Origin of the sequence: Haloarcula salina, from assembly GCF_049603855.1 — an archaeon.
GTDB lineage: Archaea > Halobacteriota > Halobacteria > Halobacteriales > Haloarculaceae > Haloarcula > Haloarcula salina_A.
Window position 1 is genome coordinate 3,089,631 of the sequence record NZ_CP187146.1, and the last position, 107,156, is coordinate 3,196,786.

Annotated in this window: 122 protein-coding genes and 2 tRNA genes (1 of these 124 only partly in view); 57 read left to right on the forward strand and 67 right to left on the reverse strand. The window is 67.8% G+C overall.

Going from position 1 to position 107,156, the window contains the following annotated elements; all coding sequences use genetic code 11:
- The 5 genes from ACOZ4I_RS15735 to ACOZ4I_RS15755 form a co-directional block, all read left to right on the forward strand.
- Nucleotides 1-410 carry the 3' portion of a hypothetical protein gene (locus ACOZ4I_RS15735; protein WP_424001204.1) on the forward strand. Its footprint begins 355 nt before the window's first position, so the window shows 410 of its 765 coding nt (coding positions 356-765); its start codon lies off the left edge, out of view; its stop codon occupies nt 408-410.
- Nucleotides 407-1,555 (forward strand): ATP-binding protein, encoded by a 1,149-nt coding sequence (locus ACOZ4I_RS15740; protein ID WP_424001206.1) that lies wholly within the window; start codon nt 407-409, stop codon nt 1,553-1,555. The genes ACOZ4I_RS15735 and ACOZ4I_RS15740 overlap by 4 nt, the downstream gene beginning before the upstream one ends.
- A gap of 175 nt (nt 1,556-1,730) precedes the next feature.
- The gene (locus tag ACOZ4I_RS15745; RefSeq protein WP_424001208.1) at nt 1,731-2,018 is read left to right on the forward strand and encodes a hypothetical protein; all 288 of its coding nucleotides are present in this window, start codon (nt 1,731-1,733) and stop codon (nt 2,016-2,018) included.
- Between the two features lie 727 nt (nt 2,019-2,745).
- Complete coding sequence (locus tag ACOZ4I_RS15750; RefSeq protein WP_424001210.1) at nt 2,746-3,705, forward strand: carboxypeptidase regulatory-like domain-containing protein; 960 nt, start codon at nt 2,746-2,748, stop codon at nt 3,703-3,705.
- 67 nt (nt 3,706-3,772) lie between these two features.
- Entirely contained in the window at nt 3,773-4,102 is a 330-nt protein-coding gene (locus tag ACOZ4I_RS15755; RefSeq protein ID WP_424001212.1) for a hypothetical protein, read from the forward strand.
- A 366-nt stretch (nt 4,103-4,468) separates the two neighbouring features.
- On the opposite strand, the gene ACOZ4I_RS15760 is transcribed toward ACOZ4I_RS15755, so the two are convergent.
- The 14 genes from ACOZ4I_RS15760 to ACOZ4I_RS15825 all read right to left on the reverse strand — a co-directional run bounded on the left by ACOZ4I_RS15760 (nt 4,469) and on the right by ACOZ4I_RS15825 (nt 13,059).
- On the reverse strand, nt 4,469-6,103 hold the full coding sequence (locus ACOZ4I_RS15760; protein WP_424001214.1) for a helix-turn-helix domain-containing protein: 1,635 nt from the start codon (nt 6,101-6,103) through the stop codon (nt 4,469-4,471).
- On the reverse strand, nt 6,100-6,606 hold the full coding sequence (locus tag ACOZ4I_RS15765; RefSeq protein WP_424001216.1) for a hypothetical protein: 507 nt from the start codon (nt 6,604-6,606) through the stop codon (nt 6,100-6,102). Before ACOZ4I_RS15765 ends, ACOZ4I_RS15760 begins: the two co-directional genes overlap by 4 nt.
- Complete coding sequence (locus tag ACOZ4I_RS15770; RefSeq protein ID WP_424001218.1) at nt 6,606-7,118, reverse strand: hypothetical protein; 513 nt, start codon at nt 7,116-7,118, stop codon at nt 6,606-6,608. Before ACOZ4I_RS15770 ends, ACOZ4I_RS15765 begins: the two co-directional genes overlap by 1 nt.
- Nucleotides 7,118-7,240: a hypothetical protein gene (locus ACOZ4I_RS15775; RefSeq protein WP_424001220.1), complete on the reverse strand. Its 123-nt coding sequence runs from the start codon at nt 7,238-7,240 to the stop codon at nt 7,118-7,120. Before ACOZ4I_RS15775 ends, ACOZ4I_RS15770 begins: the two co-directional genes overlap by 1 nt.
- On the reverse strand, nt 7,233-7,433 hold the full coding sequence (locus ACOZ4I_RS15780; protein ID WP_424001222.1) for a hypothetical protein: 201 nt from the start codon (nt 7,431-7,433) through the stop codon (nt 7,233-7,235). The genes ACOZ4I_RS15775 and ACOZ4I_RS15780 overlap by 8 nt, the downstream gene beginning before the upstream one ends.
- Nucleotides 7,430-7,975, reverse strand: coding sequence for a DUF1643 domain-containing protein (locus tag ACOZ4I_RS15785; RefSeq protein ID WP_424001224.1), 546 nt, complete (start codon nt 7,973-7,975; stop codon nt 7,430-7,432). Before ACOZ4I_RS15785 ends, ACOZ4I_RS15780 begins: the two co-directional genes overlap by 4 nt.
- Entirely contained in the window at nt 7,975-8,517 is a 543-nt protein-coding gene (locus tag ACOZ4I_RS15790) for a hypothetical protein (protein WP_424001225.1), read from the reverse strand. Before ACOZ4I_RS15790 ends, ACOZ4I_RS15785 begins: the two co-directional genes overlap by 1 nt.
- Nucleotides 8,518-8,853 carry a hypothetical protein gene (locus ACOZ4I_RS15795; protein ID WP_424001227.1) on the reverse strand — a complete coding sequence of 112 codons (336 nt, stop codon included), beginning with the start codon at nt 8,851-8,853 and terminating at the stop codon, nt 8,518-8,520.
- 173 nt (nt 8,854-9,026) lie between these two features.
- Nucleotides 9,027-9,098: transfer RNA gene (locus tag ACOZ4I_RS15800), tRNA-Ala, on the reverse strand.
- Between the two features lie 152 nt (nt 9,099-9,250).
- Nucleotides 9,251-9,562: a 30S ribosomal protein S10 gene (gene rpsJ, locus ACOZ4I_RS15805; protein ID WP_004515425.1), complete on the reverse strand. Its 312-nt coding sequence runs from the start codon at nt 9,560-9,562 to the stop codon at nt 9,251-9,253.
- A gap of 3 nt (nt 9,563-9,565) precedes the next feature.
- Entirely contained in the window at nt 9,566-10,831 is a 1,266-nt protein-coding gene (gene tuf, locus ACOZ4I_RS15810) for a translation elongation factor EF-1 subunit alpha (protein WP_162413290.1), read from the reverse strand.
- Between the two features lie 271 nt (nt 10,832-11,102).
- The gene (locus ACOZ4I_RS15815) at nt 11,103-11,495 is read right to left on the reverse strand and encodes a DUF4870 domain-containing protein (protein ID WP_424001230.1); all 393 of its coding nucleotides are present in this window, start codon (nt 11,493-11,495) and stop codon (nt 11,103-11,105) included.
- A gap of 86 nt (nt 11,496-11,581) precedes the next feature.
- Nucleotides 11,582-12,529, reverse strand: a complete 948-nt coding sequence (locus ACOZ4I_RS15820) for a homoserine dehydrogenase (RefSeq protein ID WP_424001232.1) — start codon at nt 12,527-12,529, stop codon at nt 11,582-11,584.
- Nucleotides 12,526-13,059, reverse strand: a complete 534-nt coding sequence (locus ACOZ4I_RS15825; RefSeq protein ID WP_424001234.1) for an amino acid-binding protein — start codon at nt 13,057-13,059, stop codon at nt 12,526-12,528. Before ACOZ4I_RS15825 ends, ACOZ4I_RS15820 begins: the two co-directional genes overlap by 4 nt.
- 181 nt (nt 13,060-13,240) lie before the next feature.
- On the opposite strand from ACOZ4I_RS15825, the gene ACOZ4I_RS15830 reads away from it, so the two are divergent.
- Nucleotides 13,241-14,350, forward strand: coding sequence for a peptidase (locus ACOZ4I_RS15830; protein ID WP_424001236.1), 1,110 nt, complete (start codon nt 13,241-13,243; stop codon nt 14,348-14,350).
- A 196-nt stretch (nt 14,351-14,546) separates the two neighbouring features.
- Here ACOZ4I_RS15830 and ACOZ4I_RS15835 read toward each other — a convergent pair whose 3' ends face one another.
- Nucleotides 14,547-16,733, reverse strand: coding sequence for an elongation factor EF-2 (locus tag ACOZ4I_RS15835; protein WP_424001238.1), 2,187 nt, complete (start codon nt 16,731-16,733; stop codon nt 14,547-14,549).
- A 281-nt stretch (nt 16,734-17,014) separates the two neighbouring features.
- Here ACOZ4I_RS15835 and ACOZ4I_RS15840 point away from each other — a divergent pair, with 281 nt between their 5' ends.
- Together ACOZ4I_RS15840 and ACOZ4I_RS15845 are read left to right on the forward strand one after the other, a co-directional pair.
- Nucleotides 17,015-17,809, forward strand: coding sequence for a DUF5781 family protein (locus ACOZ4I_RS15840; RefSeq protein WP_424001240.1), 795 nt, complete (start codon nt 17,015-17,017; stop codon nt 17,807-17,809).
- A 99-nt stretch (nt 17,810-17,908) separates the two neighbouring features.
- On the forward strand, nt 17,909-18,745 hold the full coding sequence (locus ACOZ4I_RS15845) for a hypothetical protein (RefSeq protein ID WP_424001242.1): 837 nt from the start codon (nt 17,909-17,911) through the stop codon (nt 18,743-18,745).
- On the opposite strand, the gene ACOZ4I_RS15850 is transcribed toward ACOZ4I_RS15845, so the two are convergent.
- From ACOZ4I_RS15850 to ACOZ4I_RS15880, 7 genes are all read right to left on the reverse strand, one after another.
- Nucleotides 18,742-19,461, reverse strand: a complete 720-nt coding sequence (locus ACOZ4I_RS15850; protein ID WP_424001244.1) for an energy-coupling factor transporter transmembrane component T family protein — start codon at nt 19,459-19,461, stop codon at nt 18,742-18,744. The genes ACOZ4I_RS15845 and ACOZ4I_RS15850 overlap by 4 nt on opposite strands.
- Entirely contained in the window at nt 19,455-20,159 is a 705-nt protein-coding gene (locus ACOZ4I_RS15855) for an energy-coupling factor ABC transporter ATP-binding protein (RefSeq protein WP_424001246.1), read from the reverse strand. The genes ACOZ4I_RS15850 and ACOZ4I_RS15855 overlap by 7 nt, the downstream gene beginning before the upstream one ends.
- Entirely contained in the window at nt 20,156-20,740 is a 585-nt protein-coding gene (locus ACOZ4I_RS15860; protein ID WP_424001248.1) for a biotin transporter BioY, read from the reverse strand. The genes ACOZ4I_RS15855 and ACOZ4I_RS15860 overlap by 4 nt, the downstream gene beginning before the upstream one ends.
- Before the next feature lie 51 nt (nt 20,741-20,791).
- Complete coding sequence (locus ACOZ4I_RS15865; protein WP_424001250.1) at nt 20,792-21,868, reverse strand: hypothetical protein; 1,077 nt, start codon at nt 21,866-21,868, stop codon at nt 20,792-20,794.
- On the reverse strand, nt 21,865-22,065 hold the full coding sequence (locus ACOZ4I_RS15870; RefSeq protein WP_424001252.1) for a DUF4177 domain-containing protein: 201 nt from the start codon (nt 22,063-22,065) through the stop codon (nt 21,865-21,867). Before ACOZ4I_RS15870 ends, ACOZ4I_RS15865 begins: the two co-directional genes overlap by 4 nt.
- Nucleotides 22,066-22,149: 84 nt before the next feature.
- Nucleotides 22,150-22,764 (reverse strand): 30S ribosomal protein S7, encoded by a 615-nt coding sequence (locus ACOZ4I_RS15875; RefSeq protein ID WP_424001254.1) that lies wholly within the window; start codon nt 22,762-22,764, stop codon nt 22,150-22,152.
- A gap of 2 nt (nt 22,765-22,766) precedes the next feature.
- Nucleotides 22,767-23,195, reverse strand: coding sequence for a 30S ribosomal protein S12 (locus ACOZ4I_RS15880; protein WP_162317252.1), 429 nt, complete (start codon nt 23,193-23,195; stop codon nt 22,767-22,769).
- 198 nt (nt 23,196-23,393) lie between these two features.
- Here ACOZ4I_RS15880 and ACOZ4I_RS15885 point away from each other — a divergent pair, with 198 nt between their 5' ends.
- Nucleotides 23,394-25,790 carry a methyl-accepting chemotaxis protein gene (locus ACOZ4I_RS15885; protein WP_424001257.1) on the forward strand — a complete coding sequence of 799 codons (2,397 nt, stop codon included), beginning with the start codon at nt 23,394-23,396 and terminating at the stop codon, nt 25,788-25,790.
- 130 nt (nt 25,791-25,920) lie between these two features.
- On the opposite strand, the gene ACOZ4I_RS15890 is transcribed toward ACOZ4I_RS15885, so the two are convergent.
- From ACOZ4I_RS15890 to ACOZ4I_RS15915, 6 genes are read right to left on the reverse strand one after another with little or no spacing between them, the layout of a single operon-like run.
- Nucleotides 25,921-26,346 carry a NusA-like transcription termination signal-binding factor gene (locus ACOZ4I_RS15890; protein ID WP_424001259.1) on the reverse strand — a complete coding sequence of 142 codons (426 nt, stop codon included), beginning with the start codon at nt 26,344-26,346 and terminating at the stop codon, nt 25,921-25,923.
- A complete protein-coding gene (gene rpoA2 / locus ACOZ4I_RS15895) occupies nt 26,346-27,533 on the reverse strand; it encodes a DNA-directed RNA polymerase subunit A'' (RefSeq protein ID WP_424001261.1) in 1,188 nt (395 codons plus the stop codon). The genes ACOZ4I_RS15890 and rpoA2 overlap by 1 nt, the downstream gene beginning before the upstream one ends.
- A 2-nt stretch (nt 27,534-27,535) precedes the next feature.
- On the reverse strand, nt 27,536-30,445 hold the full coding sequence (locus ACOZ4I_RS15900; protein WP_424001263.1) for a DNA-directed RNA polymerase subunit A': 2,910 nt from the start codon (nt 30,443-30,445) through the stop codon (nt 27,536-27,538).
- Complete coding sequence (gene rpoB / locus ACOZ4I_RS15905; protein WP_424001265.1) at nt 30,442-32,268, reverse strand: DNA-directed RNA polymerase subunit B; 1,827 nt, start codon at nt 32,266-32,268, stop codon at nt 30,442-30,444. Before rpoB ends, ACOZ4I_RS15900 begins: the two co-directional genes overlap by 4 nt.
- A gap of 1 nt (nt 32,269) precedes the next feature.
- The gene (locus tag ACOZ4I_RS15910; RefSeq protein ID WP_424001267.1) at nt 32,270-33,835 is read right to left on the reverse strand and encodes a DNA-directed RNA polymerase subunit B''; all 1,566 of its coding nucleotides are present in this window, start codon (nt 33,833-33,835) and stop codon (nt 32,270-32,272) included.
- On the reverse strand, nt 33,835-34,062 hold the full coding sequence (locus tag ACOZ4I_RS15915; RefSeq protein WP_162413308.1) for a DNA-directed RNA polymerase subunit H: 228 nt from the start codon (nt 34,060-34,062) through the stop codon (nt 33,835-33,837). Before ACOZ4I_RS15915 ends, ACOZ4I_RS15910 begins: the two co-directional genes overlap by 1 nt.
- A 274-nt stretch (nt 34,063-34,336) precedes the next feature.
- Between ACOZ4I_RS15915 and ACOZ4I_RS15920 the strand changes: the two genes are divergently transcribed.
- The 6 genes from ACOZ4I_RS15920 (at nt 34,337) to ACOZ4I_RS15945 (ending at nt 38,495) form a co-directional block, all read left to right on the forward strand.
- A tRNA-Asp gene (locus tag ACOZ4I_RS15920) sits at nt 34,337-34,409 on the forward strand.
- Between the two features lie 585 nt (nt 34,410-34,994).
- A complete protein-coding gene (locus ACOZ4I_RS15925) occupies nt 34,995-35,648 on the forward strand; it encodes a hypothetical protein (RefSeq protein WP_424001269.1) in 654 nt (217 codons plus the stop codon).
- Between the two features lie 116 nt (nt 35,649-35,764).
- Nucleotides 35,765-36,070 (forward strand): winged helix-turn-helix transcriptional regulator, encoded by a 306-nt coding sequence (locus ACOZ4I_RS15930; protein ID WP_424001271.1) that lies wholly within the window; start codon nt 35,765-35,767, stop codon nt 36,068-36,070.
- A 71-nt stretch (nt 36,071-36,141) separates the two neighbouring features.
- Complete coding sequence (locus ACOZ4I_RS15935) at nt 36,142-36,630, forward strand: metallophosphoesterase family protein (protein WP_424001273.1); 489 nt, start codon at nt 36,142-36,144, stop codon at nt 36,628-36,630.
- A 127-nt stretch (nt 36,631-36,757) separates the two neighbouring features.
- Complete coding sequence (locus tag ACOZ4I_RS15940) at nt 36,758-37,531, forward strand: coenzyme F420-0:L-glutamate ligase (RefSeq protein WP_424001275.1); 774 nt, start codon at nt 36,758-36,760, stop codon at nt 37,529-37,531.
- Entirely contained in the window at nt 37,518-38,495 is a 978-nt protein-coding gene (locus tag ACOZ4I_RS15945; protein ID WP_424001277.1) for a 5,10-methylenetetrahydromethanopterin reductase, read from the forward strand. The genes ACOZ4I_RS15940 and ACOZ4I_RS15945 overlap by 14 nt, the downstream gene beginning before the upstream one ends.
- Here ACOZ4I_RS15945 and ACOZ4I_RS15950 read toward each other — a convergent pair.
- Nucleotides 38,452-38,670 carry a hypothetical protein gene (locus tag ACOZ4I_RS15950; RefSeq protein WP_424001279.1) on the reverse strand — a complete coding sequence of 73 codons (219 nt, stop codon included), beginning with the start codon at nt 38,668-38,670 and terminating at the stop codon, nt 38,452-38,454. The two genes, ACOZ4I_RS15945 and ACOZ4I_RS15950, sit on opposite strands and share 44 nt — an antisense overlap.
- Nucleotides 38,671-38,764: 94 nt before the next feature.
- Between ACOZ4I_RS15950 and ACOZ4I_RS15955 the strand changes: the two genes are divergently transcribed.
- The 9 genes from ACOZ4I_RS15955 (at nt 38,765) to ACOZ4I_RS15995 (ending at nt 49,005) form a co-directional block, all read left to right on the forward strand.
- Entirely contained in the window at nt 38,765-39,448 is a 684-nt protein-coding gene (locus tag ACOZ4I_RS15955) for a class I SAM-dependent methyltransferase (protein WP_424001281.1), read from the forward strand.
- Between the two features lie 69 nt (nt 39,449-39,517).
- Nucleotides 39,518-39,832 (forward strand): DUF7573 domain-containing protein, encoded by a 315-nt coding sequence (locus ACOZ4I_RS15960; RefSeq protein WP_424001283.1) that lies wholly within the window; start codon nt 39,518-39,520, stop codon nt 39,830-39,832.
- Nucleotides 39,833-40,026: 194 nt separating this feature from the next.
- Nucleotides 40,027-40,986, forward strand: coding sequence for an AAA family ATPase (locus ACOZ4I_RS15965; RefSeq protein WP_424001285.1), 960 nt, complete (start codon nt 40,027-40,029; stop codon nt 40,984-40,986).
- Complete coding sequence (locus tag ACOZ4I_RS15970) at nt 40,983-41,957, forward strand: DUF58 domain-containing protein (protein ID WP_424001287.1); 975 nt, start codon at nt 40,983-40,985, stop codon at nt 41,955-41,957. The genes ACOZ4I_RS15965 and ACOZ4I_RS15970 overlap by 4 nt, the downstream gene beginning before the upstream one ends.
- Entirely contained in the window at nt 41,954-44,173 is a 2,220-nt protein-coding gene (locus ACOZ4I_RS15975) for a transglutaminase domain-containing protein (RefSeq protein ID WP_424001289.1), read from the forward strand. The genes ACOZ4I_RS15970 and ACOZ4I_RS15975 overlap by 4 nt, the downstream gene beginning before the upstream one ends.
- Nucleotides 44,174-44,227: 54 nt before the next feature.
- Nucleotides 44,228-44,521: a stress response translation initiation inhibitor YciH gene (gene yciH / locus ACOZ4I_RS15980; protein ID WP_004516073.1), complete on the forward strand. Its 294-nt coding sequence runs from the start codon at nt 44,228-44,230 to the stop codon at nt 44,519-44,521.
- Between the two features lie 172 nt (nt 44,522-44,693).
- Entirely contained in the window at nt 44,694-46,982 is a 2,289-nt protein-coding gene (locus tag ACOZ4I_RS15985; RefSeq protein ID WP_424001292.1) for a peptidase, read from the forward strand.
- Nucleotides 46,983-47,064: 82 nt separating this feature from the next.
- Nucleotides 47,065-47,937 (forward strand): EamA family transporter, encoded by an 873-nt coding sequence (locus ACOZ4I_RS15990; RefSeq protein ID WP_424001294.1) that lies wholly within the window; start codon nt 47,065-47,067, stop codon nt 47,935-47,937.
- Between the two features lie 42 nt (nt 47,938-47,979).
- Nucleotides 47,980-49,005, forward strand: coding sequence for an AIR synthase family protein (locus ACOZ4I_RS15995; protein ID WP_424001296.1), 1,026 nt, complete (start codon nt 47,980-47,982; stop codon nt 49,003-49,005).
- Between the two features lie 84 nt (nt 49,006-49,089).
- On the opposite strand, the gene ACOZ4I_RS16000 is transcribed toward ACOZ4I_RS15995, so the two are convergent.
- Entirely contained in the window at nt 49,090-49,254 is a 165-nt protein-coding gene (locus ACOZ4I_RS16000; RefSeq protein ID WP_424001298.1) for a DUF7331 family protein, read from the reverse strand.
- A 172-nt stretch (nt 49,255-49,426) separates the two neighbouring features.
- Between ACOZ4I_RS16000 and thiD the strand changes: the two genes are divergently transcribed.
- Both thiD and ACOZ4I_RS16010 read left to right on the forward strand, forming a co-directional pair.
- On the forward strand, nt 49,427-50,785 hold the full coding sequence (gene thiD / locus ACOZ4I_RS16005) for a bifunctional hydroxymethylpyrimidine kinase/phosphomethylpyrimidine kinase (RefSeq protein WP_424001300.1): 1,359 nt from the start codon (nt 49,427-49,429) through the stop codon (nt 50,783-50,785).
- A gap of 114 nt (nt 50,786-50,899) precedes the next feature.
- Nucleotides 50,900-52,720 (forward strand): PAS domain-containing protein, encoded by a 1,821-nt coding sequence (locus ACOZ4I_RS16010; RefSeq protein WP_424001302.1) that lies wholly within the window; start codon nt 50,900-50,902, stop codon nt 52,718-52,720.
- 8 nt (nt 52,721-52,728) lie between these two features.
- Here ACOZ4I_RS16010 and ACOZ4I_RS16015 read toward each other — a convergent pair whose 3' ends face one another.
- The 5 genes from ACOZ4I_RS16015 to ACOZ4I_RS16035 all read right to left on the reverse strand — a co-directional run bounded on the left by ACOZ4I_RS16015 (nt 52,729) and on the right by ACOZ4I_RS16035 (nt 56,233).
- The gene (locus tag ACOZ4I_RS16015; protein ID WP_424001304.1) at nt 52,729-53,370 is read right to left on the reverse strand and encodes a metal-dependent hydrolase; all 642 of its coding nucleotides are present in this window, start codon (nt 53,368-53,370) and stop codon (nt 52,729-52,731) included.
- Nucleotides 53,371-53,426: 56 nt separating this feature from the next.
- Nucleotides 53,427-54,155, reverse strand: a complete 729-nt coding sequence (locus ACOZ4I_RS16020) for a TVP38/TMEM64 family protein (RefSeq protein WP_424001306.1) — start codon at nt 54,153-54,155, stop codon at nt 53,427-53,429.
- A gap of 2 nt (nt 54,156-54,157) precedes the next feature.
- Complete coding sequence (locus tag ACOZ4I_RS16025; RefSeq protein ID WP_424001308.1) at nt 54,158-54,859, reverse strand: CehA/McbA family metallohydrolase; 702 nt, start codon at nt 54,857-54,859, stop codon at nt 54,158-54,160.
- Nucleotides 54,856-55,554 carry a CDP-alcohol phosphatidyltransferase family protein gene (locus tag ACOZ4I_RS16030; RefSeq protein ID WP_424001310.1) on the reverse strand — a complete coding sequence of 233 codons (699 nt, stop codon included), beginning with the start codon at nt 55,552-55,554 and terminating at the stop codon, nt 54,856-54,858. The genes ACOZ4I_RS16025 and ACOZ4I_RS16030 overlap by 4 nt, the downstream gene beginning before the upstream one ends.
- A 112-nt stretch (nt 55,555-55,666) precedes the next feature.
- On the reverse strand, nt 55,667-56,233 hold the full coding sequence (locus ACOZ4I_RS16035) for a GNAT family N-acetyltransferase (protein WP_424001312.1): 567 nt from the start codon (nt 56,231-56,233) through the stop codon (nt 55,667-55,669).
- A 207-nt stretch (nt 56,234-56,440) separates the two neighbouring features.
- On the opposite strand from ACOZ4I_RS16035, the gene ACOZ4I_RS16040 reads away from it, so the two are divergent.
- The gene (locus tag ACOZ4I_RS16040) at nt 56,441-57,076 is read left to right on the forward strand and encodes a DsbA family oxidoreductase (RefSeq protein WP_424001314.1); all 636 of its coding nucleotides are present in this window, start codon (nt 56,441-56,443) and stop codon (nt 57,074-57,076) included.
- A 56-nt stretch (nt 57,077-57,132) separates the two neighbouring features.
- Here the strand turns inward: ACOZ4I_RS16040 and ddh are convergent, their stop codons facing one another.
- Both ddh and ACOZ4I_RS16050 read right to left on the reverse strand, forming a co-directional pair.
- Nucleotides 57,133-58,059, reverse strand: a complete 927-nt coding sequence (gene ddh, locus ACOZ4I_RS16045; protein WP_424001316.1) for a D-2-hydroxyacid dehydrogenase — start codon at nt 58,057-58,059, stop codon at nt 57,133-57,135.
- Nucleotides 58,060-58,264: 205 nt separating this feature from the next.
- Nucleotides 58,265-58,453: a hypothetical protein gene (locus tag ACOZ4I_RS16050; protein WP_424001318.1), complete on the reverse strand. Its 189-nt coding sequence runs from the start codon at nt 58,451-58,453 to the stop codon at nt 58,265-58,267.
- Between the two features lie 231 nt (nt 58,454-58,684).
- Between ACOZ4I_RS16050 and ACOZ4I_RS16055 the strand changes: the two genes are divergently transcribed.
- On the forward strand, nt 58,685-59,782 hold the full coding sequence (locus tag ACOZ4I_RS16055; protein ID WP_424001320.1) for a sulfite exporter TauE/SafE family protein: 1,098 nt from the start codon (nt 58,685-58,687) through the stop codon (nt 59,780-59,782).
- Between the two features lie 2 nt (nt 59,783-59,784).
- Nucleotides 59,785-60,222 carry a universal stress protein gene (locus ACOZ4I_RS16060; RefSeq protein ID WP_424001323.1) on the forward strand — a complete coding sequence of 146 codons (438 nt, stop codon included), beginning with the start codon at nt 59,785-59,787 and terminating at the stop codon, nt 60,220-60,222.
- 24 nt (nt 60,223-60,246) lie between these two features.
- Here the strand turns inward: ACOZ4I_RS16060 and ACOZ4I_RS16065 are convergent, their stop codons facing one another.
- The 3 genes from ACOZ4I_RS16065 to ACOZ4I_RS16075 all read right to left on the reverse strand — a co-directional run bounded on the left by ACOZ4I_RS16065 (nt 60,247) and on the right by ACOZ4I_RS16075 (nt 62,033).
- Nucleotides 60,247-60,765, reverse strand: a complete 519-nt coding sequence (locus ACOZ4I_RS16065) for an HPP family protein (protein ID WP_424001325.1) — start codon at nt 60,763-60,765, stop codon at nt 60,247-60,249.
- 79 nt (nt 60,766-60,844) lie between these two features.
- Nucleotides 60,845-61,612: a hypothetical protein gene (locus ACOZ4I_RS16070; RefSeq protein WP_424001327.1), complete on the reverse strand. Its 768-nt coding sequence runs from the start codon at nt 61,610-61,612 to the stop codon at nt 60,845-60,847.
- Nucleotides 61,613-61,697: 85 nt separating this feature from the next.
- A complete protein-coding gene (locus ACOZ4I_RS16075; protein WP_424001328.1) occupies nt 61,698-62,033 on the reverse strand; it encodes a thioredoxin family protein in 336 nt (111 codons plus the stop codon).
- A gap of 147 nt (nt 62,034-62,180) precedes the next feature.
- Here ACOZ4I_RS16075 and mutS point away from each other — a divergent pair, with 147 nt between their 5' ends.
- Nucleotides 62,181-64,961: a DNA mismatch repair protein MutS gene (mutS, locus tag ACOZ4I_RS16080; RefSeq protein ID WP_424001330.1), complete on the forward strand. Its 2,781-nt coding sequence runs from the start codon at nt 62,181-62,183 to the stop codon at nt 64,959-64,961.
- A gap of 5 nt (nt 64,962-64,966) precedes the next feature.
- Here the strand turns inward: mutS and ACOZ4I_RS16085 are convergent, their stop codons facing one another.
- Nucleotides 64,967-65,689 carry a bacterio-opsin activator domain-containing protein gene (locus ACOZ4I_RS16085; RefSeq protein ID WP_424001332.1) on the reverse strand — a complete coding sequence of 241 codons (723 nt, stop codon included), beginning with the start codon at nt 65,687-65,689 and terminating at the stop codon, nt 64,967-64,969.
- Between the two features lie 121 nt (nt 65,690-65,810).
- Between ACOZ4I_RS16085 and ACOZ4I_RS16090 the strand changes: the two genes are divergently transcribed.
- Entirely contained in the window at nt 65,811-66,059 is a 249-nt protein-coding gene (locus ACOZ4I_RS16090; RefSeq protein ID WP_424001334.1) for a HalOD1 output domain-containing protein, read from the forward strand.
- A gap of 50 nt (nt 66,060-66,109) precedes the next feature.
- Here ACOZ4I_RS16090 and nucS read toward each other — a convergent pair whose 3' ends face one another.
- Together nucS and ACOZ4I_RS16100 are read right to left on the reverse strand one after the other, a co-directional pair.
- Nucleotides 66,110-66,829, reverse strand: coding sequence for an endonuclease NucS (nucS, locus tag ACOZ4I_RS16095; protein ID WP_424001336.1), 720 nt, complete (start codon nt 66,827-66,829; stop codon nt 66,110-66,112).
- Between the two features lie 9 nt (nt 66,830-66,838).
- Complete coding sequence (locus ACOZ4I_RS16100) at nt 66,839-67,273, reverse strand: DUF6735 family protein (RefSeq protein ID WP_424001338.1); 435 nt, start codon at nt 67,271-67,273, stop codon at nt 66,839-66,841.
- A gap of 189 nt (nt 67,274-67,462) precedes the next feature.
- Between ACOZ4I_RS16100 and ACOZ4I_RS16105 the strand changes: the two genes are divergently transcribed.
- The 6 genes from ACOZ4I_RS16105 (at nt 67,463) to ACOZ4I_RS16130 (ending at nt 71,112) form a co-directional block, all read left to right on the forward strand.
- Nucleotides 67,463-67,750 (forward strand): DUF7577 domain-containing protein, encoded by a 288-nt coding sequence (locus ACOZ4I_RS16105; RefSeq protein WP_424001340.1) that lies wholly within the window; start codon nt 67,463-67,465, stop codon nt 67,748-67,750.
- A 103-nt stretch (nt 67,751-67,853) separates the two neighbouring features.
- Complete coding sequence (locus ACOZ4I_RS16110) at nt 67,854-68,837, forward strand: Gfo/Idh/MocA family protein (protein ID WP_424001342.1); 984 nt, start codon at nt 67,854-67,856, stop codon at nt 68,835-68,837.
- A gap of 131 nt (nt 68,838-68,968) precedes the next feature.
- Complete coding sequence (locus ACOZ4I_RS16115; protein WP_424004823.1) at nt 68,969-69,763, forward strand: aldo/keto reductase; 795 nt, start codon at nt 68,969-68,971, stop codon at nt 69,761-69,763.
- 6 nt (nt 69,764-69,769) lie between these two features.
- Complete coding sequence (locus ACOZ4I_RS16120; RefSeq protein WP_424001344.1) at nt 69,770-69,955, forward strand: hypothetical protein; 186 nt, start codon at nt 69,770-69,772, stop codon at nt 69,953-69,955.
- 74 nt (nt 69,956-70,029) lie between these two features.
- Entirely contained in the window at nt 70,030-70,167 is a 138-nt protein-coding gene (locus tag ACOZ4I_RS16125) for a hypothetical protein (RefSeq protein ID WP_424001346.1), read from the forward strand.
- A gap of 228 nt (nt 70,168-70,395) precedes the next feature.
- Nucleotides 70,396-71,112: a type 1 glutamine amidotransferase gene (locus ACOZ4I_RS16130; RefSeq protein ID WP_424001348.1), complete on the forward strand. Its 717-nt coding sequence runs from the start codon at nt 70,396-70,398 to the stop codon at nt 71,110-71,112.
- 51 nt (nt 71,113-71,163) lie between these two features.
- On the opposite strand, the gene ACOZ4I_RS16135 is transcribed toward ACOZ4I_RS16130, so the two are convergent.
- From ACOZ4I_RS16135 to ACOZ4I_RS16145, 3 genes are all read right to left on the reverse strand, one after another.
- A complete protein-coding gene (locus ACOZ4I_RS16135; RefSeq protein ID WP_424001350.1) occupies nt 71,164-71,631 on the reverse strand; it encodes a cupin domain-containing protein in 468 nt (155 codons plus the stop codon).
- Between the two features lie 69 nt (nt 71,632-71,700).
- Nucleotides 71,701-71,865, reverse strand: a complete 165-nt coding sequence (locus ACOZ4I_RS16140; RefSeq protein WP_174242959.1) for a DUF6757 family protein — start codon at nt 71,863-71,865, stop codon at nt 71,701-71,703.
- A 54-nt stretch (nt 71,866-71,919) separates the two neighbouring features.
- Complete coding sequence (locus tag ACOZ4I_RS16145; RefSeq protein ID WP_424001352.1) at nt 71,920-72,696, reverse strand: PHP domain-containing protein; 777 nt, start codon at nt 72,694-72,696, stop codon at nt 71,920-71,922.
- A gap of 146 nt (nt 72,697-72,842) precedes the next feature.
- Here ACOZ4I_RS16145 and ACOZ4I_RS16150 point away from each other — a divergent pair, with 146 nt between their 5' ends.
- A complete protein-coding gene (locus tag ACOZ4I_RS16150; protein WP_424001354.1) occupies nt 72,843-73,130 on the forward strand; it encodes a DUF5789 family protein in 288 nt (95 codons plus the stop codon).
- Nucleotides 73,131-73,358: 228 nt separating this feature from the next.
- On the opposite strand, the gene ACOZ4I_RS16155 is transcribed toward ACOZ4I_RS16150, so the two are convergent.
- The 5 genes from ACOZ4I_RS16155 to ACOZ4I_RS16175 all read right to left on the reverse strand — a co-directional run bounded on the left by ACOZ4I_RS16155 (nt 73,359) and on the right by ACOZ4I_RS16175 (nt 76,541).
- On the reverse strand, nt 73,359-73,769 hold the full coding sequence (locus ACOZ4I_RS16155) for a hypothetical protein (protein WP_424001356.1): 411 nt from the start codon (nt 73,767-73,769) through the stop codon (nt 73,359-73,361).
- Nucleotides 73,766-74,452: an RAD55 family ATPase gene (locus tag ACOZ4I_RS16160; RefSeq protein ID WP_424001358.1), complete on the reverse strand. Its 687-nt coding sequence runs from the start codon at nt 74,450-74,452 to the stop codon at nt 73,766-73,768. The genes ACOZ4I_RS16155 and ACOZ4I_RS16160 overlap by 4 nt, the downstream gene beginning before the upstream one ends.
- A gap of 73 nt (nt 74,453-74,525) precedes the next feature.
- A complete protein-coding gene (locus ACOZ4I_RS16165) occupies nt 74,526-75,233 on the reverse strand; it encodes a hypothetical protein (protein WP_424001360.1) in 708 nt (235 codons plus the stop codon).
- 47 nt (nt 75,234-75,280) lie between these two features.
- The gene (locus ACOZ4I_RS16170; RefSeq protein ID WP_424001362.1) at nt 75,281-75,529 is read right to left on the reverse strand and encodes a DUF7577 domain-containing protein; all 249 of its coding nucleotides are present in this window, start codon (nt 75,527-75,529) and stop codon (nt 75,281-75,283) included.
- 109 nt (nt 75,530-75,638) lie between these two features.
- Nucleotides 75,639-76,541, reverse strand: coding sequence for an acyltransferase (locus ACOZ4I_RS16175; RefSeq protein WP_424001364.1), 903 nt, complete (start codon nt 76,539-76,541; stop codon nt 75,639-75,641).
- Nucleotides 76,542-76,676: 135 nt separating this feature from the next.
- Here ACOZ4I_RS16175 and ACOZ4I_RS16180 point away from each other — a divergent pair, with 135 nt between their 5' ends.
- Both ACOZ4I_RS16180 and ACOZ4I_RS16185 read left to right on the forward strand, forming a co-directional pair.
- Nucleotides 76,677-77,699: a lysostaphin resistance A-like protein gene (locus tag ACOZ4I_RS16180; protein WP_424001366.1), complete on the forward strand. Its 1,023-nt coding sequence runs from the start codon at nt 76,677-76,679 to the stop codon at nt 77,697-77,699.
- A gap of 25 nt (nt 77,700-77,724) precedes the next feature.
- Nucleotides 77,725-78,777: an aldo/keto reductase gene (locus ACOZ4I_RS16185; RefSeq protein ID WP_424001368.1), complete on the forward strand. Its 1,053-nt coding sequence runs from the start codon at nt 77,725-77,727 to the stop codon at nt 78,775-78,777.
- A 342-nt stretch (nt 78,778-79,119) separates the two neighbouring features.
- On the opposite strand, the gene ACOZ4I_RS16190 is transcribed toward ACOZ4I_RS16185, so the two are convergent.
- The 4 genes from ACOZ4I_RS16190 to htpX form a co-directional block, all read right to left on the reverse strand.
- Nucleotides 79,120-80,172 carry an ATP-binding protein gene (locus ACOZ4I_RS16190; RefSeq protein WP_424001370.1) on the reverse strand — a complete coding sequence of 351 codons (1,053 nt, stop codon included), beginning with the start codon at nt 80,170-80,172 and terminating at the stop codon, nt 79,120-79,122.
- Nucleotides 80,173-80,225: 53 nt separating this feature from the next.
- Nucleotides 80,226-81,275, reverse strand: a complete 1,050-nt coding sequence (gene radA / locus ACOZ4I_RS16195; RefSeq protein ID WP_424001372.1) for a DNA repair and recombination protein RadA — start codon at nt 81,273-81,275, stop codon at nt 80,226-80,228.
- A gap of 198 nt (nt 81,276-81,473) precedes the next feature.
- Nucleotides 81,474-82,091, reverse strand: coding sequence for a PspA-associated protein PspAB (gene pspAB, locus ACOZ4I_RS16200; protein ID WP_424001374.1), 618 nt, complete (start codon nt 82,089-82,091; stop codon nt 81,474-81,476).
- Nucleotides 82,092-82,492: 401 nt separating this feature from the next.
- On the reverse strand, nt 82,493-83,371 hold the full coding sequence (gene htpX / locus ACOZ4I_RS16205) for a zinc metalloprotease HtpX (RefSeq protein ID WP_424001376.1): 879 nt from the start codon (nt 83,369-83,371) through the stop codon (nt 82,493-82,495).
- A 236-nt stretch (nt 83,372-83,607) separates the two neighbouring features.
- Between htpX and ACOZ4I_RS16210 the strand changes: the two genes are divergently transcribed.
- The 6 genes from ACOZ4I_RS16210 to ACOZ4I_RS16235 all read left to right on the forward strand — a co-directional run bounded on the left by ACOZ4I_RS16210 (nt 83,608) and on the right by ACOZ4I_RS16235 (nt 89,282).
- Nucleotides 83,608-84,621, forward strand: a complete 1,014-nt coding sequence (locus tag ACOZ4I_RS16210) for a DMT family transporter (protein WP_424001378.1) — start codon at nt 83,608-83,610, stop codon at nt 84,619-84,621.
- Nucleotides 84,622-84,684: 63 nt separating this feature from the next.
- Nucleotides 84,685-85,830 (forward strand): 60S ribosomal export protein NMD3, encoded by a 1,146-nt coding sequence (locus ACOZ4I_RS16215; protein ID WP_424001380.1) that lies wholly within the window; start codon nt 84,685-84,687, stop codon nt 85,828-85,830.
- Nucleotides 85,823-86,944 carry a class I SAM-dependent methyltransferase gene (locus ACOZ4I_RS16220; RefSeq protein ID WP_424001382.1) on the forward strand — a complete coding sequence of 374 codons (1,122 nt, stop codon included), beginning with the start codon at nt 85,823-85,825 and terminating at the stop codon, nt 86,942-86,944. The genes ACOZ4I_RS16215 and ACOZ4I_RS16220 overlap by 8 nt, the downstream gene beginning before the upstream one ends.
- A gap of 321 nt (nt 86,945-87,265) precedes the next feature.
- Nucleotides 87,266-88,585, forward strand: coding sequence for a ferritin-like domain-containing protein (locus ACOZ4I_RS16225; RefSeq protein ID WP_424001384.1), 1,320 nt, complete (start codon nt 87,266-87,268; stop codon nt 88,583-88,585).
- Nucleotides 88,586-88,643: 58 nt separating this feature from the next.
- Complete coding sequence (locus tag ACOZ4I_RS16230; protein WP_424001386.1) at nt 88,644-88,925, forward strand: ArsR/SmtB family transcription factor; 282 nt, start codon at nt 88,644-88,646, stop codon at nt 88,923-88,925.
- Between the two features lie 51 nt (nt 88,926-88,976).
- Complete coding sequence (locus ACOZ4I_RS16235; protein ID WP_424001388.1) at nt 88,977-89,282, forward strand: hypothetical protein; 306 nt, start codon at nt 88,977-88,979, stop codon at nt 89,280-89,282.
- A gap of 125 nt (nt 89,283-89,407) precedes the next feature.
- On the opposite strand, the gene ACOZ4I_RS16240 is transcribed toward ACOZ4I_RS16235, so the two are convergent.
- Nucleotides 89,408-91,135, reverse strand: coding sequence for a helicase C-terminal domain-containing protein (locus ACOZ4I_RS16240; protein ID WP_424001390.1), 1,728 nt, complete (start codon nt 91,133-91,135; stop codon nt 89,408-89,410).
- Nucleotides 91,136-91,279: 144 nt separating this feature from the next.
- Between ACOZ4I_RS16240 and ACOZ4I_RS16245 the strand changes: the two genes are divergently transcribed.
- Nucleotides 91,280-91,474, forward strand: coding sequence for a cold-shock protein (locus ACOZ4I_RS16245; protein WP_162413371.1), 195 nt, complete (start codon nt 91,280-91,282; stop codon nt 91,472-91,474).
- A 53-nt stretch (nt 91,475-91,527) separates the two neighbouring features.
- Here the strand turns inward: ACOZ4I_RS16245 and ACOZ4I_RS16250 are convergent, their stop codons facing one another.
- From ACOZ4I_RS16250 to ACOZ4I_RS16260, 3 genes are read right to left on the reverse strand one after another with little or no spacing between them, the layout of a single operon-like run.
- Nucleotides 91,528-91,821, reverse strand: coding sequence for a DUF7521 family protein (locus tag ACOZ4I_RS16250; RefSeq protein ID WP_424001393.1), 294 nt, complete (start codon nt 91,819-91,821; stop codon nt 91,528-91,530).
- Nucleotides 91,818-92,147 carry a hypothetical protein gene (locus ACOZ4I_RS16255; RefSeq protein WP_424001395.1) on the reverse strand — a complete coding sequence of 110 codons (330 nt, stop codon included), beginning with the start codon at nt 92,145-92,147 and terminating at the stop codon, nt 91,818-91,820. The genes ACOZ4I_RS16250 and ACOZ4I_RS16255 overlap by 4 nt, the downstream gene beginning before the upstream one ends.
- 1 nt (nt 92,148) lies before the next feature.
- Entirely contained in the window at nt 92,149-92,493 is a 345-nt protein-coding gene (locus ACOZ4I_RS16260; RefSeq protein WP_424001397.1) for an ArsR/SmtB family transcription factor, read from the reverse strand.
- Nucleotides 92,494-92,594: 101 nt separating this feature from the next.
- Between ACOZ4I_RS16260 and ACOZ4I_RS16265 the strand changes: the two genes are divergently transcribed.
- On the forward strand, nt 92,595-93,578 hold the full coding sequence (locus ACOZ4I_RS16265; RefSeq protein WP_424001399.1) for a lysostaphin resistance A-like protein: 984 nt from the start codon (nt 92,595-92,597) through the stop codon (nt 93,576-93,578).
- A gap of 5 nt (nt 93,579-93,583) precedes the next feature.
- Here the strand turns inward: ACOZ4I_RS16265 and ACOZ4I_RS16270 are convergent, their stop codons facing one another.
- Complete coding sequence (locus tag ACOZ4I_RS16270; protein WP_424001401.1) at nt 93,584-93,787, reverse strand: DUF7561 family protein; 204 nt, start codon at nt 93,785-93,787, stop codon at nt 93,584-93,586.
- A 110-nt stretch (nt 93,788-93,897) separates the two neighbouring features.
- Here ACOZ4I_RS16270 and ACOZ4I_RS16275 point away from each other — a divergent pair, with 110 nt between their 5' ends.
- The 5 genes from ACOZ4I_RS16275 (at nt 93,898) to ACOZ4I_RS16295 (ending at nt 97,350) form a co-directional block, all read left to right on the forward strand.
- A complete protein-coding gene (locus tag ACOZ4I_RS16275) occupies nt 93,898-94,884 on the forward strand; it encodes an SDR family oxidoreductase (protein WP_424001403.1) in 987 nt (328 codons plus the stop codon).
- Nucleotides 94,885-94,920: 36 nt separating this feature from the next.
- On the forward strand, nt 94,921-95,199 hold the full coding sequence (locus ACOZ4I_RS16280) for an antitoxin VapB family protein (protein ID WP_424001405.1): 279 nt from the start codon (nt 94,921-94,923) through the stop codon (nt 95,197-95,199).
- Nucleotides 95,186-95,587, forward strand: coding sequence for a PIN domain-containing protein (locus tag ACOZ4I_RS16285; RefSeq protein WP_424001407.1), 402 nt, complete (start codon nt 95,186-95,188; stop codon nt 95,585-95,587). The genes ACOZ4I_RS16280 and ACOZ4I_RS16285 overlap by 14 nt, the downstream gene beginning before the upstream one ends.
- 96 nt (nt 95,588-95,683) lie before the next feature.
- Nucleotides 95,684-96,622, forward strand: coding sequence for an NAD(P)H-binding protein (locus ACOZ4I_RS16290; RefSeq protein WP_424001409.1), 939 nt, complete (start codon nt 95,684-95,686; stop codon nt 96,620-96,622).
- Nucleotides 96,619-97,350, forward strand: a complete 732-nt coding sequence (locus ACOZ4I_RS16295) for a DUF7530 family protein (protein ID WP_424001411.1) — start codon at nt 96,619-96,621, stop codon at nt 97,348-97,350. The genes ACOZ4I_RS16290 and ACOZ4I_RS16295 overlap by 4 nt, the downstream gene beginning before the upstream one ends.
- Here the strand turns inward: ACOZ4I_RS16295 and ACOZ4I_RS16300 are convergent.
- The 4 genes from ACOZ4I_RS16300 to lrp form a co-directional block, all read right to left on the reverse strand.
- A complete protein-coding gene (locus ACOZ4I_RS16300; protein ID WP_241692735.1) occupies nt 97,337-97,510 on the reverse strand; it encodes a DUF5786 family protein in 174 nt (57 codons plus the stop codon). The genes ACOZ4I_RS16295 and ACOZ4I_RS16300 overlap by 14 nt on opposite strands.
- Nucleotides 97,511-97,675: 165 nt before the next feature.
- The gene (locus ACOZ4I_RS16305; protein ID WP_424001413.1) at nt 97,676-99,154 is read right to left on the reverse strand and encodes an MATE family efflux transporter; all 1,479 of its coding nucleotides are present in this window, start codon (nt 99,152-99,154) and stop codon (nt 97,676-97,678) included.
- Nucleotides 99,151-99,747, reverse strand: coding sequence for a TetR/AcrR family transcriptional regulator (locus ACOZ4I_RS16310; RefSeq protein WP_162413381.1), 597 nt, complete (start codon nt 99,745-99,747; stop codon nt 99,151-99,153). Before ACOZ4I_RS16310 ends, ACOZ4I_RS16305 begins: the two co-directional genes overlap by 4 nt.
- A gap of 142 nt (nt 99,748-99,889) precedes the next feature.
- Entirely contained in the window at nt 99,890-100,348 is a 459-nt protein-coding gene (gene lrp, locus ACOZ4I_RS16315; RefSeq protein WP_162413382.1) for an HTH-type transcriptional regulator Lrp, read from the reverse strand.
- Between the two features lie 126 nt (nt 100,349-100,474).
- On the opposite strand from lrp, the gene glnA reads away from it, so the two are divergent.
- Nucleotides 100,475-101,830 carry a type I glutamate--ammonia ligase gene (gene glnA / locus ACOZ4I_RS16320; protein WP_424001416.1) on the forward strand — a complete coding sequence of 452 codons (1,356 nt, stop codon included), beginning with the start codon at nt 100,475-100,477 and terminating at the stop codon, nt 101,828-101,830.
- A gap of 12 nt (nt 101,831-101,842) precedes the next feature.
- Here glnA and ACOZ4I_RS16325 read toward each other — a convergent pair whose 3' ends face one another.
- The 3 genes from ACOZ4I_RS16325 to ACOZ4I_RS16335 all read right to left on the reverse strand — a co-directional run bounded on the left by ACOZ4I_RS16325 (nt 101,843) and on the right by ACOZ4I_RS16335 (nt 105,487).
- The gene (locus tag ACOZ4I_RS16325; protein ID WP_424001418.1) at nt 101,843-102,736 is read right to left on the reverse strand and encodes a phosphatase PAP2 family protein; all 894 of its coding nucleotides are present in this window, start codon (nt 102,734-102,736) and stop codon (nt 101,843-101,845) included.
- Entirely contained in the window at nt 102,733-103,971 is a 1,239-nt protein-coding gene (locus ACOZ4I_RS16330) for a YihY/virulence factor BrkB family protein (RefSeq protein ID WP_424001420.1), read from the reverse strand. Before ACOZ4I_RS16330 ends, ACOZ4I_RS16325 begins: the two co-directional genes overlap by 4 nt.
- Before the next feature lie 79 nt (nt 103,972-104,050).
- Nucleotides 104,051-105,487, reverse strand: coding sequence for an MATE family efflux transporter (locus tag ACOZ4I_RS16335; protein WP_424001422.1), 1,437 nt, complete (start codon nt 105,485-105,487; stop codon nt 104,051-104,053).
- A gap of 99 nt (nt 105,488-105,586) precedes the next feature.
- On the opposite strand from ACOZ4I_RS16335, the gene ACOZ4I_RS16340 reads away from it, so the two are divergent.
- The 3 genes from ACOZ4I_RS16340 (at nt 105,587) to ACOZ4I_RS16350 (ending at nt 107,153) form a co-directional block, all read left to right on the forward strand.
- Complete coding sequence (locus ACOZ4I_RS16340; protein WP_424001424.1) at nt 105,587-106,003, forward strand: hypothetical protein; 417 nt, start codon at nt 105,587-105,589, stop codon at nt 106,001-106,003.
- Nucleotides 106,004-106,013: 10 nt separating this feature from the next.
- Nucleotides 106,014-106,880 (forward strand): alpha/beta fold hydrolase, encoded by an 867-nt coding sequence (locus ACOZ4I_RS16345; protein WP_424001426.1) that lies wholly within the window; start codon nt 106,014-106,016, stop codon nt 106,878-106,880.
- Nucleotides 106,881-107,024: 144 nt separating this feature from the next.
- The gene (locus ACOZ4I_RS16350; protein WP_424001428.1) at nt 107,025-107,153 is read left to right on the forward strand and encodes a hypothetical protein; all 129 of its coding nucleotides are present in this window, start codon (nt 107,025-107,027) and stop codon (nt 107,151-107,153) included.
- Nucleotides 107,154-107,156: the final 3 nt, after the last annotated feature.

Below are 107,156 nucleotides of genomic sequence, written 5' to 3' on the forward strand. Positions count from 1 at the left end.
ACGCTACGGAGTACATCGACGCCGCCGGTGACGAGGACTCGCACCGCCCGGATCGCCAAAAGTTCGTCGCGATGCGGCCGGCACTGACCGAACTCGAACAGTGGCAAGAACGGGTCCTTGACGACCTGCTGGCTGGCTTCGACGAACGCGGCGACATTCTCGACTGGGGCCAGGATGTGCTGCTGGCGACCCACGGCGAACTCGATAAAGAGTGGGTCACGCGCGTCCACGATGAGGACTCGACGGTCGACGTTCTGACCGGCGAGACAGACACGGACAAGCGAGCGCGTCGCCTGTTCGCGGCCTATCACGTCCTCCCGCAGTTCCGCGCTGGTGTGCGTGTCCTGAGCGGTCGGGCCGGCGAGGTCGCCGACGAAACGACCGAACAACAGGAGGTGAACTACGCGTGAGTACGATCGAATGGGGAGACGAGAGTCTCGCCGACGAGGAAACCACCCGCGAGGTGCTGGCACAGTTCGACGATCCGGTACGGTCGACGGAACAGGCGACGGGCAACTCGTCGCGCTGGTCCGACGCTCGTCACATGCGCGAGCGGTTCGGTATCCCGCCGTGGGACGCGTCGAACTTCGCGTACGAGGGCGTCATCCCGAATTGCTGGGAACACTCCTGGGACGCTGGCGGTGAGCGCATCGCTGGCGGTACGGACTTCTTGGCACGCGGGAAACCGGGGAAAGGCAAGTCGACGCTGGCGAACTACGTCGCGGTTCGGATGCTGGAGATCAACAACGAGAAAGTCGTCTGGCGCGGTTCCTCCAGCCGGTCCGAATGGCTCCCGCTGGCTCCCTACACCGTCCTGTGCCTACCGAAAGGCGTCGACGTGACGGCACGACTGGAGTCGAAGGACCCGACCGAACCGGCGGTGAAGCTCGACGTGGAGCAGCTCGAAGAGATTGTCCGCGAGGTGCGCCGCTACGCTGACCCGGTCGACCTGAACCGGCGCGTCCTCGATCAGGGCGCGTTCCACGTGGTCTACCCGGACCCGCGACTGCGTGGCTGTCAGGAGATTTACGAGCGAGACCCGGAGAAACAGTACGACACGCCGCCAGAGCGTGATGTACTCTTCTCCGAGCACGACCCGGCGAATCACTGGTGGTTCGCGTGGGCGCTTGCTCGCGTCAATCACGGCCCGCACCACTGGACGACGTGGATCTGCGACGAGATCGGTGATATCGCGCCACAGTCGGCCCGCAAGGACAGCTACGGCTCGTATCAGAAGGTCGAGCTACTGAAAGACATGTGGGTCGACGCTCGGAAGTTCGGCCTCTCGATCTTCCTGTTCGGCCACAGCGAGGTCGACATCCATCGGTACATACGGCACAAGATCCGCTGGCGTATCCAGATGCCGGGAACGGCGAACCCGACGACTGCGAGCGACGTGGTCGGGTTCGAGAGCGTCCGGATGGACCGCGAGGTAACTGACGAGTACCCGATCGGGAAGGCGCTGATGTACAACGAGACGAATTTCGACCCCTTCCGCTGGAAGGACATGCCAGCGCCGACCGCCTACAAGCTCAAAATCGAGGTGGGAAAATGAATCTCGTCTCGATTTTCTCGAAAAAAGTTCGACTGAATCCGGGGGTCGAGCGCCGATATCGGCCGGTGAATCGGCGCTCTGGACGGATTCGAGCGCTCCCTAACGCGCGCGCGGATCAGATGGGAGCGCAGGGGTCCCCCCGCGGGGGCGCGTTTGGAGGTGCGCTCGCGCGATGATGGCCGTCATCTACGAGCTGGTCCGTGGCCTGCTCGAACTGCTGGCGAGTCACGTCGGATTTGAGGGCATCGCAATCGGAGCGCTGGCGACAGTCGTCGTCGGCCTGTGGTATCTGCGTGAGGCGGCTGATGCGTTCGTGGTCCTCGCTCGGTACTCGCGAGTAGCGTCGCTCATCGGGTTCGTCGTGCTGGTTCTGGTCGTACTCGGGTCGGTGAGCGGCACGGTCGACCTCGGCAGCGCTGCCAGCGTAATCGAACAGACAATCAATCAGTTCGGTGGTCACTAAGATGTTAGGAAGACTCAGAAGCGCGATAAAAGAAGGTACAGTCACTAAAATATCGAAAATTGGGATCGCAACACTGGTCGTAGTGTCTGCCCTTGCGATCCCATTTTCGGGAGGGCCTATCGGAGAAGTGCGAGCGGCATCAGATGTCTACTATGATGACTTTGAAGAGGGTTCTGCGGATGGGTGGAGTGGCGGCTCAATCAGTACATCCAGCTACCACGGTTCCTACTCTTTCAAGCAGTCTGGGTCCGGTGTAATAAACACATGGAATGACGGTCCAACTATCGACACCTCAAATGACAATTATGTGAGAGGGACATTCAAAATGGCGGCTGGTAATCATCAGAGTGAGGGTGGGATAGCGATAAGAAAAGATAGCGGTACTTATATCAAAATTGTGTATGACGACTATAACGGCGAATGGAAATTCTGGAGTGGTGGAAATTTCGTCACACGATTTGGAAGTCCGTCAGCCAATACGTGGTACGACTTCAATATGTCCACCGAAGGTGGGCAAGGCAAGATTAAAATTTGGCCTGCCAGCCAATCAGAACCTTCTGGCTGGGATGTTACAGCCTCGAATAACGGATTCAGCGGTCAGGTCGCGACAGTCACAGACGGGACGGTTCACTTAGACGAGGTCGCTGTAAACTCCGATGTTGCAGACGCTAAGAAATCGACTATATCCGGAGCTCTCACGAATCCGAGCGGGAATCCCATCTCGGGAGTGAACGTCTCGACCGGAACTGGTGTCTCGACGACGACCGACTCGTCGGGACAGTACTCGCTTGATCTCGCGGATGGCAACTACACGATCACGGCGGACTCCGACGAGTACGGCAAACTCTCGAAGGATATCACGGTCGCTGGAAGTGACGTGTCTGGCGTGGACTTCTCGTACGGCTACGAGATGGCGTTCACGCTCGACGACCGAACGAACGCGACGATCTTCGAGGGCGAGGACCCGCGCCTGATCGTCGAGCGACCGGACGGTTCGCTGACGACGACCTCGTTCAACCACAACCAGCGAGCGTTCGTCGGCATGGTCGACATGAGATACTACAATCTCACAGTGACCAGCGACTACCCCGCAGTCTGGGAGGCGAAAGGATTCCTCGCCGTGGAAGCGATCCCTGAGGGGCCGCTGGTGATGGACCCAAGCCTCGGCTGGGATACGAACACGCTCGCAACGCCGACCGAGGGCGCGACGCCGACGTTGGACGAGCGCCTGGACGTGCGGTTTGCCGAGCTGGAATCAGAACTCGGTGGCGACGGAACCGCGGTCACAGTTCAGTCGCCAGAGCCGATGGAACGTGTCGAGTACACGATTCGCGACGACAACGGCACGGCGCTGTACAACGGCTCTCGTGAGTTCGAGGAGCCGACGCGGTTCTATCAGGGCCAACTGTCCGATAACGTGACGAACAACGCATCGCAGGCTGACGATCCGACGCTGGAGTACTCCGGCGAGTACGCAAACGGATCGGCGTTCAACGGAACGACGGACCTGTCGGCGTCGTTCGGAACGGGCGGCGCGTTCGGCGGTCCAACGGGAACGAGCGGCGGTAGTGGCGCATCGACCGGCGGCGTCGTCCTGCTGGCGGGCGGTGCTGCTATCGCGGCGTATCGCTTCCGGCGACCGCTCGTCAGTGCGGCATCGAGCGCGGTCGGGAGGATCACCGGCTGATGACCACGCTAGACGTGCCGCTGGCCGACCACGTGCTGGGCATCTCACGGGCGACGGAGGGCGAACAGTGAGCGCACCGACGATCTCCGACACGAAGTTCGGGACAGCGACGGTGTATCTCGGTCTGGCGGCAGTGGCTACCGTCTTGGTCGGCCCGCTCGTGATGAACGAGATTCTGGCATACGGGCTCGCCGTGGCGCTCGGAGCTGGTGCGCTGGGCTCGACAGTCCTCGAATCCATCGCTGCACCGACGCCGGGGAAACTGCTGTTCCTGGTCGGCTTCGGCTTGCTCGTCGGGCCGGTGTTCGTCGATGCGGCCCCGTTCAAACTGTTCTGGGGTGCGTTCCCGGCACTGGCGTTGGCACGCTACTACCGGATGCAGGAGGTCAGGCCATGAGCGAGCCCGCCGAGCGGTTCCTGGTCGCCTGCGTTCGGTGCGCCGCGGAACAACGGCGGACAGGCTGGTGTCCGGCCTGCGGCCGCCGTCGGTAACTCTTTCTAACGACCTCCGTTTCGCGTGCTTCAACTGGAGTCTGCGGTGCGGGGCGGGGGTGTATTTTTGCGCCCCGCAGGGGCGTGGCCTTAGCCACACCTCCTAAGGGGGTTTGCCCGCGGGGCGGGACCGCGACCAGCGCGGCACCGCCGCTGAGACCGAAACGAGACCAAAACCGACTCGACCCGAAACAGGGGTTCAGGGGTCAAACGCGGGATTACTTATAAAGAACCAGTCCGCTGGACAGTGATGCCTCTCAGCCGTCGGGCGTTACCGGAGGGTCCGAACCGGGCGCTCGTACCGGGTGCCGTCGATGCTGACCACGGCGATCGCGTCCAACAGCGTCGCCGGGTCGCGACCGTCCGCCTTCCAGGCGCGCACCATCTCGCCGATCACATCGCCCACGAGCGGCTGGTTCGTCGACTTCAGCTCTGACAGCACCGTATCGATGCGCACGACTGGCCGCTGACCCTCGTGGTCGGGCGCGTCGAACTCCGCGCCGTACTTCGCGAGCCACCGATCGAACGCGCTCGACGCCGACTGCCGAACGTCCATGTCGACGATCCGCGCCGCCCGATCGGCGGCCGAGTCGATCGCGTGCTCGACGGACTCGACGAGCCCGCGAACCTCCTGTCGGAGCTTCTCGGAGACGAACCGAACGTGGCCGTTGTCGCTGGTGATGACGCCCTCCAGCCGCTGGAGCATCCGGTAGACCGTCGACACCGACGTGTCGGTCGCGTCGGCCAGCTCCTGGGCGTGCATCCCGCCGTCGGTCGCGAGCGTCTCGGTCAACTGCTCGTCGGCCGGGGTCATGTCCCGAAGGACGGTCAACAGGAGGTGCTCCTGCTGGGCCTCCAGGCGCGGCAGCGGGTCCTCGTGAATCGGGACCGGTGAGTCAGCGGGAGCCGCCTCGAAGTGGTCGTCGGCGACGAACGTCGTCCCACCGGCCTCGGTCGGTACGCCAGCCCACGAGAGCAGCGACAGCAGGCGCTCGTCGAGTTCTTGAATCACGTCGTGGCGATCGGCCCACGAAACCGAGCCCGTTGCGGTCCGACCCGCGACGAACTTCACTCCGAGCTTCGGGTGATACAGCGGATCGTCAGGAGTGAAGTTCTCCGGGTTCTCCGGCAAGTAGCTCTTGATATTGCCGCCGAGTCGATGCTGAGGAACCAGTTCCTGAGCACTCACAGACCCGTGTTTGAGGATATGGTGATGGCCACGTTCCTCCTCGTTGTCCCACTTGTACTCGCCGGCTGTTCCGGCCGCGTCCGACAGGAGCATCGTCAGCCGGTCGAGCACGCCACCAGTCCCGATGAGCTTCTCGTTCATCGAGCGCGTGAGCCGCAGATACTCTTCGACAGCGGTAACATGGCCGTCGAACGGCGCGTCGAAGTAGCCGTGATAGAGACCGACACCAGCGTCGTCGGCCAGCTCGAAGATCGCCCGCGCCAGCAGGCCTGGGAGTTCGTCGAGGTCGATGTTGGACGGCTGGGCGTGGACGCTCACACCGGACTCAGCCGTACTGTGGTGGAACGGGAACGTCAGCGTCTCCCCGTCCGGTTTTCTCATCTCCGGGAAGCGCGGCGAGACGTTGAAGTTGCACTTGCGCTCGCCCTCGCCGTCGACGTGGATGTCGAACTCGTAGAGCGTGTCGCTGTCGACCGGATCTCTCGGCCGCGGGGCGATGCCCGAGGTCGAGTAGTTCAGTCGGAGGTCGCACACTTCGCCGTCGATGACGACCTCGGAAACCTCGGTGTAGCCGTCGCACTCGTTGATGAGCAAGTCCGCGAGCGCCCAGTAGGGATCGAGCCCGTCGTAATCGACAGCCTCGCTGTTCCCGTCGTCGACGGGGCCGTAGTACAGCCACGCGTCGGCCTCGTGGATGTGCGGGTCGACGTGCGTCACTGCTCTTCCCCTCCGTCGGTCGCGAACGCACCGAGCGTCGAGGTCTCCGTTTCCGGACTCGTCTCGCTCGTATCGACGCCACCGGCCTGGTAGCTCTCGACGAGGCGCTGGGCGGCCGCCTCGCGGCGTTCCCGCAGGTCGGCAGCCGTGACCCCGTCCTCGCCGTCGCAACACTCACACGGACGACGTGGGCCACAGGGCAGCCGGTCAGGTCGCTCACCGTGGAGTTCGAGCCACTCCTCGCGCTGATCGAGACGCTGCATGATCTTCGCCCGCGGGTCCCGATCGTCGCGAGCGGCCAGCCGGCGCTCGACCGCTCGCCAGGCTCGAACGCGCTGGAGCGAGTCCATGCCGTCGATGAGATCGAACACCATCTCGCGACGGTCCGCGTGCGACAGCAGATCCCAGTCGAGCCACCGAGCGGGGTCTTCACCGATCTGATCGCGGAGACGGTCGCAGTGCAGCCGCTCGCGGCGGTCGCTGGACTGATTCGTCGACGGCATTACGCACCGTCGCCTCCGACGATCTCGGGATCGAGGATCATCGACCAGCGGAGCTGGGCGCACGTTTCCTCGCGACGATCGACGGCGTACCACCGACCGCGCAGGTGCTCGTCGATGATGCTCGCGGGCACGACAGCGATGGCGACCAGTTCCTTCGCGGCGTCGGACTCGTAGACCGCCAGCAGGTACGTCTCTGCCTGATCGACGAGCCAGCCGTGCTGGCCGCCATCGCGGCCTTTGAAACACCAGGAGCCGTGGGCCGTCGCCGAGCCCTTCGACCGCTCGCGAACGCAGGCCTTGATCTCCAGACGCGAGCCCGCTTCGACGAGCGGCGTCGCCCAACGAACGGGCACGCCAGCCGTCACCGTCGAGGGTTCGAACAGCCCGGTCGCGACCGCGTCGAAGTGGTCGTCCTCGTCGGCGGCCGCGTCGAGCGTGTCGATCGCGTCGACGACCAGCGTCTCGATGTCCGTCCCGATCGCCTTCGGCTGGGCGAACGCGTCGGTACTCATCAGGCGACCCTCCAGAACCGCGAGAAGTGGTCGCGGCTGGTCCAGGGCTTGACGCTCGCGCCGCCGCTGCCGTAGGCCCAGACGGTCGCGCCCAGCAGGTGCACGCGGGTGATGCTACGCACCGGAATCACCTCCCGTGAGGTCCTCGTCGGCACGGAACAGTCGCGACGAGTCCTTTCCGGTCGAGCAGCGCGGGCAGAGTTCGTCGGTGACGGGCTCGCCCTCGTCGTCGGGCTGGTTCGGACGGAGGTAGCGATAGCGCTTGTCCGTCGGCGTCTCCTCACCGCAGCCGTCGCAGTCGAACGTGGCGCTCACCGCGACCCCTCCTGGTCGGTGTCCGTGTGTAGACACTGCTTGTTCCACGGCTCTGGCTCTGCATCCGACGGCTGGTAGAGCGGGTGAACAGGGTGGCCATCCTTCGTCGTCCCCAGCGCGTACAGATCCGCATCGAGCATCTCGGCGACTCTGCGGCCGCGGTCGCGGTAGGCACCGTTCGTGCCCCAAGCCGCGATCACGAGCTCAGCATCCTCGCAGATCTCGTAAAGGTGGAAGATATTGTGCGGACCGGCGGGGTCGTCGCACTCCCGGAGCGTATCGGGGTCGGGGCTCCGTTTTGCGAACAGGTTGCCGACGACGATCGAGCCGTAGCCCCAGTCCTTCGCGTACCCGATGCACCGGCGAATCGTCGGATCATCCTCCGTCTCGTCGGCGGTGGAGGGATTCAGCATGATCCACGCCAGCGTCGGCTTCTCGGCGTCCCAGGTCCGGGTTAGCCGGTATCGGTACTCTCGATCGTCGGAGAGGACCGCGTCGGCTCGGTCGTCTTGAAGCAGCGAGTGCTCAGTACCGTCCGACATCAGGCCACCTCCCCGAGACTGACTTGTCGATGGCTCTTGCCGTCTTTCAGCCGCTCATACTCACGAATCGTCTGAAGGCGGTCACCACTCTCCACGTTGTGAACATCTCGAAGGTGCGCCTCCCGGTCACGCCAGTCGAGACAGGTTTCTCGTCCGGCTTTTGAACAAAGGCTGCACTGGTAGGTCCCATCTTCCTTCCGGGAGAGAGTGACGCCACTCTTCCGGAAGCAGCTGTCGCAGAGGCCGAACACGTTACGTCCGACGGCATCTCCACAGGACCGGCATCGTTCAGTACCGTCCGCAGACTGCCCGCCGTCGGTCATCGGCTCGCCGCCGTCGGGACGGGCGAGACTGTCGCGGTTCGCTTTCGCGCGAACGCGGTTGGCCTGCCGGGGCTGGCGTTCACAGAAGTGTCGCCAGATGAGCTGCCACTGCCGCTCACAGGGGCCGCACATCTCACGCGTCTCGCCGTCGGGCCAGCGCATCCGCCAGGTGCGGCCGATGTCGCCGCAGGACTCACACAGGTCGTCGTGTGAGACCATCTACGCGTCACCTCCCTGTTTGTCCCACTCGAACTCGTGGTCGAGCGACGTGGTGGGATCGGCGAGCTTAGCGGCGAGATTCTGGTCGGGATAGTCGTGATTCCCGAACTCGCTCGTGTCGGCGTCGTCGCCGGTGTCGACACTCCGGTGGAGCTTCGACCCGTTTTTCGCGGTAAACAGGAACGTCTCGACGCCTTTCTCGTCGACGGTCGCCTCGCCGTCGGGGAAGCACTGACTACAGAAGTCGAAGTCGGCGACACGCGTCGAGTCGACGGCGGTCCGCTGCCAGCGCCCATTCGCCAGGCACGGCGTTTCCAGCGTGACCTCCGGCGTCACGCTGACCACCCGGAATCACTCTGCGATTCGCCAGACTGCGAACGGGTGGCTCCCGAACAGTCATGGACTCTCGACAGATGGGGTGATAGTTCCGGGGTTGGCGAGTTGAACTTTAGCGTCTTGGAGTGAGAGACGCGAGAATCATGGACCCTCGAAAGAGGGTTTATTTCAGATGGACTCGCCGGGATTTGAACCCGGGGCCTCTTCCTTGCGAAGGAAGCGATCTGCCACTGATCTACGAGCCCGCGCAGTCTGCCACTCGAACGCGGAGTTGTAAAAACCCTGCGTGTGAGAGCGGCCTTCGATAGCGATTCACACTGTGTCGGGGCGTGTCCCGGCCAGCGGTTCGGGCGGACACGGCTGGGGCGTCGCGGGTACGACGCGCCGTGGGGTCCGCTCAGTCCTCGAGGACGATCTCGATAGAGACGTCGTTGGGAACCTGGATGCGCATCAGCTGGCGCAGTGCCCGTTCGTCGGCGTCGATGTCGATGAGCCGCTTGTGGACGCGCATCTCCCAGTGTTCCCACGTCGCGGTCCCCTCACCGTCGGGGGACTTGCGGGTCGGGACTTCGAGCGTCTTCGTGGGGAGCGGAACCGGACCGGAGAGTTCGACGCCGGTCTTGTTCGCGATCTCCCGCACGTCGGCGCAGATGTCGTCGAGGTCCTCGGGGCTCGTGCCCGCGAGCCGAACGCGTGCCTGCTGGGACATGCGTTATCGCTCGTTGACGCTGAGGACTTTGCCGGCGGCGATGGTCTGACCCATGTCGCGGATAGCGAACGAACCGAGCTCCGGGATCTCGGAGGACGGCTCGATGCTGAGCGGCTTCTGGGGTCGGACCGTGACGACGGCGGCGTCTCCGTTCTGGATGAAGTCGGGGTTCTCCTCGGCGACCTCGCCGGACGACGGGTCGATCTTCTTGTCGATGGACTCGACAGTACAGGCGACCTGTGCCGTGTGGGCGTGGAAGACCGGGGTGTACCCTTCGGTGATGACGCTCGGGTGCTGCATCACGACGATCTGGGCCTGGAACGTCTCGGCGACCGACGGCGGGTCGTCGGCGGGGCCACAGACGTCGCCACGGCGGATGTCGTCCTTGCCGACGCCGCGGACGTTGAACCCGACGTTGTCACCGGGCTCGGCCTTCGGGACTTCCTCGTGGTGCATCTCGACGGTCTTGACCTCGCCGGAGACGTCAGACGGCTGGAAGCTGACGTTGTCGCCGGTGTTGAGGATGCCGGTCTCGACGCGGCCCACCGGGACCGTACCGATGCCGGAGATGGTGTAGACGTCCTGGATCGGCAGTCGGAGCGGCGCGTCCGTCGGCGGCTCCGGGGCCGGCAGGTCGTTGAGCGCTTCCAGCAGGATTTCGCCGTCGTACCAGCCCGTGTGCTCGGACTCTTCGGCGATGTTGTCGCCCTCGAAGGCGGAGACGGGGATGAACTTCGCGTTCTCCGTGTCGAAGCGGACCTGGTTCAGGAGGTCCTTGACTTCCTCGACGACGCTCTTGTACTCGGCCTCGCCGTAGTCGACGAGGTCCATCTTGTTGACGGCGACGATGAGTTCGCCGATGCCCAGCGTGCGGGCCAGGAAGACGTGCTCCTGGGTCTGCGGCTGGACGCCGTCGTCGGCTGCGACGACGAGCACGGCGTTGTCGGCCTGGCTCGCGCCGGTGATCATGTTCTTCACGAAGTCGCGGTGGCCAGGACAGTCGACGATGGTGAAGTCGTAGGCGTCCGTGGTGAACTCCTGGTGGGCGATGTCGATGGTGACACCGCGCTCGCGCTCTTCGGCGAGGTTGTCCATGACGTAGGCGAACTCGAAGCCGCCCTTGCCTTTCTCCTCGGCCTCTTCCTTGTGCTGTTCGATGACGTGCTCAGGTACCGATCCTGTCTCGTACAGGAGTCGGCCGACGAGCGTGCTCTTCCCGTGGTCGACGTGGCCGATGATGGCCAGGTTCTGGTGTTGTTCGTCGCTCATTGTTATCTCTCACGCGCAGGGGCGCTGTATCGGGTTTGTTGGCTGGTGGTTCATAAAACGATTTCGAAAGCGTGTAAGCGTCAGGCCGTCGCTTTCCTGCGATTCGGCAGGCAATGGCATGGTGACGGAAGTCACCCCTGATCCCTCGACGTGCGGTTGCCCCCAGCAGGGGCCTACTCGACCGCACACGGGATCTACCGACGGCGTCGTCACTCTCCGAACGCTGTGGCACCTGAAAACGACGTAATCGAAAGCGACACCGGCTGTGGGTTCACACCGAGGATTCGAGCGAGCGCGCGATGTCAGCGAAGACGGGCAGCTCGACGGTCTCTCCGGTGAATGCTTTGTACGCCAGAAACACGAGGCCGAAGAAGATGACGAGATTGACGAGGCTGATCAGGAGGCCAATTCCGGCCGCAACGATCGTCGGGAGCAGTCCGAGCGTGAACGAGATGGCGAACCGAACGACGTAGAGACCGATGGCGAAGGCGACACTCTGGGCTGCGTTGAACCTGACGAACTCGTTATCGTCTTCCATCACCAGAAAGACGATACCGAGGATCGGAAGGAGGTAGCCGACCGCCGCCGCGAGCGTAGCCGAGAGCCCGAAGACCGTATCATCTGCGTTCGCACCATTCCCCATGGAACTTGTTTCCGTTGCCATATTGGCCTAAACTATCGTCTGCTGCCATAACATTTTTGCAATGCAAATACGATTATATTTTCCCAAATCGTCCCGAGACCAGCGTCTCACTCCAGTCGGCCGACGTCCGCGAGGACGGCACTCGCCGTCTCCGGGCCGCCGGCACCGCGCCCGGAGATGTTGAGCTGACCGGCGTGTTCGGTCTCCAGCTGGGCGATGTTTCGCGTGCCGGAGACGGCAAGGGGTGCGTTCTCGGGGACGAGCCGGGGGCCGACGCGGACGGAGCCCTCGACGACTTCCGCGATGAGCCGGACCGTCCGGCCGTCCTCGCGGGCGAGTTCGAGCGCGCTGCCGGTGATCTCCTGAATCCCCTCGACGTCGGCGTCGTCGAGCGTGTACTCCGTGCCGTCGTCGGCGAGGACGTTGGCGACGATGACGCCCTTCAGCGCGGCGTCGGTCCCGTCCACGTCGAAGGTCGGGTCGGCCTCGGCGACGCCGAGGTCCTGGGCCTCGGCAAGGACGTGTTCGTAGTCGAGCCCCTCGGTGGCCATCCGCGAGAGGATGAAGTTCGCCGTGCCGTTGAGCACGCCGCGGACGGCGGTGATGTGTCTCGGGTCGAAGTCGGCGATCGTCGAGAGGATCGGCATCGCCCCGCCGACGGTCGCCTCGAACAGCACCGTTCCCTCGCTCTCGCGTTCGAGGGTGCGGACGTCGGCGTAGCGCTCGGCGACCGGCCCCTTGTTCGCCAGCACGACGTGGCGGTCGCGTTCGAGCGCGGCCTCGACGTGGCCGAACCCGGGCTGGGCGTCCCCGAGCGTCGTCGGCGTCGCCTCGACGAGCGCGTCGTAGTCGGCAGACAGCGCCTCGTTCGGCGCTCCGTCCCCGACGACGCCGTCGACCCGTTTGCGCTCCAGAACGGCGTCGGTGTCGATGCCGTCCGCGTCGACGACGGCGCTGCTGGAGTCGGCGAAGGCGGTGACGGAGTGGCCGTAGTCGGCGGCCAGTTCGACGACGGAGCTCCCGACCGCACCCGCACCGATCACGGCGAGTCTCATCGGTCACCTCCCGCCGCGAGCGGCTCGATGACCCGCAGGTCCTTCTCGTCGGCGACGGTCCGGACCGCCGACATGGTCCGGTCGACGGCCCCCTCCTCGGTTGCCAGTCGGATCCGGGCACTGGACTCGTCGGTCGTCCCCGCCGGGGCCGCCAGCGAGAGATCGGTCACCGTCGCGTCCGAGGACTCGTGGATCCGCGAGAGCGTATCGGAGAGGTCGGTGTTCACGAGGTGGCCGGTGAGGACGACCGTGAGCGCCTCGCTGTACTGCTCGGCCCCCGCCTGGATGACGTTGATGCCCGCGTCCCGTAGCGCGTCGACGATCCCGTCGAACCGCTCGGGGGTCGCCTCGAGGTCGACCTCCACGGGGATGTGCCCCCGCGGGGTCACGTTCCCTCGCTCGTGAAAGATCGAGAGGAGGTTCCCGCCGTTGTCGGCGATGGGTTCGAGCGCTCGCAGCAGCTCGCCCGGCTCGTCGACCAGTTCCAGCCGAACTGTGTAGGACTGCACCTCGTCGGTCGAGTCGCTCATCGCCCGCTCACCTCCTGGAGATCTCGGTTCATTGTGGGTGACTCAGCAGGGGCACGTATAAGAAACCGTCCGTTTGGTCGGAGACGGCGGTGCGAAGGCGTCGATACCGCCGACCGACAGCCGGCGACCGTGACAGCCCCTTGGCGCTACATTTTTGCCGCGGCGGCGAGGCGTGTCGTTCGTGTACGCCCTCCAGGCCAATCCGCCGTCGATAGCGGTTGCAGTGGCGACCGCGGGTGTGTTGCTGGTCGTCGCGTTCGTCCTCGGACTCGTCGGGAGCGCGGTCGCGCGCCGGCTCTCGAACCCCGTCTCGAAGTACCGCCTGCTGTACGGCGGCGTGATCCTCCCGTTCGCGCTGCTCGCGTACGTCGTCGTGCGGTCCACGGGGTTCGGTCCGGCGCTACTCGGGACTGCGCTCGCAGACGGGTCGACGCTGCTCGGCGCGCTCCTCACTGCCTTCCTCGAACTGTTCGCCGCCGGGCTCGTCGGTCTCGCGGCCTACGCACCCACCGTCCGGGGCGTCCGCGAGGCCCGCAATATCGACCTCTCGACCGGGCGGGCGCTGGCACGGATGACGCGCTGGGTCCTCGGCGTCAGCGTCGTCGCCGCAGCGGTCCTCGTCCCGCTCGAACGCGGATCGTCGACGATCGTGACGATGGCGCTGCTCGCGGTCTTCGTCGGCGGCGTCCAGGTGGCCGCGCCGTGGATGATTCCGCTCCTGCGCACGACGCGGCGACCGACCGACGCGGCGGCCGATCGCCTCGACACACTCCGGGAGCGCGCGGCCCTCTCGGTCCGAGACACCCGCGTCCTCGAAACCGAGAGCGAGGAGACCGCGAGCGCGACCGTCCGCGGGCCGCCCGGCTACCGGCGGCTGTTCGTCACGAGTACGTTCCTCGAGGCCTTCGACGACGAGACGGCGACGGCCTTGCTCGCGATTCAGGCCGGTCGAATTCGCACCCGCGTCCTCGCGCGGACGATGGGGACGGTCCTCGCCGCGGTCGTCCCGCTGTTCGTCCTCTTCGAAGACGTGGGTCCGACGCTCCCGCTGCTCGGCGCGAGCGTCGCAGCGGTCCTCGGCGGCCTCTGGCTCACCCGCCGCGGCGTCCGCGCGGCGGACGACGACGCCGCCGAGCGGGTCGGTCCCGACACCGTCGCCGACGCGCTCGAACGGTACGCCGCCGTCCACGAGATGGAGCCCAATCGCCGCAGGCTCTCGAACCCGCTCTCGAAGACGCCGGCGCTCGGCGACCGGATCGATCGGTTGCGGGCGCAGGAAACAGCCAGGTAGCAGAAAGCGAGTGGGGAAAGTGGGTGGAAGCGATAGGTTGCGGCACGGACCGCATACCGCGCGCCGACGGCGCGCGGTTTCACTTCTCGCGACCAGCGGGAGCGAGAAGGGAGTTTTTCGCGTAGATTTTTACGAACCCGCTCCCCGCAGCGCGCTCAGCGAGCGCGCGAGGAGAGGGGGTGACGTAAAAAGGTACTTAGAAGTAGTCGATGGCTTCCGGCAGTTCCGTCTTCATGCCCTTGCGCTCGCGGATCTCGGTGATCTTCTCCGGCTGGAGGTTGTCGGCCATGACCTGGAAGCCGGCGTTCTCGGTGTTCCAGGAGGCGCGGCCCTCGGTCGCAGAGCGGATGTCGGAGGAGAACCCGATCATCTCGTCGACGGGCGCGACGCCCTCGACGACCATCAGGTCGCCTTCCTGGTACATGTCGTCGACGCGGCCACGGCGGCCCTGGATCTCGCCGCTCGCGGCGCCCATGTGGTCGTTGGGCACGTCGATGCGGACCTGCTGGATCGGTTCGAGCAGTTTGATGCTCGCGTCGACCAGCGCGTTGTGGACGGCTTCGCGGACGGCCGGGATGACCTGGGCCGGACCGCGGTGGATGGCGTCCTCGTGGAGTCGGGCGTCGTGGAGACGCAGGAGCGAGCCCTGGACCGGCTCGGCGGCCAGCGGCCCCTCGTCGAGGGCTTCTTCGAGCCCCTCGATGACGAGTTCCATCGTCTCGTTGAGGTGCTGGATCCCCTTCGTCTCGTCGAGCAGGATGTTGGTCCCGTGGATGTGCTCGATGTTCTGGGAGTCGTCCTTGTCCATGCCGGCCTCCTGCAGCGCCTCGCGGCGTTCGAGTTCCGGCATGTCCATCGAGGCCTCGCCCATCTTGATCGTCTCGACGATGTCCTCGCTGAGCGGCTCGATAGAGATGTAGAAGCGGTTGTGGCGGTTCGGCGAGATGCCCTCGACCTCGCGGGACTCCTGCTGGGGCGCCTCGCGGTAGACGACGATCGGCTCACCGGTGTTGATCGGGATGCCCTGGTTGCGCTCGATGCGCTGACCGATGACTTCGAGGTGGAGTTCGCCCTGACCGGAGATGAGGTGCTCGCCGGTGTCCTCGTTGATCTCGATCTGGATGGTGGGGTCCTCCTTGGCGACCTGCTGGAGCGTCTCGATGAGCTTCGGCAGGTCGTCCATGTTCTGTGCCTCGACGGACTTCGTGATGACCGGCTCCGAGATGTGTTCGATGGACTCGAAGGGAGTCATCTCGACGGAAGAGACGGTGGAGCCGGCGATGGCGTCCTTGAGACCGGTGACGGCGGCGATGTTCCCGGCGGGGACGTGCTCGACCTCCTCGCGCTCGCCGCCCATGTAGATGCCGACGCTCTGGATGCGGTTCTTGCCGGCGGTCCCGGAGACGTACAGCTCCTGGCCCTTCTCGAGCGTGCCCGAGAAGACGCGGCCGGCGGCGATCTCGCCGGCGTGGGGGTCGACACCGATGTCGGTGACCATCAGGACGACTTCGCCGTCCTCGTCCACCAGACGCATGCCCTCGGCGAGTTCGGACTCGGCGTCGCCGCGCCAGATGCGCGGGATACGGCGGGGCTGAGCGTCGACAGGGTTCGGGAAGTGCTCACAGACCATGTCGAGGACGACGTTCGACAGCGGCGTGCGGTCGTGGAGTTCCTGGCGCTTGTCGGCGCGTTCGAGCTCCATGATGTCGCCGAAGTCCATGCCGGTGCGCTGCATCGACGGCATCGAGACGCCCCACTTGTAGAGGGCGGACCCGAAGCCGACGGTCCCTTCCTCGACGGAGACCGTCCAGTCGTCGATGTCGTCCATCTCCTCGGTCATGCCGCGGATGAGGTCGTTGACGTCGTCGATGACGTTGAGGAGGCGCTTTTGCATCTCCTCGGGACCCTCCTGCAGCTCGGAGATGAGGCGGTCGACCTTGTTGATGAACAGCGTCGGCTTGACGCCCTCGCGGAGCGCCTGCCGGAGCACCGTCTCCGTCTGGGGCATCGCGCCCTCGACGGCGTCGACGACGACGAGCGCGCCGTCGACAGCGCGCATCGCGCGGGTCACGTCGCCGCCGAAGTCGACGTGGCCCGGCGTGTCGATGAGGTTGATGAGGTGGTTCTGGTCCTCGTACTCGTGGGTCATCGAGACGTTCGCGGCGTCGATGGTGATCCCACGCTCCTGTTCGTCTTCCTCCGTGTCCATCGCGAGCTGTTGGCCCGCGGTGTCGTCGGAGATCATGCCGGCACCGGCCAGCAGATTGTCGGTCAGTGTTGTCTTGCCGTGGTCGACGTGAGCAGCGATGGCGATGTTCCGGATGTGCTCCGGGTCGTCCATCAGTGTCTCACATTCCTGGACGATCTTCTTGCGTCGGCCCATTATACAGATGCCTATCAACAGCAGGGTCAAAAGGATAGTGTTTCGTCACGGCCTCGTCCGTGCGAAATTCGCCCGTTCGCGTGGGACCCTCTCGCAATATCGGCCGTCGGAGCGGCGGCCGTTCCCCCTTCGTTTCCGTCGGTTTCGGTCGGACTGTTGACCAATCAGGGCCAGTGACGTCGGCCGACCGATGGGTCCGATCCGCCTGTTCTCACGCGGCCGCCGCGAACGTCGCCCCCATCCGTGGATTAATAGCTGTCCGAGCCGTGCAAACATCACACATGGACGTTCACGTTCAGGGCGGCCCCGCCGAACCGTTTCTGGGGGCGCGAGATCTCTTCTCGACGGAGCACGACCTCGACCGACCCGTCACGGTTCGCATCCGCGAGGACCCCGACGAGCGGACGCGCGTCAGCCACGGCGAGTCGGGCCACCGGCTGACTATCTCGCGGCAGGCCGCGACGAGCGCGATGGCACGCGAACTGGCGCTCCACGAGTACGCGCACATGCACCACCACGAGCGCGAGCACCCCTCGCACACCCAGTCGACGCGGGAGGCCATCTACCTCGCGCTGGCCGGCCGCTCGGTCGAGCGCCGGAAGCTCACGCACTGCTACCAGATCGCCAACCACATGAAGGACGTGTACGCCGACGACGTCTGGATGCCGGTCGTCCCCGGCGACAAGCTCGTCCCGTTCCTCGAGGCCAGCCTCGCGGCCGCCGTCGCGGACCGACCGGGCGAGCCGCCGTCGTGGAACCGGGCCGACTCGCCGACGCGGACGCGGCGGCCCACGCCCCCGGCGCGGCTCACGCCGGCCGCGGACCCCGAAATCACGGCCGTCAACGCGGCGTTCGCGCTGGCGCTGTGCGAGCGCCACGGGCTCGTCGACGAGGGCGACAGGCTCTACGACCTCGCCCACGCGGCCGCACAGGACGCGACGGAGGTCAGCCTCACCGAGTTCAAACAGCACTTCGCGTCGCTCTCGCCGGACCCCGACGAGTCCGAGTTCCGCAAGGCCCTGGTGGACGTGACGCGGGCCTACGCGGTCAGCGAGAGCGGTCGGGCCGCCGACTGACGGGCGACCGGGCCGCAGCGGCGACACCGAGCCGACGGCGGCGATCCGCTCCCGGACCCCGACAATAGCGGTTTGACCCTGCGGCGCATACACGCGAACGTGTCACATCGCTCGCTCGTCGTCGCGGTGGCGCTCTGCTTCGCGCTGGCCGGCTGTAGCGCGTTCGGTGCGGCCGAGTCGGAGCCCGTCCGAGCCGTGACCCCCGCACCGGTTCCGACGCCCGAGCCGTCCCTCCCGCCGGGCGTGACCACCAGCGGCGTCGAGGACTACGAGCGCCTCGACGCGGCCCACAGAGCGGCCCTCGAAGGCGAGGGCTACACGGTCGAGTTCTCGCGGACCGTCCGGCTGGCGAACGGGACGACCGTCCGGCGGTCGGTCGGGGGCCGAACGGTCGGTGACGGCGGAGCGAGCCGGACGTGGGAACGCGACGCGGTGCGCGCCGAACGCGGCGCGACCGGCGTCGTGGGCCAGGAGACGTGGGCGAACGCGTCCGTGCAGGTCGTGCGGTTCCAGTACGCGAACGACACCAGCCGGTACACCGTCATCACGGCCGACCAGCAGTACCCGTACCGCGGGACCGGGCTCGCCGTCTCGGAGTCGCTCGTCACCGAGAACGCGTCCCTCGTCGACACCGACACAAACGCCGATCCGACGACGTTCACGCTGCTGGCACGGAATCTGACCGGCTACCGGGCCACGACCGCGGCGCTCGACCACACCGAGACGAGTAGCCTCCGCGTCGTCGTCACCGAGGACGGCCTCGTACAGCGGGCGACGGTCCGCTACACCGGGACGCTAGACGGGACACGCGCCGCCGTCGTCACGACGATCCGCTACGACGCCGGGCCACGAACGGTCGAACGGCCGGCGTGGGTCGAGACGGCGCTCGACCGGCGGACCCGGACGGAGACCGGCAACGCGCGACCGCCGAACTAGAGCGGGAGCAGGCGGGCGAGCGGCGACAGCGCCAGTGCGAGGCCGAAGAACGCCACCGGGTAGTCGCGACGCGCGAAGACCAGTGCCGGCAGCGTCGGGTTCCACGCGAAACAGCGGGCGCGCAGGGCGAGCGAGAGCCGGTCCGATCGGTCGAGCGTCCGCGCCAAAGACCGAACGGCGAGTAACCGCGCCCGGACCCACACCGGCCGTCGCTCGCCGCCGCGGGCGCGGATCGCGTCGCGCACCTCGCGCACGTCCGCGAGCACGAGGGGGAACAGCCGGACGACGAGCGCCATTCCCACGCCGAGGAGCTGGCCCGGCTTCCCCGGAACGAGTCGCTGGACGGCCGCTCGCGTCTCTCTGACGGGCGTCGACGCGAGGTAGGCGGCGCTGACGAACAGTATCGGGAAGACGCGACCGACGTACAGCGCCGAGCGTAGCGCCGGCTCGACCCGAAACCACGGCGGACCGAGCGCGACGCCGGCGACGAGCGGGGCGAGCGCCAGCACGGCGACGACGACGCGATAGGACCGCAGGACTGCGAGCGGCGAGAGGCGCGCGGCGGCGAGGGCGGCCAGCCCGACCACCGTCGCGCCGACGACTCCCGGCAGCGTCGGGTACGCGACGGCGGCGACGGCGAGGCCGAACTGGACGAGGAGCTTCGACCGGGGGTCGAGCCGGTGGGCGAGCGACGACCCGGGGCGGTAGCTCAGCATCGCGGGTCGCGGACGCCGAGGTCCGTAAGCGCCTCCAGCGCGGCCGCCGGCGACTCGTCGAGGACGACCCGGCCGTCGGACAGCCCGACGACGCGGTCCGCCCGCTCGTGGAGGTCGCGCAGGTCGTGCGTGACGACGACGACGCCGGTGTCGTCGGCCGCGAGCGCGTCTAGCTGGTCGAGCACCGACCGCCGCGCCGGCCAGTCAAGTCCCACCAGCGGCTCGTCGAGCACGAGGAAGTCCGGCTCCATCGCCAGCGCGCCGGCGATGGCGACGCGGGCCTGCTCACCGCCGGAGAGGGCGTCGATGCGGGCGTCGGCCCGCCCGTCGAGGTCGACGGCCGCGAGCGCCGACTCGACGCGCCGGTCGATCTCCTCGCGGTCGAGCCCGAGGTTCTCCGGGCCGAAGGCCACGTCCGCGCCGACGGTCGCGGCGACGAACTGGTCGCGCGGGTGCTGGAACACCATCCCGATGCGGGTGCGCGCGGCGACCGGGTCCGCGGTCACGTCGGTCCCGTCGACCCGGACCGTCCCCGAGTCAGGCGTCAGCAGGGCGTTGAACTGCCGGACGAGCGTCGTCTTGCCGCTGCCGTTCGGCCCGACGAGCAGGCAGAACTCGCCGTCGGGAATCGACAGCGAGAGTCCGTCGAGGGCGGCGGCGTCGCCGTAGCGATACACCAGATCCCGGATCTCGATCATCGACTGGCGAGGTAGCCGCCCTCGACGATGGCGACCGCGACTGCGAGCTTCACGAGGTCGAGGGGGACGTAGGGGGCCATCACGGTCGCCGCGCGGACGAGCGGCAGGCCGGTCACCATCGACAGCCACGGCACGCCGATGGCGTAGACCACGACGACGGCCGCGAACAGCGCGGCGATCTGCACCGGGACGGAGATCTCACCGAGGTCGCGCGGTTCGGTGCCTCGGTGGGCGATCGCACCGGCGACGACCGCGCCGACGAGGAAGCCGACGAGGAAGCCGCCGGTCCCCTGGCCGGCGACGACGTAGCCCAGGCCGGCGTTGCCGTTCGAGAACACCGGGACGCCCGCGATGCCGACGAGCAGGTACAACAGCAGCGCGAGGCCGCCCCACAGCGGGCCGAGCAGGGGGCCGGCGAAGAACATCCCGAACGGCTGCAACGAGAAGGGCGGGAGCGTCCCCGGAATCGGGATCGACACCTGCGAGAGCGCCGCCGTCAGCGCCGCGAGCAGCACTGCAGTCGTGAAGTACTTGACCGTCTCGTCGCCCACCAGATCGACGGACTCGTGTTGCTGTGACATGCGCTACCCTCTCTCGTCAACCGAGATATAGCCACTGGTTCACCGCCCCGCTCATCGCTGGGAGTCGCGGAGGATGAACGGCCCGATCGCGAGGGTCCGCTTGGCGACGGTCGCGATGCGAGCGATGTACGACACGAGCAAGAGAAACGGGAGCAGGGAGACGGTGAACGCCCCGCCGACGAGCCAGAGGACGTTCTGGACGCCCAGCGTCGTGCCGAGTATCGGCCCGCTCCCGAAAAAGGAGAGCATCCCGCCGGTGACGACGAGCGCTGGCACCGCCACGTAGAGGATGAGCTGTGAGAGGTTGATCAGCGCCCACTGGAAGTACAGTGTCTTGATGTGTTCTCTGGCCGGGCCGAACATCGAGAGCGTCGTCCGAAGCTCCGACAGCAACAGGTCCGTCTCCTCGTCGATGCTGTCGGCGTGATCGTGTCTGAGGCGCTCGACCTGGAAGATCTTCCAGCCGTAGTTGAAGTTGAGCGCGGCGAACAGCACCCCGAAGGTGCCGAAGGTCGCCCCGTCGAGCTGATCGCCCACCTCGTCCGCGTTGCCCGTGACGCTGTCGGTGAACTCGTCAATCTCCTCCCGGAGGTCCTCGTCGTCGTGCCCGGAGACCGAGTCACGAAGCGCCTTCGTCTGCCGGCGCGTCTCGTCGACGAGCTGGCGCAGGAACGCCGACGGGTCGGCCGGCGTCGGGCCGTCGAACAGCTCGCTGACGTAATCGCGGAAGTCCATCGTATTGCTCATTCGCTCGTGTTGGTCACCGAGCGGGCCGTTCTCCTGTGAGATGACGAGCTGGCTGATGGTGACGATGAGCGTCGTCCCGGTGATGATCGCACCCAGCATCGTCGAGAACAGCGTCGACTTCGTGTCCCCGGACTGGAGCGTCGAGACGAACTCGGGAACGACGAACGTTCCGATGGAGACGAAGGCGGTGAAGACTCCGAGAGCGAGGACGGCGGTGATGACCAGGCGGTTGGCGCTGAGCATCACCCAGAGCTTGGTCCGGCTCTCGTCGGCCCGCTCTCGCATCGTGTTGGCCGTGCTGATGTCCGTGTTCCCGCCTGTCTCGATCTCGGTGTCCGACTCGGGATCGGCGTCGACGTCGCTTCGAGAGCCATCACTCATTCGTCGTCGTCCTGTGCCGGGCGCTTGAACAGGAGGTACTTCGTCCCGCCGCCGACGTACTCGACGGTGTCGACGAGTTCCCACCCCTCGGCACCGAGTTCGTTCAGTTCCGCTTTCGGGTCGACGGCTTCCTTCTTCGTCGATCCGCGGCGGGGTCGAAGCGTCTCGTACTCCCAGGTAGTTCGCTCGGAGACCATGCCGGGGAGAGGCCCGGGCCACTCAAAAAGACGGCTCCTGCGGTAGCAAGCCGAGAGAAAAGTTCGAGAAGACAGTCGCGTAGATCAGCGAGCGGCGGCCGCGACGCGTTCTTTCTCTTCTTTCTGATTGACGGCGTAGGTCTGGACGTCGTCGTTCGCAGCACCGACGAGCTGCTGAGCGAGCGCCTCGGCGGCGCTCGTGGTGGTCTTGAACGAGCCACCGTAGACGCCCTCGGCGAGGAACTTCAGGGCCTGGTCGACGCGGCGCTGGGGCGCGACGTCGACGGCCTTGGGGACGGAGATGCCACCGTACTTCAGGCGGACGGTCTCCTCGCGGGGGGCGCTGTTCTCGACGGCGCGGACGAGGACCTGAATCGGGTTCTCCTCCGTGCGCTCGTGGACGATCTCGAACGCCTCGGTGACGATCGAGGTCGCGAGCTGCTTCTTGCCCGTGTTCTCGTCGGTCTGCATCAGGCGGTTGATGAGGCGCTCGACGACGCTGATCTCGCTCTTCTGGAACTGCTTGTCGGCGTGGCGACCCATCGTGTGCGCGATGGGCGTCACGGTGATGTAGCGCTCCGTGGAGGGGTCGCGGTACTCGATGTCCGTGATCTCCCACTCGCCGAACAGCTTGGCGCGGGCCGTCTCCGACTCGCTCTCTTCGGCCGCGTCGGCCTCGGATGTGTCTTCGGCACTCATGGTTATCGGACGGGTTTCTCCGCGTTCCCGCGGACGAGTTCGATCATGGAGACGCCGTTGACCTTCTCGACTTTGTAGTTGACACCGGAGAGGTCGCCCATCGCGCGACCCTTCGCGCCGCCGATCCCGGCGATAGTGACCTCGTCGTGCTCGTCGATGAACGAAATCGCGCCGTCACCGGGACAGAACGCGGTGACCTGCTTGCCGTTCTTGATGAGCTGCACGCGGACGCATTTCCGGATGGCGGAGTTGGGCTGCTTGGCCTCGATGCCGACCTTCTCCAGTACGATGCCTCGACCCTGGGGCGCCCCTTCGAGCGGGTCGGACTTCTTGCCCAGCCCGCGCTCGCGGCGCGCGTAATCAGAGTCGGACCACCGGTGTTGCTGGCGGTCCTTCTTGAGTTTGCGCGCGGCGTATTTGCCGTTTGCCATAGTACGCTTCCGTATCCCGCCGAGATACTTAAGACTCCTCTTTTGTATCCGGGCGCGACAGCCGGTGCGTGTGGCGTTCTGTGCCACAGCGGGGCGGACCGCGACTCGATATCTCCTCTGTGATTATTTTTGATAATGAGGGAGGGAAGTTTATGGACAACCTAGAGAGATGGACCGATAGCTATTTCCATAGAAGATATGAAAGCTACAAAACTTCTACCCGCGGCGGTACGGAAGAGTTACCTCCGGAAGTTCGGTCTCGCCGTCGTCGTCATCGCGCTCGTCGTCAGTAGCGCGGGGTTGGTGGCAGGGGATGCTATCGGGAACGACCTGACTGAACAGCGACTGAACGAACTGGAAACGACGACCCAGCAGGAGGCGAACACGATGGAGGGGTGGATCGAGCAATCTCGCCGGACTACCCGACTCCTATCGAACCACTACCAGGTGAGTAGCGCGTCGTCGAGCCAGGCAATGCGAGCGTTTCAGGCCTCCGAACGCCGCATCGGCGGCTCGCTTCACACGATCGCGTTCGTCAAGAGCTCCACGGGGACCATCGAAGTGGCCACGAACGAGACGTACCAGGGGCGAACGCTCAAAGACATGGGGGTCGAGTGGCGAACGAGCAGCGGGACGTTGCTGTTGAGCGGAGAAGACGCGGTCTCGCAGTCCCGGGTGTTCGAGGAGAACGGGACACATTACATCGCGTTCATCAGCAACGTCCCGCGGACGAGTTACCGGACGCTGCTCCTCTACGACGTGAGCAAGCGCTCTCAGACCTTCGAGAACTCGATCGACGGAGGGGAGACACACGTCATCGAGTACGATAACGACGGCAACGAAGTGATCTTCGCCGACAACACCTCCCGGATCTTCGACCGCTACGACAGCGCGATCGAACAGCAGGTGACGAACAACGGCGCCGACAGGATGACCGGCACGCTGCAGGCCAACGGCGAGGTGTGGGGCTACGCCAAGATCGAGGGGATGAACTGGGTCGTCGTCAAACGCGCGCCGGTCGAGAGCGCCTACGCACTGCGCGATACGGTAGAGACGGACATCTTCGCGCTCATCGGGCTGGCGCTCCTGAGTTTCCTCGCGTTCGGGGCCTTCGTGGGTCGCGACATCCGCAACTCGCTTACCGCCGTCTCGTCGAGCGCCGAGGCCCTCGCCCGCGGCGAACTTGACGACCATGGGGAGAACAGCGATCGACTCGACGAGATCGGCCAGGTACAGGACGCGTTCGTCGACATCCAGTCGTACCTCGGGACCGTCGCCGCACAGGCCGACGCGCTCGCGGCGCAGTCCTTCGACGACCCGGTACTCGACGAGGACGTACCCGGCCGACTCGGGGAATCGCTCGACGAGATGCGGGCGGACCTCCAGCAGTTCATCGACGAGATCGAGACGGCGAAGACGGACGCCGAGACGGCCCAGCGGGAAGCCGAGCAGCTGGCCGAGTCGCTCGAACGGCAGGCCGAGGAGTTCTCGGCCGTGATGCAGAAAGCCGCCGACGGCGACCTCACCCAGCGACTCGACGCCGACGCCGACAACGACGCGATGGCGTCTATCGCCGCTGCGTTCAACGACATGCTCGCAGAACTCGGCCAGACCGTCGTCCACATCCGCGAGTTCGCCGACGACGTCGACGGCTCCGCCGACCAGATCACCGCCAGCGCCTCCGAGGTCCGCGACGCCAGCGAGGAAGTCAGCCAGTCCGTTCAGGAGATCGCCGACGGTGCCGAAACCCAGTACGAGAACATCCAGGAGACCGCCGAGGAGATGTCCGATCTCTCGGCGACTATCGAAGAAGTGGCCGCGCAGGCCGACGAGGTCGCGTCCACCTCAGACGAGGCCGCAGACATCGGCGAGACCGGCAGCGAACGAGCGGCGGAGGCCGCCGACGTGATGAGCGACATCGAGGAGCGCGCCGACTCGACCATCGACCGCGTCGAGTCCCTCGACGAGGAGATGACCGAGATCGGCGAGATCGTCGACCTCATCGACGACATCGCCGAGCAGACCAACATGCTCGCGCTCAACGCCTCTATCGAAGCGGCCCGCGCCGGCGAGGCCGGCGAAGGCTTCGGCGTCGTCGCCGACGAGATCAAGACCCTCGCACAGGAGACCACCGAGGCCACCGAGGAGATCTCGACGGTCATCGAGGACGTGCAGGACACCACCGGTGAGGCCGTCGACGACATCCAGGAGATGGGCGATTCCGTCACCGAGGGCATCGTCACCGTCGACGACGCCATCGAGTCCCTCGAAGCCATCGTCACCCGCGTCGAGGACGTCAACGACGGCATCCAGTCCATCAGCGACGCCACCGACGAGCAGGCCGCCTCGACCGAGGAGACGGTCGCCATGATGGACGAGGTCGGCACCATCAGCGAAGAATCGGCCAGCCAGGCGGAGGACGTCGCGGCCGCGGCCGAAGAACAGACCGCGACCATCAACGAGGTGTCGAGCAGCATCGATTCCCTCTCCGAGCAGGCCGGCGACCTCAGCGCACTGCTCGCGCAGTTCGACGTCGAGACCCACAGCGACACGGACGTCTACGACGCGGAGAGCGCGTCAGTCGGCGACGACTGACACTCCTTGGTATTCGCGCGGCTATCGCTGTCGAAGGCAGGTTTTCGCGGACATCGCTGTCGAAGGAAATTCTCGCGACGCGCAGTCCGCAATTCTACCGGTCGTCCGAGAGCCGGAGAAAGCGAACCGCTCAGGTCAGTTCGATGTCGTCGATGTCGAAGTGACGCTTTGCCAGTTTGCGCGCGGCGTCGATGTTGCGACCGTCGCTCCCGATGGCCGCGCCGCGGTCGGCCTGTGCCACCTCGACGTAGGCGACGGTGTCGCCGTTCTCCGAGACGGTGACGTTGTAGACCGCGGCCGGGGCGAGCGCGTTGGCCACGAAGTCCTCGGCCGTCTCTGCGGCCTCGACGAGTTTCACGTCGCGGCCGATGGCCTCCTCGACCGAGGTGACGGTCTGGCCGCCCGGCCCGATGGCGTCGGCCATCTGGCCGCGCTTGACCATGTACACCACCTGTTCGTGGTCCTCGTCGACGACGCAGTCCCGGACGGTGACGCCTGCCTCGTCCTCGAAGAGGGCGACCAGTCGGCGCGCTTCGTCCGAGAGTTCGACCCGCATCAGTCCTGCGTCGTCCCCATGCGGAGGTCCACGTCGCCGGTGCCGAGCTTGATCGGCTTGCCGACGATGACGTTCTCCGTGACGCCGTCCAGCTCGTCGACCTCGCCGTGGATGGCGGCGTCGAGCAGGTGGTTCACGGTGACCTCGAACGCCGCGCGGGCGAGCACGGAGTCTTTCGACCCGGAGATGCCGTGGCGGCCGATGGACTCGATGGTCCCCTCGTTGGTCATGATGTCCGCGACCAGCATCAGGTGCCGGACGTTCACGTCGTCGAGCCCCTGCTCTTCGAGCGTGTTCATCGTCTCGTTGATGAGCGTCTCGCGGGCCGCCTCGACGCCGAGGTTCCGGTAGATCTCGTGGATGTTGTTACACGTGGTGCGGGAGGCGTCGACGCCCTCGATGTCGAGGACCTCACCGAAGTCCGAGCCCTCAGTGTAGAGGACGAACTCCTCGCCGTTGTCGGTCTCCTCCTTGCGGATGACCACGCGGGAGATCTCCTCGATGCCCTTGAAGACGATCTCTCGAAGCTCCTCGACCAGCTGCAGCAGGTCGCGGTAGCTGGGCTCCTCCGGACCGAACTCGATGACCGTCCCGACCTGCCGGGCGGAGACGCCGAGGTTCGATTCGATGGTCTCCGCGATCTCCTCGGCGATGGCGTCGGTGTCGTTGACCGTCGGCCAGCGTTCGAGCAGGGTGTCCTCGTTGAGGTCGATCTCGACGAGCATGTCCGCGACGTTCGTCGAGATGTCACCGAGCGCGAGGATGCGCGTCGCCTCGATCTTCCAGACGACCTCGTGTGCGCGCTCGCGGTCCTCGGCATACTCCTCGTCCAGGTGGACCGTCATCATCGGCGTGTCCGGCGTCTTCCGGGCGTCCACCAGCTCGATGAGCCGGGGGAGCCCCTGGGTCACGTCGATCTCGGCGACCCCCGCGTAGTGGAACGTGTTCATCGTCATCTGCGTTCCCGGTTCGCCGATGGACTGGGCCGACACCGTCCCGACGGGGTCGAGCGGGTCGACGCGGGTGTCCATGTAGCGGGACTCGACGGCCTTCGCGATGCGGTCGGCGTCCTCGACGCCGACGCCGCGCGCTTCGACGGTGCTGTACACCTCGTCTTTCAGCCGTCGCGGGAGGTCGGTGTCCTCGACGACGGCCTCGATGTCTGCTGAAACGTCTCGTGCTGTCATGGTTAGTCGTCACCCTCCGCCATCCACCAGTCGTCGGCGTGCTCCGAGAGGTTGGTCCGCTCGGTTCGCGTCCCGAGGAAGCTCTCCTTCTGCTTCTCGCTCTCGAACTCCTCGTTGAGGACGCTGTCGGCGATCTGTTCGACGTCGACGGCCGGCTCGTCCTGGTTCGAGGACACGTCGACCGGCGACGTACCGTCCTCGCCGAACTCGAACTGAACGATGGTGTCCGAGGTGTCCCGGACGGTGCCGTCGTACTGCGTCTCCAGTTCGGAGAGCGCGTTGATGAGGCGGCGCTGGAGGTATCCGGATTTGGAGGTCCGGACGGCCGTGTCGACCAGCCCCTCGCGGCCACCCATCGCGTGGAAGAAGAACTCCTTGGGCGAGAGCCCGGAGCGGTAGGAGGCCTCCACGAAGCCGTGGGCGTCCGCCGAGAGGTCGCCCTCCTCGAAGTGCGAGAGCGTGCGGTTCTCGTAGCCACGGTTGATGCGCTCGCCGCGGACCGCCTGCTGGCCGACGCAGCCGGCCATCTGGGTCAGGTTCAGCATGGACCCACGCGCGCCGGACTCGGCCATGATGACGGCCGGGTTGTCGCTGCCGAAGTGGTCCTCGGCGATGTCACCGGCGGAGTCGCGGGCCTTGCCGAGCGTCTGCATGATCTTCATCTCCAGCGTCTCGTCGACGGTCCGACCCGGCAGGGATTCGAGGTCGCCCTGTTCGTAGGTCTCGATGAGTTCCTCGACGCGGTCGTAGGCGCTGTCGATGGCGTCGTTGATCTGCTCTTCGGCCTCGTCCGGGATGGACTCGTCGTCGATCCCGATAGAGAACCCGAAGTGCATGATCGAGCGCATCGCCAGCGCGGAGACCTCGTTGACGAGGATGCGGGCGCGGGTCCGCGAGTAGTCCTTGGCGATGGTGTCGACGATTTCGCCACCGAACGCGCCGACCGCGTCCTCGTCGATGGTCCCCTCGGTCATCTGGCCGTCCTCGACGACGACGGTGTCGCCGGCCGAGGACGTGAACTCGAGGTTCAGGTCGTCGGGCAGCAGCTCGGAGAACAGCGAGCGCCCCGTCCAGTACTCCTGGTCGGCGTCGTCGACGCCGTCCGGTTCGGGGAGCTCGTCGATCCGGGTCGCCCGTAGCAGGTCGAGCGCCTGCGTCTCGTTGAACTTCGGATTCGTGTGGGTCAGCAGGTACGTCCCGCTGATGTGGTCCTGAATCGCGCCGATGATGTTCTCGCCGAAGCGCGGCGAGAGCATCTGTTCCTGCACGCGCATGAGGACGCGCGCCTCCGCGCGGGCCTCCTCGTTCTGCAGGGCGTGCATGTTCATCTCGTCGCCGTCGAAGTCGGCGTTGTACGGCGGGCAGACCGTCGTGTTCAGCCGGAACGTCTTGTACGGCATCACGACGACCTCGTGGGCCATGATGGACATCCGGTGCAGCGACGGCTGGCGGTTGAAGATGATGATGTCGCCGTCCACGAGGTGCCGGGAGACCTCCCACTCGGGTTCGACCTTCTCGGCCAGTTCCTCGCAGTTCTTCTCGGTCACCTTCAGCCGGCGGCCGTCGGGCCGCTTGACGTAGTTCGCGCCGGGGTGGGCTTCCGGCCCGTTGGCGACGTACCGGCGCGCCTTGTCGAGGTTGCGCTCGGTGACGTTCATCGTCTGGGTCATCTCCTTTGCGACCCGGTCCGGGACGCCGACCTCGTTGAGCGAGAGCGTCGGGTCCGGCGAGATGACGGTCCGGGCGGAGAAGTTCACGCGCTTCCCGGACAGCGAGCCGCGGAAGCGACCCTCCTTGCCCTTCAGGCGCTGGGAGAGGGTCTTGAGCGGCCGGCCGGAGCGGTGTCGCGCCGGCGGCGTGCCCGAGATCTCGTTGTCCATGAAGGTGGTGACGTGGTACTGCAGCAGCTCCCAGAGGTCCTCGATGATGAGCTGTGGGGCACCGGCCTCGCGGTTCTCCATGAACCGCTGGTTGATGCGGATGATGTCCACGAGCTTGTGGGTCAGGTCGTCCTCGGAGCGCTGGCCGTTGTCCAGCGTGATCGAGGGGCGAGCGGTGACCGGCGGCACCGGCAGGACCGTCAGGATCATCCACTCCGGCCGGGAGCGGGCCGGGTTCATGCCCAGCACCTCGATGTCCTCGTCCGGGATGTCCTCGAACCAGTCCCGGATGTCGCTGGGCATCAGCTTGTTCATGTCCTCCTCGGTGAGGTCGACGGACAGGGCCTTCTCCAGCGCGCGGCGGTCCTCCTGTCGCGGGCGGAACTCGCCGCTCAGGATCTCCTGGACGCGACTGCTGTCGATGCCGGTCTCGTCGGAGAGGTCGATCGGCGAGATGGGGTCTTCGGACTCCTCCATCGCCTCCGCGATCCGCTCGGGGTAGTCCGAGGCCAGCACGTCCTGGACCTCGTAGTACGTGGTCGGCTTCTCGTGTTTGATGTCGTACTGCTTCTCGCCGCAGAACGGACAGCGGTCCTTCTTTCGGGCCTGCCGGATGGCGGCCTTCGTCACGTCGTTTAAGTCGCGACCGAGGTCACGCGTCCGCTGAAGTCGGTCCGCGAACTCCTCGCGCTCGTGCTCGTCGAGACAGAGCCGGGAGCACTCCCGGCAGGTACCCCGCAGGAGTCGGCGGATGAGCTTCGCGAAGCCGACGTGGATGACCGGCGCGGCCAGTTCGATGTGACCGAAGTGGCCGTTACACGACCCGCTGTGCTTGCCGCAGGTCTTGCACTCCAGCCCGGGGTCGATGACGCCCAGCCGGGGGTCCATCAGCCCCATGTCGATGGGGAAACCGTCGTCGTCGTACGTGTCGGCCGTGATGACCTTCGTCGCCGACATCTCGCGGTACTCCTCGGGGTCCATCAGCCCGAAGCTGAGCTGACCGATTTCCTGTGGTGTCTGTTGTGAGCTCATACGGCGTCCTCCAGTTCGATCCGCGGGGCGATACCCAGCGCCTTCATCTCGTCGAGCAGGAGCTTGAACGCGTAGGACATCTCGACCTCGTGGATGTCGGTCTCCTCCTCGCAGTTCGGACAGTAGACGCGCCGTTGCTCGACGTTCTCGACGGCGGTCATGCCGCACTTCCCGCAGACGTTGATCCACTCGCGGTCGGACTCGTCGAGCAGGCGCTCTTTGAGCGCCATCGCCGCGCCGTGCCCGATGAGCACGTCGCGTTCCATCTCACCGACGCGCAGGCCGCCCTCGCGGGCGCGACCCTCGGTGGGCTGGCGGGTGAGGACCTGCACCGGCCCGCGCGAGCGGGCGTGCAGCTTGTTCGAGACCATGTGGTAGAGCTTCTGGTAGAAGATGTCGCCGACGAAGATGTCCGCCTCGATCTTCTCTCCGGTGACGCCGGAGTACATCGTCTCCTTGCCCGAGGAGTCGAAGCCGTGCTCCTCCAGCGAGGAGCGCAGTTCCTCCTCGTCTTCGCCGGTGAAGGCGGTGCCGTCGACGCGCCGGCCTTCCAGCGCGCCGACCTTCCCGCCGATCATCTCCAGGATGTGGCCGACGGTCATGCGCGAGGGGAGCGCGTGGGGGTTGATGACGAGGTCGGGGACGACGCCCTCCTCGGTGAATGGCATGTCCTCCTGGGGCGCGATGTGACCGACGACGCCCTTCTGGCCGTGGCGGCTGGCGAACTTGTCCCCGAGTTCGGGGATGCGCTCGTCGCGCACCGAGACCTTCGAGAGCTTCGAGCCGTCCTCGCCCTCCATCAGCGTGACCGTGTCGACGACGCCGGATTCGCCCGAACGCATCGTCACGCTCGTCTCGCGGCGCTTCTGGGGGGAGAGCCCGCCCATGTCGTCAGGTTCTTCGAGGAACCGCGGCGGGCTGGTCTTGCCGAGCAGGACGGCGTTCTCGCCGACCTTCGTCTCGGGGTTGACCAGGCCGTCGTCGTCGAGGTGGGTGTAGGCCTCCTCGCCGCGCGCGCCGCGGACCTCGTCGTCGGGCATCTCGAAGCGGTCCTCCTGTCCGCCGGGGTAGCGGCGCTCCTCGCCCTCGTACGTGCGGAAGAAGTGCGAGCGGGCGAGTGCGCGGTCGACCGACCCCTGGTTCATGACGAGCGCGTCCTCGATGTTGAACCCCTCGTAGCTCATGACGGCGACGACGAAGTTCTGTGCCGCGGGGCGGTCGTCGTAACCGATCTGTTCGGTGGTCTGGGTCTTGACCATCGAGAGCTGGGGGTAGTGAAGCAGGTGCTGGCGCGTGTCCGGGCGGATCCGGTAGTTCGCGCTCGGCAGGCCCAGCGACTGCTTGATCATCCCCGACCCCATCGTAATCCGCGGCGAGGCGTTGTGCTCGGGGTAAGGGATCATCCCCGCACCGATCCCGAACATCAGCTGTGGGTCGACCTCGAGGTGGGTGTGGTTCTCGGTGAGTTCCTCCTCGCTGACGCCGACGAGGATGTCCTCCTCTTCCTCGGCGTCGATGAACTCGACGAGGCCGCGCTCGACGAGTTCCTCGAACTCCAGTTCGCCGTCCTTGACCTGCTCGATCTCCTCGTCGGTGATGAGTGGGTCGCCGTCCTCGACGACGAGCAGCGGGCGGCGTGCCCGACCGGCGTCGGCGTTGATGATGACCTCCTCGGTCCGGTCCTTGACGGAGACGTTCACCATCTGGGAGACGTCTCCGCGGCGTCGAGCCTGTCGGACCTGTTCTGCGAGCTGTTCGGGGTCGGGATGTGTCCCGACCAGGCTACCGTTTACGTATACTTTGGCTTCGCGTCCCTGACTCATGTTAATCGTCCGCGGGCTGCTGTTCGATCGACTCGATGCCGGGGATGCCCTGGACCCCCATCTCTGCGAGTTCCTGTTTCAGTCGCTGTGCGTCCTCGACGTCCTGTGACAGCTCCATGGCCTGGGCGAAGTTCTTCACCAGGCCGCAGTTCGGTCCCTCCGGCGTCTCGGAGGGGCAGATGCGACCCCACTGGGTCGCGTGCAGGTCGCGTGCCTCGAAGTGAGGCTGCGATCGCGACAGCGGCGAGCGAAGGCGTCGAAGGTGTGACAGCACGCCCATGAAGTCGGTTCGGTCGACCAGCTGGGAGACCCCGGAGCGGCCGCCGACCCAGTTCCCCGTCGCGATGGGGTGTTCGAGCCGTTCGGTCAGCACGTCCGACCGCACGACGGTCGAGACGGAGAGCTGGCGGTTTCGCATGTTGGCCCGTTCGAGCTGGTACTTCACGTCGCGTGCCAGCTTGTTCAGCGCCGTTCGGAACAGGTCGGTCATCAGGTCGCCGCTGACCTTCAGACGCTTGTTCGCGTAGTGGTCCTTGTCGTCGGATTCGCGTCGGTCCAGCGCCAGCTCGAAGCACGCCTCGGCCATCCGGCAGAGGTAGAACGCCTTGTTGATGCGGACCTCCTCCTCGTCGACGCCCTCCTCGTGGAGGTGCGGCAGGAGGTAGCGGTCGATGACGTAGTTGGCCCGCTTGAGCTGGTAGTTCTTGCCCTGCCCGGAGGCGACGCGCTTGCCCAGCGTCTCGATGGCTTCCTCGGTCGTCTGGACCTCGGCCTCCTCCAAGTTCTCCAGCATGAACTTGACGATCTCCGGGTCCTCGCTGACGCGGTGGACGATCTCCTCGTCGGATTCGAGCCCGAGCGCGCGGACCAGCGTCACGAAGTCGATGCTGCCCGAGACCGACGGGAAGGAGACTTCGAGCAGTCCATCACGGGTTCGCTCACACAGCACGAGGGCGCGGTAGCCCCGGCGCTGAGAGAACGTCTTCGCCACCTGCACTTCGTCGCCGTACTTGGTGTCGTACTCGGCCAGGATCTTGTTCGGGGCGAGGTCCTCGCTGGTCATCAGCACCCGCTCGGAGCCGTTGACACAGAAGTAGCCGCCGGGGTCGGCGGGGTCCTCGCCGATGTCGATGAGTTCCTCCTCGGTGAAGCCCGCGATGTTGCACTTGTTCGAGCCGACCATGATCGGCATCCGTCCGATCTTGGTCTCGGTGCGGTCGACGACCTCCTCCGGTTCCTCCTCGCCGCCGCGGACGATGGCCATCTCCATGAACACCGGCGCGGAGTAGGTGATGTTGCGGAGGCGGGCCTCCTGTGGGTACAGCAGTTCCTCGCTGCCGTCAGCCTCGCGGACCCGCGGGGTGACGACGCGCACGTCGCCCAGTTCGACCCACACCGGTTCCTGTCCCTCCTTGTCGCCGATGTCGGTGTCGATGGTCTCTTTCTCGTCGACGACCTGCTGCATCCCCCTGTCGAGGAACGCGTTGAACGAGCGGAAGTGGTGTTCGGCGAGCCGTTCCTTCGCGAAGTACTCGCGCGAGATCGCGCGGCGGTCCTGTGTGTCCATTATTCTACCACCAGTCGATAGACAACTGCGGTGTCGGTCGTCCGGGAGTCGCGTTCGATCCGAATCACGTCACCGACCTCGGCGTCGTCTGGCAACGCCTTGTCGGTGCGCTTGATCTTCGGAAGGTCCGTCTTTTTGATGTCGTACTCCTCGAGCACTGCTTCGAGATCTGCCTCGTCGACGACGCTGTGGTCTGGAACGAGGTCGTGTTGACTTACATCTACCATGTGTGTGCGTTGGGCCTGCTGCTGGAGAAAGTGGCTGTCACGAGATACTACAGGCCCATATTGTCGGCCAGCATATAACGCTTACCAACTTGGCCTGCCGTAGCTACCGGGCCCCCACCCAGACCAAACATGGACCGTGGGAGCGACTCGCGTAGCAGTCGATTGAACCAGTGGCGACATATTACTTTGGGTCTCGTCACGTGCACTCATCACAGGGCGCCTTCCTTTGGAAAGCCTTAATACCAACACCGGGATACGAAGAAGTGCAGCGAAGGCCCGGATGGTGTAGTGGCCCATCATACGACCCTGTCACGGTCGTGACGCGGGTTCAAATCCCGCTCCGGGCGTTTCTCTGAATTCAACTCGACAAGCGGTGCGTTTCATCGAACCGCGACCGCTCCATTCTGTGTGCGACTGCGAGGATTTGAACCCTGCCAGTCGCGCACAGCGAGAGCGCGGTTCGAAGCGATAGCGAGAACCGCGACGCGAGCGGCGAAGCCGTGAGCAGTGAGCGAGCACGTCTGGCTCCGGTTCAAACACCGACGGACGCAGTCCGTCGAGGCTCGCGAACGCGCTGCGTTCGCTCACTCCCGCTCCGGGCGTACTTCTGTCGAACTCAACTCCCCAGCGAGGCGTCTCGTCGCCGAGCGAGCGGAAAGTGGCAGTAAAGATCGCCTACGAGTCGTTATAGACCGAGTACCAATCCGACACGCTCACGAGCAGTGTTCGAGTGGGGGCGAGCGCCCCCGCCCTGTCATAGTGTCCGCCCACCACGAGGTGCGGACGTGCTGTTCGTTCACGCGTGACGGCATAGGTCTTGTGTCAGTAACACACGAGCAGGGGGCCGCCACGTAGCCCAGCACGACCGCGATTCGGTCGAATCCGGTGTCCGCGGCGACAAACTGTTTACGAGCCCCCGCGAAAGGAGGGGCATGGATGACGTGGACGGCGAGGAGATGCCCGGCGCGATCGTCGAGGCGTTCCTCGAACGCGAGGAGGGCGTCCGGGCGTTACTGGAGGAACTGGAGAAGCTCACGATCGAGGGCCGCCACGAGGCGGTCCGCGAGCGCGTTCGCAATCTAGCGGACAGCGACGAGTCGGTGTTCTACACAGTGGCCTTTACGCTCACCAACTCGCGGCAGTTCTTCGGCGACGTGGAGGCGCAACTGGGCGTCGGCGCGGCGGACCGCCTGCGCGACCTCGCCGAGACCTACCCGGCGCTCGCCGAGGCGTTCAACATCGTCCGGACCGAGCGGGCGGAAGACCGGCTGAATCCGGTGACCGACACGAGCTACACGGTGAGCTACCATCGCGGCGTCGAGTCACCGATGGTGACATACCGGCCGCTGTCGGGCGAACAGGAACTGTTCGAGTCCCGCGGGACGCCGAGCGAGGTGTTGCGGGTCGCCTCGGACCTGACCGCGGCGACCACCGACGCGCTGGACGTCGCGATGGACAGCGACTACTCAGTCAACACCGAGGAGCTGAGCGAACTGATCGACCGCCGCGAAGAGCTGGAGACGGAACTGAGCCGACTCCGCGACCAGCTCGACGAACTCCGGCGCACGCCGGTCTCCGACGAATAGCGTTCGGGCGAAGACGGCCCCGCTCGGACGCGAGCGTGCCGTCCGACGCGAACGTGGCGGGTCCACAACTGGGGCGTTTATATGGCGGCGAGCAATACGCACAGGTACGATTCTCAATGGGCATTGAAAGACTGGGCAATCAGGTCGAAAAAGAGAGCCGGGACCTGGCGATCCTCGAGGCCGTCATCGAGAACGGACCGATCGGCATCGTCCGGCTCGCGGAGGAAACGGGGATTCCGAAACACAAGGTGCGGTACTCGCTGCGGATGCTGGAGGACGACGAACTCATCGAGCCGACGCCCCAGGGCGCGATCCCGGCTGACGACATCGACGAGCACGTCGCACAGATCAACGAGGGCATCGACCATCTCGTCGGCCGACTGAGCGAACTCAAGAACGTCGTCGGGTCCGTCGAGAACTGACCGTCGGGGGCCGGTCACGCCAGCCAGTGACGGCCGGCACGCATATCTCCGTGGGGGCGCTACCCGGTTCTATGGAAGTCGCGCTGGTCAGCGATTCGCACGTCCCGTCGCGCGCCCACGAGGTGCCACCGTCGTTCCGCGAGCGCATCGAGGTCGCGGACCGGGTCGTTCACGCCGGTGACTTCGACAGCAAGAGCGCGCTGGCGGATTTCCGGCACATGGCGTCGGACCTGACCGCCGTCGCGGGCAACATGGACCCGCAGGTCGGTCTGCCCGAGCGGGCGACGGTCGAACTGGGCGGCGTCACGTTCGTCGTGACCCACGGGACCGGGTCGCCGCGGGGGTACGAGGACCGCGTCGCGGCGGCGGTACTGACAGAGGCCGACGCCGACGCGGTCGGCGTCTCGGGTCACACCCACGAAGTCCTCGACACGGTCCACGAGGGCGTCAGGCTGCTGAACCCCGGGAGCGTGACCGGGGCCGCACCGGCCGACCGGGCGACGATGATGACCGCGACGGTCGCGGACGGGACCCTCGACGTGGCGCTCCACGAACTGTAGCCCCGAGCGGTGACGGACGGAGCCGGCGGTGGCGAGCGGCCGCGGACGCGTACCGGCAGCAGTTGCCGCGGTTGGGCGGCTTTGCAGCGAACGCGGACCTTTTTCCCGCAGGGGTCACAGAGACGGTATGGAAGTCTTCGCGGTCGAGGGGCTGCCGGAGGTGCGGCCCGGCGACGACGTGGCCGAACTCGTCGTCGAGCGAGCGGACCTCCGCAACGACGACGTGGTCTGCGTCGCGAGCACCATCGTCTCGAAGGCCAAGGGCCGGCAGGCGTCGCTGTCGGAGTACGAGCCCAGCGAGCAGGCCCGTCGCATCGCCGAGTCCATCGAGGCGGTCGCCGGCGAGGAGAAGGACCCGCGACTGGCTCAGGCGATCATCGAGGAGTGCGAGGAGGTGCTGGTCGAAGCGCCGTTCGTCCTCGGCGTGACGCGGTTCGGCCACATCACCGTCAATGCGGGCATCGACCGCTCGAACGTCCCCGACGCGGACCTGCTGTTGCTCCCCGAGGACCCCGCGGCCGAGGCCGAGGCGATCCGGGCAGGCATCCGCGAACGGACCGGCGTCGCGCCGGCCGTCATCGTCACCGACACGTCGGGGCGGCCGTTCCGCCTCGGGCAGCGCGGCGTCGCGCTGGGGTGGGCCGGCCTCCCGGCCTCGCGGGACTGGCGCGGGGAACACGACCGCGAGGGCCGCGAACTCGAAGCCACCGTGCAGGCGGTCGTCGACGAACTCGCGGCGGCGGCGAACCTCGTCACGGGCGAGGGCGACGGCGGCACGCCGGTCGCCGTCGTCCGCGGCTTCGAGTTCGGCGATCACGCGGCCAGCGAGCAGCTGTTTCGCGACCCCGAGAACGACGTGGTACGGAAGGCGCTCAGAGAGTGGTCACATGTACGCGATTGAACTCACCCCCGAGCACCCGGTCGACCAGCTCGCCTCGTTCGCACAACGAGCCGAAACGAACGGTCTCGACGCCGTCTTCGCCAGCCACCACTACAACAACCGCGACCAGTTCATGGCGCTGACGGCGATGGCCCAGCGAACCGACGACGTGTTGCTCGGCCCAGGCATCGCCAACCCCTACGAGACGCACCCGGTGACGCTGGCCTCACGGGTCGCGACGCTCGAGGAACTGAGCGACGGGCGAGCGGTGTTCGGCGTCGGCCCGGGCGACAAGTCGACGCTCGCCAACCTCGGCTTCGATCACGACGACGCCCTCCGGCGCGTGCTGGAGACGGTCACGACCGCCAGGGCGCTCTGGGACGGCGAGCGCGTCGACCACGACGGCACGTTCGAGGCGGTCGACGCGGGCCTGAACTACGAGGTCGGCGACGTTCCGGTGTACGTCGGCGCGCAGGGGCCGCACATGACGCGGATGGCGGCCAAGCACGCCGACGGCGCACTGTACAACGGGGCGCACCCGAAAGATCTCGCGTGGGCGCGCGAGCAGGTCGAGGAGATGGCCGACGAGCGCCCCGACGAGTACGGCACGTTCGATCTCGCGGCCTACGCGAGCGTCTCGGTCGCCGAGGACGAGGCGGCGGCGCGAGAGGCCGCACGGCCGCCGGTGGCGTTCGTCGCCGCCGGGTCACCGCCGCCGGTGCTCGACCGCCACGGCATCGACCGCGACGCGGCGAGCGACATCGGCGAGGCGATTTCGGCCGGCGAGTTCGCCGACGCGTTCGAGCGGGTGACCGAGCCGATGCTGGACGCGTTCTGTATCGCGGGGACGCCGGAGACGGTGGCCGAGCGGACGGCGGCGCTGGAAGAACACGCAGACAGCGTGGTGTTCGCCTCGCCGCTCGGCCCCGATATCGAGACCGCTATTGCCCTGCTCGGGGCGGCGATCGACCGCCGGAACCGGTGAACAGCGAGAGGACGGCCCCCAGCGAGAGGTAGCCGAAGACGGCGACGGAGGCGGTCGTGATGACCGCGCCGACGACGAGCATGAGCGCCGCCAGTGGGTCGTTCAGCGCCACGTCGACGAACCGCGCCGGCATGGCGACGATGCTCTGGAGCAGTTCCGAGAGGAGCGATTGCATTGGTCGAACGTTAGCGCGGCCCCACTTTGCGTTTGCGTTCCGCTCGCGGCTCCGAACAGCGGGGGTTTTGGTCCTCGCCCCGCTGGGGTCCAACATGAGCGTCCGCGAGGAGTTCGACGACTGGGCCGCCGAGGGGAAAGACAGGGGCATGGAGGAGCGCCACTGGCACACCGCAAAGCACGTCCTCGCCCGGATGCCGGTCGAACCGGGCGAGACGATCCTCGACCTCGGAACGGGGTCGGGCTACGCGCTCCGCGCCCTGCGAGACACCAAGGCGGCCGGCCCGTGCTACGGGCTGGACGGGTCGCCGGAGATGCTCCGCAACGCCCGCGGGTACACCGACGACGACGGCGTCGGGTTCCTGCGCGGCGACTTCGACGCCCTCCCGTTCGCCACCGACAGCGTCGACCACGTGTTCTCGATGGAGGCATTCTACTACGCGAGCGACCCGCCACACACGCTCGAAGAGATCGCCCGCGTCCTCCGGCCCGGGGGGACCGCCCACGTCGCCGTGAACTACTACGAGGAGAACGTCCACTCCCACGGCTGGCAGGACTTCATCGACATCGAGATGACCCGCTGGAGCGCCGACGAGTACCGCGCGGCGTTCCGCGAGGCTGGCCTGGCCGTCGCCTCGCAGGACATGATCCCCGACCGCGACATCGAGATTCCGCCGGCCAGCGAGTTCCCGACCGACGACTTCGAGACGCGCGAGGCGATGGTCGAGCGCTACCGGGAACTGGGCACGCTGCTGACCGTCGGCGTCGCGACGGCATAGGGCCCCGCTCTCGGTGCTGTGGCCCGTTCGACCGACAGTGTATTTGCGGGGCGGACTGAACCACGACGTATGGGCGAAGACGCCTCGCTGGACGACTTTCTCGACGCGGGCGAAGAGAGCGAGGGAGGCGAGAGCGCCGCCGGTGACGACGGCGACGAGGCGGAAGCGGACGCCGCGAGCGAACCCGAGGCAGGCCCCGACGAGAGCGACGGTGAGGGAGACGCGAGCGCCTCGGAGTCGACCGATCGGGGGACGGTCGAACCCGCGGTGACGACCTACGCGTGGTCACCCGAGGGCGCGGCCTGCGCGGACTGCGGCGAGGTCGTGGAGCGGCGCTGGGAGCAGGACGGCCAGCTCGTCTGCGGAGCCTGCAAGTCCTGGTAGCGGGCCTCGACGGCCCGGCTATCGGCTGTGTATGTCTCACACGCATCCACAGAGTTACATACTCACACACCTTAAGAGCGGCTACGATAGAACGGTGCGGTGCACGGCCACAGCCACACAAGACACTTACTGGTCGCCCCGGGCAGGATATGCTACCCACCCGTTCCGGCACGTCGTCCCACGAGACCACGACAATGACAGACACGGACACCACAGGAAGCCGACAGTCGGACAGTTCCCTCCGTGACGCGACGCGGGTCGCGAACCAGGTAATCGAGAACGTCGAGCAGGTCATCGTCGGCCAGCACGACGCCATCGAGCACATCGTCATCGCGCTGCTGGGGCGCGGCCACGTCCTCCTCGAAGACGTGCCCGGCGTCGGAAAGACGATGCTGGCGCGCTCCGTCGCGGCCTCCTTCGACGGCGAGTTCAAGCGCGTCCAGTTCACGCCGGACCTCCTGCCGACCGACGTGACCGGCGTCAACGTCTTCAATCAGAAAACGCAGGAGTTCGAGTTTCGGCCCGGTCCGATCTTCGCCAACGTCGTCCTCGGCGACGAGATCAACCGCGCGCCTCCGAAGACCCAGTCGGCTCTGCTGGAAGCGATGGAGGAACAGCAGGTCTCGGTCGACGGGACGACCCACCCCGTCCCACAGCCGTTCACCGTCATCGCCACGCAGAACACGGTCGAGCAGAACCGGGCCTACGACCTCCCGATGGCCGAACTCGACCGCTTCATGACGAAGCTCCACCTCGGCTATCCAGAGGAGGCCGAGGAGACGGCGATGCTCGGCGACGTGGTCGGTCACCATCCAATCGAGGAACTCACCTCTGTCGCCACCCTCGACGCGCTGTCGGCGGCCCGCGACACGGTGGCCGACGTGACCGTCGAGGAGCCCATCCGCGCGTACGCGACGCGGCTCGCACGGTACACCCGCGAGAACGCGCAACTGGGCGTCAGCCCGCGCGGGAGCATCTCGCTGCTGCGGGCGGCTCAGGCCCGCGCGGTCCTCGACGGGCGCGGCTACGTCATCCCGGACGACCTCCAGACGGAAGCGCCCGTCGTGTTACCCCACCGCATCCGAACCGAGAGCAGCGAACAGGACGCCGGCGCGCTCGTCGCGGAGGCACTCGACACCGTCGACGTGGAATGAGACCGACACGACGCGGCGTCGCCGTCATCGCCGTGGCCGTCACTGCGCTGCTCGTCAGCGCCCGGTTCGGCCAGCCGGGGCTGAGTGCCGTCGCCGGCCCGCTGCTCGTCGGGGTCCTCGCCGCGGCCGTCCAGGTCCTGTGGGCCGGAGAGCCAGCCGTCGAGCGCAGCCGCCTCCGCCGTGGGTTCCCCGGCGAGACGAAACGCGTCGAGCTCCGCGTCGACGGCAGCGGTATCGCGGCGATCAGTGACACGCTCCCCGAGGGACTCGACGGCGAAGCCAGCGCCACGCGTTCCCTGCCGGCGACGGTGCGCTACGACGTGACCTACGGCGCCCGCGGCGAGCACCGCGTCGGTCCCGTGGACGTGACAGTGACCGACGCGCTGGGGCTGGTCCGGCGGGAGTACACGGTCGAGAAGACGAGTGAGGTGCTGGTGTACCCCCCGGTCTACCGACTGGGCGGGCCGGAGGCGTTCGCGCGGACGTTCACCCCCGAGAGCGAGGACCGCCAGTCGTTCGACCGCCTGCGCGAGTACGTCCACGGCGACTCGCTGCGGGACGTGCACTGGAAGTCGAGCGCCAAGCGCGAGGACCTGCTGGTCAAGGAGTTCACCGACACCCGCAGCGACCGCGGCCTGCTTGTCGTCGCGGAGGCGAGCGAGGGGCGCGCAGACGAGATGGCGGCCGCCGCGGCCACGATAACGATGGCGGCCCTCGAACACGGCCTCGCAGTCGAACTGGCCGTCCCGAACGCCGCCGTGAGCAAGGGCTACGGCGACACGCACCGGACGCGCCTGCTCGAAACGCTCGCCCGTGCCGAGGCTGGCCGAACCGACCGGGCGGCCGACGCCGACGTGGCGATCCGCGCCGACGGCGACGGCGTCACGGTCTCGGTCGACGGCCGCCAGCGCTCGTTCGCGGACGTGACCGCGAGCCGCGACAACCCGATCGCCAGCGAGGTGGGCGGATGAGCCCGCTCAACCGCCTCCGCGACCGCCTGCCCTGGAGCGCGTCGCGGCTGCTGGCGCTGCTCGCGGTCGCGCTGGCCATCGGCGCGCCGCTGCGGACGATGTACTACCTCAGCGACGTGGTCGGCTCGCCGGCGCTGTTCCTCGTCGTGGCCGCGCTGTCGTTCGTCGCCGCGACGGCGATGGCGCGGGTCCTGCGACCCACGCTGGCCATCGCCGTCGGTACGGTGCTGTTCGCCGGCGGCCTCGCGGCGTACCTGCTGAGCCTCTCGACGAACCCCGCGCCGACCGCGCTGCTCGCGGACACGGTGTCGCTGCTGACCGGACGGTCGCTGCTCCAGATCGCGAAGGTCAGGCTGTGGGTGCTGTCGTTCGCGCCCGCTCCGGTGTTCCTGACCTGGTACTTCGCGCTCCGGCGCTGGTACGTCACGTCGACGCTCGCCGCCGGGGCGGGGCTGGCGTTCTTCGCGCTGACGACCGACGCGGGCGTGGTGACGACGCTGCTCGGCGTCGTCGGCGTCGCCGCGACCATCGGTTTCGGGACGCTGGACACGCTCTCGACCGAGGAGACGGTCGACCCGAGCCGCCGGCCGAAGTCGCTCACCGCTCCCGACTCGCGAGGGGACGGGTCCGCGGACGACGAGGGCGTCGACAGCGGCCGACGGGCCGTCCTCGAACAGCTGGCAGCGATCATCGTCGTGCCGGCCGCGCTCTCGCGGCTCCCGCTGGCCCGAGACAGTTCCTTCTCCTACGACGACGGCTCGGGCGGCCAGACCGTCGAGGGGAGCCTCTTCGACGCCGGCGAGTCGATCTCCATCCTCGGCGACATCTCGCTGACGACGGCGGTGCGGTTCACCGTCGAGGCCGAGGAGCCCCGGCTCTGGCGGGTCGCGTCCTACGATCGGTACACCGGGGACGGCTGGGTCCGCACGGGGAACCCTCGCCCCTACGACGACCGCCGCCTCGACGGGCCGCCGGGCGAGACGCGGACCCTCAGACAGGAGTTCCGGGCCGAGTCGGCCATCGGGACGGTCCCGGCCGCCTGGAAGCCCGTCCGCTACTCGGGCGACCCGTCGATCTCGGTGACGAACGAGGGCGGCTTCCAGCCCGACGCCGACCTGGCGAGCGGCGACAGCTACCAGGTCCAGAGCGAGGTGCTCGTCTCGACCCCGTCCGAACTCCGCGAGGCCGGGACGGACTACGGCGACGCGGTCTCCGAACTGTACACGCAGCTCCCGGACAGTACGCCGGATCGCGTCGCCGAGCGCACGTCGATCCTCACCGCCAACGCCGAGAACCCCTACGAGACGGCGCTGGTCGTCGAGCGCTGGCTCCAGGAGGAGAAGGGGTACTCGCTCTCGGTCGACCGGCCGGACTACAGCGTCGCCGACAGCTTCCTCTTCGAGATGGACGAGGGGTACTGCGTCTACTTCGCGACGACGATGGTGGCGATGCTCAGGACCCAGGGCATCCCGGCGCGGTTCACCGTCGGCTACACCACCGGCCAGCGGACCGGCCAGAACGAGTGGGTGATCCGCGGGCTCAACTCCCACGCGTGGGTCGAGGCGTACTTCCCCGACCACGGCTGGGTGGAGTTCGACCCGACGCCCTCGGGCCCGCGCGAGGAGATCAGACAGCAGCGCATCGAGGAGGCGAACGCGAGCGGGCCATCGGTCGCCGATGGGACGCCGGTGTCGGAGTTCACGCCGACGCCGACCCCCACGCCGGTGCCGCTGACCGAGCGCGACGAGGGCACCACGCCGACGCCGACCCCTACGCCCACCGAGGCCGGTACCGCCGACCCGGGAGACGCGACCGGAACGGACGGTGGCGGGGCGGGCCTCGGCCTGCCGGACCTCCCCTCGCGCGAGGAGGCCGCGCTCGGCGTGGTCGCGCTGCTCGGCGTCGCGGCCGGCGCACGCCGCTCGGGTCTGAGCGAACGGGCCTACCGCGCGGTGTGGCTGCGCTATCAGCGCCGAGAGGACCCGGAGACCGACGTGGAACGGGCGTTCCAGCGGGTCATGTACGTCCTCTCGAAGCGCCACCGGAACCGACACAGCGGGGAGACGGTGCGGGCGTACCTCGACGCGGTCGGCGCGGACGAGCGCGTCCGTCGGCTGGCGTCGCTCCGGGAGTGGGTCCGCTACGGCGGTGAAGTGACCGAGGAGATGGCCGACGAGGCCGTCGAAATCGCCGATACCGTCGTTTCGGATCGGTAAGCCCGGCCTGTCCCCGACAGTGTTTAATAGGTCGTGTTCGTAGGCGCGATTGTAATGTCGGAAGTCTGCTCGACGTGCGGGCTGCCTGAGGAGCTCTGCGTCTGTGAGGACGTCGCCAAAGAGTCCCAGGAGATCAACATCCGCATCGACGAGCGCCGTTACGGAAAGGAGGTAACGATCATCGAGGGATTCGACCCGAAAGACGTCGACATGGACTCGCTGTCCTCGGACCTCAAGTCGAAGTTCGCCTGCGGCGGCACCGTCGAGGACGGACAGATAGAGCTCCAGGGCAACCACACCGGCCGCGTCGAGGATTTCCTCCGCGACAAGGGCTTCAACGTCGCCTGAACTCCAGACTGTAACGGTTCTCGCGATAGCTCCGCGTCGAGCGACTGCCACGGCGCTCGAATGCCGTCGTGAGAAATACCGGCGGAGACACCCGCAGCACACATAGTACAGTGTTACCAACCCGCATAGACGGCGGTCAGCTATTTCAACCACGAGGCGATAACTGTTCTCAATGCACGCCCTCACCCGGCGGTGGCTGACCGTCGGGCTCGTAGTGGTCCTCCTCGTCGGCGGCGTCGTCCCGCCGCGAGCCACGGCGCTGTCGGCCGCGGAACCTGTGGCGGTCGACGGTCCCGCGGTCGACCAAGTTGAGGCGGCGGTCGCCGCCGAAACCGCGGCGGGCGACCGGCCGGAGTCCCCCGACCGACAGACGGCGAACCGGAGCGACCGGGCCGGGGTCCGAGCGGGGAGCGCTGATATCGCGCCGATCACGACGCGACGGCACGGTGACACGGCGGTCGCGCGGTCGGTCGCCGCGACGCCCGCCAGTCGGGACGCGGCCGCGAGCGACACGGCGGTGGCCCAGACCGACGGTGACGAGATCCGCCAGACCCAGACCTACGCACGCATCACCGAGGAGCCGGGCCGAGTGGCGGTGCGACTGACCTACGAGATCCCCGACCGGGTCGTGGGACTCGACACGCGGGTCCCCGATGGCGCGACCGTGACCGAGGCCGACGGCTTCCGCCGCGTCAACGCGACCGCCTACGAGTGGGACGAGGAGACGACCCGCGCGGTGATCCGCTACCGCATCAACCCCAATCGGACGGTCAGCAAGAGCGGCCCGGAGGGCGCGGACGGGAGATACGTCAGCGTCGACGCCGGCGAGTGGGCGCTGCTGACCCGGTCGCGGACGCCGACGCGGTGGCGCTACGTCGGACAGGACCCGGTCAGATTCAACCGGACCGTCGAGACGGCCGGGCCGGGCGCGGCCGGCGAGGAACTCGTCTACCTCGGCGAGGTCGCGACGTTCGAGCGGACCGCGCACAACCAGACCATCGAACTCGTCGTCCCGGAGCGCACGACGATGGTGTCCTCGCCCATCGCCGTCCTCGACTCGCTGACGAACGCGTCGAACGCCCTGCGCATCGGCGACCGGGACGAGCGCGTGTTCGTCGTCGCCGCCCCCTCGACGGCGGTCCCGTGGGGCGTCGCGGGGTTCCAGCTCGGCGACTCGGACATGTGGATCCAGTCCGACCGCCGGCTCAGTTCGGCGAACAACGTCTGGCTCCACGAGTACGTCCACACCAGGCAGTCGTTCACGCCGACGCGGGAGACGCGCTGGCTCACGGAAGGGATGGCGACGTACTACGCCGCCGCACTGACGCTGGAGCAGGACCGAATCGACTTCGCGTCGTTTCGCTCGCGGCTGTCGCTCGGGACGCGGTCCGTCTACGACGACGTCGCCCTCGCGGACCCCGACAGCTGGACCGCGAACGCGAACTACAACAAGGGCGGGCTGGCCGCCGGACAGATCGACCGACGAATCCGCGCCGAGACCGGTCGAAACCGGACGTTCCAGAACGTAGCGCGCGGGCTCAACGGCCGACAGGAGCCCGTCACGCAAGCGCAGTTGCTCGCCGAGGTCGAGGCCGCCGGCGGCGCGCCCGCCCGGAACGACACGGTTCGCTACACCGAGACGACAGCGGCAACGCCGGTGTGGAACCAGACCACCCACCAGCGGTTGTTCGGTGAAATCCCCGCCCGCATCGGATACAGCCTCCCGCCGGTCGACCAGCGCGACGCCTACCGTGCGGGCGGTCCGTACCGACCCGGCGCGCCGGTCGGCGGAAGCGAGCCGATCCGCCTCGTGACCGGCGAGACGCTCGTCGTCGACGTGGTCGTCGAGAACGCCGGCGGGGCGGCGGGCGCGTACAACGCCTCGCTCGCGGTCAACGGGACGGCCGTGGCCGCTGAGCAGGGGCAGCTCGCGGCCGGCGAGCGCGTCGTCGTCCCGCTGTCGCACACGTTCACCGACCCCGGCCGATACGAGGTCAGCGTCGACGGCGAGCGCGTGACGGTGGTGGTGACGGACCCGGGCCAGGCCACCGTGACCGAGGTGGCGGTCAGTTCGCTGACGGTCAGGCAAGGCGAGTCCGTGACGGTGACCGCGACCGTCGCGAACGACGGCGACGTGCCGGCGGCGGCGACCGTCGTATTCACCCAGAACGAGACGGCGGTCGCCCAGCACCAGGTGTCGCTCGCGCCGCGGACGACGACGCGAGTGACGCAGCCGGTGACGCTGTCGCGGCCCGGAACCGTCTCGCTGTCTGCCGGAAACGGCCGCGACGCCGGCCCGAGTGTCGACGTGACCGTCACCCCGGCGACGGCCGAGCCGACGCGGACTCCCGCGCCCACTACGACCGTCGAGCGGACGACGAATGGCCGCGGCGACGGCTTCACCGTCGCCCTCGCGCTGCTCGCGGTGGCGGCGGCCGCGTTGCTCGCGCGTCGGCGGTGACGGACGCCACACTGCTCACGAGTCGGCGTCGGCAACGGACGCGAAGCGAACGGCTCTTGCCCCCGGCCCGCCGCGTTCGAGTGTGAACGTCGGAATCGCCTACGCCGCCCTCTCCGCGCTGCTGTTCGGCGTGTACCTGTTCGTGATGAAGCGGTGGTTCACCGGCTACCCGTCCCCAGTGTTCCTGCTCATCACGTATCTCCTCGTCCCCGTCGTCTACCTCCCGGTCGTCGCCGTCGCCGACGCGCCGTTCCTTCCGGCGGGGAATCGCGTCAGCGTCCTCACGTCGATACTCGCCGTGACCGGCATCACGGCCATCGGCCTACTTACCCTGTTCCGGGCGATCCGCATCGGCGAGGTGTCGTACGTCTCGCCGATCAGCAAGATCGTCCCCGTGTTCGTGCTCCCGCTGGAAGTCGGACTCCTGGGACAGCACCTGTCGCCGCTCCAGATCGCCGGCGTGCTCGTCGCCACGGTCGCGGTCTACGTCGCCAACTGGCAGGGGACGGCACTTCTGGCCCCACTCAGACGAGCCTGGCAGTCCCGGCCCGCACAACTGGCACTGTTGTCGGCCGCCACGTTCGCGTTCGTCGACGTTGGCAAGCGGGTGCTGATGCAGGAACTGGCGATCGAGCCGACGACGTACATCCCGGTAATGGGAGTCGGCATCGCCGTGCTGATGGCCCCGTTCGCGCCCCGGTACGGCGTGCCGGCGACGTGGCGCGCGGACCTGCCGAAGTTCGCCGTCGCGGCGGTGTTCGTCGCCTACTCGAACCACGTCGTCCTGCTGGCCTTCCAGCAGCTTCCGGCCAGCATCGTCTCGCCCATCGTCAACGGGCAGGCCATCATCGCCGTGATCCTGGGCGCCATCGTCCTCGACGAGGCGCACTTCCGCGCCCGCCTGGCCGCCGCGGGGCTGGCCATCCTCGGCATCGCGATGATCTCCGTCGGCTGACGGATGGCCACCGCTTAGTACCACCGGCGAATAGGCCGGGCCATGCCAGATCTCGGCAAAGCCGACCGCACGTTCTTCGACGAGTACATCTACCCGAACCTCGGGGCCGACCGCGACGACGTGACGCTGGGCCCCCAACACGGCGTCGACTTCGGAGTCGTGGATATCGACGGGACGGCGGCCGCGATGGCCAGCGACCCCGTCTTCGTACTGCCGTCGCTCGGGTTCGAGCGGGCCGCCTGGTTCGCGTTCCACATTCTCATGAGCGACGTGGCCGTCTCCGGGCTGTCGCCGACGCACCTCTCGGTCGACTTCAACCTCCCGCCGGAGATCACCGACGAGCAGTTCCGCACGGTGTGGGAGACGTTCGACGCGGAGGCCCGCGACCTGGGCGTCTCGGTCGTCACCGGCCACACCGGCCGCTACGCGGGCTGTAACTACCCGATGGTCGGCGGCGGGACCGCCGTGTCAGTCGGCGACTTCGCGGACCTCGTCCGGCCGGACGGCGCGTCGGTCGGCGACGAGATCGTCGTCACGAAGGGGCCGGCCATCGAGGCGACGGGGCTGCTGTCGATCCAGTTCGAGTCGCTCATGCGCGAGGAACTGGACGGGGCCGCGGTCGACGACGCCACCGACCGCTTCTACGACATGAGCCCCGTCCGGGACGCGCTGACGGCCGCTGCGGCCGGGCCGGTGACGGCGATGCACGACGCCACCGAGTGTGGCATCTACGGCGGCCTCTACGAGATGGCGCGCGCCGCCGACGTGGGCATCGAACTGGAGACCGACCGCGTCCCGATGCAGCCGGGCGTCGAAGCGGCCTGCGAGTTCTTCGATATCGACCCGTGGATCTCGATCAGCGAGGGGACCCTGCTCGCGGCGGTCGACCCGGCGGGCGTCGACGACGTGCTCGCGGCGCTCGCCGAGGAAGGCATCCCGGCCGCCGCGGCCGGCGAGGTCACTGCCGGCAGCGGACTGGTGGTCGACGGCGAGCCCACGGACCACCCCGGCGTGGACCCCTTCTGGGGGACGTTCGAGGAGTACATGGGCAAGCAGTCCGAGGAGTGAGATCACACGCACCGCTCGCGCGTCGTCACGTGACCGGGCGGTCCTCCGTGTTACAGTAGCCGCCGGAAGCGGGTGGCGGAAAAGTCAGGCCGATTTCGGTTCCGACGAGGGTCCGATCTGTACCGCATAGCTGGACTGGAGCCATGCCGTGGGGTTGTCGGTGTCGTAGACGACGACGTCGCCGCCGCCGGTGGTGAAGCTGCCGTACTGCTCGTCGGAATCGTTGGTATCGCTCGATGCCGGTTCCATTGTCGTACGGTCGGTGTTCTGCGACAGGCAAACATAAGCGTTTCTCAAATGTGATATGGAGTATTATTAGCATACTAGGATCGTGGGGTCGAATATACTGGGTTCGAAGGCAGTAACCTCCGGCGCGGTCGAGACCAGCATCGCTTTGGGGTCGCCGGCACAGCCCACGCGTATGACACGAGCCGACGCACCGGTCGCGCCGCCGGTCGTCCTGACCATCGCCGGGAGCGACTCCGGCGGCGGCGCGGGCATCCAGGCCGACCTGAAGACCATCGAGGCCGGCGGCGGCTTCGGGACGAGCGCGATCACCAGCGTCACGGCACAGAACACGACTGGCGTGCAGGGCCAGCACCTGCTTCCCCTGGAAGACATCGAGTCCCAGTTGACCGCGGTGCTCGAGGACTTCGACGTGGCCGCGGTCAAGACGGGGATGCTCGCGACGAGCGACGTCGTCGAACTGGTCGTCGAGTACGCCGACGACCTGCCGAACCTCGTCGTTGACCCGGTGATGGTGGCGGCCTCGGGCGACCGCCTGCTCGAACCCGAGGCCGAGGCGGCCTACGAGGACCTGATCGCGGCGGCGTCGGTGGTCACGCCCAACGCCGACGAGGCCGCCGTGCTGACCGACCGCGAGGTCGACGACCCCGACGCCGCCGAGGCGGCCGGCCGCGACCTCGTAGCGATGGGGGCCGACAGCGCCCTCGTGAAGGGCGGGCACGTCCCCGGCGACGCCGTGGTCGACACGCTCGTGACCGACGGCGAGGTGACGACGTTCCGCCACGACCGGGTGGACACCGAGGCGACCCACGGCTCCGGCTGTACGCTCTCGTCGGCCATCGCCACCCGACTGGCCCACGGCGACGACCGGACCGAGGCCGTCGCGAGCGGCATCGACCTGCTTTCGAGCGCGGTCCGCTACAACCTCGACGTGGGCGAAGGACCGGGTGCGGTCCACCACCTCGTCCAGACGCGTAACGAGGCCGCCCGCCACCAGACGAGCGAGGCGGTCGAGCGCGCCGTCTCGGCGCTCGTCGAGGCGGACGTGTCCCCGCTGGTCCCCGAGGTGGGCATGACCGTCGCCGGGGCGACTCCCTATGCGGAGACGCCGGACGCGGTCGCCGCCGTCGAGGGCCGCATCACGCGGACGATGGACGGCGTGCGCCCGAACCGCGGCGTCCGCTTCGGCGCGTCGACGACGGTCGCGCGCTTCCTGCTCGCGGCGCGCGAACACGACCCCGCCGTCCGCTTCGCCGTCAACTGCCGACTGACCGAGGCCGTCGAGGACGCGCTCGGCGAACTGGGCGGGGCCGTGCCGTCGTACGACCCCGCCGAGCGGTCGACCGACGGTCGCGCGGCCGAGACGACTCGCTGGGACGTCGGCCGCGCGTTCGAGGCCAGCGAGGAGACGCCGGTCGCGGTCATCGACCGCGGCGACGTGGGCGTCGAGGCGAGCGCGATGGTGCTCGCGGCCGACGCGGACGCACTCGTCTCACGCGTGAGAACGGTACAGTCAGCGGTCGAGCGGCCGTGAGACTGGGCCGGCGTCGTGCGACCGCAGCCGCGACTGGATCCGGTTCGTGGACCGGCGTTTCAGACCGTTGAAATTAGGGTAAGTGTTATGGTAGGTGCCTGACATTGACTGGCAATGCCGCCCCCTGAGACGGGTCCCGCGGAGCAGCCCCCGGCCGAGTCCGCGGCTGACCGGATCAGCGTCCTCTACGTCGACGGCCCCGAGCACGGGGGGCGCGTCGAGCGGTACCTCGAACGCGAGGACGGCCGCTTCGAGGTCGTCACCGCGACCGGGCAAGACGAAGCGAGAGCGCGACTCGCCGAGCGCGACGTCGACTGCGTCGTCAGCGACTACCAGTTGCCGACCGGGAGCGGTATCGAGTTCCTCCGACGCGTCCGCGAGGACCACCCACGGCTGCCGTTCGTGCTGTTCACCGGGAACGGGAGCGAGGCGGTCGCGAGCGAAGCCATCGCCGCCGGCGTCACCGACTACCTGCAGAAGGGCGGCGACGACGGTTTCGCCGCCCTCGCCGAGCGCGTCCGGGACGCCGTCGAACGACACCGGTCAGAGCGGGCCGCGGCAGCGAGGGAGCGACGACTCCGCCGGAGCTGTGAGCGCGTCAGCGACGGCTTCCTCGTCCTGAGCCGGGCGTGGGAAGTCGAGTTCGTCAACGGGGCCGGCGCGACACAGTTGGGCGTCGCGCGGGACAGAGTCACGGGCCAGCACCTCTGGGACGCCGTCCCGGACCTGCGCGGATCGCCCGTCGAGGACGCGCTTCGATCGGCGGCGGACGCGGTGGAACCGACGACGGTCGAGACGGACTGCGATCCGCTCGACGGCTGGTACACCGTCACCGCGTATCCGGACGAGGACGGACTATCCGTGTTCTTCCGAGATACGAGCGAGCGAAAGCGCCGCGAGCGGGAACTCGAAGCGACCAGAGAGCGCTACGAGGGGCTCGTCGAGGCGTTCCCCAACGGCGGCGTCTTCCTGTTCGACGAGGAGTGTCGGTTCACCGCCGCGGGCGGCGTCGACGTGGAGGCGGTCGGCCTCTCGGAGGAGCAGATGCTCGGGCGTCGCCCGTCAGAGGTGTTTCCGCCGGAGAACGCCGCGCTCCTCGAATCGGCCTACGAGGCGGCCCTCGACGGTGAGCGCCAGTCGTTCGAAGACAGTTTCAAGGGACGGTACTACCACGTCCAGACGTTCCCGATCCGCGACAGCGACGGCGACATCGTCTCGGGAATGGCGGTCGCACAGAACATCACCGACCGGAAGGAACGCGAGGAGCGCCTCCGACGGCAGAACGAGCGCCTGGAGACGTTCGCCAGGTTCGTCAGCCACGACCTCCGCAATCCCCTGAGCGTGCTCCAGGGGGCACTGTACCTCGCGGAGGAGACCGGAGAGCCGGAGCACTTCGAGCGCTGTCGGAACGCCGTCGAACGGATGAGACAGCTGATCGACGGACTGCTGGCGATGGCCACGGACGGGGAGGAGGCGAACATGGCGGTCGCGGCGATATCGCTGCCCGACTGCACGCGGAACTGCTGGCAGACGCTCGACACCGCGGGCGCGACGCTCGTCGTCGACACCGACCTGACGGTCGAGGCCAACTACGTCAGGTTCAGGCAGTTGCTCGAGAACCTCCTGCAGAACGCGCTCGACCACGGGCGGACCGCGTCGAGCGACGACGGCGCGGCCGACGGTGAGGTGACGGTCACCGTCGGAGCGCTGGACGACGGGGCCGGATTCTTCGTCGCCGACGACGGCCCGGGGCTCGCAGACGACATCCGCGGCGAGGCGTTCGATCTCGGCCGGTCGTCGGCCGAAGACGGGACCGGACTGGGCCTCGCCATCGGCAAGCAGATCGTCGAGGACCACGGCTGGGACATCCGCATCACGGAGTCCGCCGACGGCGGCGCGCGCTTCGAGGTCAACGACGTGACGGTCCTGGAGTGAGCGTCGGGCTACCGGAACCGGATGGCCAGCCGCGACCCGCCGTCGTCAGCTTCCTCGACGGCGACGGACGGGAGCACGCCGGGCGCGATCGAGCCGACCGCCGCAGCGACGGCGGCGAGGTGCTTGCGCGACAGGGAGTACAGTCCGGTGACCGCGAGCAGGGCGAGGAGCGCGCCGTCGACCGGCCCGGGCGTCGCGGGCGAGGCGACGGCGACGCCGGCACCGACCGCGGCGAGCAGAAAGTCCTCCGGCGCGCCCGAGTACCGGACGTACCGGCGCGGGCGGTGCCACCGGCCGAGGAGGTGGTTGTACACCGCCACGTCTCTCGTCGGGTTCCAGGGTTCGGCCTCGGGGCTGCCGGCGAACACGTCCGACAGCGAGTGGACGGCCGCCGCGGCGACGGCGACGGTACACAGGACGAGCGCCGCGGTGCCCGTCGCGAGCGCAGCGGCTCCCAGAACAGCGGCGAGGACAGAGAAATACGCCGGGAAGTGAAGCGACTTCCGGTGGGTGGCGAGCAGGTCGGCGTCGGGCGCGAGGCCGCCGACGAAGGCCGCGGCGAGCACCAGCGGCGGGGCGGCGTACTCCGAGAGCGCGGGGGCGGCGAGCGCCGCGAGGGCGACCGTGGTGAACGCGTGCGTCGTCGCCATCATCGTCTACTGACCGCTACATTCGGCTCGGGAGAGATAAATACTGCGCGCGCCGCTCACTCGCCGGGTTCTGGGTCGGCGAACAGCGAGACGAGGCGGTCGCGCAGGACGAACACGGCGACCGAAAGCGCGGCGAGCGCCGCGACGACGAGGGCGAACGAGCCGACTCGGTCGCCGGCCAGCGACTGACCCGCGTACGCCGCCGCGAGGAACGACGGCGTGCGGCCGACCACGACGAGCGCGAGAAACGTCCGCAGACGCAGGTCGGAGAGCCCCGCGACGAAACACAGCAGGTCGTCCGGGAACGTCGGGAGGAGAAAGAGGACGAACAGGCCGACGAGGCCGTTCCGTTCGAGGAATCGGTCCCAGCGCGCGAGAGCCTCGGGCCGCATCACCCCCTCGACGTAGGGCCGGCCGTAGCGGCGGGCCAGCGAGAACGCCGCCGTGCTCCCGAGTGTGACGCCGAGCAGGCTGTACAGCGTCCCGTCGACGACGCCGAAGAGGTAGCCGCCGACGCCGCCCAGCACCTGCCCGGGAATCGGGGCCAGAAGCACCTGGCCGGCCTGCAGCGCCACGAACGCGAGCGGGGCGAACGCGCCGAACGCGGCGACCTGCCGCCGCAGCCAGGTCGGGTCGAAGAGGCGCGGGACGGCGGCGTGCAGGCCGACGCCGAGCGCGACGAACAGCGCGAGTAGCGCCGTTCCCCTGACGGCGGCGTCGCGACGCGCCGCTCTGGACCTGAAAAAGCGGGTCGGCTCGCCGTCCGACGACTCGGAAGGGGACACGGTCAGAGCAGCGCCAGCGTCTTCCGCGTGGCGTTTTCGACGACTTTCGTGAGGTAGCGCGAGCGCGACGGGCGGCGGTGGACGGCGGCCGTCCGGCCGGCCCGCATCGCCGCGAGCAGCGCGTCGGTCGTCAGCGGGGTATCGGGCGGGAGGTCGACCGCCGTCGCCGCGCGGCCGATGCCATCGACTCGATGCGCGTCGCTTCCGCCGAAGGCGGGGTAGGACTCCGCGGCCGCGAAGCGGGCCGCCTGTCTGTTCCGGATGTTCGTCAGCGTGTGCGCGTTGTACACCTCGACGCCGTCGACGCCCGCGATGGCCGCGCGACCGGCACCGTGGCGCGAGCGCTGGAACGGGTGTGGGACGACGGCGACGCCGCCGCGCGCTCGGACCGCTCGCGCGGTCTCGGCGAGCGGCTGACCCGGCTCCGGAGCGGCGTCGACGCCGATGGCGAGGAGGTGTCCGTCGGCGGTCGACACCTCGCAGCCGACGACGACCAGCAGGTCCTCGGCGAGAGACGCTGCGACGCGTGCGCCCTCGACCGTGTCGTGGTCGGTGACGACGATCGCGTCGAGACCGAGTTCCGCGGCGCGCGAGACGAGTTCGTCCGGGGTCGTGTGTCCGTCGTAGGAGGCGACCGTGTGGAGGTGCGCGTCGACGTGGACCGTCCGGCCGGACGCGTCCCCCGTTGCCGGTCGCCGCGTCATAGGTATCCGAGTTCGAGTGCCAGTACCAGTCCACCCGCCACTGCGGCCGAGAGCCCGGCCAGGACGTGACTGACGTCGGTCTTGTACGCCTTGTAGTCCGATACCATCAGGGGACAGGCGACGCCGACGAGCAGGCCGGCGATCCAGCCGTTCCACACGCCGACGAACGTCAGGAGAACGTAGTTCAGGACGACGAGGAGATTCGTGTGGACGACGGTCGTTCCGTGGTAGTAGCTGCTGCCGCTATCGGAGCCGAACCCCTCGTTGTTGTGGCGAATCAGTCGGAGCCCCCCGAACGCGAGGATGAGAAAGCCGACGACGAGACTCGCGGCGAGCGACGGCGCGAGCGAGACGTGATACAGGAGCGCCGCGGGGAGCAGATACGCGAAGATGTCGATGAACGAGTCGACCTGCCGACCGAACGGCGACGACGTGCCCGTCCGCCGGGCGTACCAGCCGTCGACTTTGTCCAGAAAGAACGCACAGAACATGACCAGAATCCCCCAGTTCGGTTCGCCGCGGAGAAACAGCAGCGCGCTCGCCCACCCGACGAACAGCGCTGCGAGGCTGATGTAGTCGGCCCCCGTCAACCGCCCCACGATGTCCGTCCGCTCTGTCGTGTCGGTGACCCGGCGGTCCGCGAGGTCGACGCGGTCACGGACGCCCTGGATCGCTTCCCGCAGTGGCTCGGTCATCGGCCCACGTGGACGGTCCGGCCAACAGAGTATAAATCTTGCCTGAGAAATATGTACTTAGTACTTATCTATATATCTACGTGCGTCTATACCAACCTCGATAGCCGACCGGTCACACCGACCGCACCGAGCGCCAGGAGAGCGGACCGACAGCCGCGTAGCGCCTGGCCCGGCGAGCACCGAACCCGAGCCCCTCGAACAGCGCCCGCGACGGGCGATTGTCGAGTGCGACCAGGGCCGTGGCGTCCGCCGCGCCGATGTCGGCCGCATGGCGGCAGGCATGGGCGACCAGCGCCGTCGCGACGCCGCGGTTCCGAGACGCGGGATCGACGAACACGCGCCGGAGATAGGCCCCGTCGAACGACAGCGTCCGGTCCAGCGGCGCGATGTCGTGAGACGCGTCGACGGAACAGAACAGGTAGCCGAGCGGCGTATCGCCGTCGAACGCGCCGACGACTGCCTCGCCGTCGCGCAGTTCGCCGACGGGCGGGTCGAGCGACGCGACGCGGGGCGGTGCACAGACTTCGACGGTGAACGCGGTCGGCTCGGGTCGTTCCATCGGGGCGTCGAGCGGCCTGACGTACTCGTACATCCAGGTCGCCGTGACGCCGGCCCGCGCCAGCGCGTCGTAGACGGCGCGGCCGTAGCGGTTGCGCGTCAGCCGCCACACGCCCGTCACCGGAGCCCCACCTCGTTCGTCGCCGCGGGCGAACCGAGAGCCCAGAGTGGGCGGCGCAGCCGACAGCTCGGGCAGTTCGAGGCAGTCACGTCGTTACTCGGTTGGGACCGGCCACCGCGTAATGCGTTGCTATGAGAGCTATATAGACCCTCGTGACCCGCGCGATCAGGGACCGCGCTTAACCGGACGTAGCGCCAACCCGTTCGCATGAGTGAGACACAGACGAGCGAGCGGATCACGGTCTACTCGGACTACGTCTGCCCGTTCTGTTACCTCGGCCGCGAGTCGCTGCGCCAGTATCAGGCAACACGCGAGGAACCCCTGGAAATCGACTGGCAGCCGTTCGACCTGCGTAGCCAGCAGCGCGACGCCGACGGTGAGATCGACCACTCCGTCGACAACGGGAAAGACGAGGAGTACTACGAGCAGGCCAAACAGGGCGTCCGGCGGTTGCAGGAGCGCTACGACGTCGAGATGGAACTGGACCTCTCGCGGGAAATCGACTCACTGTCGGCCCAGATCGTCTCCTACTACGTCAAAGAGCACGACGACTACGAGACGTGGCTGGCATTCGACGAGGCGGTCCTCGAGGCGCTGTGGCAGGACGGCAGGGACATCGGCGACGCGGACGTGCTGGTCGAACTGGCCGAGGACGCGGGCATCGACGGCGACGAGGTCCGGGCCGCGCTCGCCGACGACGCCCTGCGCGCAGAACTCCACGACCGGTTCGCACAGGCTCGCCGGCAGGGCGTGACCGGCGTCCCGACCTTCGCCTACGACGGGCACGCCGCCCGCGGCGCGGTCCCGCCCGAGCAACTGGAGCGACTGGTCGACGGGGCCTGAGCGACGCCGCCGCACGGCCTCGATCCCGCCGTTCGCCGCCAGGAGGCCCCCCAGCGTCAGGCGACCCGGTTCGTCAGCGGGTCGCCGCGGGCCACCCGCTCGACGTTCTCCCTGACGAGAGCCGCCACGTCCTCGTGGTAGCGGTTCGTCGCCGCGGCGACGTGGGGCGTGACGAGGACGGACTCGCGGTCCCAGAGGGAGTGGTCGGACGGGAGTGGCTCCTCCCAGTGCGCGTCGAGCGCCGCGCCCGCGATTTCGTCGGCGTCGAGCGCGTCGAGGAATGCGTCCTCGTCGACCACGGGGCCGCGCGCGACGTTGACGAGGTAGGCGTCCGAGCGCATCTCGGCGAGTAAGGCCCCGTCGACCAGTCCCTCGGTCTCCTCGGTGAGCGGACAGCACAGCACGACGAAGCGGGCGTCCGCGGCGGCGGTGTGCAGGTCGTCGGGCGCGTACACCCGCTCGACGCCGTCGACGGGGTCGGCCGAGCGGCGGACGCCGACGACGTCCATGCCCAGCGCGTCGGCCCGCTCGGCGACGCCGCGGCCGATGGTCCCGAGCCCGACGACGCAGACCCGCTCGCCGGAGAGCGTGAAGGCCGCGTCGTAGGGCTCCTGTCGCCACTCGCGCTCGCGCTGGCGGTCGCGGTAGACGTGGATCCGCCGGGCGAACGCCGTCATGAACCCGACGACGGTCTCGGGGACGGTGTCGCCGTGGATGCCGGTGCTGTTGGTGAGGGCAGTCCCGGCGGCCTCGTAGGCCGCCACGTCGAACGCGTCGTAGCCGGCGCGAACGCCGTGGACCCAGGCGGCGTCGAGAAACGCATCCCGCGGTGAGAACGTGACGACGCAGTCACGGGCGTCGAACGAGGCGTCGTCGCCGACGACCTCGACCGCTCGGTCGAGGCCGCGGAGCGATTCGGCCACCCCTTCGGGCGGGCAGGCCGCCGCGACCGAGTCGTGAACGGCGATTCGAGCGATGTCCATACGCACTGCTGTGCGCGTCGAGCGGATAGTGCTTTCCCGGCGGGTCCATTGCTTCGCTCACTTCGTTCGCTCAGTCATGGACCCGCCGAACATCGCGAACGCTTCGCGTTCGCTCAATCCCGGAGAGCGACGCGTCGCCCGCGACCGGGGAATGGACGTCGCTACTCCCGGGAAGACTGCCGTGGAAACGCCGCGCGGTCGCCGCTCAGTCCCGGCGGCCGATCTGTGCGTCGACGCGCATCTCGACGTACCGGCGCGACCAGCGTTCAGAGAACGCCTGCAGCCGTCGTGTTACCGAGGCGATGAGTCCGTCCGTCGGGGCAGGGTCGACCGCGTCGCTGTCGTCGTAGGAAGACTGCGCGTCCGTCTCGAGAGGCCCTTCTGGAAAACTCATTACGATAGTTGTTAGCACAGGGGATAAAATAAATATTAGGGATTCAACTCCACGCCATCGATATTAAGGATTCCAGTCTGTATCCGATATATTAGGGGTTCCAGCCAGCGGCGGCATCCTCTAGGTGTGGAGCGCCGCGACAGCCTCCGAAACGGTCACGAACGTTCGCGTGAGTCGTTCCAGACGACAAAGGATTTATACCCCAATTTCGAAAACTGGGCTCACGACTCAATGACCACGTCGTCATCGTCCAGCCGCCTCCAGAAGGCGTTTCTCAAGTACCAGCACATCTTCGTGTTCCTCGCACCGCTGTTGTTCGTGGTCGGCGTGTACTTCGCCGCGCCGACCCCGGCCGACGCGGGGTCCGGCTACTGGTTCGAATACTGGTGGCTGTGCCTGGCGTTCGTCACCGGCGCGACCATCGTCAACACGGTTGGAATTAGCGGGTCGGCGCTGTTCGTCCCGTTCCTGATCTTCGTCTTCCCGGTCATCGCCGGGGAGTCGCTCACGCCGGAGACGCTCGTGAAGATCGGACTCATCAGCGAGTCCTTCGGTCTGTCGAGTTCGGCGCTCGCGTTCATCCAGTACGGCCTCGTCGACCGCCGCCTGGCGCTGAGCCTCGTCCTCGGGAGCGTCCCGTTCGTCGTCGCCGGCGCGCTGCTCTCCTTCGTCATTCCGGAGCCGCTGTTTCACGCACTGCTCGGCATCGCGCTCATCGCGGCCTCTGTCCTGCTGTTCAAGGCCGACCTCAGCCACGAAGAGCCCGGTGAAGCGAGCGAGGGCGAGCCGGAAGTGTCGGCCGACGGCGGCCCAGGGGCGGGGATGCCCGACGACGACGACAAGCTCGGTCCGGCCGGCGTCGAGACGGCCGACGACGGCACCGTCACCCGCGTGGACCGCGACGGCAACGACTACGGCTACACGCGCGGTGGCTACCTCGAACGCTTCGCCAACTACAGCGTCGGTGGCGTCTTCCAGGGGCTCGCCGGCTTCGGCGTCGGCGAACTCGGCATCATCTCGATGCTGCGGACGAACGTCCCCGTCAGGGTCGCCATCGGGACGAACCACATCGTCGTCGCGATGACGGCCGTTCTGGCGTCGGTGGTCCACGTCTTCGGCGGGGGGCTGGTCCCCGGCGGGCACACGATGGATCTCGCCTCGACGCCGTGGAACATGGTCGTCTGGACGGTCCCGGCGACGGTCACCGGCGGCCAGATCGCCCCCTACGTCTCGACGGCGCTCGACACGGGCACGATCAAGAAGTTCGTCGGCGGCCTGTTCGCGATCATCGCCGTCGCGCTGTTCCTGATGGCCGCGGGGGTGGCCTGACCGTGTACGACGACATCCTCCTGCCGACCGACGGCAGCGACGGCATGGACGCCGCGGCGACCCACGCCGGCCAACTCGCCTCGAAGTTCGACGCGACCGTCCACGTCCTCTCCGTGGTCGACACGCGCAATCGCTTCGAGAGTCCGTCGAGCGGCCTCTCCGCCGACGCGTGGCTCGACGCCGAGCGCGAGCGCGCCGCGGAGGCCATCGAAGACACCGTCGCGCAGTTGCCCGACGACGTGACGGTCGAGACGGCGACGCGAGAGGGCGTCCCGACGACGGAAATCGTCGGCTTTGCCGAGGACGAATCGGTCGACTTCGTCGTGATGGGCACTCACGGCCGAACCGGCCTGGACCACTACCTCATCGGGAGCGTCGCCGAGACGGTCGTCCGCGAGTCGCCGGTCCCGGTGCTGACCGTCCGGCTGCCCGAGGCGTAGATCACAGCGGCTCTCCGTTCCTTTTCAGCCGTCGACCCAGCCGGCCGGCGGCGTGCCGACGACTCTGTGGACCATCGACAGCACGGCCTGGTGGAACGCGACGAGGACGACGATGCTGAGGACGATGACCGCGACCTCCCCCGGCGTCGACAGCAGGCCGAGCGAGACGATGAGCGTCGTCGCACACGCCGGCGCGTGGACGGTGTCGGTGGCTATCATCCCCCAGCTCGTGGCGACGAGCGAGAGCGTCGCGCTGGCGACGAGGTGGAGGCCGCCCGACGAGAACGCCGCGGGGTCGGCCGTCAGCGAGACGCCGCTCGCGAGGAGCGTGTACGCGGCCAGACCGGCGACGCCGCCGATAAGGTGGCTCGCGACGACGCGCGACGAACGGTTCCAGTCTCCGTCGCGCTCGAAGGCGAGGACGAACGCCGAGGGACCGAGGCTGGGGAAGACGAACGGCTGGCCGCTCGCCCACGCGACAGCCCCGAGGACGACGAATAGCACGCCCGCGTACAGGCTCGTCCCGATCCGATGGCGTCGCATGTGCTCACGGTAGGTGACTGAAGCGACAAGACGGTCACGGTCCGGGGAGCCGGCGTCGCCGACCGACCGAACCGCGTTCTCAGGCCGTCGTGGACGGCGCGTCGACGCCGCTCGGTGACGACGGCGACGCGCCCTCGTCGTCGCGGAGTTGCTGGAACGCGACCGCCATGACCGCGGTCACGTACAGCGACACCGGGACCTGAATGACGACGTTCAGCAACTGGGAGGACGCCGGGGAGAGCGCGAGCCCGCCGACGAAGCCGATGACGCCGCCCACCAGTCCCGCACCGGCGACCACGATGAGTATCAGACCGAACAGCGCCAGGCGCTCGCCCTCGGTGAGCCGGTAGCTCGCCTTGAGCGCGCTGACGAAGTTCCGGTCTTCCTCGACGATGTACGGGGCCATGAAGATGAACACGACGTACGCGAAGATACCGGGGATCAGCAACAGCAGCGAGCCGACGAACACGAGCAAGCTGTAGACGAAGCCGCCGACGGCGAGGTTCACCAGCGCCAGCGGAATGTTGCGGGTGAACGCGCCGGTGGGGAAGCTGTCGCGCGCGCCGGCGATGAACGTCCGGAAGGCGACGATCGAGAGGTACGCCGAGAGGAGGATACCGAGGGTGATCCCGGCCCCCGCAACCGCGAGCGGGAGGTCGAGGACGAGCGGGAGCGCCGTGCGGACCTCCTCGTAGCCCATGTCCGTGAGGACCACGGCGACCATGGTGTTGAACATCGCCTGGAAGCCGAGCATCAGGACGAGGAACGCCCCGAGCAGTATCGCGCCGGTACGACTGAGGAGTCTGTGGGCCGCCTCGCTGAGGGCGGCGCTAATCTGGAGGGCCATCACCGTGGGGATTCGCCGACCGGCGACAAAAGCGTTGTCTCGGGCCGACAGGTCATGCCACGGCAGAATGCGCCGAGCGGCCGGCCTACGACCCGTTCTCGATGAACGCGACCAGGTCCTCTGTCGGGACGAAGCCGTCGGCGCGGCGGGCAACCAGGTCGCCGTCCTCGAACAGCAGGAAGGTGGGGACGCTCCGGACCTCGAAGTCGGCGACGGCGTCGAGGTCGTCTTTGGGATTGAACACCACGACGGTGGCGTCGGTGGCCCGGGCCGCGAGGTCCAGAATCGGCTCCATCGACTGGCAGATGGCACAGCCGGCGGTTCGGATCATCACCAGCACGCGCGCTTCGGCCGCGAGCACGTCGTCGAGGTCGGCCCGCGTCTCGACAGTTCGGGGGCGAGCGTCTGTGGTTTCGGTCATGCGGAAGCTACGCGGCGCACGCCGAAATACTCCGCGGCGAGGGCCAGACGGGCCAGCGATTGCCTCGGTCGATCGTTTCGAGAGTCAACAGCCCGAAACACCACGAGGAGCGGAGCGCCTATGAGGGCCGAGGTGCTGGCCACGGCTATGGACGCTGCGCTTGGCCCGCCAGCGAAGATGGCCGAGCTGGAGGGCGAGCTGACACCGATGATGGCGCAGTATTACGAGCTGTGTCGACAGTACGACGAGGCGCTGGTCCTCTTTCAGGTCGGGGACTTCTACGAGGCGTTCTGCGGGGCCGCAGAGCGCGTCGCCCGACTGTGTGAGATTACGCTGACCAAGCGCGAGGACTCGACCGGCGAGTACCCGATGGCGGGCATCCCCATCGACAACGCCGAGTCGTACGTCGAGACGCTGCTGGACGCGGGCTACCGGGTCGCCATCGCCGACCAGGTCGAGGACCCCGACGAGGTCAGCGGCGTCGTCGAGCGGGCGGTGACGCGCATCGTCACGCCGGGGACGCTCACCGAGAGCGAACTGCTCGGTGGGGCGGACAACAACTACGTCGCCGCACTCGCCGCCGGCGAGCGCTACGGGCTGGCGCTGCTGGACGTGTCGACCGGCGACTGCTACGCCACGAGCGTCGCCTCCGAGACCGCCGTCGCGGACGAACTCAGCCGGTTCGCCCCAGCCGAGGCCATCGTCGGCCCCGGCGTCGACGTGGACCGCGACGCCGTCTTCGGGCCGGCCTGTCTGGTGACGCGCTACGAGGAATCGGCCTTCGACCGCGAGCGGGCCGACGAGCGCGTCGAACGGTACTTCGGGCCGCCCGAGCGCCTGCTCGCCGGCGACGCGGAAGTCCGGGCCTGCGGCGCGCTGCTGGCCTACGCCGAGTACACGCGCGGCAGCGCGGGGGCGGTCGGCCCCGACGGCGAGCCGGTCGACCCCGACGTGGACCCCGCGGGGACGCTCGACTACCTCAATCACCTCACGCGCTACGACCCGCGGGAGTACATGCTGCTCGACGCGGTGGCCGTCGAGAGCCTCGAACTGTTCGAGCGCCGGTCGGTGCGGGGCCACGAGAACCGCACGCTCGTCGACACCGTCGACGAGACGGCCTGTGCGCTGGGGCGGCGGAAGCTGACCGACTGGCTCCGCCGCCCGCTGCTCGACGCCGACCGCATCGAGGCGCGACACGGCGCGGTCGCGGAACTCCAGCGTGACCCCGCGCGCCGAGAAGAGCTATCTGCCCTGCTGTCGGAGGTGTACGACCTCGAACGGCTCGTCTCGCGCGTCTCGCGGGGCCGGGCGAACGCGCGGGACCTCCGGTCGCTGGCGTCGACGCTCGCCGTGGTGCCGGAGGTCCGGGACGCGCTGGCCGACGCCGACGCGCGCCTGCTCGCGGACCTGCACGCGACGCTCGACCCGCTCACGGAAGTTCGCGAGGAGATCGAGGCCGCGATTCGGCCGGATCCGCCACAGGAGGTGACCGAGGGCGGCGTCATCCGCGAGGGGTACGACGCGGAACTCGACGACCTCCGGTCGACGGAGCAGTCGGGCAAGGCATGGATCGACGACCTGGAGGCGAGCGAGCGCGAGCGGACCGGCATCGACTCGCTGAAGGTCGGCCACACCGCCGTCCACGGGTACTACATCGAGGTGACCAACGCGAATCTCGACGCCGTGCCCGACGACTACCAGCGCCGCCAGACGCTGAAGAACAGCGAGCGCTACTACACGCCCGAACTCAAGGAGCGAGAGGAGGAGATCCTGCGCGCCGAGAGCGAGGCCGACGACCTGGAGTACGACCTGTTCTGTGCGGTCCGGGACGAGGTGGCCGAGGAGGCCGAGCGCGTGCAGGCGCTCGCGGACCGCCTCGCCCGCCTCGACGTGCTGGTCTCGTTCGCCGCCGTCGCGGCGCAGTACGACTACTGCCGGCCGACCGTCGGGAGCGACGGCATCGACGTCACCGCCGGCCGCCACCCCGTCGTCGAGCGGACCCAGGACGCCTTCGTGCCGAACGACACGCACCTCGGGAGCGGACCGGTTGCGGAGGGAGAGCAAGACCCCTTCTTCGCCGTCGTCACCGGCCCGAACATGAGCGGGAAGTCGACGTACATGCGCCAGGTCGCCCTCCTGTGCCTGCTCGCACAGGCCGGGAGCTTCGTCCCCGCGGCGGCGGCCGACCTCCCGATACTGGACCGGGTGTTCACCCGCGTTGGAGCCAGCGACGACATCGCCGGCGGCCGCTCGACGTTCATGATCGAGATGACCGAACTGGCGACGATTCTCGACGAAGCGACGGCCGACTCGCTCGTCCTGCTCGACGAGGTGGGCCGCGGCACGTCGACGGCCGACGGACTGGCCATCGCCCGCGCCGTGACCGAGTATCTCCACGACGAGGTCGGCGCGTACACGCTGTTCGCGACCCACCACCACGACCTGACCGCCGTCGCCGCCGACCTGCCCGGCGCGACGAACCGCCACTTCGAAACCAGCCGCGAGGACGGCGACGTGGCGTTCGACCACGAACTCGTACCCGGCCCGGCGGCGGCCTCCTACGGCGTCGAGGTCGCCGACATGGCGGGCGTGCCCGAGGCCGTCGTCGAGCGGTCGCGGGCGCTCCTGACCGACGCCGAGACGGAAGGACCGACCGGGGCGGAGGACGCTCACGGAGCAGAGGCGGACTCGGCTGATGCGCCCGGCGAGACGGACAGGGCGGCCGAATCGACCGATTCCGCGGGGAGTGCGACGGCGCCAGTCGCAGCGACGAACGGCCAGTCAGCCGAGACGGTCCGAGCGAACGGGGCCGGCGGCGAGGTTCCCGAGTCGGTCCGCGAGCACCTCGCCGAACTGGACGTGGCGACGATGACGCCCATCGAGGCGATGAACGCGCTCGCGGACCTACAGGACCGGGTCGACGACTGAGTCGGTCAGCGGCCGGCCCCGTCCTCGCCGAGCGAGTCCTCGTGCGGGCAGGTGAACAGCGCCGCGACGAGTTTCCGTTCGGCCGCCCGCAGGTGCTTGTGGAGCGTCGGCTCCGAGACGTCGAGCGACTCCGCGAGGTCCGCGGCCGTCGCCTCGCGCGGCCAGTGGTAGTAGCCCGCCTCGTGGGCGGCGTCGAGCACCTCCTGCTGTCGGTCGGTCAGCGACTCGGTGAGGGCGGCGTAGTTCTGGAACCCGAACAGCGGCACGACCGAGTCGCACTGCCGTTTCGCCCTGAGGTCGGCGCTGGGGTGGTCGTCCAGAAAGGACTCGATGACAGCCGCGGTCTCCGTCTGTCGCGGCACGTCTGCCACGATGGTTCCCCGGCCGTCGACGCTCCGGGCGGCCTGTGGCACCGCGTCGGCGTCGGCGAGCGAGACAATCGGACAGTGGTCCTGGACGTCTACCTCGACCAGTCCGCCGTCGTCGGTCCGGCCCAGCACTCGCGCCGCTCGGCGGTCGTCGGCCTCGACCAGGTCCGTGAGTCGGTCGGGCCGCGCGCCGTCGATAGAGAAGAACTCCGCGTACACGCCGTCCGTTTGCGGGAGGCACTTCTCCAGCAGCACGGAACAGGACTCGCGCTCGGAGAGCGTCACGAAGGGGTACTCCCCGGACGAGAGGTCGAACTCGACGCGGGTCACCGTCCGCTCGCCACCGTTCTGTGAGGGCATACCACACAGTACGTCTCAATCGCAGAAAATAGCCTAGCATGAGTCACGAAAAATTATTAAATACACTAGCCACAGAGGTCATCGGAATCGTCCGAGAAGGGAACACGAGGGACCGCAAACAGTGTCCAACAGTACCCGATCCGTCACGGAGACGCACGCGGGCGACCAGTCAGTCGTCACTGCGGTCGTCCAGGCGGTAGCGGCCGCGGAGGGGCGGCCCACCGGGTCGCTCCCGCCGCTGGCACACAGCATCAACCCGGACGCGCTGACGGCGTGTATCGTCGATTCGAACACCGACGGGTACGTCGCGTTCGACTACTGCGGCCACCGCGTGGTCGTTCACACCGACAGGACCGTCACGGTGGACTGACGGCTGTCAGCCGGTGGACCGCGGACGAACGGCACTCGTGGGGCGGTGAGTCAGGGCGGTTCGACGGCGACGAACTCCAGTCCTTTCCGGGCGAGCAACTGGCGCGCCCGGTCGGTCACCGACGGCGCGACGAGGACGCCGCGGACCTCGCTGTCGGCGTGTAAGTCGCGTTCGAGCGCCTCGACGTAGCGGCCCAGTTGGCCGACCGCGTCCGGACCGACACGTCGGCGCTTGAGTTCGACGACGACCGTCCGCCCCTCGCTGTCCTCGCCGTAGACGTCGACCGCGCCGGCGGCCGTCTCGCGCTCGGTCGCCAGCGGCGTGAACCCCTCCTCGACGAGCGCCGGGGTTTCGAGGATGCGCTCTTTCAGGTCGGCCTCGGTCCCGGTGAGCGCGAGGTCCGCGGAGTCGCTCACGTCGAAGGCCGCGGCGTGGGCGACCGTCTCGAAGACCACCTCGAGCGATTCCTCGGGCGTCGACCGCGTGGAACGGACGACGAGCGAGTCGTCGTCGACGACGACGCTGTGCTCACAGCCCGGCGGCTGCCAGTTCACCGGCTGTTGACCTTCGTCAGTGTGGACCAGCGCGGCTCCGTCGGGCTTGAGCATCACGTGCCGGTCGCCCGGACCTAGCGAACTGACCGCTCGGCCCTCGTACTCGACCGTGCAGGTGCCAAAGAGCGTCACCAGCGCGCCCCGCTCGGCGTTGCGCGACGCGAGGTCGGCGGCGGCGGCGGGATCAGGGTACGTCAGCGTCTCGACCGCGGTCACGTGTGGCGGTTAGCGACCCCCGCGTAAAAAGGACGCGTCGTCGGGCAGGTGGACGGCCGCCGCCCGCGTCCGAAGCCCCGCGAGCAGGTCGGTGCGGACGCGGTCAGGAGTCCGTCCAGCGTCGACGGCGCGGGCGGCCGCGTCCCGGCGGTCGACCCACCAGTCCCGGAGCGCCGCGAGGTCGTCGCTTCGGGCGAGCGCGATGTCGTCGGGGTCCGAGAGTGCGGGGTCGAGCCAGCAGACCGCGTAGGTCAGCACCCTCTCGTCGCGGACCACCAGCCGCTCGTACGTCGCGTCGAGCGGTTCGAGGACCGCCGCGGCTGTCCAGCCCTCTCCCAGCGGGCGGGACTGCGCGACCGGGTCGGCGTCGACCCCCCAGTGGGCGTATCGGCAGTCGTAGCGACCGTCGGCGCGGGCGACGGCGACGAGCGTACGGCGGCCCATCAGGGCCCTCCGAGTACGTGCACTGACATGGCGGGTCTGGCCGCGTGCTCCTATTTCAACACTGGGCCGACCACTCGATCGGACCGAGTCGGCTCCCAATCCCGTCAGAGCGAGTCTGAAACCGCCGGTATATCTGAGTCATGCTAACTCAGCACAACCCTCAAGTAGCACGTCACCGTACGTACATATATGATGGTGAGCGAGTGGCTCTACGGCGCGATCGCGCTCCTCGTCGGCCTCCACGTCCTGACCATGCTGTACGCCTACCGCCACCGCGGCGACCCGGCCGGGACCAGCGCCAGCAGCGACGGGGAGACGCGCCGGGGGACGGCCACCGACGACGACACCGAAGCCATCAGTTGCCCGCACTGCGGCGCGACGAACGAGCGGGACTACCAGTTCTGCCGGCAGTGCGTCGCCGACCTGTCCAGCGGCTCCCCACAGAGCCGACCGACCGACCGGAGCCAGCCGTACTGACCACCGAAACCGCCGCCAGTGGCCGCGAAGATCCACGTTCTCGTCAGCCGTTCGACCGTTCTCGACGATACGGTTTTATCCCGGGCGCGAGCGGATAAACCGTATGCGCTTCGGAGTTATCTCGACGGCCAAGATCGGACGCGAAGACGTGATTCCCGGTATCCAGAAGTCAGACCACACGGTGGCGGCGATCAGTTCGCGCGACGCCGACCGCGCGCGCCAGGTCGCAGACGACCTCGGCATCGAGTCCGCCTACGGCGACTACGAGACGATGTTCGCCGAGGCGGACATCGACGCCGTCTACAACCCCCTCCCCAACGGCCTCCACGCCGAGTGGAGCAAGACGGCGGCCGACCACGGGCTCCACGTCCTCTGTGAGAAGCCGCTGACGGTCGACACCGCCGAAGCGGCGGACCTCTTCGAGTACTGCGCCGACCAGGGCGTCGAAGTGATGGAGGCGTTCATGTACCAGTTCCACCCGCGCACGGAGCGCGCGCGGGAAATCGTCAACGAGGAACTGGGCGAGATCCACACCGTCGACGCCTCGTTCAAGTTCCCGCTCGACAACCCCGAGAACATCCGGCTGGACCCCGATCTCGCCGGCGGGAGCCTGATGGACGTGGGCTGTTACGCCGTCAGCGCGGCGCGGGGCTTCCTCGGCGAGCCGGACCGCGCGTTCGCGCACACACGAGACTCCTGGGACTCGGGCGTCGACACGAACCTCGCGGGCGTGCTGTCCTACGACGACGGGCGGGTCGCGTCGGTTTCCTGTGGCTTCGACGGCCCGGACCGGGACTACTACCGCGTCGAGACCGACGACGGCTGGCTCGAAGCGCCGAACTGCTTCGGTCCGGAACACGACCAGTCGGTGTCGCTGACCTACAGCGTGGACGGCCGGGAAGTCACCGAGACGTTCGACCCCGTCGACCACTACGAACTGCAGGTCCAGGCGTTCGCCGACGCCGTCGAGAGCGGAGCGAGTCCGCCGCTCGGCCGCGAGGAGACGCTTGGCAACATGCGCGCCATCGACGCGCTGGCCCGGAGCGCCGAGCGCGGCGAGCCGGTCGACGTGGCCGGCTCGGAGTAACCGGACGCAAGCGCCGGGGCGCGATTCCGACCGGCCCGACGAGCGCGGCGCGAAACGGTTTTTGCGGCGGCGAGTGAGGCACGAATGTGACACCCCCAACAGTGACACTGCCGAGCGGTGACGAACTGCCGATGGCCGGCGTCGGGACGTGGGACATCGCGGGCGACACCGTCAAATCCTCCGTCCGGGCCGGCCTCGACGCCGGCTACGGCCACGTGGACACGGCCGAGGGCTACAAGAACGAAGACGAGATCGGCGAGGCGCTCGCCGACTACGACCGCGAGGACGTGTTCCTCACCTCGAAGGTACTGCCGAAACACCTCGACTACGAGTCCGTCATCGAGTCCTGTGAGGCCTCGCTGTCGCGTCTCGGGACCGACTACCTCGACCTCTATCTCGTCCACTGGCCCAACCCCGCGGTCTCCATCCGGGAGACGATGGACGCGATGGCCACGCTCCACGACCAGGGCAAGATCCGCAACGTCGGCGTCTCGAACTTCAGCGCGTACCAGCTCGGGGCCGCCCAGCACGTCGCCGACGTGCCCATCGCGGTCAACCAGATCGAGTACCACCCCTGGAACACCCAGGACCAGGTGGTCGAGTACTGCCGCGACACCGACACCGTCGTCGAGGCGGCCGCGCCGCTCGCGCGAACCGAGGTCTTCGGCGACGAGACGGTCCAGGACGTCGCCGAGAAATACGACCGGTCGCCGGCCCAGGTCGTCCTCAAGTGGGCCGTCGAGAACGGCGTCGTCGTCCTGCCGAAGTCCTCCTCGCCCGAGCACGTCCGCCAGAACCTCGACCTGTTCGACTGGGACATGGACGACGCCGACCGCGAGCGCATCGACGCCATCGAGCGCGAGAAGGCGGTCTACGACACCGGCGTCTACGACTGGACCGGCGACACCTACGGTATCTCGCAGTAGCCCGGCATGGTGTCGCCGCCCGCACTGGATCGTCGGGACGCCGCGGCCGCGGCCGCCGTCGTCGCGCTGCTTGCGGTCGCGTACGTCGCCGTCCCCGACCCGACGGTCCAGTACGGGACGTGGCTCGTGATCTTCTGTGTCTGGATGGCGTGGTTCGTCTCGTACGGTGCACGATGGTTATACGGCCCCTAACGGCCGTCTTCGAAGTCTTTACTCGATTCCGTGTCAGCAGAGATTTATTTACCCGCGGCCGGTATACTCACTCGATGCCCCGTATCGAAGTCTCGGAAAACCTGTACCGGCAGCTCGAGAGCGAAACGGCCGACGGCGAGATCAACGACACGCTGTGGAAGATGGTCGGCTCCTACCGCCGCACCAACAACCCCGAATCGGACCGACGATAGACCGGTATCGACAGTAGTCGGCGAGCGGGCGAGGCGTTGTTCTACGGATTCGCGTGGTGAGAGCGGTGCGGCCGTCGTTCGGCGGCAGCGAGTCGAGAGCGGCGCGTCGTGATCGGAAACGGTCGAGACCAGTCGACGGGCACCAGCGCCACGCCCGGCGTCACAGCGGCCGGCAGGTACTGCCGGCGAGACGCACGTTTTTAGGTGTCGAGTGTTTGGGCACAGGTAATGAGTCCGCGAATCGCCCTGTTGAACGCCGCCCACGACGGCGAGGACAACCGCCGGAACTTCCGGCGGGAACTCGACGCCGACCTCGTGGAGTACGACGTGACCGAGCGCGAACTGCCCGAGACCTTCGCGTTCGACGGCTGTCTGGTCACGGGGTCGCGGGCCTCGGTCTACTGGGACGAGCCGTGGATTCGCGACCTCGAATCCTGGGTTGGCGACGCCGCCGACCGCGGACTCCCGTTCCTGGGCGTCTGTTTCGGACACCAGCTGCTGGCCCACGCGCTGGGCGGGACCGTCGAGCCGATGGACGAGTACGAGATCGGCTACCGGACCGTCGAACACGACGGCGAGAGCGACCTGCTGACGGGGGTCAGCGAGTCGTTCACGGTCTTCACGACCCACTCGGACCGGGTCGCCGAACTGCCGCCGGGCGCGACGCAGTTCGCCGCGAACGACTACGGCGTCCACGGCTTCCGCAAGGGGAACGTCTTCTCCGTGCAGTTCCACCCCGAGTACGACCCCGAGACGGCCGAGACGGTGACGAAGGGCAAGGACGACCAGCTCTCCGAGGAGCGCATCGAGGCGGTGCTCGACGGCATCACCGAGGAGAACTACCGCGCCGCCTGCGAGGCCAAGCAGCTGTTCGACAACTTCACCGAGTTCGTCCGCCGGCAAGCCGAGGACAGCGGGACCGCCTCGGCCGCGGCCGACGACTGAGACGGTCGGCGCCGCTGACCCGCCGCGAGAAGTCCGTTCGACGCGTCGCGTTCAGGTGAACCGCCCAGTCTCTGCGCCACACTCCGTACAGCGCGTCAGCAGCGCCTCGCGGTCGTCCGCCATCTCGACGCGGTTGTGCGTGCGCCCGCCACAGGCCTCACAGCGACGGAGCATCTCGGTGTCACTCATCTCTCTCGGGACGCCGATTGCGAGCGCGACGACGCGCTCGTCGCCGTCGTTGCGCCCTAGCTGCCACTCGCCCGGCGCGAACCGGATCGCCTCACCGGCCTCGACGCGCACGTCGCCGTCCTCCGTCTCGAAGGTCGCCGTGCCGGCCTGAACGACGAACACCTCCGCCTGGTTCGGGTGGCGGTGGTAGCCGAACCCGAAGCGTTCGCCGGGCTCGAGTTCGTAGTGGTTCAGCGCGACACCGTCTGCGTCGAGCGGGCCGGTCAGCGCGCGCTTGACCGACGCCGGCCCCATGCGCGACTCGACGGCGTCGATGGTAACTTTCTCCATAGCGGACACGTACGCCGCCGGCGTTGTTAATCGTTGGTCGGGATCAGTCGCGCGTCGGAAAAGGAGAGGTCACTCTCGCCGATCGATGTCGAGTTCCTCTTCGAGGTCGTCGAGCCAGTCGGCGTCTTCGAGTTCCGCCATCTGCTCGCGGAAGTGGGTCTTACACACTCCGACTTTGACGCCGTCGCTCTCGACGGCGACGTCGGCCTCACGGTCGCAGTAGTGACACTGCATATCTGAACTGAGGGGCCGCGTGACATTGAACCCTCGGGTTCCGTCTGCCAGTCGTCAGACGTCGAGGGCTCGCTGGACCCGCGCCCAGGCGTCCGCGTCGAGGCCGGTGTCGCCGACGGTCTCGCCGTGGGCGTCGCTCCCGCCTGTCGGGACGAGGTCGTACCGCTCGATGGCGTCGTCGAGCAGTCCGGTGTCGACCGTGTGGCCGTAGGGATACCACCGTTCGACGGCGCCGAGGGCGTCACAGCGGGCGAGCGCGGCCTCGGTGTCGGGGTAGCGAAACGGGTGTGCGAGGCCGACGAGCCCGCAGGCGTCGGCGAGGACGCCCGCCCCGCGTTCGAAGGTGGGGACCTCCCTGGGGACGTAACAGGGACAGTCCGCACCGATGAGGTCGTCGAAGGCCTCCTGGTAGCCGTACTCTGACACCTCGGCGATGGCGCGGGCGATGTGGGGTCGGCCGAGGCCGTCGCGTGGTTCGACCGGCAGCGACACGCCGAGACGGTCCTCGACGTTGTCGATGATGCGCGCGCCGCGCTCGCGACGGTTCCGCTGGATGCGCTCGCAGACGTCCCGGAGTTCGTCGGTGGGGTCCACGCCGTAGCCGAGCAGGTCGAGGCGCTGGTCGCCGGCGTCCACTCGAAGCTCGACGCCGTGGACGACGGTCACGCCGTCCCGGCGGCTGACCGGGCCGTCAAGCCCCGGCTGGAGACGGTCGTGGTCGGTGAGGGCAACGGCCTCGACGCCTGCCCGCTTCGCGGCGTCGGGCAGGGTATCGAGCGTCAGCGTCCCGTCCGACCGCGTGGTGTGTACGTGGAGATCAGCGACGACCATACCGTGACCTGACCGCCCAGACAGAAGGCGTTTCGGCCGCGCCCACGTCACGTGTCCACATGCACCCCTCGTTCCTTATACGCACTAGGGTTCATTATAATCATAAATAGTTAGGGTTTATTATCGACCGTTACATTCCCACTCATATGCGAATGCTGACCGACGCAACCGACGCGTTCCAATCGTACGACTACCCGGTCTCGGCCGACGAGATCATCGACCAGGACGGCGACATCGAACTGGAGCTCCCGAACGGCACCGAGAGCCTGGGCGAGGCGCTCAGCCGCTCGGCCCCGGAGACCTTCGAGAGCGCCGAAGACGCCGAGTTCGCGGCGTTCTCGGGCGTTTCGAGCAAGGCAATCGGCCGCAAGGGCTACTCCGACCGCGACCCCATCTGCATGGGCGAAGACGGGCCGGAAGAAGTCTCGTTCTGAGACACCGGCCACGACGTGTCGAGAGCGTGCCCTGCCACGCGCTCTCGACGGCCTCCGTGGGTTCCAACGGCGGTTCGACTGCCGGCCTCGCGCCGTCACAGTCATCCTCGGTCGCGCCTCCGCGCGGCCCCAGCTCTGGACGGGTCACACCGTCTCCATTCGTTTTTCCACACCACTGAGCGACGCAGCCGTCGCTCTCGCGCGGTCACACCTCGACCCCCGTCGCGATTATCGCTCTAAAAAGTCCGGCCGGTCGACGGCCTCGGTGCTGTCGACGGACTGCCGATCGAGCAGTTCGGACTTCTCGAGGGCCGACGGCAGGCCGTCGCGGCCGCCCGTCGGCACGTCGTCCTCGTCGATGTAGACCGTCTCGCCGGTGACCAGGTCGTTCCAGAGGGCCTCACGGTCGGCGCTGGTCGTCTCCGCCGCCCGCTTGGCCTCGTTTCTCCCCTCGTCGTAGGCGAGTTCGACCATGCTCTTGTGGTACGCGGAGTTCATCTCGGCGTAGATAGCCTCCAGTTCCTCGCGGTTGAACTCCCCGAGGCGCTCGGCGACGCCGATGGCGTAGGCCCGGTCGGTCGCCTCGTCTTTGTCGAGGTCGTCCCACCCGGTGTCGAACTCGCGCTCGTAGAGACTCATGTCTCCACTTTGCGGTCGGCGTGGACCTGCAATCCGCTGTCCGAGAAGGAGATTTCGCGGATGTCACAGTCGATGGCGGTGCCCCGCATCTTGATGACCTGGACGCCGCGGGTCATGGTTCCGCCCTCCAGGAAGTTGTGGAAGAAGACGACGCCGTGGGCCAGGTAGTGCTCGTCGCTGTACGACGACGGGTCGGTCATCTCGGAGATGAGCAGGGTCGTCGCGTCGGTCTGTTTCAGCGCGGAGAGAAAGCCCGTGATCTCGTCGTCGACGTTGTTCATGAAGTGCTGGAGGAGCATCGTCGAGTCGATGACCACCCGCTGGATGTCGTTCTGGCGGATGTACGCCACGAGCCGATTCGTCAGGCCGCCCTCGCTGCCGAACTGCGTGATGGTGCGTTTACCGCTCTCGGTGACGAGGTTCAGAAACTGGATGGCGTCGGACTGCATCGCCCGGTCGAACCCGAAGTCGTAGCCCGCCATGTCCTGCATGAGTTCGGACTTCGTCTCGTGCATCGTCACGTAGAGGCAGGTCTCGCCCTCCTTGACGCCCTGCGTGATGAACTGCGAGCAGAAGGTCGTCTTGCCGCTGCCGGGCGGCCCGCTGATGACGTAGAGGCGGTTCGGGAGAAGTCCTCCCTCGATGAGATCGTCGAAGCCGGGAACCCCGCTAGAGAGACGCATATCAGCCACCTGTGTCCGTCTGGACATATGCTTTCACCTTCTGTTTTCAGCGGTGATAACTCATTCGGCCCGCTCACGCCTCGACGGCGTCCGGTTCAGCGTCGGCGAGATCGAGGAGTCGCCGTGTCCCGGTCTCGTCGAACCCCATCGGTCGCCGCCACCACGGACCCTTCCCCGAATCCGAGGACAGGTCGGTGACGAGCGCGTTGGCGTCCGTGCCCCCGCTCGGTTCCGACAGCGGGACGACCGTGTCGTACAGCCGCGAGTCCTCGTCGCTTCCGAGCACGAGAACGCGCGCGTCGAAGGGGTCGCGCTTGACGTGGGCGTTCGAGGCGAACCGCGCCCGTTCGGCGTCGGGAAGCGACCGATACTCCTCGCCGGTCACCGGGTCGCGAGCGAGGCGGAAGTGACCGACGACGTACGCGCCCCACTCCGGTGGGGCCCAGGCCGGCGCGTCGCCGGCGGTCGTGAGCGTCGCGTAGAAGAAGAGGTAGTCGCCGGCCGAGAGCGCAGAGAGCGGGCCGGCCTTCACGCCGTGGTCGTCGCCGTACGTGTAGCGCTCGCCGCCGGCCTCCGGGAACTCCGGATCGAAGTGGACGGGGCGGTCCGCCACCGCCGACACGTCGGTCGCGAGGTCGAGGTCGCCGTACGTCGGGACGGGGGCGCTCGTGGGTTTCGACTCGGGAATCGGAATGTACTCGAAGGTGCCGTCGGGGAACAGCGGGCCACGAAAGCCCGGTTCGTTGGTGTTGGCGCCGACGTTGATGGCGATGCCGCGCATGGCCGAGAGTAGATTCCCGCGGAGAAAGGGCTGGCGACGCGCCGCCGTTACCGCAGGTCGGCGACGCAGGACCGACAGTACCGGACCGACGAATGTGCGTCGTTGACGGTCCCGCACTCCCCGCAGGGAATCCCGGAGCGTGCCGGCGACGGGCCTCCGTAGCCCGACCGGGCGTTCGATGTGCCCTGCGGGGTCGGGTCCGGCGCGGGGGACCGTCCCCTGAAGTACCGGTACAGCCCCACCTGGAGCGCGGCGAGGACGACGAGGTAGACGGCGAGCCAGATCCACACGTCCATGGCCCACCCTTTCCGAACCAGGTACTTCCCTGTACTGGGCGGAGAATCAGGACTGATACTGCAGTCGCGGTCGGGAGGGCGGCCCGAATCCGCGGTCCGGCGGGGTCGGTTACCGGTCCGGTGGCGAGAGGTCGCGCTGGAACTCGTCGAACGGGTCGATGCCGTCGGGGAGGTCGTAGTCGAGTTTCCGCTCGGCCCGGCGGTCGACGTTCGCGCCGTCGAGGGGGTCGGCGACGGACTCCCAGCCATCCTTGACCGCGAGGGACTTCGCCGGCGTGCCGGCGGCGATGTGGTGGGCGGGGATGTCCTTGCCGGCGACGGATTTCGCCGCGAGGATGGCGTTCTCGCCGACCTTCACGCCTGCCCGGACCATCGAGTCGTAGGTCAGGCGCACGTCGTCCTCGACGATGGTGTGGTAGTTGTCGACGTGGGTCTGGTCGACGGCGTCGTGGTCGTGGCTGTAGATGTGCGTGTCGTCGGAGATAGAGACGCGGTCGCCGATGGTGAGCTTTCCGCGGTCGTCCAGGTGCACGTCGTCGTGGACGACGACGTTGTCGCCGATTTCGATGTTGTGGCCGTAGGTGAAGGAGATGCCCTTGAAAAAGCGACAGCCCTCGCCACAGGAGTCGAAGAGGTGGTCGGCGAGCATCCGCCGGAACCGCACGGCGAACTCGACGTTGTCGGCCATCGGCGTCGCGTCGAACTGCCGCCAGAGCCACTGGAGGTGCTTCGAGCGCTTGAAGCGTTCCTCGTCTTTCTCGGCGTAGTACTCGCTCTCGAGCGTGGTGTTACAGGGGTCGTATCCCTGGAGTCGGACCCGCTCGGCTGGCGAGATGTCCGCGCCGTCCTGCCAGCGCTCGTAGGCGTCTCGGTCACCGTGCAGGTCGATGAGCACGTCGGTGACCACGTCGCAGGTGTCCTCGTCACCGGAGAGGCGCTCGTCGACCTCGTCGATGAACGCCCGAAGCCCCTCTTCGGCGAGCGGTGGCAGCGACACGTGGCGCTTCGTCATATCGGGTACGTGGCCTCGCGGGCAGATAGGGGTTTCCGTTACGTGTTCGAAACCCGGTAGCGCCGGCGATACGACACCGACTGGCACGCCTTCGGGCAGCCAACAGTATAAGCCGCCGCCGTCCCAGACCACGGCATGGGCAGGTCGGACTTCCTCATCGAGGTACGGCGCTACATGGTCAACCCCGACGAGCGCCGACTGCGAGCGCCGTGGCGCGTCACCGTCTGGACGGCCGTCGCCGGGTTCGGCGTCGTGCTCCTCTCCGGGTTCGTCTGGGCGCTGGCTGCCGTCTGGCCACCCCTTGGGAGCGACGCGGCCGTCGCCGTGGTGGGCCGACAGATCGGACTCCTCGCCGGGGCGACCGTCCTGGCGGTCGGCGTCGGCTACCTGCTCGACCGCCGGACGCTCGCCGACTACGGGCTGGGCTTCGACCGGCAGTGGTGGCGCGACGCCGCCTTCGGCCTGGCACTGGGTGCCGGCCTGCCGACGCTGATCCTGCTCGTCGAGGTGGCCGCTGGCGCGGCCAGCGTCAGCGTCGCCCTCGCCACGACCCCCAGCGGGACGCTCCCGCTGACCGCCTTCAGCCCGGTCGCGGCCCTGCTGGTCCTCGGCGCGTTCTTCCTGGTGCAGGCGACCGCCGAGGAGGTCCTCGTCCGTGGCTACCTCCTGACGAACGCGGCCGAGGGGCTCGCCGGCTGGGTCGGCCAGCGACGCGCCGTCCTCGTCGCAGTGGGACTGACCGGGGCCCTCTTCGGCGTGCTGCACTGGACGAACCCGAGCGCGTCGCTGCTCAGCGTGACCAACATCACGCTGTACGGCCTCCTGCTCGGGGCGTGTTACGTCCTGACCGGACGGCTCGGGGTCGCCAGCGGCTTCCACGTCGCCTGGAACTACACCCTCGCCCTGTTCGGCCTCCCGGTCAGCGGCATCCGCATGGGCGTCAGGCTCCTCTCGACGGAACAGACCGGGCCCAGACTGCTGACCGGCGGGAACTTCGGCCCGGAGGGCGGCCTCGTCGCGCTCCCGCTCCTGCTCGTCGGCGGAGCCGCGCTGTACTGGTGGGTCCGCCGGGAGTACGGTCGCGTCGACCTGCTCGAATCGGTCGCGGTGCCCGACCTCCGGGTGCGTCGCGAGCGCCCCGGGAACCGCGACGGATAAGTTTCCGTGGCCACAACGGCGGTGTATGAAGTACGATACGCTCGGGAACTCCGGCGTCGAGGTCTCGGAAGTCGGCTTCGGCGCGTGGGTCGTCGGCACCGACTGGTGGGGCGACCGCACCCGCGAGGACGCGGTCGAGATGGTCCAGCACGCGCTCGACGAGGGCGTGACCTTCTTCGACACCGGCGACGTGTACGGCCACGGCGACAGCGAGGAGATCATCGGTGAGGCGCTCGCCGAGCACCGCGACGAGGTGACGGTCTCGACGAAGATCGGCTACGACTTCTACAACAACCCACAGGCCGGCCACGGCGAACTCCCCAAGAAGATCACGCCCGAGTGGATCCACACCGCGCTCGACCGCTCGCTCGACCGCCTCGACATGGACCACGTCGAACTGCTGATGCTCCACAACGCCAACGTGGACGAGGTCGACGAGGACGTGCTGGAGGCCCTCGACCAACTCCGCGAGGAAGGCAAGGTCGAGGCCATCGGCTGGGCGCTCGGCCCCTCCATCGGCTGGCTCGCCGAGGGCGACGCCGCGGTCGCCGAGGAGTTCGACGCGCTCCAGACCGTGTTCAACCTCTTCGAGCAGACTCCCGGCCAGCACTTCGTCGACACCATCCGCGAGCGCGACGCCGACACGTCGATCATCGCCCGCGTCCCCCACTCCTCGGGCCTGCTGAACGAGCAGGTCACCCCCGACACCGAACTCGGCGAGGGCGACCACCGGGCCCACCGGCCGACCGAGTGGTACGAAACGGGCTGGGAGAAGGTTGAAGAAATCCGCTTCCTAGAGCGGGACGGCGCGCGGACGATGGGCCAGGCCGCCATCCAGTGGCTCCTCGCGCACGACGAGGTCCCCTCTGTCACGCCGACGTTCCGAACGACCGCCGACATCGACGAGTGGGCCGGCGCGCCCGACACGCCGCCGCTCAGCGACGAGGAGTACGAACGCGTCCAGGACCTGTACGCCGACAACTTCGGCGTCGACCGCGACGACGGGATGGACGCGCTGCGCTCGTCGGTCGGCGGCGCCGACCTCGAAGATACCGGCATGAAGTCCGCCGGCGACTGAGCGGCCCGCGACCGCTCGCGTCGACAGCGGGTTCTCGACACAGACGTGGTGCCCGGACGATATTTCCAGGTGACACACTAGCCCTCGACGCCTCGACGTATCCGCTCTCCACCCGTCGGTTTTTCGCCGTCACCCCACCGTTTCGACAGGAGATAGACCGCCGTCGGGCGGTTTGTCGCACGTGAGTTCACTTTCACTCCGCCCCGTCAGACACTCGCAAGACGGCAGACGGCGGCGGGTTCGAGGTGAAACGAAGGGGTTCGGGCCGCGTGACCAGCCCCCACAGCCCGGGCCACAGAGAGGTGACTCGCCGGCGTGCAAAAGCAGGCAGTGAGCGCGTCGTCAGTCGTTGACGGTCACGCCGGAGACGACGAACATCGCGCCGCCGTCGGGGGCGTCGGTCACGTCGATCTCCCATCCGTGGGCGGTGGCGATCTCGCGAACGATGAGCAGTCCCAGCCCGGATCCCCCGCTGTCGGTCGTGAACCCGGCTTCGAAGACCTGCTCGCGCTGGTCCGGGGGGATTCCCGGTCCGTCGTCGGCGACGGTGAAGCCGTCGTCGTGGACCGCGACGGTCAGCGTGACGGTCGCCGCGCCATCGCCGTCCGCGTCGTCCGTCGTTCCGTGTTCGATGCTGTTGCGGAACAGGTTCTCGAAGAGTTGCAGCAAGAGCGTCCTATCGGCCGAAATCGTCGCGTCCGTCGGTGCGTTGAGGACCCCGTTGTCGGTCCGCACGTGCGACCAGGCCTCGCGGGCGGCGTCACCGAGGGCGACCGTTTCGAGGTCCGCTACCTCGGCCTCCCGAGCGATGAACAGCGCGTCGTCGATGATGTCGTTCATGCGTTCGAGCGACCGTTCGACCGCGCTGACGTGCCCGTCCTCGGCGTCTTCGAGCATCTCGTTGCGCGCCAGCGCCACTGACAACGGATTGCGGAGGTCGTGGCTGAGGATGCCGGTGACGAGTTCCAGCAAGTCGTTTCGCTCCGCGACCGCCTGCTCGGCCAGGTATCGGTCGGTGATGTCGGCGTGGACGACGAGCACCAGCGGGTCGCCGTCGAACTCGAACTGCCGGACGCGCATCGTGAACCAGCGTTTCTCGTCCGGAGCGTGGCAGGGGTATTCGAGGGAGAACGTCGACTGCTCGCCCCCGATGACGGCTTCGATGCCGTCGGCGGCTCTGGTGCCGATCTCGTCGTCGCCAGTCCGACAGACTGCGAGATAGTTCTCGCCGACCATGTCGGACCCGACCTGTGCGCCGTTCTCGACGCCGAACGTCTCCCACGCGCGGTTCGTCGCCTGAATGACGCCGTCCGTGTCGATGACTGCGATCTGGTCGGGGTGTTCGTCGAAAACCGCCTCAGCGAGGCGCGTTCGAACCGGGAGATCGTCAGTCACGACCGATAATAGGATCCGAGACCGTTAAAAGCGTCCGGTAGGTCTAACAGCGGTTACTCGTCCATCAGACCGTCGCCTTCGACGCGCATGACGCCCTCGCCGTCCGGGAGGTTCGGCGCGTCGACGAGCTTGACGATGCGCTTGTTGCCCTTGGACTTGCGGAGGTAGATGCGGAACGTCGAGGTGTGACCGAGGATGTTCCCGCCGATTGGCTGGGTCGGGTCGCCGAAGAAGGAATCGGGGTTGGAGGCGACCTGGTTCGTGACGACGACGGCGGTGTTGTTGAGGTCGCCGACGCGCATCAGGTCGTGGAGGTGCTTGTTGAGCTTCTGCTGGCGCTCGGCCAGTTCGCCGCGGCCGACGTACTCGGCGCGGAAGTGGGCGGTCAGCGAGTCGACCGCGAGCAGGCGGACCGGGAACTCCTCGTCCTGGCTCTCGCTTGCGATCTCCTGGGCCTTCTCGGCCAGCAGGATCTGGTGGTTGGAGTTGAACGCCTTGGCGACGTGGATCTTCTCCAGCACGGATTCGACGAGCGTGGCGAGCAGCGCCTCGTCGGTCGGGTCGGCGTCTTCCTCCTCCTCGACGATCCCGTGGAGGACCATCGTGTCGGCGATGACCTCGTCTTCGAGTCCCTCGACCATCTGCTCGATTCGCTCGGGACGGAAGGTGTCCTCGGAGTCGACGAAGATGGCGCTGCCCTCCAGGCCGCCGTGCTCGGCGGGGAGCTGGACGTTGACGGCGAGCTGGTGGGTTACCTGGGACTTGCCGGCCCCGAACTCGCCGTACACCTCGGTGATGGACTGGGTCTCGACGCCGCCGCCGAGCAGGTCGTCGATCTCGCTGACGCCCCAGGAGAGCTTACCGATCTGCTCGCGGCGTTCCAGGACCGCCGAACCGGTCTCGAAGCCGCCGATGTCGGCGGCCTCGCGGGCGGCGTTGATGATGTCGGCGGCCGACGACTCGCCGATGTCGGCCGTGTTGGACAGTTCGCCGGGGGAGGCGACGGCGATGCCCTGGTAGGAGTCGAAGCCGTTCTCTTTGAGTTTCTCTGCTGTGGCCGGACCGACGCCCGGCAGCTCCTCGAGGTCCTCACTTGCGGACATGGATGTGGCTTGTGCGTCCGGGGGTATAAAGCCTCGTTAACAGTAGAGTGAAAGTGAAACTGCCGGACGTGGCGGGTGTCTGTCGAAGCGGAATCGGGAGCTTTAGATGGGAAGGGTCGGCCAATCGGCTCCGAAAATGCGGTGAGCGTCAGGCCGGAGATGGTTGGCGGCGTTGACACCAGCAGCCGGGTAGTCGTCTCACTCCCAGGGATGGTAGCCGGGGCGGTCGGGCCACAGGGGGTACCAGTACTCCTTGTCCGACTCGACGGTGAGTTCGTCGCCGAGGTTGCTGTCGAGTTTGAACTCGGCGGAGGTGTTTCGCTCGTGGTCGTCGTGGGGGGCCGGCGCGAACGGGTAGTACGCGCCGCGGCGGAAGGAGTAGACCCAGTAGACGACCTGGTCCGAGCGGGCGTCCTCGAAGGCGAACAGCGCCGCGAGCAGGCGCGACCCGTAGCGGCGCTCGACGAGCGTGTCGGCGGCGAAGTGGATCGACGTGAGGAGGTCCTCGAAGTCGTCGTCGTGGAGGACGACCCACTGATAGCCGTGGTCGTCGGTCTCGAACGTCGCTCGCGTGCCCGTCTCGACCCGACCGGCGTCGAGGATCGACTCCACCTCGTCCATCGCGTCCTGGAAGTCCGTGCTGTCCACGTCGGCGAAGCACAGCGCCGCCTCGCCGGTCGGTTCGTATCCCAGGTCGGCCTCCATCGTGATGTAGGCGGTACTCATTCCGAACAGGTCGTCGGGATCCGCGTCCCGCGTCGCGTCGGCCTCGGCTTTCACCCCGAGGACGCTCTTGAGTCCGTCGAGCAGTCCCATATGCGAGCCCCTACGGGCCGGGGACCAAGGTGGTTTGCGTCTCGGCTAGTTGGAATGCGTGAGTGCGGTACCGAGTATTCTCATAGCCAGAAAGCCCCGAGACGCTGGGCTCCTGTGACTCGCTGCGCGCTTCGCTCAGTTCATTCGCTCCAGTGCTTGCGTCGTCTCGTACGCCCAGCGTCTCGCCCCTTTCAGTCCCTCCCACCCCGGATTGACCCGCCGGTCACAGGTGGGACTGAAAGGGGCCGTTTTCTCGGCGAACCGGCGTCGCAAGCACCTACCGGAGCGCAGCAAGCCGCGGGAGCCGAGAGCACGGGGGCTTTCCGGCTCTGTATTGCGGCACGATGAGAATCCATACTATCGCATAGACGACCGCCAGCAAATCAGAGACTCGACCGACGTTATCGGCCTTCGAGTTCGCGTTCGAGGTCCTGCAGGCGGTCGATGCGCTTCTCCGTCGAGGGGTGCGTGCTGAACAGGCGACCGATCCAGCCGACCTTGATGGGGATGATGAAGAAGGCGTTCATCTCCGCCTGGTCGCGCATGTCCTCTTTCGGGACCTTGTCCATCCGGCCGTCGATCTTCATCAGCGCGTTCGCGAGCGCCGAGGGCTTGCCCGTGATCATCGCGCCGCCGCGGTCGGCGGCGTACTCGCGGTAGCGGCTGAGCGCCCGGATGAGCAGGAAGGAGACGATCCAGACCACGAGCGAGACGAGGATAGCGACGATGACCGGGACCTGCTGCCCGCCGCGCTCTCGGCCGCCGCTGAACAGCCAGCCCCAGCGGACGATGAGGAAGGCGATGGTCGAGAGGAACGACGCGATGGTCATCACCATCACGTCGCGGTTCTTGATGTGGGCGAGTTCGTGGGCCAGCACGCCCTCCAGTTCCTCCTGGTCGAGCGTGTTCATGATGCCCGTCGTCACGCAGACGGCCGAGCTCTTCTTCGACCGGCCGGTCGCGAAGGCGTTCGGCACGCGGCTGTCGGCCACGGCGACCTTCGGTTTCGGCAGGTCGGCCTGCTGAGAGAGCCGGTCGATGGTCCGGTGGAGTTCGGGGTACTCCTCCGGGTCGACCTCTCTGGCACCCATCGAGTACAGGGCGAGCTTGTCGCTGAAGAAGAACTGCGCTCCGAGGAACAGTCCCATGATGACGACGATCGCCGCGAGATTGGTGAAATACAGCGTGAGCGCTCCGAGGAAGACGATGTACAGCGCGAACAGCAGGAACATCGTCAGGGCCATCCGGCCGCGGAGCCCCCAGTCTGTTTGCCACTCCATACCCGGACGTAGTCGGGCGACACTCTAAAACCTCGCCATCGTGGGATCGAGACACACGATTGCCGGCGGCGCTTCGCCTCCGAGGGCCGGTGGCCGTCGCCGGCGCGTCGGTCGATTTCGGTCACGGCCAGTACAGCCCGCGAACGCGCCGTCTGGGCGCGTGACAGCACGACTCGCACAGCCCTCTTCACGGTCCACCGCCTACCGTCAGTAATGACTACTACTCACGCCAGCGGGTGGTTCCGCTGAACTGGTCTGCCACTCGCGCCGCGCTCACGAGCCGGTTCGCCGTCTACGCTCGCTACCGCGACGCCGCGCTGTTCGTCCTGCTCGCGGCGCTGTTCGGCGCGTCGTTCGTCTCGATCAAGACCGGACTGCGCGAACTGCCGCCGGTGCTGTTCGCCGGCCTCCGGTTCGATATCGCGGCGCTCGCGCTGCTCGCCTACGTCGCCGTCAGTCGGCCGCGGTCGGCGTGGCTCCCGCGCACCCGCGGGGACCTGCTCGGCATCGCGTCCGCGGCGGCGTTCCTCATCGCGTTCAACAACGGCTTCCTGTTCCTGGGCCAGGGGACGACCACGCCGGCGGTGGCGTCGGTCATGTACGGCCTGAACCCCATCCTGGCCCCGATCTTCGCGTGGTGGCTGCTCGGCGACCGGCTCTCGTCGGTCGGCGCGCTCGGCATCGGCATCGCGTTAGCTGGGGTCGTCCTCATCGTCAGGCCGTCGCCGGCGACGCTCGCCGACGCGAGCGCGGTCGGACAGCTGCTCGTCCTCGGCGCGGCCGCGGCGGTCGCAGTCGGGAGCGTCCTGCTCCGGCGCGTCGGCCCCCGGATGGAGAGCGTCGCTCTCACGGCGTGGGCGATGGCGGTCGGTGCAGTGATGCTCCACGTCGTCAGCCTCGCGGCTGGCGAGGCACAGGCGAGCGCACTCGCCGTCGGACCCGCCACGGTCGCGAGCGTCCTCGCCCTCGCCATCCCGTCGACCGCGGTGGCCTACGCCATCTACTTCGGCCTCATCGACCGCGTCGGCCCGGTCCGGGCGAACCTCGTCGCGTACGTCGCCCCCGTCTTCGCCGCCCTCACGGGCTGGCTGGTGCTCGGTGCGGCGGTGTCGCCGTGGACGGCGGTCGGCTTCGCCGTCGTCGTCGCCGGCTTCGCGCTGATCGAGCGCCAGACGCTCGCCGCGGAGGTCCGGCGGTTCCGCGAGCGAACGCACGAGACGCCGACCGCGACGCCGCCGTGTGACGACTGAGCGAGGCGGGTCACCCGCCGCGTGAACGCACGGCTTAAACGGCTCAGCACAGTACGTCTGGTAATGAGCCGGTCGGGAGAGTTCTGTCCGCGCTGTGGCGACGAGATACCGGAGGCGGCCGACGAGCGGCCCGACCTCGGCGGGGCCGGCGGCGGCCGCAACACCGAGCGCGTCCTCTGTGACGCCTGTTACTTCGAGGAGTTCGACCTCGTGGACGCCCCCGACACCGTCCAGGTCCGCGTCTGCTCGCGCTGTGGCGCGGTCCACAAGGGGAACCGCTGGGTCGACATCGGGGCGGAGGACTACACCGACATCGCCGTCGAGCAGGTCAGCGAGGCGCTTGGCGTCCACGTCGACGCCCAGTCGGTCGCCTGGCAGGTCGCACCCGAGCAGGTCGACCAGAACAACATCCGAATGCACGCCGAGTTCTCCGGCGTCATCCGCGGGACGCCCGTCACCGAACAGGTCACCGTCCCCGTCAGGATCTCCCGCCAGACCTGCAAGCGCTGTGGGAAGATCGCCGGCGGCTCCTTCGCCAGCATCGTCCAGGTGCGAGCCGACGAGCGCGCCCCCACCGACGAGGAGCGCGAGCGCGCCGAGGAGATCGCCCGCGAGTACGTCGCCGCCCGCGAGGAGACCGGCGACCGCAACGCCTTCGTCACGGAGGTCAAGGAGGTCGACGACGGGCTGAACATGAAGATCTCGACGAACCAGATGGGCCTGGGCATCGCAAAGCGCATCACGGCACAGCTCGGCGGGTCGTACTCCGACTCCCGGCGCCTCATCACGGAGGACGAGGACGGCCAGGAGCTGTACCGGATGACCTACGCCGTCCGCCTGCCCCGCTACCGGCAGGGCGAGATCATCGACCCGGAGGACGGCGACGGCCCCGTGCTCGTGCGCTCGGTCCAGGGGAACCTCAAGGGCGTTCGGCTGGCGACCGGCGCGGACTACGAGGCCAGTTTCGAGGCGGGCGACGCCCCGGACGCCGAGCGCCTCGGCTTCCGCGAGGATGCCGTGCCGACGACGCTCGTCGCCGTCGAGGACGAGAACGCGGTGCAGGTGCTCGACCCCGAGACGTTCGAGAGCGTGACCGTTCCGCGCCCGGACTACCTCGACGTCGACGCCGACGAGGTTCCCGTGCTGAAGAGCCAGGCCGGACTGCACGTCCTTCCCGACGACGGGAGCGACGCCGACGACGATGGGTGAGGACGATTTGTCCGGGGCGGACGCCGAAACCGACGAGCAGCACCTCGCCGCCGTCGTCGCCAAGCCCCGCTCGCAGGTCGCCATAGAGTCACTGCGTGAGGAGGGCGTCTACGACGACGCCCGGAGCGTCGTCGAGTGGACCGCGGAGACCGTCGCCGTCCCGGTGACGGCCCCGCCGGCGGAGACGCCGGTCCGCGAGGTCGTCCGGCAGGTCGGCGAGCGCCGCCTGCGCACGCTCGACGACCACCTGCGCGAGCGCGGCTGGACCGACTCGGAAATCGACGCCGCACCGGGGTCGTGGGCGGTGCTCGGCTCGGTCGTGCTCGTCGAGATGGGCGACAGCCCGCGCCCCCAGGAGGTAGGCGAGGCGCTGCTCTCGCTCCACGGCGAGGCGGACACGGTACTCGCCCGTCACGGCATCTCCGGCGAGCACCGGGAGCCGAGCGTCGAGGTCGTCGCCGGCGTCGGCGACACCGAGACGGTCCACACCGAACACGGGACCCGGTACGCGATGGACCTCTCCGAGGTGATGTTCTCGCCGGGGAACAAAACCGAGCGAAAGCGAATGGGCGAACTCGTCGCGGCCGAGGAACGCGTCCTCGATATGTTCGCCGGCATCGGCTACTTCACGCTCCCGATGGCCCGCGCCGGCGCACGCGTCACGGCCGTCGAGCGCAATCCGACCTCGTTCCGCTTTCTGGTGGAGAACGTCAGGCTCAACGGCGTCGACGAGCGCGTCCACGCGTACCGGGCCGACTGTCGGGATGTTGTGCGCGCGGGCCTGACCGAAGGGAAGGGCCGCGAGACGGACGAACGGGACGCGGAGCGGCCCGTGAGTCAGGGCTTCGCCGAGGAGAGGCGCGCCGACCGCGTGGTGATGGGCTTCTACGAAGCGCACGAGTACCTCGACAGCGCGCTCGCCGCGCTCGCGCCCGGCGGCGTCCTCCACATGCACGAGGCGACGCCGGACCCGCTGGTGTTCGACCGCCCGCTCGACCGACTGGAGGCCGCGGCGGCGGATGCCGGCCGATCCGTCGAGGTCCTCGACACCCGCCGGGTCAAGGAGTACAGCGAGGGCGTCGCCCACGTCGTCGTCGACGCCAGGATCGAGTGAGTCCCCGAGTGGGCGGTTCCGGTGCAAGGTCCTCGGGACCCTGGAGACGAAATTTATAATTATTCTGATACCGTATCGGGCGACGGCACGGACCATACGTTCACGTCTCCAGCTAGAACGAGTTGACACGAGCCCGTCCTCGGAAACCGCGTTTTCGGCCCACCTATACGCCACCTAGGCGACTACACCCGGGTCAGCCGATCCCGTCACCCGGTGAAATTGGGAGAGAGTCCGGACGGAGTCTCGCCGCAGTTCGGAGGAAATCATGTCAGATTTCGGAAAATTGGTTTAGGACGGGCGTGCCTCGGTAGTGTTGTAGCCATGAACCCATCCGACGACACGGCAGACCGGACGCGACGCGCATTCCTCGGCACGACCGCCTCGCTGAGCCTGGCCGCGCTGGCCGGCTGCGCGGGGAGCGGCGACAGCGGTGCTGGCACGACGGAGACGGACGCGACGGAGACGGAATCGATGGACACCGAGACGGAGGCGATGTCGACTGAGACGGAGGAGACCGAGACGCCGACGCCGCCGGCCGACGACGTGCCCGTTCTGAACTACGCGCTGACGCTCGAACACCTGGAGAACGCCTTCTACCGCGAGGGCCTGGAGACGTTCAGCGACGACGAACTGATGAACGCCGACGTGCTCGCCGACTTCGGCGAGCGCGTGCGCATGGAGGTCCCAGACTACCTCCGGACGGTGGGCGACCACGAGGCCGCCCACGTCAGCGCCATCAGCGACACCGTCGAGCAGCTGAACGGGACGCCGGTCGCGGAAGCCGAGTACGACTTCGGCTACGAGACCCCCAGCGAGTTCCTCGCCGTGGCCGAAGCCCTCGAGAACACCGGCGTCGCCGCCTACGCCGGGGCCGCACCGAAGGTCGTGAACGACGACGTGCTGGCGGCGGCGGCGGGCATCCACAGCGTCGAGGCCCGTCACGCCGCCTTCCTGAACCTCGTCAACGGCTCGTCGCCGTTCCCGGCGGCCGTCGACGAGGCCAGTTCGATGAGCGAGGTGCTGGAGGTCGCCGGCCAGTTCGTCACGAGCGAGGTCGACGCGAGCGTCTACGAACTCGGCGACGACCGGGCGACGCCCGACCGGAAGGCCGACGACGACACCTCGGACGTGAACGTCCTGAACTACGCGCTGACGCTCGAACACCTGGAGAACGCCTTCTACCGCGAGGGCCTGGAGACGTTCAGCGACGAGGAGCTGATGAGCGCCGACGCGCTCTCGGGCTTCGCCGACGGGGTCCGCGCGATGGTGCCCGATCACCTCCGCACCGTGGGCGATCACGAGGCCGCCCACGTCAGCGCCATCAGCGACACCGTGACCGAACTCGGCGGGACGCCGGTCGAAGAAGCCGAGTACGACTTCGGCTACGAGACCCCCAGCGAGTTCCTCGGAGTCGCGAGGGCTCTGGAGAACACCGGCGTCGCCGCCTACAAGGGAGCCGCGCCGACGGTGTCGAACGACCAGGTGTTCTCGGCCGCCATCGGCATCCACAGCGTCGAGGCCCGTCACGCCGCCATGCTCAACGAACTCAACGCCGAGTCGCCCTTCCCCGCGGCCGTCGACGAGCCGCAGACGATGGCCGAGGTCACCGAGGTCGCCGGGCAGTTCATCGTCGAGAACTGATCGGACGTGACGGATCGAGTCGACGGCCTTAGGTAGGACGCTCGAGTGGTCGAGTGCAATGGAGGCGGTCCTCTGGTACGTGCTCGCGGGGACGCGCGGCGGGTACAACCGCGCCCGGATCCTGCGCCGCATCGACGAGCGGCCCCGGAACCCCAATCAGCTCGCCGAGGACCTGAGCCTCAACTACGACACAGTCCGCCACCACCTCGACGTGCTGGCCGACAACGACGTGGTGACCGCCAGCGGCGACGACTACGGCGCGGTGTACCTGCCGACCGAGACGGCCCGGAACCACTGGACCGTCGTCGAAGACATCCTCGAGACACTCGACAATGACTGAGAACCCCACCAGCCCCGAGACGACCGGCGATCCGCCGAGGGAGGCGCGCCGATGAGTCTCTGGCTCGACCTGGCCCGCATCGCGAGCGCCCTGAACGTCCTGTTGCTCCTCGCGCTCGGAGCGGTGTGGGCACGGAGTTACCTCCGACTGCGCTCGAAGCACACGCTCGGGATGCTCGTGTTCGCGGCGCTGCTCTGCGTCGAGAACGTGTTCGCGCTGTACGTCTACTTCCTCGATCCGCTCCTGTCGGCGTGGTTCAGCACGAAGGTCCCCGACCCGGCCTGGCAGGCGATGGTGGCGTTTCACGTCCTCGAGACGGCCGCCCTGACGTTCCTGGCGTGGGTCACGCTCGACTGAACCGGGCGTAACGCCTAATTACGCCAGCGCTCAAGAGGGGGTATGGATAGACAGCAGATCATCGCTATCACGCTCGTCGTGTTGATGCTCGGGTCGTCGCTTGCCTACGGGCTCACCTTCTTCTTCTAGTCCCACACGTCCGAGAGGGGATGGCTCCCGTCGCCCGAGCGCGACCGCGAGCGGTCGTGGCGGCGCTTCGCGCCGGAACTGACGCCGGTCAGCGCCCGGTCCGGCGCGAATCGCGGGAGGTCGGGCGCAGAGAGCCGGTCGACCTGCTCGCGGAACCAGTCGGGCATGTCGTGGTCGGCGCGCTCGAAGAGGTCCAGCAGCGACGAGTCCGCGAGGTACGTCGCGCCGTGGTCGTCGGGCGCGCGGACGACGCGGCCACAGGCCTGGATGACCGTCCGCAGCGCCGCCCGGTAGTACCAGCCCCATTGCCCGTCTTCGAGGCGCTGGGCGACGCGGGAGTCCCGCGTGTTCGGGTACGGGGCCTTACACAGCACCTGCCAGCGACAGAGGTCGCCCTCCAGGTCCAACGCCTCCTCCATCTTCACCGAGAGGAACACGTCGGGGTTGTCGCTGCGTTTCCACGCCGAGAGCGCGCCGTCGCGACCCGCTTTGTCGTGGGTACGGACACGGACCCCGACGCCGAGGTCGTCTAAGAGTTCGTTCAGTCGCTCCTGAATCGCGTAGGAGTGACAGTGGATCAGGCCCTTCTCGTCGGGGTGGCGGGCCATGATGCGGACGATGGAGCGGGCGATCTTCGGGAGCGTGTCGTCGCGGTGCTCGTAGGTCATCTTCCCCTGGGCCACGTCGTACAGCGGCCGGTTCTCGACGGGGAAAGTGTGGCCGACCTCCACGAGCGCGACGTTGTCGGGGTCGAGCCCGACGTTCGCACAGAACGCCTCCTTGTTGAGGATGGTCGCCGAGAGGAGGGCAAAGCGGTTGCCTCGCTCCCAGACGGTGTGGTTGAGGTAGCGCTCGGGATTCATCGGCTTGATGGTGACCGGCGCGTTCTCGCGGTCTGGCTGGTCGACGACCCACGTCGTCGCGCTCTCGGTGTCGGTGTAGTCCTCGCGGAACCACTGGAGGTCCTGTCGGAGCGTGTTCAGCGAGTCGCGTTCGGCCACCTCGTCGCCGGTGAGTTCCTCCTTCCGGCGCAGTTCCTTCACGCGGCGCTCGGCGAGGTGTTCGACGCGCTCGGTGAAGGCGACGGCCTCGTCCAGGCCGTCGATGTCGGGCACGTCGAGGTCGCGCCACATCGGGATGGTCTCTGGCGAGAGGTCGATGGTGGCGTACATCTCGGCCCACTCCCCGAGGCCGTGGGCCTCGTCGATGACCACCACGTCGCGCTTGCCGAACACGTCGCTGCCGGCGGTCTGCATGAAGTACGCCAGCGTCATCGCGGCGATGCGGCGGTTCGAGGCGATGGCGCGGTCGGAGAAGTACGGACAGCGGTGCTTGACCTGACAGTCGAACTGTCGTTCGCGCACGCACGGGGCCTGGTTCACCGGCGTGTCCGTCTCGCCGGGGAGGATGCAGTCGTAGTTGTTCTTCCCGCGGATGACACAGAGGTCTTCGAGCAGGGCGTCCTCGGCCACGTCGTCGAGCTGGGACACCTGCGGCGTCGTGTAGTAGGCGTCGACGACCTGCTCGGGGGCGGCCTCGCCCGCGGTCCGGGCGCAGCCGGCGATAGCCCGGGCGAGCAGGGACTTTCCGCTGCCGGTCGGCGCGCGGACGAGAACCACGTCGTTGCCGCGCTCGAAGGCCGCGCGGATGTCGGAGAGGGCCTGCTTCTGGTTGCCCCGGTAGGAAGGGGCCGGGAACTCGTCGTGAATCCGCGCGGGGTACACGCGAGAAGGCAACGGCCGAGGCGGCCTAAACCTTTCTCGTCGCCAGAGCGGTCCGACTGTCGTGGGTCGTGTTCACACCCACACGGTCGTGGTACTGCAACTCTCGGAAGCCTTTTACATATACCCCCTGTACGAATATATGCAATGGCAAACGGTAAGGTTGATTTCTTCAACGACACAGGCGGTTACGGTTTCATCTCGACTGACGACGCGGACGATGACGTGTTCTTCCACATGGAAGACGTCGGCGGTCCGGACCTCGAAGAAGGCGAGGAGATCGAATTCGACATCGAACAGGCCGACAAGGGCCCCCGCGCGACGAACGTCGTCCGCAACTAAGCAGATTTCCGGTCGTCTCAGCGACCACATCTGACACTTGTTCTTATCCGGAATCACTCGACGAGCAGCGCGTACAGCACGGCACAGAGCCCTGCGACGGTCACGAGTCCCCTGACGAGTAACACGACTCCAGTCGTAGCGCCTGCCCAGTCGGCGACGGTGACGGCGGCGTAGACACCGGCCGTCAGCGACGCGATGCCCACGGCGAGCCACCGCATCCTTGGCGCGGCGTTGCGACGGTAGCCGCGATAGGCCAGCGACGCGACGAACAGTCCGACGACGGCCGTCAGCGCCCGCGAGAGTTCCGCGACGGTGTCCGGGGCGAGCAAGTCGAGGGGAACCATCACGACGATCCACCCCCGTAGACGGTCCACAGGATCGTTCCGAGCCCCAGCAGTTCGCAGGCGCTGACGAGGAGCGAGCGGCCGACGACGCCGACGCCGGTGGCCGTGGGGAGCGCGATGCGGAGGAGTTCCGGCACGGTCGTGAGGAGGAGGAGCCCCACGGCGAGCGTCAGCATTCCCGTCCGGCCCGGTCCGCGACGGTAGCCGCGGACGAGGACGACGGCGATGGCGGCCGAGAGCACGACTGTGAGGACAGAGAGCGCGACGACGGCCAGGGCGATTCCCGGATCGGTCCCGCCCGTGCGTATCTGCAGTAGCGTGGCGAACATCTCAGGACAGCCCCTCGAACAGGTCGGTGAATCGGTCCGCCGGGTCCTGCGAGGACCGCGTGACCGCCACGTCACACGTTCCGTCGGCGAACGTCACAGTCACGTCCTCGACCGTCGCGACGTATCGCTTGTAGTGGTGGCCGTCGGGGTCGACGGCCTGCCGTTCGGCGACGAGGTCGGCGGCCTCCAGTCGGTCGAGGCGGCGGTACGCCGTCGGATCGGACATCTCGCAGGCCGCACAGAGTTCGGAGACGGACATCGGCCCGGTGGTGAGTTCGGCGATGATGGCCCGCGCGTACTCGTCTTCGAGCAGCGCGAGCAGTTCGTCGTCGCCGACCGCGTCCATGGTCGCGTCCAGCGAGCGAGGCGCAATAAAAACGTTCCACCGGCTTCCGGATCGGAAGCGGTGCCCGCAGTGATACGTCGGTCCCGACCGGCCGTCCGTGTATGTCACCGAACGCACCGGAGCGGAGGGACAATCGGGCGACCGCGGGCGTGATACAGCGGGTCGTCTCGGGACTTCGCTGGCCGATATGGAACAGTGCAGACAGGCGGTTCAGAGCGGCGCTCCGTGCAGTGCTTCCGGTGGTGTTGTCGTTTCTCGCCCTCGCGGTGCTCCAGCCTGCCGTTCGAGCGCGGTTCGCGCACCCAATCCGAGAGTCGGTCGAAGCGGCCGGCATCGGGGCGATTCTCGTCACCACGGTGTTCGTCAGCGCACGTCTCATCGACCGACGGCCCGTCCGCGAGTACGGACTGGCGCTCGACCGCCGCTGGTGGCGCTCGTTCGCCGTCGGCAGCGCGATAGCGACCGTCGTCAACGCCGGCGCGCTCGCCGTCGCCGTCGGCGCGGGCTGGGCCACGGTCGTCGGCGTCGCCGAAGGTGCCGGCGACCTCCCCTTCCTCCCAGCGATGGCCGTCGTCTTCACCTACGTCGCCCTGGCGTCGGCGTGGGAGGAGGTCGTCTTCCGCGGGGCGATGCTGAAGAACCTCGCCGAAGGAGCGGACGGACATCTCCCGCGGTGGGCCGCGGTCGGAGTGGCGGTGCTCGTGAGTTCGCTCGTCTTCGCCTTTCTCCACGGCGGGAAGGTCGACCAGCCGAGCCAGTACGGCTACTACCTGCTCGCTGGGCTGGTCCTGAGCGGCGCGTACGTGCTCACCGGCGACCTCGCGCTCCCGACCGGCTTTCACGTCTGGTACAACTTCAGCAAGAGCGCGGTGTTCGGCCTCGGCCACTCACAGCGGACGCCCGAACTGCTCGCCGTCGATATCGTCGGCCCCGCACGCTGGGTCGGCGAAGAAGGGATCGTCTATTCGCTCTTCGTCACTCTCGGCGGCCTCCTGGTCCTGGCATTCGTCCGCTGGCGCGCCGGCGGTCTCGGTATCGACGAGCGCGTGACGCAGTGGACGCCCAGCTCCGACCGCGAGCCGTGACGACGTTAGAGGTCGGCTACGTCTCCCGCCGTCACCTCGCGGTCGTCGGGGAGGCGGTCGATGCAGTCGTAACAGAGGAAGTGTTCGGTGTCGTCGCCCAGTTCCAGGACGATCCCCTCGGTGGGATCGTTCGTCAGCGACCAGATATCTGCGATGCCGCCGGCTATGGACACCTTCTGTCCGCAACCGTCGCAGGGCCGAGACGCCATCAGGGTATAGTTATGGACTCTGTATACTTCAATGTAGACGGGCCCTTCGAACCGTTCAACACGGTGAACTCTCGACATACTTTTGTCGCCTGCTGGGTTGCTTGCAGGTAATGCAAATTCTCGTTACAGGGGGTGCCGGCTTCATCGGCGGACACCTGGCACAGCGGTTCGCGGCCGACGGGCACGACGTGGTCGTACTGGACAACCGCGATCCCTTCTACGATCTCGATATCAAGCGACACAACATCGAAACGGGACAGACGGCCGCCGCGGACGGCGACGGGAGCTACGAGTTCATCGAAGGCGACGTCCGCGACGCGGACCTGGTGACCGACCTCGTCGCCGACGCCGACTACGTCTACCACCAGGCGGCCCAGGCCGGCGTCCGCCCGAGCGTGCAGAACCCGCGCAAGTACGACGAGGTGAACGTCGACGGGACGCTGAACCTCCTCGACGCCTGCCGCGACGAGGGCATCGAACGCTTTGTAATGGCCTCCTCATCGTCGGTGTACGGCAAGCCCCAGTACCTGCCCTACGACGAGGAGCACCCGACGACACCGGTCTCGCCCTACGGCGCGTCGAAGCTCGCGGCCGAACGCTACGCCTGCGCCTACAGCGAGGTGTACGACCTCCCGGCCGTCGCGCTGCGCTACTTCACCGTCTACGGCCCGCGGATGCGCCCGAACATGGCCATCTCGAACTTCGTCTCGCGGTGTCACAACGGCGAGCCACCGGTTATCTACGGCGACGGCACGCAGACGCGCGATTTCACCTACATCGAAGACGTCATCGAGGCCAACATGACGCTGCTGCACGAGGACGCCGCCGACGGCATGGCCCTGAATATCGGCTCGACGGACAACATCGAGATCAAGACGCTCGCGACCGAGATCCGCGACCAGATCGACCCGGACCTCGATCTCGTGTACGAGGAACGCCACGACGCCGACGCCGAGCACACCCACGCCGCGACCGACCGGGCCGAGGAACTGCTCGGCTACGACCCGGACCACACCATCCGGGAGGGCGTCGCGAAGTTCATCGACTGGTACCGCGAGAACCGCGACTGGTACGAGCCGCTCGTCCGCCAGTCCTGAGAAAATCTATTGTGTTTGTGTGCACAAACACAAAGTATGGGGACGAAGACCATCGGGCTCCGGGAGGACGTGTACGAGGAGCTGAAGGCTCGAAAACGGGAGGACGAGAGCTTTACCGACCTCGTAGACCGTCTTCTGGACGAAACGACGACTGATTGGCGAGAGGGGTTCGGAACGCTTTCCGAAGAGACAGCCGAGGAACTCGAACAGGCTGTCAAACGCTCCCGCAAGCGAACGGGCAACGGGCTCTCTGCGAGACAGCGGGAGGCGCTCTCGGAGCTGGCAGATGCGGAGGCAGACGATGAAACTGCTTGATACGACGTTTCTCATTCATTATTGGGCTGGTCGAGACGCAGTGAGAGAGTACCTCGAAGCACACGAGACAGAGGCGTTCGTGACGACAGTTCTGAACATCAAGGAAATCGCCGTCGGTCGGGCAGCTCAGAACAAACTCGACCCGGTAGAGATTCGAACGAAGTTCGACTGGACGACCATCGTCCCGTTTCGACTGGAGCATGCGTTCATCGCCGGTGAATTGGAATCGGAACTCCAGCAGGATGAGAGTGTGAACCAGGACGAGATTAATTCCCTCACCGCCGATGTGCTGATTGCCGCCGTTGCCAAAGAGCGCGGGGCGACGGTTGTCACCCGGAACACCGACGATTTCCAGCAGTTTGACGGAGTAGCTGCGGAGGCGTACTGAGACGGATAGGCCTGTTAGAACGAGGAACAGACACTCTCACGTTCGGCGACAGGAACAGGCCACGGTTTTAACCCCGTCCCGACCTGCAGGGAGGGTATGCACGTGCTGGTGACGGGGGCGACGGGGTTCGTCGGCGGCCACCTCGTGCCCGCGCTCCGCGCGGCGGACCACGAGGTGCGGGCGCTCGTCCGCGATCCCGAGCGGTACGACGGGCCCGACAGCGTCGACGTCGTCACGGGCGACCTCCTCGACCCCGGGAGCTTCGAGGCCGCCCTCGACGGCGTCGACGCCGCGTACTACCTCGTCCACTCGATGCACGCCGGCGACGACTACGCCGAGCGCGACCGCCGGGCCGCGCGGAACTTCCAGCAGGCGGCGGACGACGCCGGCGTGGACCGCGTTGTCTACCTCGGCGGCCTCGGCGAGGACGACGGCGCGCTCTCGGAACACCTCCGCTCCCGGCGCGAGGTCGAGTTCATCCTCGGCGAGGGGGCGTACGACCTGACGACGTTCCGAGCGGCCATCATCATCGGGGCGGGGTCGGCCAGCTTCCGGATGATTCGGGAACTGACCGCGCGGTTGCCGGTGATGCTGACGCCGCGGTGGGTCCGGACCGACTGCCACCCCATCGCCATCGACGACGTGGTCGCCTACCTCACGCGGGCGCTCGACGCGCCGGCGGCGGGCGGGGAGACCTACGAAATCGGCGGGCCAGACGTGATGAGCTACGCCGAGATTCTGAAGCGGACGGGGCGGCTCGTCGGGGCCGGAGAACCGGTCATCGTCCCGGTCCCGGTGCTGACGCCGCGGCTGTCGGCGTACTGGGTCGGGCTCATGACCGACGTTCCCTCGACGGTGGCCCGGCCGCTAATTCAGGGCCTGAAGACGCCGGTCGTGGCCGACGCGGGGCCGGTCCGCGAGGTGTTCGGGGTCGAGCTGACCCCGTTCGACGAGGCGGTGAAGCTGGCGCTCGACGAGCGGCGGTGTCTGGAAGCGGCCCGCGCGGCCGCACCTGCGGGTGGTGCGAGCGGATGAGCGGCGAGGGTCCCCACCCCGAGTACGGCGAGACGTGGGTGTACGAGAGCATCGTCGGCGCGCTCCCAGGTATCCAGTTACCCACGTGGGCGGCGATGGCGATACAGCTGCTCGTCTTCGAGGTGGCCATCGTCGGCCTGTCGTGGTACTACGGAGTCTGGAGCGCCGCCGTCGCCGGGACTGCCGTCGTGCTCGTCGCGACCATCGGGAGCGCGGAGATGCTTCGCATCGGCACGCTCGTCCGCCGAATCGACGTCCCGGAGACCTACCGAGCGCTGCTGTTCTCCTCGAACGTCGAGGTCGTGCTGTCCGTCCTCGCGTACATCGCGCTGTTGACGCACCTGTTCGTATTCGATCCGCGGGTGAGCGCCACGCCGCTGTTCGAGCGCCTGTTCGGTCCCGAGCCGCCGGTGCTGGTGGTGTACCTGACGCTGCTCGTCCTCTGGGACGTGAGCTACCGCATCGGCACGGGCTGGTGGGCCAGTGTCACGGGCCTGTGGCGCTCGGCCCGCTATCGGTTCGATCCCGAGACGGCGCGCGTGTTCGTCCGCGCCGACCTCGAGACCTGGGGCTTCGGCGTCCTCCAGCTCGTTCTCCTCCCGTTCGTACTGGACCAGCCGGTCCTGCTCGCGGCGCTGGTCGGTCACGTCGTGGCCGTGACAGTCGTGACGGCCGTCTCTGTGACGCTGTTACGAGTCCGGTCGAGAACGGCCGCTAGTCCGAGTTGATCTGCTTGAACTGATCCAGCAGTTCCTCGGTGGATTCGCCTCCGTCGTAGTCGACGGTCCCGTGATACGCTGTCCGGTCGTCGTCCTCCGAGAGGTCGACCTCGCTGTTCTTGCGCTCACGGCGTTCGTGTTCGTCGTCGTCATACGCGCCCATCGACATAGGTTACCACACTCGAGTTTGGCAGTTAGTACCTATCAATGTAACGGTGGTGTGGCAACAGTTGTTCAATTGATAAGAAAACGCGAGCGAACCACGACAGTCCGTGACGGCCGTCCCGTGGAGTTATCCGCGATATACGGCCGTTAGAGGGACGAGCGGAAAGGATCAGTCGTCGGCAACGGTCGGTTCCCCGGCCGAGCGCGGGTCGGCGTCGCGCCACGTCCCCCGGAAGAACCACGCGGCCGCGATGCCGGCGGCGAGGACGTTCGAGACGCCGAACGCCAGCCAGATGCCCTGTTCGGCCATCGAGTAGGCGAAGATGTCGACGATCTGCGGGCCGAGCCACGCCGGGACGGCCACCGGGCGGGAAGCGATCCAGGCGATCGGCAGGCGGATGACGCCGAGCATCAGCACGGCCAGCGCGGCCGCGGTGAGCGTCTTGCCGGCTCCCCGAAAGCTGCCGGAGTAGGCCCTGACGATGCCGATGAAGCCGAACGTGGGCGCGACCCACTGGAGGAACTCGGCCCCGATGCGGACCACTTCGGGGTCGTCGCTGAAGACGCCGACGACGGCCGGCGCGGCGAAGAGCGTGACCGCGCCCAGCACCGTCAGTAAGACGAACGACACGCGCGCCGCGAAGTGGGTGGCCGTCGCCGCCCGGTCGGGACGGTCCGCCCCGAGGTTCTGTCCGGTCATGGTCTCGACGCCGCGGTCCATCGCGATAGCGGGCATGAACACCAGCGAGAACACGCGGATGCCGACGCCGAAGGCCGCGACGACCGTGACCGAGAACGTGCCGACGACGAACAGCATGGCGTTGACCGACAGCGCCCGTCCGGTTCCCTCGACGGAAGCCGGCACGCCGAGGCGCAGGAGCTTCGTGAGATACGACAGGTCGGGGGCCATGTCTCCCGCGCGGATGCGCACGCCGCGCGACCCCGACAGCAGGATGCCGAGCCCGACCAGCAGCGCCACCGCGCGGGAGAAGATGGTCGCGATGGCCGCGCCGACGACGCCCATCTCGGGGAACACCCACCAGCCGAAGATGAGGAACGGATCGAGCACGATGTTGAGCACGACCGTCCCGAACATGACGAGCATCGGCGTGATCGTGTCGCCGGCCCCGCGCATCAGCGAGATGAACACGAAGAAGCCGAACATCGCCGTCAGACCGAGCGAGACTACCTGCAGGTAGCCGGTCGCGCCGGGCAGGACCTGCTCGGACGCGCCGAGCAGGCTGAGGAAGTCCTCGACGAAGAAGTAGCCGGTCACGCCGAGCACCACCGAGACGAGCAGGGCGAACGTCACCGTCTGGGAGGCGGCGTACTCGGCTTCGCGGTGCTCCTCGGCCCCGGTGTGCTGGGCGACCAGCACGCTCCCGGCGACCGACAGCCCCATCCCCAGCGAGATGAGCAGGAAGATCATCGGGAACGCGAAGGAGATGGCCGCCAGCGCCGTCGTCGAGTACTGGCCGAGCCAGAACGTGTCCGCGAGGTTGTACGCCACCTGGAGCAGGTTCGTGATGACGATTGGCAGCGAGAGGAACAGGAGCGGCTTGCCGATGTCGCCGCTGGTCAGGTCGAGGTCCTCCTGTCCCTTGAACAGGTCCCCGATCCGGTCGCCGAGGCCGCGGCCGTCGCTCATGCCTCGACCTCCGGGGACTCAGCCAGCAGGTGCGTCTGGACGTACTCCGCGAGCATGCGTCGGGTGCACTCGGTCGGTCGGCCGGCCGTGACGCGCTCGGTCGCGGCCCCGGTCAGGACGGTGACGACGAACCGCGCGGTCTCCTCGGGGTCGACGCCCTCGTCGAACGTCCCGTCGGCGACCCCGTCTTCGAGGATCGCTTCGAGTTCGTCCACGAGGAACTCGTCGAATCGCGTCAACCGCTCCCGAAAGCCCGGTTCGTAGGGTGCCTGCGCGCGGATTTCGAGGATCGCGGTCCCGAACGCCTCGCTGTCGTCCTCGGGCTTGTCGAGCACCGCGTCCACGAGCGCGAGCAGGCGCGCCCGAGGGTCCTCGCCCTCGGGGTCGCCGACGCGGTCGACGAAGCCGTCGTAGAGGTACTCGAGGAACGCACAGAGGAGGTCGTGCTTGCTGTCGTAGTGGTAGTGGAGGGAGGCCTTGCTCTTGTCCGACTCGTCGGCGATGTCCTGCATCGTCAGGTCGGCGTAGCCGTGGGAACACAGCGCACGGTAGGTCGCCCCCATGATGTCGTCGGCCGTGCCGCTGTCGCTCATTACGGCTAGCTAACTGACCGGTCAGTCAAGTAGTCGTCGGTTCCCGGTCTCCGTTCGATTTCGTGACACGATTGCGACGGGGTATCGAACACCACTGCGGTGCTCGGAGGGGGTCGAGCGCGACGGCGAGAAGCGGTTCGGACTACTCTCTGAGGTCGAGTTCGAACTGCTCGTGTTCGCTCGCGGCGTTGAGCACGACGGACGTGTTCGACTCCTTGATCTCCGGGTCGGTGAGCAGTTCCTTGATCTGGGCGTTCATGCCGTCCGTGTCGGTGAACTTCCCGACGGCGATGATGTCGTAGTCGCCGGTGACCTCGTAGACGGAGATCATCTGCTTGTGCTCTCTGAGGCTCTCGGTGACCTCGGGGAGCGAGGACCCCTCCACCTTGAGCTGGATGATGGCGGTCACGTCGTAGCCGAGCTTGTCGTAGTCGACCTTCGGCGTGTAGCCGTTGATGATCCCCTCGTCCTCGAGGTCGGAGAGGTGATTCGAGACGGTCGTCACCGAGACGTCGAGGTCTTCGCCCAGGCTTCGGAGGCTCGCGCGGCCGTCCCCCAGAAGGGCATTCACTAGCTCACGGTCGAGATTTTCGTACGTCATTACATCCGAGAACGTCCCCCAGGGTTTAGAATTTTACGAATGTCCAAATGTAAGCGAAAGGTCCGAAACCTTTGCGCAAATCAGCAGGGTTTTAGTAGTAGCAATGTTCCTATCGACTGTCCAAAGATGACAAGCGAACTCTCAGAGGAGGCACAGGAGGTACTCGACGAGATCGAAGAGAAGAACGTCGACTTCCTGCGACTCCAGTTCACAGACATCCTCGGCACAGTCAAGAACGTGTCCATCACGGCGGACCAGGCGGAGAAGGCGTTCACAGAGGGCATCTACTTCGACGGCTCCTCCATCGACGGCTTCGTCCGCATCCAGGAGTCCGACATGCGTCTGGACCCGGACCCGTCGACGTTCGCTATCCTTCCGTGGCGCGAGAACGTCGAGGGCGGTTCCAGCGCTCGACTCATCTGTGACGTCATGGACACCTCGACCGGCAAGCCGTTCTCCGGCGACCCGCGCGGCGTCCTGAAGCGCGCCATCGAGCGCGCCGAGGAGATGGGCTATACGGTCAACGCTGCGCCCGAGCCGGAGTTCTTCCTGTTCGAGGAAGACGAGGACGGCCGCGCGACGACCAAGACCAACGACGCCGGCGGCTACTTCGACCTCGCGCCGAAGGACCTCGCCAGCGACGTGCGCCGAGACATCATCTACGGTCTCGAGGACATGGGCTTCAACATCGAGGCCTCCCACCACGAGGTCGCCCAGGGCCAGCACGAGATCAACTTCACCTACGACGACGCGCTCTCGACGGCCGACAACGTCGGCACCTTCCGCGCCGTCGTCCGCGCCATCGCGGCCCAGCACGACCTGCACGCGACGTTCATGCCCAAGCCCATCGCCCGCATCAACGGCTCCGGCATGCACACGCACATCTCGCTGTTCACCGAGGACGGCGAGAACGCGTTCCACGACGAGGACGACGAGTTCAACCTCAGCGAGACGGCAAAGAGCTTCACCGCCGGGATCCTCGAGCACGCCGAGGCCCTCGCCGCGGTCACGAACCCGACCGTGAACTCCTACAAGCGACTCGTCCCTGGCTACGAGGCCCCTGTTTACGTCGCCTGGTCGGACCGCAACCGCTCGGCGCTCATCCGCAAGCCGGCCGCCCGCACGCCGGCCGCAAGCCGCATCGAGGCCCGCTTCCCCGACCCGTCCTGTAACCCCTATCTCGCCTTCGCGGCGCTCATCCACGCCGGGCTGGACGGCATCGAGAAGGACCTCGACTGCGACGACCCCGTCCGCGAGAACATCTACGAGTTCGACGAGGAGAAGCGCGAGGAGTACGGCATCACCACGCTGCCGTCGAACCTCGGCGAGGCCGTCGACGCCCTCGAAGAGGACGAAGTCGTCCAGGACGCCCTCGGCGAGCACGTCTACGAGAACTTCGTCGAGGCCAAGCGCCAGGAGTTCCAGGACTACATCGTCGAGGTCTCCGAGTGGGAACTCGACCAGTACCTCGAGACGTTCTAAGCGGCACTCGATTCAGTATTTTTTCGCGAGACGCTCACCGGCCAGCGGCAGCGCCAGCAACAGTCCGGTCCCCAGGCCCGCGGCCAGCGCCGTGACGCCCGGTGTCGGATCGAGCCCCAGCGTCGCACCGAGGATGACCACGACCGTTCCGAACCCGAGGACCGTCGTGACAGCCGCGCCGCGACCCGTCGGCTCCGGGACGTCGTCGCCGACCAGCGGCCAGACCACTGCACCGGCGACGGTCAGCCCGAGCGCCGCCGCGGTGTCGGTGGTGAAGCCCGCGGTGAGCACCGCGACGGTCGCGACGCCGGCGGCCAGCGCGAACACCCGGGCCGGCGTGGCGAGCACCGCGAGCGCGACCCAGAGGAACGCGCCGGCGATGGCGAAGCCAGCGAGCACGTCGGCGAGGTAGTGGACGCCCAGCACGAGTCGCGAGAGCCCGACGAGCGCGATAACGGTTCCCGCGACGGCGGCGCGCGTCCGGCGCGTGCCGACCCGAAGCGCCCACGCGAAGCCGCCCCAGACGAGCAGGGAGACGGTCGCGTGCCCGCTGGGGAAGCCGTAGCCCTCGCCGGTCGCCATCGACTCGTAGACGCCGCGGACCGCCGCCGGCAGGAGGTCCGCGTGGGCGGCCGTGCCCGCGCCCGGCGGGCGGGGTAGCGCGAACACCGCCTTCAGCGAGACGGCCAGCGCGACCGCGCCGGCCAGCAGCGCGACGAGCATCGCCGCCCGCTCGCGGGTAAGCCCGCGACCGACGCGCGGCGTCTGCGAGCCGATCCAGTACAGCAGGCTACACGAGAGGAAGGTGAACCAGAAGTCCCCGAGCTGCGTGACGAGGGCGAACAGGACGACCACCGCGCCGGGCAGCGCCGACAGCACCTCGGTGACGCCGATGGTCCGCATCACTGTCGCCAGTCGCGGACGCGGTCGAGCAGGCGTCCGGGGAGGCCGGTCGCAGTGAACGTGACGCCGACCGCGATCATCACGACGTACAGGCCGAGCGTCGAGAGCCAGACGACGAGCATCGCCAGCACGGCCCACAGCCCTTCGAGGTAGTAAAACGCGCCCAGCGTCATCACGGTCCCGTACAGCAGGACGACGTAGGGGCCCCACTGGCGGGCGTGGCCGCGACGCATCCGGCGACGGACGTACTGCTTGAGGTCGGCTTTCACCTCGTCACGGTGGAGCGTGCGGTCCTCCACGTCGTCGCGGAACGACTCGAACTCCTCGCGCAGTTCGCGCAGTTCCGCCTCCGTCAGGTCGTCGGCACCCGATGCGGGATCGTCGGCCCCCCCGTCCGGCGGGGGCGAATCTGGCTCGTCAGCGTCCTCGCTCATCGCTTTGCCGGACCGTCGGCGCGGTTCCTGTTGTAGTTGCCGGTCCGCGAGCGCCGCGTTGAGCGCCGCGCCGACGAGCAGGACCTGCCCGGCGAAGTAGAACCACGTCACCAGCAACAGGACGCCGCCGATGACGCCGTACACCTGATAGGAGTCCGCCTGTGCGGCGTAGACGCTGAACCCCGTTCCGAGGAGCGTCCAGCCGATACCAGCGAACATCGCGCCGGGCAGCGCGCTCCCGAGCGACATCTGCTCGTCGGGAAACAGGTAGTACAGCGGCAGGAACGCCACCGTGAGTACGGGCATGAGCGCGAATCCGCCCAGCGCGACACGGAGCCCGAGGATCGCCCCGAGAGCGCTGACGGCCGCGAGTCCCGCCAACGCGACGCCGATTCCGGCGAGCGCCGACAGGCCGTCGACGAGTTCGTCGACCAGCGACCGCTGCTCGTGGGTTCGGTAGACGCGAGCGAACGCGGAGTCGAGACCGCGGAACACCTTGAGCGCGCTCCAGAGCGTGACGGCCAGTCCGAGCACCGTCGCTCCCCCGCGGCCCGCGCCACTCGTCAGTGCGTCCTCGAGTAGCGTCGACGCGGCGGGCGTGAGTACCGCTCCGGCGGCGCTGACGATCCGCGCGGCGAACGCGGCACCGCCCACCAGCGTCCCGACGACCAGTCCCAGTAACAGGAGCGGCAGGAGCGAGACGAACATGTAGTAGGCGATGCCGGCCGCCAGAAAGGAGATCTCCTCCTCCCGGACGGTGCGGACGACAGTTCTGGCGACGGAGACGGCGCGTGTGCGGTCCACGCAGTCTCCTCGGGGCGGCGTCACAAATATCCTGTCGACTGGCTGAGGGCACGCGGTGCGGCGTCGTCAACAGTCGGTCTCAGTCGTCGAGCGCCGCGTCGGGCCGGTACGAGCGGCTGACGATCCGCCACGTCCCCGACCGGAAGCGGTAGTACGTCACCGCCGCCGGGACGGCCGTCTCGACGACGAGCGAGGCGTACAGGGCGAGTTCGTCGAGCGGCGTGACGACGCCGAGGTACGCCACCGGGAGCGCGAACAGGTACATCCCGGCCAGTTGCGAGTACAGCGGCCAGCGGGTGTCGCCGCTGGCCCGGAGCGGGCCGGTCGACCCGCCGTCGACGCCGCGGAAGACGACGCTCGCACAGGCGACGGCGACGAACACCGTCACGAGCGGGAGCACCGCGGGATCGGAGACGAACAGCCGGGAGACGAGCCGCGAGAAGGGGAGCAGGGCCGCCGCGACGACCAGGTAGACGCCGACGCTCAGGCGGAGCACGGTCCGGGCCCAGACGGTCGCCTCGGTCTCGTCACCCTCACCGAGAGCCTGTCCGACGAGGCTGCTCGACGCGAGGCTCAGTCCCCAGTTCGGCGTGTCGAGCAGCGCCCGCACGCGGAGCGCGACGACGTAGGCGGAGACGACCGCGGGGCCGAACAGGCCGACGATGAACAGCCGCGGGAACTGCGCCCCGGTCCGGGCGAGGTTCGCGCCGACGAGCGGCGAACCAGTCTGCGCGAGGTCGCGAGCCAGTCCCCCGTCGAAGAAGGGCCGGGAGACCGGAATCTGGACCGGGAACCGGCCGATGACAGGGAGCCCGCCGCGGGCCAGTCCGACGGCGAACCCCACCGAGACGAGCACGTTCGCGACGACCGTGCCCAGCGCCGCACCGACGACGCCCATGCCGAGAACGAAGATGAACACCGCGTTCAGTGCGATGTTGACGATCGCGCCGCCCGCTCGCAGCACCATCGGCGACCAGGCGTCGTCGGCCCCCACGAGCGTTCGGCTCCCCACGAGGTTCAGCGCGGCGAAGGGCGCGCCCAGCGCGACGACGCGCAGGTATCGCGCCCCGTAGTCGACCGCGCCCGCGCCCGTCCCGACGAGGTCCACGAGACGGTCCGGAGCGAGCCAGTACGCGGCGGCCATCGGGAGCGTCAGCGCCAGTACGACGGCGGCGCTGGTCGTCACCGTCAGCGCCAGTTCCTCGTCGGCGTCGGCTCCGAAGCGCTGTGACACCATCCCGATGGTCCCGCCGGCGACGCCGCCGCCGAGCGCGAACACCAGTCCCCAGAACGGGGCGGCGAAGCCGACGCCGGCGATAGCGGTCGGGCCGAGCGCGAGGCCGACCATCGCCACGTCGACGGTCGACTTCGACATCCGCGCCAGTCCCGTGACGATGCGGGGCCAGGACAGGTCTGTTGCCCGGCGGATCCGCTCGCGCTCGACGAGACCGACCCGTGCCAGCAGCGCGCCGACGAACAGCAGGACACCGCGCACTGGATTGAGTGTGAGACGCACGTCTTCGGCGTCGCTTTGCGGTCGACGCCGATAGGTGTTAAGAAAGGGGCGCCGGTCGCCGCTCACAGGGTTTATGCACGGTCCCGCCAACCACCGGACATGGACACGGAAGCGGCCATCAGACACGGGACGATGCGGGTGACGGCGCTGTTGCTCGTCGCGGCCGCGCTGGCCATCGGGCTGGGCGTCGGCGGCGTCGGCGCGTCGCTCCCGGTCGTCGTCGGCTTCCTCGCGCTCGCCGGTGGGCTGTACGCCCTCCGCCCGGATCCCGACCGATTCGATCCCGTCGCCGGTATCCACGTCGGTGACATCTTGCACTCGCTGTGGCTCGGGCCGCTGATCGTGGCAGCCGTCCTCGTCGTCCGCCTGTCGGCCACCCCCGGCGAGGTGCAGGCTATCGGCGGCCTGCTCGGGCTGGCGGGGATGGCGAACTACTTCCTGCGCCCGGTGTACCTGCTGGGGTACGACCTCGTCTCGGCGGTCAGGGGCGGGACGGGACGCGCGAACAGTCGGTAGGCGGTATCGGATGCCCGCCGCCACCTTCGAGTCGCTGTACGACCGCGCCGCGTCGACGCTGCTCGACGTGGAACTGACGGCGCGAACAGTCGAGACCGGCGACGGGCAGACGCACGTTCTGACGGCCGGATCGAGCGACGCACCGCCCGTGGTCGTCTTTCAGGGCGGCAACGTGACGACGCCGATCACGCTGTCGTGGATCCAGGCGCTCGCCGCAGACTACTTCCTCGTCGCGCCGGATACGCCGGGCGAACCGGGGACCGCCGCGACGCCGCCACCGCACTCGTACGGACGGTGGGCGGCGGCTGTGCTGGACGGACTGGACCTCGACCGACCGGCGGTCGTGGGAACGTCACACGGCGGCGGCGTCGCACTGGAACTGGCGGCCCACGATCCGGACCGGATCGCCGCCGCGGCCCTGCTCGTTCCCGCCGGCTTCGGGGTGTCGTTCTCGCTCGACCTCCTGCGGATCGTCCTCCCGTCGCTCGCCTATCGGGTCGTTCCGCGACGCTCCCTCCTCGACCGCGCGCTCGCACCGATGTTCACCCAGCCGATCGACACGGTCGACGACGTGATCCTGGAGACCGTTGGCACGGCGCTCAGGACCGGCGACGTCAAGACCGAATTTCCCGGACCGGACGACCCCGCGGCGCTGTCCGAGTTCGCTGCACCGACGCTGGTGATCGCCGCCGAGGAGGACCCGTTCTTCCCGGCCGAGACGGTCTGTCGGCGCGCGACAGACGCGCTCCCCGGCCTCGTCGAGTGCATCTCGCTCCGCGATGAGCGCCACTTCCTCTCGCCGGCCGGGCAAGCGCGCGTGACCGAGCGCATCCGGGCGTTCCTCGACGACTACTACGACGCCGGTGCGAGCCGATAGGTCACAGCGCGGCGTGTCGATGGCTCAGGCGCACGCGGGACCGATGGTCCCGCTGGTCCCGACGAGAACGTTTTAGTCCGTTGACGCGTACGTGCGAACGACGCGCCGTGCGCTCGAACGACCGAAGCCACGGCCACCCGACACATGACTCCAGACACCGTTCGCGACGACGCCCGCGCGCTCTCGCCGGTGCTAGTGATACTGCTGCTCATCGTCCTCACGGCGATCATCTCCATCGTCATCACGGCGTTCCTGCTCGGCCTCGGGAACTGAGCG

What these genes read in the sequence shown, in the direction of transcription:
- ACOZ4I_RS16340 (WP_424001424.1), top strand. Translation starts at nt 105,587, where the DNA reads ATGGACACGGAAGCGGCCATCAGACACGGGACGATGCGGGTGACGGCG.
- ACOZ4I_RS16170 (WP_424001362.1), bottom strand. Translation starts at nt 75,529, where the DNA reads ATGGACGTGTGGATCTGGCTCGCCGTCTACCTCGTCGTCCTCGCCGCG.
- ACOZ4I_RS16110 (WP_424001342.1), top strand. Translation starts at nt 67,854, where the DNA reads ATGCGCTTCGGAGTTATCTCGACGGCCAAGATCGGACGCGAAGACGTG.
- ACOZ4I_RS16135 (WP_424001350.1), bottom strand. Translation starts at nt 71,631, where the DNA reads ATGGAGAAAGTTACCATCGACGCCGTCGAGTCGCGCATGGGGCCGGCG.
- ACOZ4I_RS15790 (WP_424001225.1), bottom strand. Translation starts at nt 8,517, where the DNA reads ATGGTCTCACACGACGACCTGTGTGAGTCCTGCGGCGACATCGGCCGC.
- ACOZ4I_RS15910 (WP_424001267.1), bottom strand. Translation starts at nt 33,835, where the DNA reads ATGGACACACAGGACCGCCGCGCGATCTCGCGCGAGTACTTCGCGAAG.
- ACOZ4I_RS15900 (WP_424001263.1), bottom strand. Translation starts at nt 30,445, where the DNA reads ATGAGCTCACAACAGACACCACAGGAAATCGGTCAGCTCAGCTTCGGG.
- rpsJ (WP_004515425.1), bottom strand. Translation starts at nt 9,562, where the DNA reads ATGTCCCAGCAGGCACGCGTTCGGCTCGCGGGCACGAGCCCCGAGGAC.
- ACOZ4I_RS16055 (WP_424001320.1), top strand. Translation starts at nt 58,685, where the DNA reads ATGACCACGTCGTCATCGTCCAGCCGCCTCCAGAAGGCGTTTCTCAAG.
- yciH (WP_004516073.1), top strand. Translation starts at nt 44,228, where the DNA reads ATGTCGGAAGTCTGCTCGACGTGCGGGCTGCCTGAGGAGCTCTGCGTC.
- ACOZ4I_RS15950 (WP_424001279.1), bottom strand. Translation starts at nt 38,670, where the DNA reads ATGCAATCGCTCCTCTCGGAACTGCTCCAGAGCATCGTCGCCATGCCG.
- ACOZ4I_RS15985 (WP_424001292.1), top strand. Translation starts at nt 44,694, where the DNA reads ATGCACGCCCTCACCCGGCGGTGGCTGACCGTCGGGCTCGTAGTGGTC.
- ACOZ4I_RS16025 (WP_424001308.1), bottom strand. Translation starts at nt 54,859, where the DNA reads ATGACGCGGCGACCGGCAACGGGGGACGCGTCCGGCCGGACGGTCCAC.
- ACOZ4I_RS15840 (WP_424001240.1), top strand. Translation starts at nt 17,015, where the DNA reads ATGGACGTTCACGTTCAGGGCGGCCCCGCCGAACCGTTTCTGGGGGCG.
- ACOZ4I_RS16185 (WP_424001368.1), top strand. Translation starts at nt 77,725, where the DNA reads ATGAAGTACGATACGCTCGGGAACTCCGGCGTCGAGGTCTCGGAAGTC.
- ACOZ4I_RS15940 (WP_424001275.1), top strand. Translation starts at nt 36,758, where the DNA reads ATGGAAGTCTTCGCGGTCGAGGGGCTGCCGGAGGTGCGGCCCGGCGAC.
- ACOZ4I_RS16115 (WP_424004823.1), top strand. Translation starts at nt 68,969, where the DNA reads ATGGCCGGCGTCGGGACGTGGGACATCGCGGGCGACACCGTCAAATCC.
- ACOZ4I_RS15965 (WP_424001285.1), top strand. Translation starts at nt 40,027, where the DNA reads ATGACAGACACGGACACCACAGGAAGCCGACAGTCGGACAGTTCCCTC.
- ACOZ4I_RS16180 (WP_424001366.1), top strand. Translation starts at nt 76,677, where the DNA reads ATGGGCAGGTCGGACTTCCTCATCGAGGTACGGCGCTACATGGTCAAC.
- ACOZ4I_RS16130 (WP_424001348.1), top strand. Translation starts at nt 70,396, where the DNA reads ATGAGTCCGCGAATCGCCCTGTTGAACGCCGCCCACGACGGCGAGGAC.
- ACOZ4I_RS16290 (WP_424001409.1), top strand. Translation starts at nt 95,684, where the DNA reads ATGCACGTGCTGGTGACGGGGGCGACGGGGTTCGTCGGCGGCCACCTC.
- ACOZ4I_RS16220 (WP_424001382.1), top strand. Translation starts at nt 85,823, where the DNA reads ATGGGTGAGGACGATTTGTCCGGGGCGGACGCCGAAACCGACGAGCAG.
- ACOZ4I_RS15995 (WP_424001296.1), top strand. Translation starts at nt 47,980, where the DNA reads ATGCCAGATCTCGGCAAAGCCGACCGCACGTTCTTCGACGAGTACATC.
- ACOZ4I_RS16040 (WP_424001314.1), top strand. Translation starts at nt 56,441, where the DNA reads ATGAGTGAGACACAGACGAGCGAGCGGATCACGGTCTACTCGGACTAC.
- ACOZ4I_RS15935 (WP_424001273.1), top strand. Translation starts at nt 36,142, where the DNA reads ATGGAAGTCGCGCTGGTCAGCGATTCGCACGTCCCGTCGCGCGCCCAC.
- thiD (WP_424001300.1), top strand. Translation starts at nt 49,427, where the DNA reads ATGACACGAGCCGACGCACCGGTCGCGCCGCCGGTCGTCCTGACCATC.
- ACOZ4I_RS15975 (WP_424001289.1), top strand. Translation starts at nt 41,954, where the DNA reads ATGAGCCCGCTCAACCGCCTCCGCGACCGCCTGCCCTGGAGCGCGTCG.
- ACOZ4I_RS15765 (WP_424001216.1), bottom strand. Translation starts at nt 6,606, where the DNA reads ATGCCGTCGACGAATCAGTCCAGCGACCGCCGCGAGCGGCTGCACTGC.
- rpoA2 (WP_424001261.1), bottom strand. Translation starts at nt 27,533, where the DNA reads ATGACAGCACGAGACGTTTCAGCAGACATCGAGGCCGTCGTCGAGGAC.
- ACOZ4I_RS16175 (WP_424001364.1), bottom strand. Translation starts at nt 76,541, where the DNA reads ATGACGAAGCGCCACGTGTCGCTGCCACCGCTCGCCGAAGAGGGGCTT.
- ACOZ4I_RS16280 (WP_424001405.1), top strand. Translation starts at nt 94,921, where the DNA reads ATGGGGACGAAGACCATCGGGCTCCGGGAGGACGTGTACGAGGAGCTG.
- ACOZ4I_RS16285 (WP_424001407.1), top strand. Translation starts at nt 95,186, where the DNA reads ATGAAACTGCTTGATACGACGTTTCTCATTCATTATTGGGCTGGTCGA.
- ACOZ4I_RS15850 (WP_424001244.1), bottom strand. Translation starts at nt 19,461, where the DNA reads ATGCTGAGCTACCGCCCCGGGTCGTCGCTCGCCCACCGGCTCGACCCC.
- ACOZ4I_RS16230 (WP_424001386.1), top strand. Translation starts at nt 88,644, where the DNA reads ATGGAGGCGGTCCTCTGGTACGTGCTCGCGGGGACGCGCGGCGGGTAC.
- tuf (WP_162413290.1), bottom strand. Translation starts at nt 10,831, where the DNA reads ATGAGCGACGAACAACACCAGAACCTGGCCATCATCGGCCACGTCGAC.
- ACOZ4I_RS15945 (WP_424001277.1), top strand. Translation starts at nt 37,518, where the DNA reads ATGTACGCGATTGAACTCACCCCCGAGCACCCGGTCGACCAGCTCGCC.
- ACOZ4I_RS16000 (WP_424001298.1), bottom strand. Translation starts at nt 49,254, where the DNA reads ATGGAACCGGCATCGAGCGATACCAACGATTCCGACGAGCAGTACGGC.
- ACOZ4I_RS16140 (WP_174242959.1), bottom strand. Translation starts at nt 71,865, where the DNA reads ATGCAGTGTCACTACTGCGACCGTGAGGCCGACGTCGCCGTCGAGAGC.
- ACOZ4I_RS16295 (WP_424001411.1), top strand. Translation starts at nt 96,619, where the DNA reads ATGAGCGGCGAGGGTCCCCACCCCGAGTACGGCGAGACGTGGGTGTAC.
- ACOZ4I_RS16075 (WP_424001328.1), bottom strand. Translation starts at nt 62,033, where the DNA reads ATGACCGAAACCACAGACGCTCGCCCCCGAACTGTCGAGACGCGGGCC.
- ACOZ4I_RS15785 (WP_424001224.1), bottom strand. Translation starts at nt 7,975, where the DNA reads ATGTCGGACGGTACTGAGCACTCGCTGCTTCAAGACGACCGAGCCGAC.
- htpX (WP_424001376.1), bottom strand. Translation starts at nt 83,371, where the DNA reads ATGGAGTGGCAAACAGACTGGGGGCTCCGCGGCCGGATGGCCCTGACG.
- ACOZ4I_RS15970 (WP_424001287.1), top strand. Translation starts at nt 40,983, where the DNA reads ATGAGACCGACACGACGCGGCGTCGCCGTCATCGCCGTGGCCGTCACT.
- ACOZ4I_RS16215 (WP_424001380.1), top strand. Translation starts at nt 84,685, where the DNA reads ATGAGCCGGTCGGGAGAGTTCTGTCCGCGCTGTGGCGACGAGATACCG.
- ACOZ4I_RS15880 (WP_162317252.1), bottom strand. Translation starts at nt 23,195, where the DNA reads ATGGCAAACGGCAAATACGCCGCGCGCAAACTCAAGAAGGACCGCCAG.
- ACOZ4I_RS15915 (WP_162413308.1), bottom strand. Translation starts at nt 34,062, where the DNA reads ATGGTAGATGTAAGTCAACACGACCTCGTTCCAGACCACAGCGTCGTC.
- mutS (WP_424001330.1), top strand. Translation starts at nt 62,181, where the DNA reads ATGGACGCTGCGCTTGGCCCGCCAGCGAAGATGGCCGAGCTGGAGGGC.
- ACOZ4I_RS16305 (WP_424001413.1), bottom strand. Translation starts at nt 99,154, where the DNA reads ATGAGCGACGGCCGCGGCCTCGGCGACCGGATCGGGGACCTGTTCAAG.
- ACOZ4I_RS15870 (WP_424001252.1), bottom strand. Translation starts at nt 22,065, where the DNA reads ATGGTCTCCGAGCGAACTACCTGGGAGTACGAGACGCTTCGACCCCGC.
- ACOZ4I_RS16160 (WP_424001358.1), bottom strand. Translation starts at nt 74,452, where the DNA reads ATGCGTCTCTCTAGCGGGGTTCCCGGCTTCGACGATCTCATCGAGGGA.
- ACOZ4I_RS16275 (WP_424001403.1), top strand. Translation starts at nt 93,898, where the DNA reads ATGCAAATTCTCGTTACAGGGGGTGCCGGCTTCATCGGCGGACACCTG.
- radA (WP_424001372.1), bottom strand. Translation starts at nt 81,275, where the DNA reads ATGTCCGCAAGTGAGGACCTCGAGGAGCTGCCGGGCGTCGGTCCGGCC.
- ACOZ4I_RS15825 (WP_424001234.1), bottom strand. Translation starts at nt 13,059, where the DNA reads ATGAGCGACTCGACCGACGAGGTGCAGTCCTACACAGTTCGGCTGGAA.
- ACOZ4I_RS16050 (WP_424001318.1), bottom strand. Translation starts at nt 58,453, where the DNA reads ATGAGTTTTCCAGAAGGGCCTCTCGAGACGGACGCGCAGTCTTCCTAC.
- ACOZ4I_RS16270 (WP_424001401.1), bottom strand. Translation starts at nt 93,787, where the DNA reads ATGGCGTCTCGGCCCTGCGACGGTTGCGGACAGAAGGTGTCCATAGCC.
- ACOZ4I_RS16245 (WP_162413371.1), top strand. Translation starts at nt 91,280, where the DNA reads ATGGCAAACGGTAAGGTTGATTTCTTCAACGACACAGGCGGTTACGGT.
- ACOZ4I_RS15925 (WP_424001269.1), top strand. Translation starts at nt 34,995, where the DNA reads ATGGATGACGTGGACGGCGAGGAGATGCCCGGCGCGATCGTCGAGGCG.
- ACOZ4I_RS16260 (WP_424001397.1), bottom strand. Translation starts at nt 92,493, where the DNA reads ATGGACGCGGTCGGCGACGACGAACTGCTCGCGCTGCTCGAAGACGAG.
- rpoB (WP_424001265.1), bottom strand. Translation starts at nt 32,268, where the DNA reads ATGAGTCAGGGACGCGAAGCCAAAGTATACGTAAACGGTAGCCTGGTC.
- lrp (WP_162413382.1), bottom strand. Translation starts at nt 100,348, where the DNA reads ATGACGTACGAAAATCTCGACCGTGAGCTAGTGAATGCCCTTCTGGGG.
- ACOZ4I_RS16015 (WP_424001304.1), bottom strand. Translation starts at nt 53,370, where the DNA reads ATGGCGACGACGCACGCGTTCACCACGGTCGCCCTCGCGGCGCTCGCC.
- ACOZ4I_RS16100 (WP_424001338.1), bottom strand. Translation starts at nt 67,273, where the DNA reads ATGGGCCGCCGTACGCTCGTCGCCGTCGCCCGCGCCGACGGTCGCTAC.
- ACOZ4I_RS16255 (WP_424001395.1), bottom strand. Translation starts at nt 92,147, where the DNA reads ATGTTCGCCACGCTACTGCAGATACGCACGGGCGGGACCGATCCGGGA.
- ACOZ4I_RS15855 (WP_424001246.1), bottom strand. Translation starts at nt 20,159, where the DNA reads ATGATCGAGATCCGGGATCTGGTGTATCGCTACGGCGACGCCGCCGCC.
- glnA (WP_424001416.1), top strand. Translation starts at nt 100,475, where the DNA reads ATGACAAGCGAACTCTCAGAGGAGGCACAGGAGGTACTCGACGAGATC.
- ACOZ4I_RS16265 (WP_424001399.1), top strand. Translation starts at nt 92,595, where the DNA reads ATGTCACCGAACGCACCGGAGCGGAGGGACAATCGGGCGACCGCGGGC.
- ACOZ4I_RS15815 (WP_424001230.1), bottom strand. Translation starts at nt 11,495, where the DNA reads ATGGCAACGGAAACAAGTTCCATGGGGAATGGTGCGAACGCAGATGAT.
- ACOZ4I_RS16300 (WP_241692735.1), bottom strand. Translation starts at nt 97,510, where the DNA reads ATGTCGATGGGCGCGTATGACGACGACGAACACGAACGCCGTGAGCGC.
- ACOZ4I_RS16125 (WP_424001346.1), top strand. Translation starts at nt 70,030, where the DNA reads ATGCCCCGTATCGAAGTCTCGGAAAACCTGTACCGGCAGCTCGAGAGC.
- ACOZ4I_RS15860 (WP_424001248.1), bottom strand. Translation starts at nt 20,740, where the DNA reads ATGTCACAGCAACACGAGTCCGTCGATCTGGTGGGCGACGAGACGGTC.
- ACOZ4I_RS16030 (WP_424001310.1), bottom strand. Translation starts at nt 55,554, where the DNA reads ATGACCGAGCCACTGCGGGAAGCGATCCAGGGCGTCCGTGACCGCGTC.
- ACOZ4I_RS16310 (WP_162413381.1), bottom strand. Translation starts at nt 99,747, where the DNA reads ATGAGCGACAGCGGCACGGCCGACGACATCATGGGGGCGACCTACCGT.
- ACOZ4I_RS15865 (WP_424001250.1), bottom strand. Translation starts at nt 21,868, where the DNA reads ATGAGTGATGGCTCTCGAAGCGACGTCGACGCCGATCCCGAGTCGGAC.
- ACOZ4I_RS16105 (WP_424001340.1), top strand. Translation starts at nt 67,463, where the DNA reads ATGATGGTGAGCGAGTGGCTCTACGGCGCGATCGCGCTCCTCGTCGGC.
- ACOZ4I_RS16145 (WP_424001352.1), bottom strand. Translation starts at nt 72,696, where the DNA reads ATGGTCGTCGCTGATCTCCACGTACACACCACGCGGTCGGACGGGACG.
- ACOZ4I_RS16070 (WP_424001327.1), bottom strand. Translation starts at nt 61,612, where the DNA reads ATGGCCCTCCAGATTAGCGCCGCCCTCAGCGAGGCGGCCCACAGACTC.
- ddh (WP_424001316.1), bottom strand. Translation starts at nt 58,059, where the DNA reads ATGGACATCGCTCGAATCGCCGTTCACGACTCGGTCGCGGCGGCCTGC.
- ACOZ4I_RS16085 (WP_424001332.1), bottom strand. Translation starts at nt 65,689, where the DNA reads ATGCCCTCACAGAACGGTGGCGAGCGGACGGTGACCCGCGTCGAGTTC.
- ACOZ4I_RS15770 (WP_424001218.1), bottom strand. Translation starts at nt 7,118, where the DNA reads ATGAGTACCGACGCGTTCGCCCAGCCGAAGGCGATCGGGACGGACATC.
- ACOZ4I_RS16010 (WP_424001302.1), top strand. Translation starts at nt 50,900, where the DNA reads ATGCCGCCCCCTGAGACGGGTCCCGCGGAGCAGCCCCCGGCCGAGTCC.
- ACOZ4I_RS16120 (WP_424001344.1), top strand. Translation starts at nt 69,770, where the DNA reads ATGGTGTCGCCGCCCGCACTGGATCGTCGGGACGCCGCGGCCGCGGCC.
- ACOZ4I_RS15890 (WP_424001259.1), bottom strand. Translation starts at nt 26,346, where the DNA reads ATGCGGGTCGAACTCTCGGACGAAGCGCGCCGACTGGTCGCCCTCTTC.
- pspAB (WP_424001374.1), bottom strand. Translation starts at nt 82,091, where the DNA reads ATGGGACTGCTCGACGGACTCAAGAGCGTCCTCGGGGTGAAAGCCGAG.
- ACOZ4I_RS16155 (WP_424001356.1), bottom strand. Translation starts at nt 73,769, where the DNA reads ATGAGTCTCTACGAGCGCGAGTTCGACACCGGGTGGGACGACCTCGAC.
- ACOZ4I_RS15875 (WP_424001254.1), bottom strand. Translation starts at nt 22,764, where the DNA reads ATGAGTGCCGAAGACACATCCGAGGCCGACGCGGCCGAAGAGAGCGAG.
- ACOZ4I_RS16225 (WP_424001384.1), top strand. Translation starts at nt 87,266, where the DNA reads ATGAACCCATCCGACGACACGGCAGACCGGACGCGACGCGCATTCCTC.
- ACOZ4I_RS15960 (WP_424001283.1), top strand. Translation starts at nt 39,518, where the DNA reads ATGGGCGAAGACGCCTCGCTGGACGACTTTCTCGACGCGGGCGAAGAG.
- ACOZ4I_RS16065 (WP_424001325.1), bottom strand. Translation starts at nt 60,765, where the DNA reads ATGCGACGCCATCGGATCGGGACGAGCCTGTACGCGGGCGTGCTATTC.
- ACOZ4I_RS15835 (WP_424001238.1), bottom strand. Translation starts at nt 16,733, where the DNA reads ATGGGCCGACGCAAGAAGATCGTCCAGGAATGTGAGACACTGATGGAC.
- ACOZ4I_RS15885 (WP_424001257.1), top strand. Translation starts at nt 23,394, where the DNA reads ATGAAAGCTACAAAACTTCTACCCGCGGCGGTACGGAAGAGTTACCTC.
- ACOZ4I_RS15955 (WP_424001281.1), top strand. Translation starts at nt 38,765, where the DNA reads ATGAGCGTCCGCGAGGAGTTCGACGACTGGGCCGCCGAGGGGAAAGAC.
- ACOZ4I_RS16165 (WP_424001360.1), bottom strand. Translation starts at nt 75,233, where the DNA reads ATGCGCGGCATCGCCATCAACGTCGGCGCCAACACCAACGAACCGGGC.
- ACOZ4I_RS15745 (WP_424001208.1), top strand. Translation starts at nt 1,731, where the DNA reads ATGGCCGTCATCTACGAGCTGGTCCGTGGCCTGCTCGAACTGCTGGCG.
- ACOZ4I_RS16235 (WP_424001388.1), top strand. Translation starts at nt 88,977, where the DNA reads ATGAGTCTCTGGCTCGACCTGGCCCGCATCGCGAGCGCCCTGAACGTC.
- ACOZ4I_RS16345 (WP_424001426.1), top strand. Translation starts at nt 106,014, where the DNA reads ATGCCCGCCGCCACCTTCGAGTCGCTGTACGACCGCGCCGCGTCGACG.
- ACOZ4I_RS16150 (WP_424001354.1), top strand. Translation starts at nt 72,843, where the DNA reads ATGCGAATGCTGACCGACGCAACCGACGCGTTCCAATCGTACGACTAC.
- ACOZ4I_RS15820 (WP_424001232.1), bottom strand. Translation starts at nt 12,529, where the DNA reads ATGAGACTCGCCGTGATCGGTGCGGGTGCGGTCGGGAGCTCCGTCGTC.
- ACOZ4I_RS16350 (WP_424001428.1), top strand. Translation starts at nt 107,025, where the DNA reads ATGACTCCAGACACCGTTCGCGACGACGCCCGCGCGCTCTCGCCGGTG.
- ACOZ4I_RS15930 (WP_424001271.1), top strand. Translation starts at nt 35,765, where the DNA reads ATGGGCATTGAAAGACTGGGCAATCAGGTCGAAAAAGAGAGCCGGGAC.